This window comes from Streptomyces sp. NPDC101191 (assembly GCF_044767915.1).
Lineage (GTDB): Bacteria > Actinomycetota > Actinomycetes > Streptomycetales > Streptomycetaceae > Streptomyces.
The window spans coordinates 388,970-482,620 of the sequence record NZ_JBIWOU010000004.1 but is presented as its reverse complement, the minus strand read 5'-3'; the positions used below and the strand labels follow the sequence as shown (position 1 = coordinate 482,620).

75 protein-coding genes, 1 tRNA gene and 1 pseudogene are annotated in these 93,651 nt (G+C 71.5%); 46 read left to right on the top strand and 31 right to left on the bottom strand.

Annotated features, from left to right (window positions below; translation table 11 throughout):
• Positions 1-131: 131 nt before the first annotated feature.
• The 3 genes from ACIRQF_RS18765 to ACIRQF_RS18755 form a co-directional block, all read right to left on the bottom strand.
• Positions 132-1,283, bottom strand: a complete 1,152-nt coding sequence (locus tag ACIRQF_RS18765) for a glutamate--cysteine ligase (protein WP_376632357.1) — start codon at positions 1,281-1,283, stop codon at positions 132-134.
• Between the two features lie 222 nt (positions 1,284-1,505).
• Positions 1,506-2,384 (bottom strand): lytic polysaccharide monooxygenase, encoded by an 879-nt coding sequence (locus ACIRQF_RS18760; protein WP_404093408.1) that lies wholly within the window; start codon positions 2,382-2,384, stop codon positions 1,506-1,508.
• Between the two features lie 203 nt (positions 2,385-2,587).
• Positions 2,588-3,424 (bottom strand): lysozyme, encoded by an 837-nt coding sequence (locus tag ACIRQF_RS18755; RefSeq protein WP_404093405.1) that lies wholly within the window; start codon positions 3,422-3,424, stop codon positions 2,588-2,590.
• Between the two features lie 225 nt (positions 3,425-3,649).
• Here ACIRQF_RS18755 and ACIRQF_RS18750 point away from each other — a divergent pair, with 225 nt between their 5' ends.
• Positions 3,650-4,135, top strand: coding sequence for a MarR family winged helix-turn-helix transcriptional regulator (locus tag ACIRQF_RS18750; protein WP_376632363.1), 486 nt, complete (start codon positions 3,650-3,652; stop codon positions 4,133-4,135).
• Positions 4,136-4,418: 283 nt separating this feature from the next.
• Here the strand turns inward: ACIRQF_RS18750 and ACIRQF_RS18745 are convergent, their stop codons facing one another.
• Positions 4,419-5,201, bottom strand: coding sequence for a hypothetical protein (locus tag ACIRQF_RS18745; RefSeq protein ID WP_404093402.1), 783 nt, complete (start codon positions 5,199-5,201; stop codon positions 4,419-4,421).
• Between the two features lie 383 nt (positions 5,202-5,584).
• Between ACIRQF_RS18745 and ACIRQF_RS18740 the strand changes: the two genes are divergently transcribed.
• The 5 genes from ACIRQF_RS18740 to ACIRQF_RS18720 all read left to right on the top strand — a co-directional run bounded on the left by ACIRQF_RS18740 (position 5,585) and on the right by ACIRQF_RS18720 (position 11,728).
• The gene (locus tag ACIRQF_RS18740; RefSeq protein WP_404093400.1) at positions 5,585-8,833 is read left to right on the top strand and encodes a nitrate- and nitrite sensing domain-containing protein; all 3,249 of its coding nucleotides are present in this window, start codon (positions 5,585-5,587) and stop codon (positions 8,831-8,833) included.
• The gene (locus ACIRQF_RS18735) at positions 8,830-9,327 is read left to right on the top strand and encodes a roadblock/LC7 domain-containing protein (protein WP_376632368.1); all 498 of its coding nucleotides are present in this window, start codon (positions 8,830-8,832) and stop codon (positions 9,325-9,327) included. The genes ACIRQF_RS18740 and ACIRQF_RS18735 overlap by 4 nt, the downstream gene beginning before the upstream one ends.
• Entirely contained in the window at positions 9,324-9,737 is a 414-nt protein-coding gene (locus ACIRQF_RS18730; protein ID WP_376632370.1) for a DUF742 domain-containing protein, read from the top strand. Before ACIRQF_RS18735 ends, ACIRQF_RS18730 begins: the two co-directional genes overlap by 4 nt.
• Positions 9,718-10,392 carry an ATP/GTP-binding protein gene (locus ACIRQF_RS18725; protein WP_376632372.1) on the top strand — a complete coding sequence of 225 codons (675 nt, stop codon included), beginning with the start codon at positions 9,718-9,720 and terminating at the stop codon, positions 10,390-10,392. The genes ACIRQF_RS18730 and ACIRQF_RS18725 overlap by 20 nt, the downstream gene beginning before the upstream one ends.
• A 100-nt stretch (positions 10,393-10,492) precedes the next feature.
• Positions 10,493-11,728 carry a styrene monooxygenase/indole monooxygenase family protein gene (locus ACIRQF_RS18720; RefSeq protein ID WP_404093396.1) on the top strand — a complete coding sequence of 412 codons (1,236 nt, stop codon included), beginning with the start codon at positions 10,493-10,495 and terminating at the stop codon, positions 11,726-11,728.
• 159 nt (positions 11,729-11,887) lie between these two features.
• Here ACIRQF_RS18720 and ACIRQF_RS18715 read toward each other — a convergent pair whose 3' ends face one another.
• From ACIRQF_RS18715 to ACIRQF_RS18700, 4 genes are all read right to left on the bottom strand, one after another.
• Entirely contained in the window at positions 11,888-13,180 is a 1,293-nt protein-coding gene (locus ACIRQF_RS18715; protein ID WP_404093393.1) for an NlpC/P60 family protein, read from the bottom strand.
• Between the two features lie 74 nt (positions 13,181-13,254).
• Positions 13,255-13,533 (bottom strand): hypothetical protein, encoded by a 279-nt coding sequence (locus ACIRQF_RS18710; protein ID WP_376632378.1) that lies wholly within the window; start codon positions 13,531-13,533, stop codon positions 13,255-13,257.
• 25 nt (positions 13,534-13,558) lie between these two features.
• Complete coding sequence (locus ACIRQF_RS18705) at positions 13,559-14,281, bottom strand: TetR/AcrR family transcriptional regulator (RefSeq protein ID WP_404093391.1); 723 nt, start codon at positions 14,279-14,281, stop codon at positions 13,559-13,561.
• A 30-nt stretch (positions 14,282-14,311) separates the two neighbouring features.
• On the bottom strand, positions 14,312-15,247 hold the full coding sequence (locus tag ACIRQF_RS18700) for a diiron oxygenase (protein WP_376632382.1): 936 nt from the start codon (positions 15,245-15,247) through the stop codon (positions 14,312-14,314).
• A 231-nt stretch (positions 15,248-15,478) separates the two neighbouring features.
• Between ACIRQF_RS18700 and ACIRQF_RS18695 the strand changes: the two genes are divergently transcribed.
• On the top strand, positions 15,479-16,621 hold the full coding sequence (locus ACIRQF_RS18695) for a ferritin-like domain-containing protein (protein ID WP_404093388.1): 1,143 nt from the start codon (positions 15,479-15,481) through the stop codon (positions 16,619-16,621).
• A gap of 160 nt (positions 16,622-16,781) precedes the next feature.
• Here the strand turns inward: ACIRQF_RS18695 and ACIRQF_RS18690 are convergent, their stop codons facing one another.
• Positions 16,782-19,961 (bottom strand): DNRLRE domain-containing protein, encoded by a 3,180-nt coding sequence (locus ACIRQF_RS18690; protein WP_404093386.1) that lies wholly within the window; start codon positions 19,959-19,961, stop codon positions 16,782-16,784.
• A gap of 643 nt (positions 19,962-20,604) precedes the next feature.
• On the opposite strand from ACIRQF_RS18690, the gene ACIRQF_RS18685 reads away from it, so the two are divergent.
• Both ACIRQF_RS18685 and ACIRQF_RS18680 read left to right on the top strand, forming a co-directional pair.
• Positions 20,605-28,578 (top strand): ricin-type beta-trefoil lectin domain protein, encoded by a 7,974-nt coding sequence (locus tag ACIRQF_RS18685; protein WP_404093636.1) that lies wholly within the window; start codon positions 20,605-20,607, stop codon positions 28,576-28,578.
• Between the two features lie 130 nt (positions 28,579-28,708).
• Positions 28,709-29,023 (top strand): hypothetical protein, encoded by a 315-nt coding sequence (locus tag ACIRQF_RS18680; protein WP_404093383.1) that lies wholly within the window; start codon positions 28,709-28,711, stop codon positions 29,021-29,023.
• A gap of 73 nt (positions 29,024-29,096) precedes the next feature.
• Here the strand turns inward: ACIRQF_RS18680 and ACIRQF_RS18675 are convergent, their stop codons facing one another.
• The 7 genes from ACIRQF_RS18675 to ligD all read right to left on the bottom strand — a co-directional run bounded on the left by ACIRQF_RS18675 (position 29,097) and on the right by ligD (position 39,845).
• Positions 29,097-30,587, bottom strand: a complete 1,491-nt coding sequence (locus ACIRQF_RS18675) for a penicillin-binding transpeptidase domain-containing protein (protein WP_404093380.1) — start codon at positions 30,585-30,587, stop codon at positions 29,097-29,099.
• Between the two features lie 22 nt (positions 30,588-30,609).
• The gene (locus tag ACIRQF_RS18670; RefSeq protein WP_404093377.1) at positions 30,610-31,998 is read right to left on the bottom strand and encodes an FtsW/RodA/SpoVE family cell cycle protein; all 1,389 of its coding nucleotides are present in this window, start codon (positions 31,996-31,998) and stop codon (positions 30,610-30,612) included.
• Positions 31,999-32,172: 174 nt separating this feature from the next.
• The gene (locus tag ACIRQF_RS18665) at positions 32,173-33,573 is read right to left on the bottom strand and encodes an ATP-binding protein (RefSeq protein ID WP_404093375.1); all 1,401 of its coding nucleotides are present in this window, start codon (positions 33,571-33,573) and stop codon (positions 32,173-32,175) included.
• Entirely contained in the window at positions 33,570-34,373 is an 804-nt protein-coding gene (locus ACIRQF_RS18660) for a hypothetical protein (RefSeq protein WP_404093372.1), read from the bottom strand. Before ACIRQF_RS18660 ends, ACIRQF_RS18665 begins: the two co-directional genes overlap by 4 nt.
• Before the next feature lie 576 nt (positions 34,374-34,949).
• Positions 34,950-37,043 (bottom strand): PBS lyase, encoded by a 2,094-nt coding sequence (locus ACIRQF_RS18655; protein WP_404093369.1) that lies wholly within the window; start codon positions 37,041-37,043, stop codon positions 34,950-34,952.
• A gap of 679 nt (positions 37,044-37,722) precedes the next feature.
• Positions 37,723-38,862: a DNA ligase gene (locus tag ACIRQF_RS18650; RefSeq protein WP_404093366.1), complete on the bottom strand. Its 1,140-nt coding sequence runs from the start codon at positions 38,860-38,862 to the stop codon at positions 37,723-37,725.
• Positions 38,859-39,845 (bottom strand): non-homologous end-joining DNA ligase, encoded by a 987-nt coding sequence (gene ligD / locus ACIRQF_RS18645; protein WP_404093364.1) that lies wholly within the window; start codon positions 39,843-39,845, stop codon positions 38,859-38,861. Before ligD ends, ACIRQF_RS18650 begins: the two co-directional genes overlap by 4 nt.
• 69 nt (positions 39,846-39,914) lie before the next feature.
• Here ligD and ACIRQF_RS18640 point away from each other — a divergent pair, with 69 nt between their 5' ends.
• From ACIRQF_RS18640 to ACIRQF_RS18620, 5 genes are all read left to right on the top strand, one after another.
• Complete coding sequence (locus ACIRQF_RS18640; protein WP_404093362.1) at positions 39,915-41,072, top strand: Ku protein; 1,158 nt, start codon at positions 39,915-39,917, stop codon at positions 41,070-41,072.
• Between the two features lie 327 nt (positions 41,073-41,399).
• A complete protein-coding gene (locus tag ACIRQF_RS18635; RefSeq protein ID WP_404093359.1) occupies positions 41,400-42,467 on the top strand; it encodes a 4'-phosphopantetheinyl transferase family protein in 1,068 nt (355 codons plus the stop codon).
• A gap of 482 nt (positions 42,468-42,949) precedes the next feature.
• Positions 42,950-44,566, top strand: coding sequence for a M4 family metallopeptidase (locus tag ACIRQF_RS18630; protein ID WP_404093357.1), 1,617 nt, complete (start codon positions 42,950-42,952; stop codon positions 44,564-44,566).
• Positions 44,567-44,901: 335 nt separating this feature from the next.
• A complete protein-coding gene (locus tag ACIRQF_RS18625; protein ID WP_404093354.1) occupies positions 44,902-45,306 on the top strand; it encodes a hypothetical protein in 405 nt (134 codons plus the stop codon).
• A 145-nt stretch (positions 45,307-45,451) separates the two neighbouring features.
• The gene (locus ACIRQF_RS18620) at positions 45,452-45,874 is read left to right on the top strand and encodes a hypothetical protein (RefSeq protein ID WP_404093352.1); all 423 of its coding nucleotides are present in this window, start codon (positions 45,452-45,454) and stop codon (positions 45,872-45,874) included.
• Positions 45,875-46,130: 256 nt separating this feature from the next.
• On the opposite strand, the gene ACIRQF_RS18615 is transcribed toward ACIRQF_RS18620, so the two are convergent.
• Positions 46,131-46,202: transfer RNA gene (locus ACIRQF_RS18615), tRNA-Arg, on the bottom strand.
• Between the two features lie 168 nt (positions 46,203-46,370).
• Here ACIRQF_RS18615 and ACIRQF_RS18610 point away from each other — a divergent pair.
• From ACIRQF_RS18610 to ACIRQF_RS18490, 25 genes are all read left to right on the top strand, one after another.
• On the top strand, positions 46,371-46,904 hold the full coding sequence (locus ACIRQF_RS18610; protein WP_389752687.1) for a response regulator: 534 nt from the start codon (positions 46,371-46,373) through the stop codon (positions 46,902-46,904).
• A gap of 235 nt (positions 46,905-47,139) precedes the next feature.
• Complete coding sequence (gene nrtL, locus ACIRQF_RS18605; protein ID WP_376632420.1) at positions 47,140-48,183, top strand: ArgS-related anticodon-binding protein NrtL; 1,044 nt, start codon at positions 47,140-47,142, stop codon at positions 48,181-48,183.
• Between the two features lie 12 nt (positions 48,184-48,195).
• Complete coding sequence (gene lysA / locus ACIRQF_RS18600) at positions 48,196-49,587, top strand: diaminopimelate decarboxylase (RefSeq protein ID WP_382480429.1); 1,392 nt, start codon at positions 48,196-48,198, stop codon at positions 49,585-49,587.
• 200 nt (positions 49,588-49,787) lie between these two features.
• Positions 49,788-51,080 carry a homoserine dehydrogenase gene (locus tag ACIRQF_RS18595; RefSeq protein ID WP_376632424.1) on the top strand — a complete coding sequence of 431 codons (1,293 nt, stop codon included), beginning with the start codon at positions 49,788-49,790 and terminating at the stop codon, positions 51,078-51,080.
• A gap of 7 nt (positions 51,081-51,087) precedes the next feature.
• Positions 51,088-52,158: a threonine synthase gene (gene thrC, locus ACIRQF_RS18590; protein WP_382480427.1), complete on the top strand. Its 1,071-nt coding sequence runs from the start codon at positions 51,088-51,090 to the stop codon at positions 52,156-52,158.
• 273 nt (positions 52,159-52,431) lie between these two features.
• Positions 52,432-53,349: a homoserine kinase gene (thrB, locus tag ACIRQF_RS18585; protein ID WP_382480425.1), complete on the top strand. Its 918-nt coding sequence runs from the start codon at positions 52,432-52,434 to the stop codon at positions 53,347-53,349.
• A gap of 421 nt (positions 53,350-53,770) precedes the next feature.
• The gene (rho, locus tag ACIRQF_RS18580; RefSeq protein WP_376632430.1) at positions 53,771-55,798 is read left to right on the top strand and encodes a transcription termination factor Rho; all 2,028 of its coding nucleotides are present in this window, start codon (positions 53,771-53,773) and stop codon (positions 55,796-55,798) included.
• Positions 55,799-56,006: 208 nt separating this feature from the next.
• On the top strand, positions 56,007-57,098 hold the full coding sequence (locus ACIRQF_RS18575) for an LCP family protein (RefSeq protein WP_389752577.1): 1,092 nt from the start codon (positions 56,007-56,009) through the stop codon (positions 57,096-57,098).
• Positions 57,099-57,339: 241 nt separating this feature from the next.
• Positions 57,340-57,564 (top strand): 50S ribosomal protein L31, encoded by a 225-nt coding sequence (gene rpmE, locus ACIRQF_RS18570; RefSeq protein ID WP_030761597.1) that lies wholly within the window; start codon positions 57,340-57,342, stop codon positions 57,562-57,564.
• Between the two features lie 97 nt (positions 57,565-57,661).
• Complete coding sequence (gene prfA, locus ACIRQF_RS18565; protein ID WP_376632434.1) at positions 57,662-58,738, top strand: peptide chain release factor 1; 1,077 nt, start codon at positions 57,662-57,664, stop codon at positions 58,736-58,738.
• 39 nt (positions 58,739-58,777) lie between these two features.
• Positions 58,778-59,623, top strand: coding sequence for a peptide chain release factor N(5)-glutamine methyltransferase (gene prmC / locus ACIRQF_RS18560; protein ID WP_376632436.1), 846 nt, complete (start codon positions 58,778-58,780; stop codon positions 59,621-59,623).
• 34 nt (positions 59,624-59,657) lie between these two features.
• Entirely contained in the window at positions 59,658-60,305 is a 648-nt protein-coding gene (locus ACIRQF_RS18555) for an L-threonylcarbamoyladenylate synthase (protein ID WP_376632438.1), read from the top strand.
• Positions 60,302-60,955 (top strand): protein-tyrosine-phosphatase, encoded by a 654-nt coding sequence (locus tag ACIRQF_RS18550; protein ID WP_376632440.1) that lies wholly within the window; start codon positions 60,302-60,304, stop codon positions 60,953-60,955. The genes ACIRQF_RS18555 and ACIRQF_RS18550 overlap by 4 nt, the downstream gene beginning before the upstream one ends.
• Before the next feature lie 272 nt (positions 60,956-61,227).
• Positions 61,228-62,475 (top strand): serine hydroxymethyltransferase, encoded by a 1,248-nt coding sequence (gene glyA, locus ACIRQF_RS18545; RefSeq protein WP_404093344.1) that lies wholly within the window; start codon positions 61,228-61,230, stop codon positions 62,473-62,475.
• 107 nt (positions 62,476-62,582) lie between these two features.
• Positions 62,583-63,881 carry an MraY family glycosyltransferase gene (locus tag ACIRQF_RS18540; RefSeq protein WP_389752573.1) on the top strand — a complete coding sequence of 433 codons (1,299 nt, stop codon included), beginning with the start codon at positions 62,583-62,585 and terminating at the stop codon, positions 63,879-63,881.
• A 262-nt stretch (positions 63,882-64,143) separates the two neighbouring features.
• Positions 64,144-64,557 (top strand): hypothetical protein, encoded by a 414-nt coding sequence (locus tag ACIRQF_RS18535; protein WP_376632446.1) that lies wholly within the window; start codon positions 64,144-64,146, stop codon positions 64,555-64,557.
• A 225-nt stretch (positions 64,558-64,782) separates the two neighbouring features.
• Entirely contained in the window at positions 64,783-65,592 is an 810-nt protein-coding gene (gene atpB / locus ACIRQF_RS18530) for a F0F1 ATP synthase subunit A (protein ID WP_376632448.1), read from the top strand.
• Positions 65,593-65,684: 92 nt separating this feature from the next.
• Positions 65,685-65,918 carry an ATP synthase F0 subunit C gene (atpE, locus tag ACIRQF_RS18525; RefSeq protein WP_010474382.1) on the top strand — a complete coding sequence of 78 codons (234 nt, stop codon included), beginning with the start codon at positions 65,685-65,687 and terminating at the stop codon, positions 65,916-65,918.
• A gap of 41 nt (positions 65,919-65,959) precedes the next feature.
• On the top strand, positions 65,960-66,505 hold the full coding sequence (locus ACIRQF_RS18520) for a F0F1 ATP synthase subunit B (RefSeq protein WP_365338264.1): 546 nt from the start codon (positions 65,960-65,962) through the stop codon (positions 66,503-66,505).
• Positions 66,502-67,317 (top strand): F0F1 ATP synthase subunit delta, encoded by an 816-nt coding sequence (locus tag ACIRQF_RS18515; protein ID WP_382480412.1) that lies wholly within the window; start codon positions 66,502-66,504, stop codon positions 67,315-67,317. Before ACIRQF_RS18520 ends, ACIRQF_RS18515 begins: the two co-directional genes overlap by 4 nt.
• A gap of 131 nt (positions 67,318-67,448) precedes the next feature.
• Complete coding sequence (gene atpA, locus ACIRQF_RS18510; protein WP_376632452.1) at positions 67,449-69,047, top strand: F0F1 ATP synthase subunit alpha; 1,599 nt, start codon at positions 67,449-67,451, stop codon at positions 69,045-69,047.
• Positions 69,048-69,067: 20 nt separating this feature from the next.
• Positions 69,068-69,985, top strand: a complete 918-nt coding sequence (locus ACIRQF_RS18505; protein ID WP_376632454.1) for a F0F1 ATP synthase subunit gamma — start codon at positions 69,068-69,070, stop codon at positions 69,983-69,985.
• Positions 69,985-71,424 carry a F0F1 ATP synthase subunit beta gene (gene atpD / locus ACIRQF_RS18500; RefSeq protein WP_376632456.1) on the top strand — a complete coding sequence of 480 codons (1,440 nt, stop codon included), beginning with the start codon at positions 69,985-69,987 and terminating at the stop codon, positions 71,422-71,424. The genes ACIRQF_RS18505 and atpD overlap by 1 nt, the downstream gene beginning before the upstream one ends.
• 113 nt (positions 71,425-71,537) lie before the next feature.
• Entirely contained in the window at positions 71,538-71,912 is a 375-nt protein-coding gene (locus ACIRQF_RS18495) for a F0F1 ATP synthase subunit epsilon (RefSeq protein ID WP_359523352.1), read from the top strand.
• A 145-nt stretch (positions 71,913-72,057) separates the two neighbouring features.
• Positions 72,058-72,504 carry a DUF2550 domain-containing protein gene (locus tag ACIRQF_RS18490; RefSeq protein WP_376632620.1) on the top strand — a complete coding sequence of 149 codons (447 nt, stop codon included), beginning with the start codon at positions 72,058-72,060 and terminating at the stop codon, positions 72,502-72,504.
• A 141-nt stretch (positions 72,505-72,645) separates the two neighbouring features.
• On the opposite strand, the gene ACIRQF_RS18485 is transcribed toward ACIRQF_RS18490, so the two are convergent.
• The 3 genes from ACIRQF_RS18485 to ACIRQF_RS18475 all read right to left on the bottom strand — a co-directional run bounded on the left by ACIRQF_RS18485 (position 72,646) and on the right by ACIRQF_RS18475 (position 76,451).
• Positions 72,646-74,409 (bottom strand): glycosyl hydrolase family 18 protein, encoded by a 1,764-nt coding sequence (locus tag ACIRQF_RS18485; protein WP_404093632.1) that lies wholly within the window; start codon positions 74,407-74,409, stop codon positions 72,646-72,648.
• Between the two features lie 210 nt (positions 74,410-74,619).
• On the bottom strand, positions 74,620-75,258 hold the full coding sequence (locus ACIRQF_RS18480; RefSeq protein WP_376632460.1) for a response regulator: 639 nt from the start codon (positions 75,256-75,258) through the stop codon (positions 74,620-74,622).
• The gene (locus ACIRQF_RS18475) at positions 75,255-76,451 is read right to left on the bottom strand and encodes a sensor histidine kinase (protein WP_376632461.1); all 1,197 of its coding nucleotides are present in this window, start codon (positions 76,449-76,451) and stop codon (positions 75,255-75,257) included. The genes ACIRQF_RS18480 and ACIRQF_RS18475 overlap by 4 nt, the downstream gene beginning before the upstream one ends.
• A 151-nt stretch (positions 76,452-76,602) precedes the next feature.
• Between ACIRQF_RS18475 and ACIRQF_RS18470 the strand changes: the two genes are divergently transcribed.
• On the top strand, positions 76,603-77,226 hold the full coding sequence (locus ACIRQF_RS18470) for a hypothetical protein (protein WP_404093334.1): 624 nt from the start codon (positions 76,603-76,605) through the stop codon (positions 77,224-77,226).
• Here ACIRQF_RS18470 and ACIRQF_RS18465 read toward each other — a convergent pair.
• The 3 genes from ACIRQF_RS18465 to ACIRQF_RS18455 are packed head-to-tail and all read right to left on the bottom strand — an operon-like array spanning position 77,146 to position 79,266.
• Positions 77,146-77,718, bottom strand: a complete 573-nt coding sequence (locus ACIRQF_RS18465; RefSeq protein ID WP_382480407.1) for a cob(I)yrinic acid a,c-diamide adenosyltransferase — start codon at positions 77,716-77,718, stop codon at positions 77,146-77,148. The genes ACIRQF_RS18470 and ACIRQF_RS18465 overlap by 81 nt on opposite strands.
• 13 nt (positions 77,719-77,731) lie before the next feature.
• A complete protein-coding gene (locus tag ACIRQF_RS18460; protein WP_376632467.1) occupies positions 77,732-78,481 on the bottom strand; it encodes an ABC transporter permease in 750 nt (249 codons plus the stop codon).
• Between the two features lie 11 nt (positions 78,482-78,492).
• Positions 78,493-79,266, bottom strand: coding sequence for an ABC transporter ATP-binding protein (locus ACIRQF_RS18455; protein WP_404093330.1), 774 nt, complete (start codon positions 79,264-79,266; stop codon positions 78,493-78,495).
• A 71-nt stretch (positions 79,267-79,337) separates the two neighbouring features.
• Here ACIRQF_RS18455 and ACIRQF_RS18450 point away from each other — a divergent pair, with 71 nt between their 5' ends.
• The 4 genes from ACIRQF_RS18450 (at position 79,338) to ACIRQF_RS18435 (ending at position 84,335) form a co-directional block, all read left to right on the top strand.
• A complete protein-coding gene (locus tag ACIRQF_RS18450; RefSeq protein WP_404093328.1) occupies positions 79,338-79,976 on the top strand; it encodes a TetR/AcrR family transcriptional regulator in 639 nt (212 codons plus the stop codon).
• A 157-nt stretch (positions 79,977-80,133) separates the two neighbouring features.
• The gene (locus tag ACIRQF_RS18445) at positions 80,134-80,982 is read left to right on the top strand and encodes a 3-hydroxyacyl-CoA dehydrogenase family protein (protein WP_404093326.1); all 849 of its coding nucleotides are present in this window, start codon (positions 80,134-80,136) and stop codon (positions 80,980-80,982) included.
• A gap of 194 nt (positions 80,983-81,176) precedes the next feature.
• Positions 81,177-81,500: an STAS domain-containing protein gene (locus ACIRQF_RS18440; RefSeq protein ID WP_149181181.1), complete on the top strand. Its 324-nt coding sequence runs from the start codon at positions 81,177-81,179 to the stop codon at positions 81,498-81,500.
• Between the two features lie 210 nt (positions 81,501-81,710).
• Complete coding sequence (locus ACIRQF_RS18435; protein ID WP_404093324.1) at positions 81,711-84,335, top strand: ATP-binding protein; 2,625 nt, start codon at positions 81,711-81,713, stop codon at positions 84,333-84,335.
• A 73-nt stretch (positions 84,336-84,408) separates the two neighbouring features.
• On the opposite strand, the gene nucS is transcribed toward ACIRQF_RS18435, so the two are convergent.
• Positions 84,409-85,080, bottom strand: coding sequence for an endonuclease NucS (gene nucS / locus ACIRQF_RS18430; RefSeq protein WP_376632477.1), 672 nt, complete (start codon positions 85,078-85,080; stop codon positions 84,409-84,411).
• 239 nt (positions 85,081-85,319) lie between these two features.
• Here nucS and ACIRQF_RS18425 point away from each other — a divergent pair, with 239 nt between their 5' ends.
• On the top strand, positions 85,320-85,712 hold the full coding sequence (locus tag ACIRQF_RS18425) for an SCO5389 family protein (RefSeq protein ID WP_376632479.1): 393 nt from the start codon (positions 85,320-85,322) through the stop codon (positions 85,710-85,712).
• A gap of 95 nt (positions 85,713-85,807) precedes the next feature.
• Here the strand turns inward: ACIRQF_RS18425 and ACIRQF_RS18420 are convergent, their stop codons facing one another.
• Positions 85,808-86,842 carry an LLM class flavin-dependent oxidoreductase gene (locus ACIRQF_RS18420; protein WP_404093322.1) on the bottom strand — a complete coding sequence of 345 codons (1,035 nt, stop codon included), beginning with the start codon at positions 86,840-86,842 and terminating at the stop codon, positions 85,808-85,810.
• Between the two features lie 221 nt (positions 86,843-87,063).
• On the opposite strand from ACIRQF_RS18420, the gene ACIRQF_RS18415 reads away from it, so the two are divergent.
• The gene (locus ACIRQF_RS18415; protein ID WP_376632483.1) at positions 87,064-87,390 is read left to right on the top strand and encodes an ATP/GTP-binding protein; all 327 of its coding nucleotides are present in this window, start codon (positions 87,064-87,066) and stop codon (positions 87,388-87,390) included.
• A gap of 36 nt (positions 87,391-87,426) precedes the next feature.
• Here ACIRQF_RS18415 and ACIRQF_RS18410 read toward each other — a convergent pair whose 3' ends face one another.
• The 6 genes and pseudogenes from ACIRQF_RS18410 to ACIRQF_RS18385 all read right to left on the bottom strand — a co-directional run.
• On the bottom strand, positions 87,427-88,248 hold the full coding sequence (locus ACIRQF_RS18410; protein ID WP_376632485.1) for an ABC transporter permease subunit: 822 nt from the start codon (positions 88,246-88,248) through the stop codon (positions 87,427-87,429).
• Positions 88,245-89,333: an ABC transporter ATP-binding protein gene (locus ACIRQF_RS18405; RefSeq protein ID WP_382480397.1), complete on the bottom strand. Its 1,089-nt coding sequence runs from the start codon at positions 89,331-89,333 to the stop codon at positions 88,245-88,247. The genes ACIRQF_RS18410 and ACIRQF_RS18405 overlap by 4 nt, the downstream gene beginning before the upstream one ends.
• A gap of 165 nt (positions 89,334-89,498) precedes the next feature.
• A complete protein-coding gene (locus tag ACIRQF_RS18400) occupies positions 89,499-90,278 on the bottom strand; it encodes an ABC transporter permease (RefSeq protein WP_376632489.1) in 780 nt (259 codons plus the stop codon).
• Positions 90,279-90,281: 3 nt separating this feature from the next.
• Positions 90,282-91,250, bottom strand: coding sequence for an ABC transporter ATP-binding protein (locus ACIRQF_RS18395; protein ID WP_404093318.1), 969 nt, complete (start codon positions 91,248-91,250; stop codon positions 90,282-90,284).
• Between the two features lie 74 nt (positions 91,251-91,324).
• Positions 91,325-92,260 carry a cellulose-binding protein gene (locus ACIRQF_RS18390; RefSeq protein ID WP_365338217.1) on the bottom strand — a complete coding sequence of 312 codons (936 nt, stop codon included), beginning with the start codon at positions 92,258-92,260 and terminating at the stop codon, positions 91,325-91,327.
• 114 nt (positions 92,261-92,374) lie between these two features.
• Positions 92,375-93,651: pseudogene (locus ACIRQF_RS18385) on the bottom strand (hypothetical protein); the annotation flags it as partial.

The window sequence follows — 93,651 nt, the reverse complement described above, 5'->3', positions numbered from 1 at the left end:
GGCGGCCGCCGGGGCGGGCCGCTTCGCCCGGGGGGCCCCCCCCGGCGCCCGGCGGGGGGGGGGGCCCCCCCGGGGGGGCCCCCCCCCCCGGGGGGGCCCCCCCCCCGCGGGGGGGCCCCCCCACCGGCGGCTCAGGCGGGCACGGTACGGCGCACGGCGTCGGCCACGACCGGGGCCAGGCTCCCCCCGCCGGCGTGCGCGGCGCGCTGGAGGTCCGCTCCGGTGCCCCGGGCGAGCAGCAGCTCGGTGCCCCGCACCGCCCGGTCGAGGTCGCCCGCCGCCCGCAGCGCCGGGGTGACGTGGTCGATCAGGGCCTCCAGCACGGCGGCGGCCGGGGCCGGGCGCCAGGTCAACGGGTGCAGCAGCTCGCCGCCGAGGCCGAAACGGCTGGCCCGCCAGGCGGCCAGGCGCAGCACGACGGTCGGCACCGGATCGGCCTCCAGCCCGGCCCGCCAGGCCCGGGCCTCCGTCTCCACCAGGGCGCGCACGAGTACGGCGAGGAGCAGGGCGTCCTCGGTGAGCTGGCACACGTCGCCGACCCGCACCTCCACGGTCGGGTAGCTGCGCGACAGCCGGGCGTCGAAGTAGACCATGTGGTCGTCGACGAGCACCTCGCTCGCCAGCATCGCCCGGGTGGTCTCCTCGTGCGCGTCGACGTCGCCGTACAGCTCGGCGGGCCCGCTCATGGGCCAGCGCGACCACAGCTGGTGGCGCCAGCTCGCGTACCCCGTGTCCTGGCCCTGCCAGAACGGCGAGTTGGCGCTGAGCGCGAGGAGCGGCGCGAGCCAGGGCCGGATCCGGTCCAGGACCCCGACGCCCTCCTCCGCCGAGGCGAGATGCACGTGGACGTGGCAGGCGCAGGTCAGCTTGTCGTCGACGAGCCGTGCATAGCGGTCCTCGATGAGCCGGTAGCGGTCGCTGGGGGTGAGGAGCGGGTCGAAGCGCATCGGCGCGGTCGCGAGCGCCGCGACCGCCACCCCCGCCTCCTTGGCCGCGGCCGCGGCGGCGGACCTGGCCTGGCGCAGCTGCTCGGCGAGCTCGTCCGCCGTGGCGCAGGGCCGGGTGCCGATCTCCAGCATCTCGCAGAACAACTCGGGCTTCACCGGCTCGCCCCGGTCGGCCTCCCGCTGCACGTCGGCGTGCCAGGCGGCGATCTCGGTGACGGTGCCGGCGAGCGGTTGGGGAAGCCCGGTCCCGGGGTCGACCAGGAGCAGCTCCTCCTCCACCCCGAACGTGCGTAATCCTTGCCCGCGGTGGTAGACCCACTGCCGCTGATCCCGCATGGAGTGCTCTCCTTCACGGTCGGACGAGGTGCGCTGACGGCCGTTCGAACAGAGCTTTCCCGAAGCTTGTCCACGGAGGCACCGCCTCCCACCCGTCCCGGGACGGATGGCGTGAAATCGACACCGGAGCACCGGAACGGCCCCTGGAAGAGAACGTGGAACGTCCTCTTCCAGGGGCCGGGTCGCTCAGGGCCGCGCCGGCCTACGACTCGCCGCGCCGGCCTACGACTCGCCGCGGCGGCGGACGAGGAGGAGGCTGCCGGCGCCGAAGACGGCGAGGGCGCCGGCGCCCGCGAGGGCGAGGGGGAGCGGGGAGGCGGGGGGCTCGGCGAGGTCGGCGGAGAGGGCCGGGGGCTGCTCGTCGCCGCCGTGGCCGGCGTGGCTGACCGTGGAGAGCGAGGCGCCCGCGGCGAGTTCGGCCTCGGTCGGGGCCTCGGGCGCGGCCGCGGCCTTCGCCGCCGTACCGCCGCCGAAGGTGACGTCCGAGCAGCTGTAGAAGGCCTCGGGGCTGTCGTTGCGCTGCCAGACCATGTAGACGATGTGGCGTCCGGTGCGGTTCGGGAGGGTGCCGTTGAAGGTGTAGTAGCCGTCGGTCGAGGTGCGGGTGGTGGCGTGGACGGCGACGGGGGTGCTGTCGAGGTCGGACCACTTCAGCGGCTGGGTGGGGTCGAAGCCCTGCTTGGTGACGTACATCGTCATGGTGCCCGAGTGGGGGGCCGTGACCCGGATCCTGAAGCCGAAGGTTCCGGCGGCGACCGCCGTGGCCGGCCAGTCGGTGCGGGCCCAGTCGAGGGCGCGGTACTTCTCGCGGTTGGCCGAGCAGAGCTTGCCGTCGGGGATCACGGCCTGGTGCCTGCCGTCGGCGTTGGCGATGTTGACCTCGTTCCAGTCGTAGAGCGGCTGGGTGCCCGAGTCGGCGACGAGGTCCTTGCACACCTGCGAGTCGGGGGACTCCGGCCCCTCCGCGTAACAGGCCGCGATCCGGCTGACCGGGTCGAACACGGCGCCGTGGGCCTGCGCGGCGGTCGGGGTGAGGGCGGTCAGTGCCGCCGCCGCGGAGAGCGCGGCGACGAGGGCGGGGGTGCGGCGGTAAGGCGGCATGCGAGGGCTCTCTCTCGTGCGTGGGGGAGTACGGGTGAGCAACACACTGCGGACGCACGGGAGTTGTCGATGCCGTACGCCGCCCCGAGGGTCGCATTGGTCCATACCAATGGGCAAGAGGTGCGACGAAGAAGGCGGGCCTCCCGGGTGTGCCGCTCACCCGGGAGGCCCGCCGCCCCACGCAGTCGTCGTTCGTGCGCCCGTCAGCCGTTGGCCAGGGCCTGCACCCGTGAGTAGTCCCCGTTGAAGTGGTTGTGGTCGCCGACCGTCGGGCCGGACGAGGTGTACTGCCACATCGTGTAGTAGCCCCAGCCGGCCGGCAGCGTGCCGACCTCGGAGGCGTACCGGGCGATCCACAGCGGGTTGGCGCCGGCGAAGCCGCCGTAGTTGCCCGTGCACTGCGTCCACCAGCTCGTCGCCGTGTAGATCACCGGGTCACGGCCGGTACGGGCCTTGTAGCGGTCCACGAAGTCCCGGATCCAGGCGACCATCCCGGACTGCGTCTTGCCGTAGCAGGTCGCGCCGTACGGGTTCCACTCGATGTCCAGCGCGCCCGGCAGCGTCCTGCCGTCCTTCGACCAGCCGCCGCCGTTGTTCACGAAGTAGTCCGCCTGCGCCGCGCCCGTCGTCGTGTCGGGGGTCGCGAAGTGGTACGTGCCGCGGATCATGCCCACGTTGTACGAGCCGTTGTACTGCTGCGTGAAGTAGGTGTTCTTGTAGTACGTGCCTTCCGTCGCCTTGACGTAGGCCCACTTCACCCCGCTGTTCCACAGCGTCTGCCAGGCCACGTTCCCGTTGTGGCTGGAGACGTCCACGCCCTCGGTCTGGGCGGCCAGCGCGGAGACGCCGCCGGGCTTGGCGCCCTGGCCGTCGTGCGCGATCACGCCCATGCCCATGTAGGCGGAGCCGCGGGCGGGGGTCTGCCGGGCGCCGGGGTCCTGGGCGGCGCTGGCGGTTCCGGAGAGGGACAGCGGGAGGAGGAGGGCCAGGGCCGCGAGGGCGGCGCCGGCGAGGGTCGTTCCGGATCTGTGCACACGCATTGCGTGCCTCCGAAAGGCTCGGTGGGGGGAGCGAGGTCGACATGTCTATGGTGTGGACATGTCAGGCGGGGTCGCCGTGGACGACGCTACGCACGTAGACCTGCCGACGGAAGGGGGCCAGGGGGCTGCCGTTGGTCTACGCCTGCGAAATACTGAAAGAGCTGCGGCGATGGCCCGCGGCGGAAGAAACTTTCAGCGAGCGGAAAGCGTGCGAGGGGTGCTGACGTGCACGTAAGCGGTACGGGGAGCGAATCCGGATCCAACGGCGGGAGTGGTGTGGACCAGGAATTCCTTGCCCTGGAACGCGAACTGGCGGTCTTCCTGCGCCGCGCCCGCTCCCAGTCCGGCGAGATGGCCCGCGAGGTCCACCCCGAACTGGAGCCCGCCGCCTACGGACTCTTCGTGCGCCTCGACGACGCCGGGCCCCAGCGCGCCACCGACCTCGCCGGCTACTTCGGCGTCGGCAAGGCCACCATGAGCCGCCAGCTGCGCGCCCTGGAGGAGCTCGGCCTGGTCGCCCGCGACCCCGACCCCGCCGACGGCCGCGCCTCGCTCGTCCGGCTCACCGAGGAGGGCCAGGGCCGCTTCCGGCACGTACGGGACGCCCGCCGCGAGCGGTACGTGCGCAAGCTCGCCGACTGGGACCGCGCGGAGGTCGCGGAACTGGCCCGGCTGCTGCATCACTTCAACGTGCGGTCGGCGGAGGGCTGACCGGCCGTCGGCCGACGGCGGCGGGCCGGACGGGACGGCCCGAGCGCGGGGAGGGGCGGTCCGCACACGGGCGGGGCGGTCCGTACGCGGGAGGGCCGGTCCGCACACGGGCGTACGCGGGAGGGCCGGTCCGTGCGCGGGCGGCGTGGGCCCGGGCGGCGTGCGCCCCGGGCGGCGTGCGCCCCGGGCGGCGCGCGCGGCGTGGGCCCGGGCTCCGGGGACGACGCGCGGACGCCTGCCCGTCCCGTGCGCGCTGGGGGGTGCCTGATCGGCGAGGCGTCCCCTAGAGCTCCGCGTACACCGCCGTCGCGTCGTCGTGGAGCTTCCAGCGGCGGGTGCCGCCGGCCTCGGCGTCCGCCGTCTCCAGGCCCCGCACCCGCTGGAGCAGGCCGCGCGGGCCCTCCGCGTCGAGGACGTCGAAGAGGTCCCTCCAGTCGCCCCTGCCGAACAGCTCCACCCAGCGCGTCGCCCCGTCGCTGAGCGCGGCGAGGGCCCGGACCCGCGTCCGGGGGCTCGTGCCGGTCACCGCGCGGGCCGCCACGGACGGGTCGGCCGCCGCCGTGAAGAAGCCGCCCTCGCGGTTGCGCAGCCGGTCCGTCGCCTCCCGGGAGCGCAGGATCCCGTCCGGGACGTGATCGAGGCGGTCGTCGAGCACCGCCCGTACCGACCCGTCCGGCGACCCCAGGAGCACCGCCGCGTCCGACAGGACGAGGTGCTCCACCACCACCGCGTCCCAGCGGGCCAGGGCCACGGTCGCCTGTGGAGTGCGGACGTGAGAAAGGTCACAGGTGCCGCGGTGGGCGTCCGCGGTGCGCCGGATTGCCAGCGACAGGATCTCGGGCAGCGTCAGATCGCGTCGCGAAGCGGACAGTTCCGTCAAAGCGCCGCCGAGTCGAGCCGTGAACCAGGGCACCCCGTGCACACAGCCGTCGTCGCCCGCCGGGGGCGTCACCCCGTCGAGGACCACCACCACGCCCCCCGCCCCCGCGGCGGGCAGAGCTGCGGCCGCCCAGTCCTCGTTGGGGCGTTCGGGGCTGCCGGGCAGGGTCGCCGCTTCCGTACGCATGATCCACAGTCTGCCCCGTGTGCGCTCGGTCTGCATCGCTCCTTCACAACCCCTCCAAACGGCCGAATCTGGCCTATACCAAGGCGGCGTGGGGGCGGACGAGCCCGGAACTGCGGGCTCCGGCAAGCTGCGGGCGGGCATCCTGCCAAAGCCCGCGCGGAAGATCCAACCGGGGGTAAGCCCGGCGCCCCGGACGCCCCGGTGAGAAGTTGTTCGCCAACTCATGAGTGTTGTTCACTCGTTCGGGTGGCGGAGCGGCCGTTGCGAGTCCCTCGACCAGAACCGCTGAAATGGTCGGAAGACACACCAGGGGTGGGGGCTCTTACATGTGACCGGTCGTCACCTCTGCTTCATGGGCGGACGAGTCAAGGATGCGAGCACCGGTGCAGAAGAAGCGGCCTCGGAGCAACAACGGCACGCGGAGCCAGACCCCCGGTGACCCGCAGAGCCCCGGCCTGCCCGCGGAGCCCCCGGCCGGCCGCACGAAGCGCGTCCGCAGCCGGCTCGTCGCCGGCGTCGCCCTCGTCGGCGTCACCGTGCTCGCCGCCGGCGCCCCCGCCGTCCTGACCGCGTCCGGCGACCTCGACGACACCGTCAGCCTCGTCGCCCTCGCCGAGCTCGACCGCCAGGCCGTCACCCTCGCCCACTCGCTCTCCGACGAGCGCGACGAGGTCGTCGCCTACATCGCCGCGGGCCGCGACGAGCAGTCCCGGGACGGCGCGGACAAGGGTCCCAAGCGCCAGATCACCGGCGCCAGGTCCGCCCGCGTCGACCGCCAGATCGACGAGATCCACGAGGCCGCCCCCGCCGACCTGCGCCGCGACCTCGCCGCCCTGCCCTCCATCCGCCGCGCCGCCCTCACCGGCAAGGGCGGCCCCCTGGAGGCCCACCGGGCCTACACCGACGTCATCGCCAAGCTGCAGGCCCTCGCCGACCAGCTCGCCGAAGGAACCCCGGCCCGCGCCGCCGAGGCCGTCCGCGCCCCCGCCGCCCTCGGCCGCGCCACCGAACAGGCCTCCGCCGAACGCGGCCTGCTCCTGGCGGCCCTCGCCGTCCCCCGGCCCGAGTCCGGCGGCAGCAGCCACTACGACCCGGCCACCGGCTCCTACGTCACCGACCCGCCCGAGGGCGCCGCCGAGGCCGACCGGACCCGGAACGCCCTCACCGCAGCCGCCCAGCAGGCCCGGGTCCGCGAACTCGCCGCCCTCGCCGACTTCGACCAGGCCGCCCCCACCGCCGCGCGCGACTCCCTCGCCGCCGGCGTCACCGGACCCGACGTCAAGAACGCCGAGCGCTACCTCGCCCGGCTCACCGACCGGCCCGAACTCTCCGAGGCCGAGCTCGGCACCGACCCGGCCCGCCTGGAGGCCGCGCTCTCCGCGCGCATCGAGCAGATGCGCGGCGTCGAGTCCGCGTTCGCCACCCAGCGCGCCGAGCGCTTCGCCCAGCTCCGCGACGACGACGTCACCGCGCTCGAACTGCGCATCGCCTTCCTCGGCGGCTGTCTGCTCGTCGCCGTCGGCATCTCCACGTACGTCGCCCGCAGCCTCACCCGGCCGCTCGCCGTCCTGCGCATCGGCGCGGCGCGGCTCGCCGCGGCCCCCGAGCCGCAGCACGAGCAGCCCCTTTGCTTCACCGGGCGCAACGACGAGTTCGCCCAGGTCGTCCGGTCCCTCAACACCCTCCAGGGCAAGCTCGCCGGCCTTGCCGGCCGGGTCGAACAGCTCGACGGCGAGAGCGCCGACCTGGCCGGCGCCCGCGACACCCTCGCCGCCGAACTCGCCGCCCAGCGGGCCGAGCTCCAGGGCCACACCGCCCTGCTCACCGCCGAGCTGCAACGCCTCCGCGGCACCGTCCAGCACACCTTCGTCAACCTCTCGCTGCGCAGCCTCGGCCTCGTCGAGCGCCAGCTCGGCGTCATCGAGAAGCTGGAGGAGCGCGAGCAGGACCCCGACCGGCTCGCCACGCTCTTCAAGCTCGACCACATGGCGACCGTCATGCGCCGCCACAGCGAGAACCTGCTGGTCCTCGCCGGCCACGAGCACCACCACGGCCACCCCGGCCCGGTCCCGCTCGTCGACGTGCTGCGCGCCGCCGTCAGCGAGATCGAGCGCTACGAGCGGGTCAGCATCCAGTCGCTGCCGCCGCACGCGCAGGTCGCCGGCTTCGCCGCCGACGACCTCAGCCACCTGGTCGCCGAACTGCTGGAGAACGCCACCTCCTTCTCGCCGCCCGACACCCAGGTCCAGCTCTCCGGCTGGCTCCTGGAGTCCGGCGAGGTCATGCTCTCCGTCCAGGACGGTGGCATCGGCGTCGCCGCGTCCCGGCTGGCCGAACTGAACGCGCGGCTGGCCGACCCCGAGATCACCGACACCGACGGCGAGGGCCTCGGGATCCGCGTGGCGGCACTGCTGGCCGCCCGGCACGGCGTGCGGGTCGAGCTGCGCGAGCAGAAGCAGGGCGGCATCGCCGCCATCGTGGTCCTTCCGCTCCCGCTCCTTCCCACGGCCCCGCCGACCGCGGTCCCGCCGACCGTCGCCGTCACCGGCACGGGCCCGGCCGCCGTGGTCAACCTCCCGGGCTCCGTCGCCGAGGCCAACTCCAACACGCTGCCGTCCCGGCACCGCGACCCGCTGGTCGAGGCGGCGGAGCGGGCGATCGCGGCGGCCGAGACGGAGACACGGACCGCGACGGGGCAGCCGCCGACGGACGCCCCTGCGGCGGCCGGGGCCGTGTCGGGGGCCGCGGAGCCCACTGAGCCCCCCGCGGTCGCCGCCGAGCCCCCGTACGGGCCGGAGGGCGGCCTCCCGGCCCGCCCCGAGGACGTGTACGAGCCCGAGGCGGGCCCCGCAGAGCCCGTCGGCGCGTACGAGCCCGGGTCCGCCGGGGCGGAGGCGTACGCGCCCGCGTCCCCGGCCGCCTTCGGCTCGGATCCCGCGTCCCCGGCCGCCTTCGGCTCGGATCCCGCGTCCCCGGCCGGCTCCTGCTCGGATCCCGCGTCCCCGGCCGGCTCCGGCTCGGATCCCGGGTCCCCGGCCGCCGTCGGCTCGGATCCCGAGTCGCCGGCCAGCTCCGGGCCCGAGTCCGACGCCGCCGCGCCCGCGCCCGCGCTCGGCGAGTCCGTCTCCGAGACGACCCTCCAGGTCCGCCTGCCCGACCCGCCCCCCGAGCCGGACGCGCACGAGCGTGCCGCCGAGGAGCCGTCGGCCGAGCACGAGGCGCCGGTCGCGCGTGAGCCCCTGACCCGGCGCCAGCCGCCGGCCGGGGCCACCGTGCCCGACCCGGTGACCGAGCTCGCCCCCGAGCCGGAGCCCGACCCCGAGACCCCCACGGGCGCCCCCGAGCCCGAGGAAGGTGCCGCGGGTCCGCGCCCCGGCCAGTGGGAGCGGGTCACCGACAAAGGGCTGCCCAAGCGCACTCCGCGGATAGTGCGTCAGGCCGGCGCCCCCGCCGCGCCGGCACGCCGCGGTGGCGTGGACGCCGAGGCGCTGCGCCGGCGGCTCGGCGGCTTCCAGCGAGGAGCCGAGGACGGCCGCCGCGACGTGGCGGCCGAGATCCACGGCGCACAGACAGCACGGCCCGATGAGAACACGGAGAAGACGGGGGACACAGTCGAGGAGGCACGCAGTTGACTGCGACCGGAACATTCGGACTGAGCAGCGAGGCCCGCAACCTGCAATGGCTGCTGGGCAACCTCGTCGAGGAGGTGCCGGGCGTCCGCTCCGTCGCGGTCGTCTCCTCCGACGGCCTGCTCCTGCTCTCGTCGGACCCGGAGGCCCAGGCGCAGGCCGCCGCGCCCGACGCTGACCGGCCCGCCGGGCCGCGCGGCTCCAGCGCCGACCTCGCCACCATCGTCTCGGGCATCGGCAGCCTCACCGTGGGCGCCGCCCGGCTGATGGACGGCGGCGGGGTCAAGCAGACGATGGTCGCGATGGAGGACGGCAGCGTCTTCGTCATGTCGATCAGCGACGGCTCGCTGCTCGGCGTGCACGCCACGCCGGACTGCGACATGAGCGTCATCGCGTACCACATGGCGCTCTTCGTCGGCCGGGCCGGACACGTCCTGACGCCCGAACTCCGCAGCGAGCTGGCCAAGTCCGCCCAGGCCGCGGAGAGCGACCGGTGACCGCCGCCGCGCACGCCCACCGGCTGCCGATACGCGGGGAGGGGCGCCGCCCCTCCCGGGTCCGTCCCTACTCGCTCACCGGCGGCCGCACCCGCTTCGGCCACATTCTCCTCGTGGAGACCTTCGTGGCCGCGCTCGAGGCGGCGCCCGAGCGCAAGGTCCTCACCGACGGAGGGCCGGCCGCGCGCGGGCTGATGCCGGAGATGCGGGCCATCGTCGAGGTCTGCCGTCGCATGCGGACGGTCGCGGAGATCTCGGCGCTCCTGAAGATGCCGTTGGGGGTCGTCCGGGTGCTGCTCAGCGACCTGGCCGACCAGGGAAAGATCCGTGTGTACGGGACCGGTCACGGTACCGGCCAGCCCGACCGCGCGCTCCTCGAAAGGGTGCTGAGTGGACTCCGCCGTCTCTGACGCCTCCGTCGTCACCGAACCCCCGGCCCTCGCCGGGATCCCCGCCCAGCCCACCGGCGAGCCCGAACCCGAAGAGGGCGCGCAGGACTGGCAGCTGGACCACACCCGCGCCCCGATAGCGACCAAGGTCGTCGTCGCGGGCGGTTTCGGCGTCGGCAAGACCACCTTCGTCCGCGCGGTCTCGGAGATCACCCCGCTCCAGACCGAGGCGCTGATGACGCAGGCGAGCGAGGAGACCGACGACCTCACCGCCACGCCGGACAAGCTGACCACGACCGTGGCGATGGACTTCGGCCGGATCACGCTCGACGACGACCTGGTGCTGTACGTCTTCGGTACGCCCGGGCAGCAGCGCTTCTGGTTCATGTGGGACGACCTGGTGCGCGGCGCGATCGGCGCGATCGTCCTGGCCGACACGCGCCGGCTCACCGACTGCTTCCCGGCCCTCGACTACTTCGAGAGCTGCGGGCTGCCGTACGTCGTGGCCGTCAACCACTTCGAGGGCACCGAGCGCTTCGAGGTCGAGGACGTCCGCGACGCCCTGACCGTCCCGCCGCACGTCCCGATCACGATCATGGACGCGCGCAAGCGGTACAGCGTGGTCGAGACGCTGCTCGCGATGGTCGAGCACGCCCTGGCCGCCACCCCCGAGTAGACCCCGGGCCCCGCGCACTCCCCCCGCGCGGACGCCCGGTACCCCCACACCCCCCGCGCACCCCCTTCCCCAGCACTCCCCAGCACTCTCAAGGTCGCCCATGCGGAAGATACTCATAGTCGGCGCCGGCCAGTCCGGTCTCCAGCTCGCCCTCGGACTGCAGTCGAAGGGCTACGAAGTCACCCTCATGTCCAACCGGACCGCGGACGAGATCCGCTCCGGGCGGGTCATGTCCACGCAGTGCATGTTCGACACCGCCCTGCAGCACGAGCGCGACCTGGGCATCAACTTCTGGGAGCCCCAGGCCCCGCGGATCGAGGGCCTCGGCGTCTCCGTGGCCGGCCCGGAGTCGCAGAGGGTGATCGACTGGGTCGGCAGGCTGGACGGGTACGCGCAGTCCGTCGACCAGCGGGTGAAGATGGCCGGCTGGATGGAGACCTTCGCCCAGCGCGGTGGTCAGCTCGTCATCCACGGCGCGGCCGTCGGCGACCTGGACTACTTCGCGCGCGGCTACGACCTGGTGCTCGTCGCGGCCGGCAAGGGCGAGCTGGTGTCGATGTTCGGCCGGGACGCCGCCCGCTCCCCGTACAGCGAGCCGCAGCGCGCCCTCGCGGTCGCGTACGTGCACGGGCTCGGCCCGCGGCCCGAGCACCCCGACTTCGACGCGGTGCGCTGCAACCTGGTGCCCGGCGTCGGCGAGCTGTTCGTGATGCCGACGCTCACCACCTCGGGCCGCGCCGACATCCTCTTCTGGGAGGGCGTGCCCGGCGGCCCTCTGGACGCCTTCCAGGGCGTGAAGGACCCGGCGGACCACCTGGCGCTCACGCTGGAGCTGATGGAGAAGTTCACGCCGTGGGAGTACGCGCGTGCCACGAAGGTCGAACTGACCGACGCGGGCGCCACGCTGGCGGGCCGGTACGCCCCGACCGTGCGCAACCCGATCGGCCACCTGCCCGGCGGCGGCCTGGTCCTCGGCGTCGCGGACGTGGTCGTCGCCAACGACCCGATCACCGGCCAGGGCTCCAACTCGGCCGCCAAGTGCGCCGCCGCCTACCTCGCCTCGATCGTCGAGCACGGCGACCGTCCCTTCGACGAGGCCTGGATGCAGTCCACCTTCGACCGCTACTGGCAGACCGCCCAGCACGTCACCAAGTGGACCAACGCGATGCTCGGCGTCCCGCCGGAGCACGTCCTGAACCTGATCGGCGCGGCGGGCACCCTCCAGCCGGTCGCCGACCGTTTCGCGAACGGCTTCGACAACCCGGCGGACTTCGAGAACTTCTTCTTCGAGCCCGAGAAGACCGCCGCGTACCTGGAGTCCGTGGCCGGCGCCTGATCATCCCGGCCCGCGGGGGAGCGTGACCACCCCGGGCCCAGGGATCACCGGGCCCAGGGATCACCGGGCCCAGGGATTACCGGGCCCAGGGTCACCAGGCCCTGGGCCACCGGGCCTTGGGCGATCAGGCCTTGGGGCTCGGGGTTCGCGTTCCCGCCCTCAGCCGCCTTCGGTCCCCGCGCTTCCGCCTTCGGTCCCGGCCCCGCTTCCGCCCTCGTTCCCGCTCTCAGGGGCGGCCCCGCTCCCGGTCCCGGCCGCCCCGACATCCGCCCCGGTCCCTGTCCCGCCCTCCGTCCCGGTCGGTGGCTGGTCGGCGCCCGAGAAGCCCTCGTCCGAGCCGTCCGTCGCGCCCGCCGGCAGTTCGGGCGGGGTGAACGTCTTCAGGGGGAGGGCGTCGGGGTCGGGGCGGACGGCGCCCAGGACGGGGTTCGCGGCGAGGGGGGAGACCTTGACGCGGGCGCCGGGGCGGGGGGCGTGGATGACCAGGCCGTCGCCGAGGTAGACGGCGACGTGGGTGGCGTCGGGGAAGTAGACCACGAGGTCGCCGGGGCGCAGCGCGGTGAGCGGGACGTGGGGGAGGGTCTGCCACTGTTCCTGGCTCGTGCGGGGGAGTTCGCGCCCCGCCGCCGCCCAGGACTGCTGGGTGAGGCCGGAGCAGTCGTACGTGTCGGGGCCCTCGGCGCCCCACTCGTAGGGCTTGCCGATCTGGCGGGCCGCGAAGCGCAGGGCCGTGGCGCCCTCCTCGGAGGGCATGAGCGTGCTGTCGAGGGCGCCGGAGCCGAGGAGCTCGCTCTGGGCGCCGGCGGTCTGCGTGGTCTCCAGGGAGGTCAGGCGGGCGAGCTGGGCGGGGGAGAGGGACGCGAGGAGCTTCTCGACCTCGTCCAGCTTGGTCCGGACCGCCGCCCGCTGCTTCTGCTGGGCGGCGAGGAGACCCTGGCGGCGGGTCAGGGCCGTGCGGGAGGCCGTCGCGAGCGTCGCGGCCTTCTTCTCGGCGGCCTCCAGGCGGGAGATCACGGTGGCGCGTTCGCGGGCCGCCCGGGTCACCAGGTGGTTCTCGTCCAGGGCGTGCCGCGGGTCGGGAGCGAGCAGCAGGCTCAGGTAGGGGGAGAGCTCCGAGCGGCCCTGGTACTGCTGCCGGGCCAGCCGGCCGGCCTCGTCGCGGCCGCGGGTGAGGGCCTGGCGGGCGGCGGCCAGCGCGGTGTCGGTCCGGCGGGTGTCGGCGGTCTGCCTCTTCAGCGCCTCGTCGGCCCTGTTGTAGGCCTCGGTGGCCCGCTCGGTCTCCTGGTAGAGGGTGCGCAGGCGGGTGAGCAGGCCGGCGACCGAGCTCTCGCCCTCGTCGGCCGGCGCCGCCGCGGCCGTCCCGGTCAGGGCCGGTTCCGTCGGGGCCGCCGTGGTCGCCAGCACCCCCGCCAGGGCCCCGGTGCAGATCGTGCGCAGCAGTCGTCCGGGCACGTCACCACCTCCACCGGGATGATGACGCCCGTGATGATGTGATGAGTGGATGAACGGGTCGGTGTTCGGTGGGCTCACTCCTTCGGAGCAGCCGGCTTCTGCCACGGCCACCGGATCGTCCGGCGCTCCCGTCCGTCCGGCGCGTAGACGTACACCCAGCCCCGGTGCAGCCCGAGCCGCTTCGTGTAGCCGATCGGCTCGCGGTGGTACGCGTACACCGTCGCCGGGTGGCCCTCGTGGGCCGGGACGGGGACCTCGTACCACTTCGGCGGATGGCCGGTCGGGCCGAGCAGGATGGGCAGCACCCGGCCGTCGAGGGGGCCGCCGCGGAAGGGGGTGTTCTCGCTCTTCACCCCACCAGTGTCCCCTCCCCACCGCTCAGAGCAGGTGCGCGGCCTCGCTCACCACCGGGATGACGTTCCTGGCCAGCGTGCCCACCGGACCCGTCGACCGCTCCTGGGACAGCAGCCGGGTCACCACCTCGCCGGTCTCCGCGTCGCTCGCCGCGGTCGCCGCGAGCAGCGCCACCAGATGGTCGACCAGCCAGTCGCGGAGGTTCTCGGCATGCGGCCGCTTCCCCTCGTCGACCCAGATCAGCGAGGCCGCCTCCACGGCCGCGATCCAGGTCCTGACCATCATCCCGAGCCGCGGCCCGGGCCGCTCCGCACCCAGGTGGAAGAGGATCTGCTCGGCCGCGGCCCGCCGGACCTCGTCGACGATCGCCGTGGTCCGCGAGGTCTCGGCGACGCTGCCGCCGCGCAGCAGCGCCGCGAACCCGGCGTCGTGCTGGTCGACGAAGGCCAGGTAGCGGTCCAGGACCCTGGTGAGCCGCTCGGTGGGCGGACCCTCGGGCGGTTCGGCGAAGCAGTGCTCCAGGGCGTCCGCCGAGGAGCGCAGCGCCGCCTCGTACAGCTGCTGCTTCCCGCCCGGGAAGTAGCGGTAGACGAGCGGGCGCGAGACCCCCGCGGCCTCGGCGACGTCGTCGAGCGAGACGTCCTCCGGCGGCCGGTGCGCGAACAGCGTCTGGGCCGCGTCGAGCAGCTGGATCCGCCGCTCCTCGACGCTGAGCCGGCGGTACGCGGGCGAGGCGGCACTGGTCATGCTCCGCAGCGTATCCCCGCGGCCGGTCCCTCAGGCCAGCAATCCGGACGACTTCCAGAGCCGGCGACCGGCGCCGCGCAGCACGCCGATGTCGTCCAGGAAGTCGGTCAGCCGCTTCGCCCCGGACTGCATCACCTCGCGCCGGTGGCCGCTCGCCCTGACCTGGGCGACGGCCTCGCGGCGGTCCAGGCCGACGTTGTCGTAGACGGCCGGGTTGACGAAGCAGGTCGAGAAGACCCGGGCCGCCTCGCCGCAGCTGAGCCGGGTGAACTCCTGCTCCCAGCGGGGCGCGGTGATCATCTGGCGACGCAGCTCCTCGCGTGCGTAGCGCACATGCCGGGCCTCCTCGACCACGTGGATCCGGGTGACGCCGCGGACCAGCGGCTGGACGCGCTCGTCCGGGAAGGTCAGCCGCTGCATCCAGTCGAGGATCTCCTCGCCGAGCAGGGTCGCGGCGAAGGAACCCGGGGTGGTGGAGACGGTCTTCAGGACGCGGCCGAGGTTGTGGTAGATCCGCGGCACCGGGTACTCCGGCGCGCCGCCGCGCTTGATCAGCCTGGCGAACATCATCGAGTGCCGGCACTCGTCGGCGATCTCGGTGAGGGCGTAGCGCACGTGGTCGCTGGTCAGCGCCTTGTCGTAGATGTGCCGGACGAGCAGCTGCATGAGGATGATCTCGAACCAGATGCCGAGCGAGGCGAGCGAGGCGGCCTCGTGGCGGGAGAGGTCGATGCGCTGCTCCTCGGACATCCGCCGCCACAGCGGGGTGTCGTAGAGCGAGACCAGCTCCGGCGGCCAGAACCACTTGCCTTCCTCGAAGGGGGCGTCCCAGTCGAGCTCGGTCTCGGGGTCGAAGGAGTGCTTGAGGGAGGACTCCAGGAGGCGCCGGGCGACCTGCTCGCGGTCGCGCAGCGGGCCGAGGGCGTCCTTGAGGAGGGCGAAGTCGGGCTCGGTGAGACTGGCCATGGCGGGAGGCACCTCGCGCTGGGTCGTCGGCGGTTCGAGGGAAAGGGTGGCGGCCGTACGGCGGCCGCGGGAGGTCAACCTCGGCTCACCGGAGCCAAGTTGGCGGCACGTCGACTCTCCCGACTTTATGAGACTCCCCGTCAGTAACGCCGTCAATCCCTCCCGCACGACTTGTTGACCCTGCGTCTACCAACGTGTGAGCCTGCTGGGAACCGTAGGAAGGAGCCGTCAGTGTCGACGCACGACCTCTACGCCCAGGCCCCGTCGGAGTCCCTCTGGCAGGTGCCGTCGAGCGGCGCTGCCCGCTTCACCTGGGAATACGACGTGAACGCCACCGGACGTGACCGCCTCCTCGCCCTCTACCAGAAGGGCAAGGACAAGCAGTGGGACGGCGCCACCCGGATCGACTGGGATCTGGAGGTGGACCCGTACGACCCCCTCGGCACCCCCGACGACGCCCTGGCGCTCTACGGCACCCGCCACTGGGCCAAGCTCACCGACAAGGACAAGGGCGAGCTGCGCCGGCAGTACACCTCCTGGCAGTTCAGCCAGTTCCTGCACGGTGAGCAGGGCGCGATGGTCTGCGCCGCCCGGATCGTCGAGTCCGTGCCGGACCTGGACGCCAAGTTCTACTCCGCCACGCAGACCATGGACGAGGCCCGGCACGCCGAGATCTACGGCCGCTTCCTGCACGAGAAGATCGGGCTGCTCTACCCGATCAACGACAACCTCCAGAGCCTGCTCGGCGACACCCTGCGCGACTCCCGCTGGGACATGCCCTACCTCGGCATGCAGGTCCTCATCGAGGGCCTCGCGCTCGCCGCCTTCGGCATGATCCGCGACACCACCGACAAGCCGCTGCCCAAGCAGATCCTGGCGTACGTGATGCAGGACGAGGCCCGCCACGTGGCCTTCGGGCGGATGGCGCTGCGCGACTACTACAAGCAGCTCACCGACGCCGAACTGCGCGAACGCGAGGAGTTCGTCATCGAGGGCTGCTACCTCATGCGCGACCGGCTGCGCGGGGTCGAGGTCCTGGAGAACTTCGGCATCCCGAAGAAGGAGGCGGAGGAGCTCAGCGAGCAGAGCGAGTTCCTGCACCTGTTCCGCAAGCTGCTCTTCAGCCGGATCGTGCCCTGCGTCAAGGACATCGGCCTGTGGGGCGAACGCCTCCAGAAGGCCTACCTCGACATGGGCGTCTTCGACCTCGGTGACTCCAACCTCGATCTCCTCATGACCCAGGACGAGGAGATCGCCGAGGCCCTGGACCGCGAACGCTTCGCGGCCGAGGAGGCGGCACGGGTGGCGGAGGTGGCGGCGGCGATCGCGGAGGGGGAGGCGGGGGCGTACGCGGAGGGGGAAGCGGGGGCGTAGCCCCGGGACGGACACGGGGCGAGGGCCGGGAAGGGGTGAGCCCCCGGCGCCGTGGCGGCGCCGGGGGCTCACTCGTTCGACCGGAGTGGTCAGCTCCTGCGGAGGTCCCTCCGAAGGCGTGTCCGAAGACTCCTCACTCCTCCGGGGGCTCTCCGGAGGCTCATCCGAAGGACAGCTTGTCGCCCCAGCCCGACCCGATGACGGTCTTCACCGGGGCGTTGGTGTTGGTGGTCGACGGGTGGTAGATGGCCATGTGCCCGTCGGACTTGAAGCGGGCCCAGATGTCCGGGATCCCGTCGTTGTTGATGTCCGGGATGCCGATCGCCGCGTCGACGTTGGCCTCGGTCCAGCTGGTGCCGAAGGCCTCGTCACCGGCGACGGCGTTGGCCGCCAGCATCAGCGAGTTGAGGTCGACGCTGCCCGCCACCGCGCCCGGCTTGCCGCGGCGGAGGTACATGTTGCCGTTGTCCAGGTTCCGCCAGAGCAGGTCGGGCGTGCCGTCCTTGTTCATGTCGGCCAGGTTGACGATGTCACGGCGCGCCCAGGCGTCCGGGTTCATCTGCGTCGCGGTCTGGAAGGCGCCGCCGGTGTAGCCGGAGAGCACCCAGAACCCCGCCGCGTCGCGCAGCACCACGTCCGGCAGCTTGTCGCCCGTGATGTCGCCGAGGACCTTCATCTGGATCCAGGTGGACGGCGCGGGCGCGTTCGCCGGGAGCCGGACCTTCATCCGCTGCCCGACGTCGAAGGAGCCGTAGCCGTCACCGGGGTAGAGCCAGAAGCCGCCGTCCGGCGTGCGGGCGAACAGGTCCGTCGTGCCGTCGCCGGGGTAGACGTCCTGGTAGTGCCCGATCAGCGCGGCCTTGTTGCCGAGCGTCGACGCGGCGTCGTACCAGTGGCCGGGCGGGTTCAGGGTCGTCGTGCCGTCCTTGTTCTTGAGGTACGAGGACGTCAGCTGGCCGTACAGCTCGCCGCCGGGCTGGTCCGTGCCGCCGGCCGGCTGGCCGGGGTACGTCCGCAGGACACCGGTGGCGTCGATGACCATCAGGTCGGGGGTGCCGTCGCCGCCCACGTCGCCGGGCCCGTCGGCGGTGTCCTTCGGCGGGACGTAGGTGGTGTAGTCGGTCCGCGCGCTCGGGTTGCCGAGGTTGTCGTAGGCGTACACCTGGAGGGTGTTGGGGCCCGCGTTCACCGGCTTGAGGGCGGGGACGGTGGCGAGGCCGTTGGCGTCGGCGTTCACCGTGACCGGGGCGACGCCGCCCCACGCGTACGTGAACTTCACGGCGCCCGGCGACTCGAAGGTGATCGGACCGGTCTGGCCGAACTTCACCGTGGCCCAGGTGGCGCCGTCCGACGTGGTGCGCAGCCACACGTCACTGGTGACGACCGGCTGCGAGGGTCCGCTCGGGTCGACCGTGATGCGGCAGGGCTCGGTGCCCGGCGGGTAGTTGGTGGACGTCGCGCCCGCCAGGTCCTCGCCCATGGCATCCCACGAGAAGGTGGTGTTGGCGGTGATGTCCTTCAACAGCGGGTCGGTGACCGGGATGGTCAGCGAGGCGGTGCCGCCGGTCTGGCCGATCGTGTAGTAGGTGCCGGTCGGGACCGTGCCGCCCGTCTTCCAGAACCGGAAGCGGACCCGCTTCATGTTGTTGTCGGGGTCCTTGGCGGTGACCTTCAGGGTGATGTTGGTCTTGCCGACCGTCACGCCCGCGCCGGGGCCCGGGGTGCAGGGACCGCCGGGGGTCGAGGTGCCGGCGGTGGGCTCGGACGGGTTGCGGTTGTAGACGGCCTCGATCGTCGCCGAGGTCGCCCTGAACTTGCGCCAGGTCTGGCTGTCCGACTCGCTGGTGGCACGCATGCCCAGGGTGAGCGTGGCGCTGCCCTGGTCGGTGGCGTACTGCGCGGCGGACTTGACGTTGAAGGCCTCGTAGTCGTCCGGGCAGGAGGACGAGGACCAGCCGTGCGCGAAGGACTTGCGCTGGATCTCGGAGGACCAGCTGGGCTGCGCGTTCCAGGTCGTACCGGACGAGATCGGGCCGGTGCGCCACAGCTGGAACTCGCGCGTGGTGCAGGACCAGGAGTGGTTGTTGAGCACCTTGAAGGTCGCGCTGGTGATCTCCGCGCCCTTGATGGTCTTGTCCCAGTCCATCCGCCAGAACGAACGGGCGGTGCCGCCGGTGTCGCTCTCGTGGCCCACGCGGGCGTCGGAGGTGCCGGAGGAGAAGTTGGTGCCGTTGAAGAAGCTGGTGCTCGGGTACGGCTTGTACGCGACCGTCCAGGCGTCCCAGCCCGGGTTCAGCGGCGGGTCGACGTACAGCGGGTACGTGACGTCCTTGCGCGTCGCCAGGCCGGTGGCGCCGAAGCCGAGGCCGAGCCGGGCGGCGTGGGTGTTCTCGCCGTCCAGGGCTATCGGCAGCGGCGCGGACCGCGCGCCGGGCTCGATGCCGGTCAGACCCGACAGCTTCAGCACGTCGGCGGGGGTGGCGACGGACGTACGGTTCGGGGTGCCCTGGGGCAGCTCGGGGTCACGGCCGCTGGAGTCCCACGCGAACGGCGTCGGGATCGAGGCGACCTCCTTGCCGGCCCCGTCCAGGACCTGGACCCGGCTGGCCTTGCGGTCCTGGCGGAAGGTCGCCGTGTCGGAGCGCAGCCCGTAGGTGACGGTCTTCAGGGCGTTCTGGGACGCCGCCTCGGGGGTCTTGACGATCAGGACCTGGGCCAGACCGCCCTCCTCGCGGGCCACGAGCAGCAGGTCGACCCCGGGGAGCACCTCCGAGTACAGGGCGCGGGGACCGTCGAGCACCGGCTCGGGCAGCGTGCCCGGCCAGGTGTAAGCGATGGTGTTCCCGGCGTAGTCCACCTCGGCGAGCACCGTCTCGCCGGGGGCCTCGGTGCGGGCGAAGGAACGGTCCGCACGGGTCTTCCGTGCGTTGCCGCTCGCGAAGCGCACCGGAACGGCGGGGTTCGCGGGTGCGATGCCGAGACCGCGGGGGGCCTTGGCCGAGCGCTTCAGCCGGTTGTCGACGGGGGCCCAGTGGCCCTCGGCGTTCTTCGCCCGGGTGGGCGCGGCCGTGATCCGGGTCTTGAACTGCCCGTCGGGCAGGGCCCAGGTCAGCGCGGTCTGGGTGGTCGCCGTGTCGACGAGCACCTGCTTGCCGGTGCGGACGGCTTCGGCCACGGCGACGGCCTCGTCGCGGGGACCGGTCGAGGCGGGGGTGGCGTCGGTCGTCCCGCCCGCGGTGGTCGGGGAGTCGGCGCTCGGCTGCCACCAGGGCAACAGGGCGGCGGTGAGGGCGGCCAGTACGAGGCCTAGGGTCAGGGACAGCCGCGTGCGCGTGCGCACGAATGGGCTGAGAAATCGGGGCGGCGCGGTCACGGCGGTCTACTCCCGTGGGAACCAAGCGGATTGGGGACAACACGGACAGCCCCGAACGGCAGGCCGCGGGGCAGAAGGCGCGCACACGATCACACATGTGAAGGGCAGCGTCCACGCATGGCGATGTTGTGAATCCGTTACGCAAACGTGGAACCGACGTGAGTGGGCGTCAACTACAGCTGTTTCAGGGCTTTTGCGGTGCCGCATTGACTGCAATCGGGGATTTCTCCCGAACTGCCTGGTGGGTCGTCAGCGGAGTGGTCTGGTCCAGTTACGCCTGTGAGGGGGATCACTTTGACGCGCGTAGCCCTCCAGGACGGATCTTGAATCCGTGCTGGACATGACAGAGAGTGCGCACGCACGCGCCTGAGCCAGGCGTGTGCCGTTTGGTGTTTCCGCACCTCGTCCGTTGTCTGAATTGCCAGGGTGGGAGTCGACGCGTATGCGTGCTTCAGGTCCGCTGTCATGGCTGGGGCGAGGACGCCCAGCCCTGACAGAGTCACAACGAAGGCGCCGGCGGCGAAGCCGCACGGCAGTCGTCCTTCTGCTGTCCTCGACATTGACGGTCACCAGCCTGGGCGGGCAGGCGCTCGCCGTCCCCGGCCCCGGCATGAACCGCGAGAAGGACCTCGCCCAGGTCGACCTCCCGGAGCTGCCGAAGGCCACCGAGGTCGACGGTGACGAGGCCTCGGAGAAGGGCCTGACCCTGGCTCCCGAGGACCCGGCCGACCCCTACAGCCCCAAGGCCGTCGCGCCGTGGACCTCGGGCACCGGCAACGCCCCGATCGCCTCGACCGACACCCCCGGCACCACCGTGCCGGTCACCAACGGATCCACCACTCTGCCGGTCGCCATCGGCGTCCCCGAGGGCGGCGACGCCGCGGCCCTCGCCGGCAACTGGACCGTGGGCGTGGCCCCGCAGACGACCTCGCAGGACGCGGGCGTCTCCGGCATCATCATGAAGCTCACCCCGCCGGCCACGGTCGACCCGGCCGCCGAGGTGGCGGTCAGCATCGACACCACCGGCTTCGCCGACCTCTACGGACCGGAGGCCGCCGACCGCTTCGGTCTGGTGCTGCTGCCCGAGTGCGTCTACTCCTCCCCGACCACCGGCGACTGCGCCGACGGCGGCGGCACGAGCCCGATGTCCCTCTCCGACGGGGACAAGGACGTCAAGAACGGCAAGAAGCACTTCCAGCGGCTGGACAGCACGGTGGAGACCGTGCCGGCCAAGGACGCGCCCACCAGGGCCACCGCGGTCAAGAACTCCCCCACCCGCAAGATCCTGAGCGGCACCGTCCCGGTCTCCAGCCTCGTCGGTGAGGGCTTCGTCCCCGCCAAGGCGACGAAGGCCTCCTACCAGGACGGTGTCCAGCCCGCGGTCGCCGCGAACGGCGGCGCCGCCCTCGGTGGCCTCGACACCGGCGCCTCGGGCTCCGGCGACTTCACGGCCTCGCCGCTGCTGTCGTCCGGCGCCTGGGCGGCCGGATCCTCCTCGGGTGCCTTCACCTACTCCTACGACGTGCAGGTCCCGGAGACCGCCGGCGGCCTGATGCCGAAGGTGTCCCTCGGGTACTCCTCGCAGACCGTCGACGGACGCACCTCGTCGAGCAACAACCAGGCCTCGTGGATCGGTGACGGCTGGGACTACAACGCGGGCTCCATCACCCGCACGTACGCCAACTGCCGCCAGGACTCCAAGAAGGCCGGTGCGAACAACAAGACGCACCGCACCGCGGACCTCTGCTGGGGCTCGAACAACGCCACCCTCTCGCTCGGCGGCATGACCACCGAGCTGGTGTGGGACGAGACCAAGGGCAAGTGGTTCACGGCCAACGGTGACGGCTCGAAGATCGAGCAGGTCAAGGGCCAGGCCACCGGCAACGGCGCCAAGGACGGCGAGTACTGGATCGTCACCACCAAGGACGGCACCAAGTACCACTTCGGCCTGAACAAGCTGCCCGGCTGGTCCGACCACGGCACCGCCGCCGACGACCCGACGACGGACTCCGTCCTGAACGTCCGCGTCTACGGCAACCACCCGGGCGAGGACTGCTACAAGGGCTCCACGACCGACGACTGGAAGAACTCCTACTGCACGCAGGGCTGGCGCTGGGGCCTCGACTACGTCGAGGACGTCCACGGCAACGCCATGTCGCTGTGGTGGAAGAAGGACCAGAACTACTACGCGCCGAACTTCGACTTCTCGCACCCGATCTCGTACGACCGTGACGGCTGGCTCGACCACATCTACTACGGCCAGCGCAGCGACAACATCTTCACCGCGACCGCCCCGGCCCGGGTCGGCTTCACGGTCGACGAGCGCTGCTACACGGTCGACGGCGTCACCTGCACCGAGGCCAACTTCACCTCGAAGGACCCGCGCAACTACCGGCCCTGGTTCGACACCCCCGTCGACCTGCGCTGCGAGTCCGGCAAGAAGTGCTGGAACGCCGGCCCGTCGTTCTGGACGCGCAAGCGCCTCGCCAAGATCACGACCTCGGCCCAGCGGCGCACCGACACCGACGCCCGCCAGGTCGTCGACGAGTACGAGCTGACCCAGAGCTTCGCCGCGAACGGCGACCCGGACCACGCCGACCCGCTGAAGACCGGCCCGAACACCGCCCTGTGGCTGGAGTCCGTCCAGCGCACCGGCTACGCCCGCAAGGGCAGCACCGACGCGAGCGTCAAGCTCAACTCGGTGTACTTCGAGGCCAACGCCGAGGACATGCCGAACCGCGTCAAGGCGGTCCACCCGAACCGGCCCGGCTTCTCCCGGCTGCGCATCGCGCGCGTCATCAACGAGTACGGCGGCGAGACCGTCGTCCGCTACAAGCCGATCGCGGGCGACTGCGCCACCGGTAACCTGCCGCTGCTCGACCAGCAGCCCGGCGAGACCAGGGACGCGGCCATGGCCCGTCTCCAGGCCCAGCTGAAGACGAACGACCGCCTCTGCTACCCGTCGTTCTGGAACCCGGACCCCGAGGTCGAGGACATCGACTGGTTCCACAAGTACGTCGTGGACACCGTCGAGGAACTGCCCAACATCGACGGCAGCTTCAGCACGCGGACGGGCTACCAGTACAAGAACCCGGCGTGGAAGCTCGCCGAGGCCGAGTTCACGAAGAAGTCCCAGCGCACCTACTCGCAGTTCGCGGGCTTCGAGCAGACCACGGTCCTGACGGGCCCGGTCACCGAGGACCCGGACACCCCGGGACAGCGCTCCAAGGCCGTCACCCGCTTCTTCCGGGGCCTCGGCAACAACGTGTCCGTGCAGGACATCACGGGCGCCGAGATCGCCAAGGACGAGGAGCCCTTCGCCGGCCGGATCGCCGAGGAGCTCACGTACACCGACTCCACCAAGGCCGACTCGGACTGGCTCTCGCGCTCCATCACCAAGCCGGAGGCCACCGAGCTCGCCAAGCGCGACCGCGACGACGGCCTGAGCCCGCTGCGCGCCTGGCGGGTCACGGAGCCGGAGGAGACCGCGTACACGAAGTCGTCCGGCACGAACACGGACGACCCGCGCACGGTCCGCTCGGTGAAGACGTCGACGACCTACGAGTCGACGTACGGCCTGCCGACGCTGGTGGAGTCGCTGGGCGACACCGGGAAGACCGGTGACGAGTCCTGCACCAAGCTGGAGTACCTGCACCAGACGACGAAGAACATCATCGGTCTGTCGAAGCAGGTGCTGGTCTCGCCGACGACGTGTGCCGCAGCGAACTTCACGGACCTGGGCTCGCTGAGCAACGGCACCCGCACGGCCTACGACGGCACGGCGTACGGCACGGCGCTCGGAGCCTCGACCCGAGGCCTCGCCACCGAGCAGTGGACGATCAACGGCGCCGGTACGGGCTTCCAGACCACTGGTACGAAGGCGTTCGACGCCGTCGGACGAGTCGTCAAGGAGACCCCTGCGGACCAGCTGGCCCAGCCGAACCCGAAGTCGTCCACGATCGCGTACGACTCCATCGGTCCGGCCACCGGCCAGGTCTTCAAGGTCACCACGACCAACCTGCTCGGCCACAGCCAGATCCAGGAGCTGGAGCCGGGCCGTTCGGTCACCGTCAAGACGACCGACATGAACAACCTCGTCAGCGAGGCCGTGTACGACCCGATGGGCCGCCTCGCCGAGGCCTGGGCTCCGGGCCGAACTCCCGGTTCCGGCGTGCCCGACTTCCGCGCGGTCTACACGATCCCGGCGGAGGAGACCGACCCCACCAACGCGAAGATCAAGATCCGCAAGCCTCCATACGTCACCACCTACGCGCGGGGCTACGAGGACAGGATCGAGACCTCCGTCACCCTCTACGACGGCCTGGGCCGCGAGCGTCAGACGCAGGAGGAGGCGGACAGCGACGCCGGCTGGTTGATCACCGACACGCTCTACAACAACTCCGGTGAGGTCTACCAGACCAACAACGCGTACCTCACGCAGGACGCGAAGCCGGGCGAACTGTTCAGCCCGCTGGCCGACACGGCTGTTCCCAACATCACGCGCTACACCTACGACGGTCTCGGCCGCGTGACGCAGGAGACGCCGTACCTCAAGTGGATCGACCCGGTCACCAAGGAGTCGTTCTCCAAGGCCTACGAGGACCGGGCCGTCCGCTACGAGTACGGCGAGGACTGGTCGAAGGTCGTTCAGCCGCAGGGTGACTCGTCCTACCGCGTCTGGACCGACGCGACCGGCCGCACCGTCCGCACGGACACCTTCAACCCGGACGCCCCCGGCGGATTCACCTCGACGCGCTACCAGTTCGACGGGAACGGCCAGCTCCTGAAGGCGACCGCCTCGGCGGACCCGACCCACCCCTGGTCGTGGACGTACAACCACAACGGTCAGGTCGAGACGGCGACCGACCCCGACGCGGGCATGAGCCGGACGACCTACGACGTCTTCGGCCGGGTCGAGACGACCACGAACGCCCGAGGCGTCAAGGTCTGGAACGGCTACGACGAGCTCTCGCGGCCGAAGGAGGCGCGCGAGAACGACTCGGCCGGAAAGCTGCTGTCCTCGTTCACCTACGACACGGCTCCGGGTGGCAAGGGCATGCCCGCCACCGCCACCCGCTACACCGACGGCGAGGCGTACACCCAGACGGTCAACGGCTACACGAAGGAATACCAGCCGACCGCGACGACGCTGTCCCTGCCGCAGTCCATGGTCGACACCTGGGGCCTGAAGAAGGACTACCGGTACGACTACACGTACAACGACCGCGGCATGCTGGACGAGACCACCCTTCCGGCGGTGGGCAGGTTCGATGCCGAGAAGCTGGTCGTTCGCTACAACAAGGACGGCAAGCCGCTCTCCATATCCGGTAAGGACTGGTACGGCTCCGAGACCACCTACGACCCGTACGGGCAGGTGGTCCGCTCGACGCTCGGCGCCCAGCCGTACCGGGTCTGGACGCAGAACTCGTTCGACGAGTCCAGCGGTGCGCTCACGGAGCAGTCGGTCTACCGCGAGAAGGCGGACGCATCCGCCGACAAGAGCGTCGTCGGCGGAAACCTCGTCTCCAACCGGGCGTACGGCTACGACCCGGCAGGCAACGTCACCTCGATCGAGGAGAAGTCCACCGGGATCGCGGAGCGTCAGTGCTTCGTCTACGACCCGCTGGGGCAGCTGAAGTCGGCCTGGACCTCCAAGGACCGGACGAGCTGCGTGAACCCGAGGAACTCGGACGGCTCGCTCAACAAGAACGCGGACGGCACGCTCCGGGTCGCCGCGGGCACGGACAGCTCCGGCTACTGGCAGGAGTACGAGTACGACCTGCTCGGCAACCGCACCAAGCTGACCGAGAACGACCTCTCCGGCGACACCACCAAGAACGCGGTCACCACGTACGCGTACGGCAAGAACGCCGCCAAGGACCAGCCGCACACGCTGACCAAGGTGTCGAAGACCTACAAGACCCCCGCGGGGGCCCAGATCACGGCCGAGGCCACACGGCTCTACGAGCTGAGCGGCGAGACCAAGACGGTCGCCTCGGTCGAGAACGGAGACAAGCAGGAGCTGACCTGGACCTATGACGGCCAGGTCGAGCGCATCACGGGCGCCGGCACCGGCGGCAAGACCCCCTACGTGGGTCTCGGTCAGAAGTGCCTGGACCTGAAGACGGGCACAGCCGCGGCCGGCCAGCCGATCCAGCTCTACGGCTGCAACGGCTCCGTAGCGCAGAACTACAAGTTCACGCCCACCCCGGGCACAGCGACGGCACCGCAGACGGACCCCAACAAGGGCACGCTCTCGGTGTACGGCACCTGGTGCCTCCAGCCCGCCGCCAGCACGGCCGGTTCGGCGCTCCAGATCCAGAAGTGTGATGGCTCGGCCGCGCAGGAGCTGAAGCGCAACGCCTCCGGTCAGCTGACCCACGTCGCCTCCGGCCTGTGCCTCGCGGTGCAGGGTGCGGCGAACGTGAACGGCACCGCCATCGTGCTCGGCACCTGTGACGCGGCCCAGGCCGCCCAGCAGTGGCTGGCGCAGAACGACACCCGTCACATCTACGGCCCCGACGGCAGTCGCCTGCTCACGATCAAGGGCAAGCAGGCGACGCTTCACCTGGGCGAGGCCGAGGTGACCGTCCAGCAGGGCGGCGTCCTCGTCAACACCCAGCGCACCTACGGAGCTCCGGGCGGCGCGGTCATGCGCTACGCCTACGGCACCGGCGCGGAGACCCTGGTCGCCCAGACCACGGACCACCAGGGCAGTGCGTACGCGGAGGTCGCCCTCTACGGCGGTATGTCGGTGCGCATCCGCAAGCAGGACCCCTTCGGTAACGAGCGCGGCACCGCCGGTGCCAATCTCCAGAGCCACAAGGGATTCCTCGGTAAGACGCGGGACGACTCCTCCGGCTACCAGCCGCTGGGTGCCCGCCTGTACGACCCGGTGGTCGGACGCTTCCTGTCCGTCGACCCGATGCTCGACCTGAACGACCCGCTGCAGGCGAACGGGTACGCGTACGCGCAGAACAACCCGGTCTCGTACTCCGACCCGACCGGTCTGTCGATCGCCCTCACCGCTTCGGAGAGGGCTGCGGCCCTCGCCGGCGCGGGTCTGTCCGCGGCGCAGGTCGCACAGGCGCAGGCGATGCAGGGCAAGTCCCTGACCTCGGTCATCCTGGCTGTTGCCTGGGAGACGTTGAAGGACTTCATCGGCATCAACGACGCCATGGCCTGCTTCGGCGGTGACATGTGGTCCTGCGTCAGCATCGCGGTGGACGCCATTCCGTGGTCCAAGCTCGGAAAGATCCCGGCCGTCATCAAGGCGGTCAACCGCACCATCGAGGCCATCAAGGCGTTCAAGGCGGCCAAGCGAGCCGCCGAGGCCGTACTCAAGGCGGCCAAGGCCGCTGAGGCAGCTGCGCTACGGGCCAAGAAGCTGGCGATCGAGAAGGCCAAGAAGGAGGCCGCGCAGAGAGCCAAGAAGAAGGCAGCCGAAGCAGCCAAGAGAAAGGCTGACGAGGCGGCCGCCGCGAAGCGGAAGACGGGTAACTCCGTCCACAAGCAGGCCCAGGCCAAGGCCGCGCCCAAGTCCTCCTCGCACCCGAGTGCGGGCAAGGGCGGCGGTGGCAAGAGCTCTGGCGGCGGCAAGAGCGGCGGGGGCGGTGGCGGCGGCGGCAAGTCCGGCGGCTCCTCCCGCAGCAACGGCGGCAGCAGCGGCGGCGGCGGCTCCGGCCGGGCCGACGGTGGCGGTGGTGGGGGGTCGTGCCCGGTCAACAGCTTCGTGCCCGGCACGAAGGTTCTGATGGCCGACGGTTCCACCAAGCCGATCGAGAAGGTGAAGGCAGGCGACAAGGTCGTCGCCACCGACCCCGAGTCCGGTGAGAACGTCGTCGAGACGGTCTCCGCCGAGATCAAGGGCCAGGGTCTCAAGCACCTGGTCAAGGTCACGATCGACCTCGACGGCAAGGGCGGCTCGAAGGCGGCTCAGATCACCGCGACCGCGGGCCACCCCTTCTGGGTGCCCGAGCTCGGCGAGTGGATCGACGCCACCGACCTCAAGTCCGGTGAATGGCTCCAGACCAGCGCAGGCACCTACGTCCAGGTCACCGCGATCCAGCGGTGGACCGCCCAGGACGCGACGGTTCACAACCTGACCGTCTCCGACCTGCACACGTACTACGTGCTGGCGGGTGCCACTCCGATCCTGGTCCACAATGCGAACCTTCCGCAGGTCTGTGGTCCGGTCACGGAGAACACGCACTACGCCGACGTGGAGGTCTTCGACGCCGACGGAACCCAGATCGACGCGTATTCGCTTCGAAGCGGTGCCACGACCGCGGAAGAGGCCAGCATCGGTGTGGGACGCGCGCGTCAGGCGGTCCACACGGAGAACCGTGCGGCACGTGCTGCCGGTGGCGCACCCATGATCAAGGACACGGTCATCGCCAACGACCCCTTCTTCATGGCGAGCCCGGTTCCTGAGGGTGGTCTTGTGCGGATCACCGGTACGAAGCCGCCGTGCGGTCCGTGCCAGTCGCAAATGCGGCTTTCCGCCGAGGACACGGCCTCGACATTTGAATACCTGTGGCCGGATGGAAATGGTGGAATGAACCGCTTCAGGACGTCCGGATAGGTCGATCCGGGTTCCGCGGGCGGGTTGCCGCGGATACCCGGACGTGATCCACTGATAAGGCTCCCGCTGGTCAGCCGTCTCATAGGCTGCACCCGCGGGAGCTTTGTCATGTGGCTGTACGATGCCCTCCATGGACACTCCGCGAGAAGACATGCGTTGCGGGATCTGCGGTCAGCCGCTGGACACCCATGACGCTCACCAGCAGCATGACGGCGGGCAGCCCATCCGAAATGGAAGGCGTGTCACATTCGTCGTCGTCGAGTTGCGCGGGGCCCTTGCCCTCTATCAGGCGGTCGATGACCCGTCCGAGACGCTCAAGGTCGTCGCCGCCGGTCTGGCAGAACAATTGGGAATTTCGGTGTCCGAGCTAGCCGGCTGCCGATACTCGTGCTGGGTTGAGCCGACCCCGTACGGTGCCATCGAAAGCGACTTCAAACTCGCCTGACAGCAGGTGCGAAAAGCCCGGCCGAATTTTCGCGGCCGGGCTTTCGGGTGGGGTGCTCGTCGAGGCCTGCGTGTCACTGCCGTGTCAGCCCCGACCGCCCCTCCCTCTCCAACCGCAACCCCTCCTCCATCACCGCCCGCGCGATCGGCGCCGCGTTCCCGCCGCCGCTGATGTCCGTCCGGTTCGCCTCCGCGTCCTCGACGACCACCGCGACCGCGACCGCCGGCTGGGCGGAGTCCGAGGCCTGGGCCCAGGCGATGAACCAGGCGTACGGCGTGCCGGTGTTGCCGAGGCCGTGCTGGGCGGTGCCCGTCTTGCCGCCGACCCGGGCGTCGGGGATCGCGGCGTTCGTGCCGGTGCCGTCCTCGACCGCGCGGATCATCAGGTCCTGGAGGCGGGTCGCCGTCGAGGGGTTCATGGCCTGGCGGTAGCTGCGGCGGCCGCTCGTGTCGACGGTGGTGCCGCCCGAGGTGGTGGTGCGCTCGACCAGGTGGGGCTGGGCGATCTCGCCGTTGTTCGCCACGGCCGCCGCGATCATCGCCATCTGGAGCGGGGTGGCCGCCGTGTCGAACTGGCCGATCGACGACAGCGCGAGCTGGTCGGCGCTCATGTCGGTGTCGAAGTTCGACTTCGCCACCCAGGACGGGATCCGCAGCCCCGTGTCGTTGAAGCCGAACTTCTGCACCGCGTCGACCATGTCGTCCAGGCCCACCTTCACACCGAGCCCGGCCATCACCGTGTTGCACGACCACTGGATCGCGTACGCGAGCGAGGCGTTCGCGCAGCCGGTGGCCTCGTTCGGGAGCACCTGGCGGGTGCCGGGAAGCACGAACGGGTCCGGGATGCCGGTCGGCGCGTCCACGTCCGTCACCACGCCCGCGTCCAGGGCCGCGGCCGCCGTCACGATCTTGAAGGTCGAGCCGGGGGGATACGTCTGCCGGATCGCGCGGGCGAGCATCGGCTGGTTCGGGGAGGTGTTCAGGCGCTTCCACGCCTCGGCCACCGCCGGCCCCGTCCCGGACAGCAGCCCCGGGTCGTACGACGGCGAGGACACCAGCGCGAGGATGCGGCCGCTCGACGGTTCGATCGCCGCGACCGCGCCCCGCCTGCCGTCCAGGCCGCGGAAGGCCGCCTCCTGCATCCGGGCCCGGATCGTCGTCACGACGTCCCCGCCCGGCTGCCGGCCACGGCTCACGCCGTTCCACAGAGGCAGCGGCGCCAGCATCGGGTCGGTGCCCGACAGCAGGTCGTCCTCGGCGTTCTCCAGGAGCGTGGTCCCGTACGTCTGCGAGGCGTAGCCGGTCACCGGCGCGTACAACGGGCCCTGGAGGTACGTGCGTTCCCAGCGCAGTTGCTGGCCGCTGTCGCGGGAGCCGGTCACCGGCTTTCCGTCGACGACGATCTCGCCCCGCGGCTGGCCCCAGCGGGTGATCGCGATCCGGCGGTTGGCCGGGTTGTCGTCGTACGCGTCCGCCTCGAAGACCATCACCCGCGCCGCGTTCACGAGCAGCGCCGCCAGCAGGAGGAGACAGAGCGCGGCGGCCCGCCTGATGTAGCGGATCACATGACCTCCCTCATGGGGTCCCTCATCTCGCGTCCTCCGTGATCGGGGCGATGACGCCCGCGTCCGCCATGTCCGGGCGCGGCGCGCGCGCCGAGTCGGAGACCCGGACGAGCAGCGCCACGATCACCCAGTTCGTGACGACCGAAGAGCCGCCCTGGGCCAGGAACGGCATCGCCATGCCCGTCAGCGGGATCAGGCCCATCACCCCGCCCGCGATGACGAACACCTGGAGCGCGAGGATCGACGCGAGGCCGATGGCCAGCAGCCGGCCGAACGGGTCCCGCAGGGCCAGTCCGGCCCGGTAACCGCGGGCCACGAGCAGGGCGTAGAGCAGGAACAGCGCGCTCAGTCCGACCAGGCCGAGCTCCTCGCCCGCCGTGGCGAGGATGAAGTCCGACTTGGTGGCGAAGCCGATGAGGATCGAGTGCCCGAGGCCGAGCCCGGCGCCGAGCATCCCGCCCGCGGCGAACGCGAACAGGGACTGGGCCAGCTGCCCGGGCCCGTCGCCCGCGCGGATCGAGGCGAAGGGGTCGAGCCAGTCCTGGACCCGGGTGTGCACGTGTGGTTCGAGGCTGCCGACGAGGAACGCGCCCGCCGCCGCGAGCAGCAGGCCGACCGCGATCCAGCCGGTGCGCCCGGTCGCCACGTACAGCATGATCACGAACAGGCCGAAGAAGAGGAGCGACGTACCCAGATCCCGTTCCAGGACCAGGACGCCGACGCTCAGCACCCAGATCGCCAAGATCGGACCGAGCACCCGCCCCGTGGGGAACTGCAGCTTCCAGACCTTGCGGCCCGTGTACGCGAGCGCGTTGCGGTTGGCGGCGAGGTACGCGGCGAAGAAGACGGCCAGCAGGATCTTGGCGAACTCGCCCGGCTGGAAGGACAGTCCGTCGATCCGGATCCAGATCTTGGCGCCGTTCACCGCGGGGAAGAAGATCGGCAGCGTCATCAGCCCGAGCGCCGCCGCCACCGACAGGTACGCGTACCGCTGCAGCACCCGGTGGTCGCGCAGCAGGACCACCACCACGATGAACAGCGTCACGCCGAGCGTCGACCAGACCAACTGGGTGGGCGCCGCCCGGTCGCCCGGCGTCTCCAAGTCCAGCCGGTAGATGAGGACCAGGCCGAGACCGTTGAGCAGGACGGCGATCGGCAGCAGGAGCGGGTCGGCGAACGGGGCGCGCAGCCGCACCGCGAGATGCGCGAGCAGCGCCAGCAGCCCGAGCCCGGCGCCGTAGCGTGCGGCGTCCGGAGGTACGGCGCCGTTACGGGCGAGGCCGACCTCCGCGTAGCCGTACACGCAGATCAGGACCGCCCCGACCAGGAGCGACAGCTCCACACCGCGCCGCTTCGGGACGCGCACCCCGGGCGGGGGTGCGTCCTGGGCGGCGGGGCGCGGTGCGGTCATGGACCGCAACGTAGCAAGCAGTAAGCCTTATGTCCCTTTTGTGTGACGGTGCGCCGTCACGCCCTTCCTCCCGGCTCCTCGGGGGGCGTGGACGTGCTTTCGTGCCCGCAAACTGCGGCGAGCGCGGGTGCGAGCGCGGGTGCGGGAGCGGGCGCGAGCGCGGGTGCGGGGTGCCTAGCCGTCCTTGTCGTGATTCCTGTCCGTGCGCCGCTCCGTGTCCGCGTCCCCCTCCGTGTCCGGGTCGCCCTCCGTGGTCGCGTCGCCCTCCGTGTCCGCGTCGCCCTCCGTGTCGGGGTCGCCCTCGGCCGGCCGTACGTACTCCGGGAGCGTCAGGCGGGCCACCGCGCCGCCGCCCTCCTCCGCGGGCGCGTTGGCGAAGACCAGCTCCGCGCCGATCACCTCCGCCTGGCCCACCGCGATCGTCAGGCCGAGCCCGTGGCCCTTGCCGCCGCTCTCCGTGCGGAAGCGCTGTGGTCCGGACGCCAGCAGATACGCGGGATAGCCCGCGCCGTGGTCCCGTACGGTCACCACCGGCCCGTCCACCGTCAGGACCACCGGCGGGGCACCGTGCTTGTGCGCGTTGGCGACCAGATTGCCGAGCACCCGCTCCAGGCGCCGCTTGTCCGTCTCGACCGCCGCGGCACGCAGCACCCGCGTCTCGGTGCTCGTGCCGGAGGTGGCGGCGGAGGCGCGCACCACGCGCTCGGCGAGCGACACCAGGTCGTGCACATCCAGGTCGACCCTCTCGGTGCCGGCGTCGAGCCGCGAGATCTCCAGGAGGTCCTCGGTGAGCCCGCGCATCGCGCTGACCCGGTCCCGCACGAGCTCCGACGGACGTCCCTCGGGCAGCAGTTCGGCCGCGGCGGACAGGCCGGTCAGCGGGGTGCGCAGCTCGTGCGCCACGTCCGCCGTGAACCGCTGCTCGGTCTGCAGCTTGCGCTGCAGCGAGGAGGCCATGGTGTCGAGCGCGCCCGCGACGACGGCCACCTCGTCCTGCGGCCGCGAAGGGTCCTTCGTCCGCGGATCGTCCACTCGCGCGTCCAGGTCGCCGGCGCTGATCCGCCCGGCCACCTGCGCGGTCGCATGCAGCCGCCGGGTGATCCGCGTGACGGCGAAGGCGCCGACGAGCAGGGTCGCGCCGATGGCCAGGACGGAGGAGCCGAGGATCGAGCGGTCGAGCCTGTCGATCGTGTCGGCGCTCTGCGAGTAGTCGACCTTGACCGCCAGCGCGCGGCCGTCCGCCGGGCCCGCCGCCCACATCGTCGGGCGCCCCTCGTACTCGCTCACCATCGTGCCGCTCTCGCCGCGCAGCGCGAGCGCCCGCAGCGATTCCGGCAGCCCGGGCGGGTCCACGCCCGCGAACCGGGGGAGTGGCTCGCCCGCCTGGTACAGCCGGCCGACCTCGCCGAGCCGCGTCAGCGCCTTGTCGCGCGAGTCCTTCACGGTCTGGCCGGCGACGGAGACGTGTACGAGCACGCCGAGCAGCGCGGCCAGCGCGCAGCACATGACGGCGATGAAGACCGCCGCCTTCCACGTGAGGGTCGCGGTCCACGCCGGGAGGCGCGGCCGCCTCACTGCCCCGCCTCGGGGGCCACGGGCGGCGGGACCGGGATCGGCGCCGTGCTGCCGGAGGGGGCCGGGGTGGGGCTGGGCGTGACGAAGACGGGGGCCGGTACGAGCGTGGCGCCGGTCCCGGGCGGTTTGACCCGGACGATCTCGTCCCGGGCGGGCAGCATCGAGCCCTGCTGCTCGTCCCAGGACCAGGCGGTCCGGTACTCGTAGCCGGGGATCCCGGCCGAGCTGGACCGCGTGATGAGGTCCCGGCCGGCCAGTTCGACGCTGACCACCTGGTCGACGGTCGACATGATCCGGGTCAGCCCCTCGTTCTCGGCGAGGTAGACCCGGACCCCGAGCTGCTGGTCGGGCATCCGGATGCCGACGATCAGCTCGTCGCGCCCGTTGCCGGTGAGGTCGCGGTAGTACGGGGCGAGGATCGGGCAGTGCGCGCGGTCCGTGTCGCAGGCCTCGATGGCCCGTACGGTCTCCGCGTACATCCCGTCCGCCCCGGAGCGCGCGTCGGTGTGCGCGCGGACCTCGGACCGGACCACCTCGACCGGGTCGACGCGGTGCACGTCGTTGTCCGGGACCTCGATGCCGGCGACCCGCTGGGTGTCGGTCTCGCCGTAGTCGATCGGTGGGTTGGTGGCGGGCGGCAGATCGGGCCAGAGCCGGACCGGGCCCACGGCGTCGGGGGTACGGCCCGCGCTCTGCAGACCGCCCTGGCCGCCGCAGCCGGTGAGGACGAGAGCGAGCGCGCAGAGCACCGCGACCGGGACGGTCGCGGTGACGGCGCACTGCACGAGGCGCGCTCCCACGCTTCTCCTTCCTCCTCCGGGGCCCATCGGACCTCGGGGTGCCCCTCGGGGGCCTCCTTGCTCCCTCGGGGCCTCCTTGCTCCCTTGGGTCCTCTCGGCTCCCTCGGGGCCTCTGGGCTCCCTCGGACCGTCGACGACCCACGGGGGCGTTGGCCTGCCTTGCCCGCCGTGGCCCTCGGGACCTCGGGGACTCCGGGACCTTGGGGGCCCAGGGGGCCCAGGGGACCTCTGGGGTGCAGATGCCCCCACAGGCCCTGGCGGTCCAGGGGATCTCCGGGGCTCAGAGGCTTCCACGGGCCTTCGGGGTCCGGGGGTCTCGCGGGCTCAGAGGCTTCCACAGGTCATGAGGCGCAGCTCGGGACGGACGGTTCTCCCGTAGACCTTATTCGTACGGAAGTCCTTTTTGTCTACTCACTCGGTCTCGCGGGCTGCGGACGGAGCCCCCGCGCCGTCCCCGGATTCACCCCGGTCGCGCCTCCGACCTGCGGCTTTGCCGCGTTCCGCAGCCGCCCGGGTGTGGATATACGCGTGTGGGGGGAGGGGCCGCCGCCCCTCCCCCCACACCCACCCGATCCGTCAGAACCCGTGCCGCTCCATCTGGGACAGTGCCGCCCGGCACAGGGTGAGGAGCTTCTCGTCGTCATGGACGTCGTGCGAGCCGGCGCCGTCCTCGCGTGCGTTGTGGCGACGGGAGCGGGCCAGCTCCGCACGGATCGCGGGTTCGGCCGCGGCCGCCGCCGAACCCATCTCCGCGAGGCACTCCGCCACCGCCACCCGGGCGTGCCGGTTCTCCTCCCAGGCCGCCAGCAGCACCGGAAGCACGGGACCGGCGTCCCCGGCGACCCGCCACAGCGCCGCCGCCGAACGCACCCGCACCCACAGGTCCCGGGCGCCCAGGCCCGCCCGCAGGGCCGGGGCCGCCTCCGCCGCCGCCGGCCCGATCGCGCCCAGCGCCTGCGCCGCCGCGCACCACTCCACGCCCGTCGCCCCCGGCCGCAGCCACCGCTCCAGGGCGCCGAGGGCCTCCGTGAGCGAACCGTCCAGCGACCACACGGCCCGCGCCGCCATCGCGGACACCGCCGCCGAGTCCGAGCCGAGCAGCCGCCGCGCCTCCGGCAGCGCCTCCCGGGCCACCGGCCCGAACGCCGCGAGCGTGCGCAGACACGCCTCACGCACCCAGTCCTGCCGGTTCGACGGCGCCCCGCGCAGCACCCGCAGCACCTCCGGCAGCGCCTGGGTGCCCCGGACCGCCGCCAGCGCGAAGAGCAACGGCGCCGCCCGGTCGTACAGCAGGTCGTCGAGCTCCACCTCCGCGAGCCTGCGCCGCAGCAGCGGCGCCAGCGGCAGCGCGGCCGGCCCGAGCGCGTCCACCGCGTACAGCAGCTCCCGCCGTACCTCCCGCTCCTCCTCCAGGGCCCGCGCGAGCAGCGGGACGGCGCGGGCGTCGCCCGAGCGGGCGAGCGCGAGCAGCGCCCCGCCCCGGCCGGCCCGTGCGCCCGGGGCCGGCAGGCCCAGCGGCCCGGCGGGCGACGTGGCCAGCCGTACGGCGAGCGCGTCCGCGGCCGGACCGCCCAGCTCGAACAGACGCTCCAGGAAGGACGTGGCCGCCTCCCGCAGCCGCGGCTCCGGGTCGCTCAGCTGCGCCCCGACGAGCCGCACGACCTCGTCGTAGCGCCCGCGCCAGACCCGTATCAGACCCCCGCACAGCCAGATCGCGTCCGAACGCTGCCCCCAGTCGGGGCTGCGCAGCTGGGCCACGATGAGCGCGATGCGGTCGTCGACCCGGTCGTCGAGGGCGCCGTGCAACGTACGGAGCAGTTCCTCCGTCCAGGGGGTGGGGCGGCCCGCCGAGTGCTCCTCCAGGAGCTCGCGGACCTGTCCGATCAGCGTCGGGGCGGCCGCCCTGGGCGTCTCGACGGGCCGGTCCCGCGGCGTGGTGCGGACCTCGTCGAGCAGGACGGTCACCCGATCCACCACGTCCATCGGGATGGCCGCGGGCGCGCACCGGGCGAGCTGGGCGAGCGCCGCGAGCCGGAGCCCCGGTGCCTGCGCCGCCCGGGACAGCCAGTCCAGCCAGTCGACGATCTGGGCGCGCAGCGACTCGTGGCGCAGGGCGATCCGGCCCACGGCGGCGACGAGCGCGAGCCGCACCTCGGTGTCCCTCTCGACCGTGAGCCGCTCGCGCAGCAGGTCGAGCACCCGCGCCGGTTCGTAGTGCAGCGAGGCCAGCGCGCAGGGCGCCGCGAGCCGCACCTCGGGGTCGGGGTCGTCGACGAGGTCGAAGAAGACGTCGGCGCCGGCCGCGACCGCGGCGGCGGCCATCGCGTAGTTCGCCGCCGGGATGAAATCGGCGTCGTCCGGGTCGAGTTCGTCCAGCTCCTCGTCACCGCACAGGTCGATCCCGCCGATGCTGGTGAGTAACTCGACGATGCCGCCCCGGTCCTGGACCGTGGGGTCGGCGACGAGTTCGAGGAGGAAGGGGATGCAGGCCAGCGTCGAGTCGTACACGTCGCCCTGGTGGTGCACCGCGCCGTACATCCCGTCGAGGGCGTTCTCGCGTTCGGCGGGGTCGTCGGAGGCGAGTCCCTGCAACAGCTCCGGAACGTCGTCCGCGGGGCCGTACGCATGCCCCAACGAGGCCCAGTCGACCTCCTCGATCCCCGTCAGCATGCCCGACCGCCTTCCCCGTGAGCGCTGTACCAGGCAGCAAGTGTGCACCAGCGCAAGGGCAACAAGGCCCTGCCTGCCGGACGCGGTCCCGAAACCCCCGCGCGGCCGCACGCTTTGCGCCACGCGCGGGTACGCCGGGGGCCCCGGCCGGCCCCCGCCCCGCCCTTCCGGGGCCCCCGCGGCGCCCCTGCCAGGGGTCCCCGGCCCGGCGATCGCACGGCGGACATGGGCACTTGCGCGCCGGGGCGCGGGGAGGGGCTCCCGCGGTGGGCACACAGGGAGTTTGTCCTGAACGGAGCGGAGGGGAGGAGGAGTCGAGATCCGGCCGAGGGGCGCGTTCGCATACGAGGAGGGGGCGGGGGCGTGTATGGCGGGGCGCGGAGGAGGGGGTGCGCCGGTCGGGCGGGGCGCGGGGGATGAGGGTGCGCCGGTCGGTCGGGGCGCGGGGGAGGGGGCGCCGGTCGGACGGGGCGGGCGGGTCGGGTTGCGTGGTGTCTGGCGGGTTGTGCGGGTCGGGGTAGCGCGGGGGTGTGGCGGGGCGGGCCGGCCTGGGTTGAGGGGGGGTGTGGCGGGGCGGCCCGGCCTGGGTTGAGGGGGGTGTGGCGGGGCGGGCCGGCCGGGGTTGCGCGCCGTGTGGCGGGCGGGTCCGCCCGTGGGGCGCGACCGTGGGCTGTCGGTGTCAGGCGGCGCCTTCATGGGGGGCGGAGTCGCCGCGGTGGCGTTTGCGGAGGTCGTGGTCGTGGTCGTGGGGGTCGGGGTCGTGGTCGTGGGGATCGGGGTCGCGGTCGTGGGGGTCGGGGTCGTGGGGGTCGGCGGCGCCGGGTTCGGGCTTGGGTTCGGCTTCCGGGCCACCGTCGCTCGGACCGTCGATCTCCTCCGTCTCCGGCGTCTCCTCCCGTACGCGTACGAACCGTGCGACGTCCTGGCGGGTGCGGATCAGCCGGACCTCGACGGGCAGCGGGTCGGTGAGCGGGCGTACGGGTCCGTGCTCGGGGTCGTTCACCGGTTCGGCCGCGAGCCGGTCCGCCGCGAACTCGGCGACCTCGCGGGCCTGCGGTCCGGTCAGCCGCGGGGCGGTCCGCAGGGCGCGCCCGTCCGCCAGCCGTACGAGCACGGCGTGCGGACGGCCGGGCGGCCCGAACACCCCTACCAGCAGGGCGTCTTCGGTGTCCGCGTGGCGGACCTTCCGCCAGGACCAGGTGTGGCCCGGCCGGTACGTCGAGTCCCAGGCCTTGGCCACGACCCCCTCGACCCCTGCGTCCCGCAGCGCGCCGAACCACTCCCGGGCGGTCTGCTCGTCATCGGTGGCGAGCACCCGCTGGAGCGGGGGGCCGGTCCCGTCGAGGGCGGTGCCGAGGAGCGCCCAGCGTTCGCGGAGGGGACGGCCGCGGAGGTCGTGGCCGGGGAGGGCGAGCAGGTCGAAGGCGATGTAGGAGACGGGAACCCCGGCCCGCTCGCGCTCGCGGTGGGAGCGGAGGAGGTCGGTGAAGCTGAGCCGCCCGTCGCGGTAGGCGCAGAGTTCGCCGTCCAGGACGATCCCCGGTGGCAGGGCCTCGCCCAGGTAGGCGGCGATGCCGGGGAACTCGGGGGCCAGGTCGCGCCGGTTCCGGGACTGGAGGAAGACCCGGCCGTCGTCGAGGACGAAGGCGAGCGCGCGGAAGCCGTCGAGCTTGAGGGAGTACTGGAAGCCGCCGCGGGTGCTCCCCTGCCGGGGCATCTCGTCGACGGCCTTCGGCCGCATGACCTCCAGGGGCGGCCGCAGGACGACGGCCGGGTCCGTGCCGGAGCCCGCGTTCCGTCCGCCGGCCGGGGGTGTCACGGCAGGACCCCCGCCGCGTCCGGGTCGAAGAGCGGGGCGAGCAGCTCGCCGTACGTCTCCAGACGTGGCGCGATGTCGTCCATGAGGAACACGAGCGGGTCGGGAGCGCCGCCCCCCGCGGTGGCCCGTGCCGCACCAGCCGAGGCGGCCGCACCCGCGCGCTTGCCGTCGCTCCCTCCGCTCCGGCCCTTCCCTCCGCTGCCCGCCTCCGCGGCCTCCCGGACCTCGTCCCAGGTGACCGGTGCGGAGACGGTCGGCAACCGGCGGGCCCGCAGGGTGTACGGGGTGGCGGTGGTCTTCGCGGCGGCGTTCTGGCTGTGGTCGACGAAGACTTTGCCCGGCCGCAGGGCCTTCGCCATCCGGTGCACGACGAGTCGCGGCAGCGCGGCCTCCGCCTCGACGGCGAGCCGGCGCGCGTAGGCGGAGACCTGGTCGGAGGGGGTCGGTACCAGGGGTACGAGGAGGTGCACACCCTTGGACCCGGAGGTCTTCGCGTAGGCCGTGAGACCGTCGGCGGCGAGGCGTTCCCGCAGGTGGAGGGCGACCCGGCAGCATTCGACGACGGTCGCGGGCGGGCCCGGGTCCAGGTCCAGGACCAGCCGGTCGGCGACGGCGGGGGAGTCCTCGCGCCACTGCGGGGTGTGGAACTCGACGACGAGGTTCGCCGCCCACATCAGGGAGGGCAGGTCCTGGATCACGACCTGCCGGGCGCGGGGGGCGTCGGAGCGGGGCACGGGGGTGGTGTTCACCCAGGTGGGGGTGCCGGGCGGCGGGTTCTTGGTGAAGAAGAGCTGCCCGTCCGGGCCGTCCGGGTAGCGCAGGAAGGACACCGGGCGGTCGCGCAGATGAGGCAGGATCGCGGCCCCGACGGTCGCGTAGTAGTGCAGGAGCTCGCCCTTGGTGGTGCCGGTGGCCGGGTGGAGGACCTTGTCCAGGTTGCTGAGCGCAAGGCGCCGCCCCTCCACCTCTGTGATGGGCGTCATACGATGAGAATCCCATGATTCCCGTACATCTGGCGTGAACCCGGCAAATCCCGTGAAAGGGGATGAATCGTGCGATCCATCTGGAACGGGGCCATATCCTTCGGGCTGGTCAGCATCCCGATCAAGCTGGTCAACGCCACCGAGAGCCACTCGGTCTCGTTCCGGCAGATCCACATCGAGGACGGCGGGCGCATCCGCTACAAGAAGGTGTGCGAGCTGGACGGGGAGGAGGTCACCCAGGCGGAGATCGGCAAGGCGTACGAGGACGCCGACGGGACCATGATTCCGATCACCGACGAGGACCTGGCCGCCCTGCCGCTGCCGACGGCGAAGACGATCGAGATCGTGGCCTTCGTGGGGGCCGGCGAGATCGACCCGCTCCAGATGGACGCCGCCTACTACCTCTCCGCCAACGGGGTGCCCGCCGCCAAGCCGTACACCCTGCTGCGCGAGGCGCTGAAGCGAAGCGACAAGGTGGCCGTGGCGAAGTACGCCCTGCGCGGGCGCGAGCGGCTCGGGATGCTGCGGGTCGTGGACGACGTCATCGCCATGCACGGACTGCTCTGGCCGGACGAGATCCGCGCGCCGGAGGGTGTGGCGCCAGAGACCCAGGTGACCGTGCGCGAGGCCGAACTCGACCTGGCGGACGCCCTGATGGCCACGCTCGGCGAGGTCGACATCGACTCGCTCCACGACGACTACCGCGAGGCCGTGGAGGAGATGATCGCCGCGAAGGCCGAGGGCGGCGCGGGCGTCGCCCCGGCGGAGCCGGAGACGGGCGGCGGAGGACAGGTCATCGACCTGATGGCGGCTCTGGAGAGCAGCGTACGGGCGGCCAAGGAGGCCCGCGGCGAGAAGGCGGGGGCGTCGGAGGCGAGGGAGGCGTCGGAGGCCGAGGTCACCGAGCTGCGACCTCGTAAGAGAACGGCGGCCGCGGTGCCGAAGGAGACGGGCGCGAAGAAGTCCACGGCGCGGACGGCCGCGAAGAAGACGGCGGCGCCGGCCCGGAAGTCGACCGCGAAGACGGCGAAGACGGCGAAGTCGACGACACCGGCGACGACGAAGACGACCGCAACGAAGACGACCGCAACGAAGTCGACGGCGAAGAAGGCGACGGCGAAGAAGACGCCGGAGAAGACGCAGGCGAAGAAGGCCACGACGGCGAAGAAGCAGCCGGCCAAGTCCCAGACGCAGAAGAAGGCGACTCCGCGCAAGCGTTCGGCGTGACGTGGTGACGTGGTGACGTGGTGACGTGGTGGCGTGGTGGCGCGGTCGTGTGGTGATGTCGCTACGCGGCGGTGTGGTGACGTGGTGATGGCGCGATGCGGTGACGTGGCGGGGCGCGACGCGGTGGGGCGGTGACGGTGTGAAGCCGTAACGTCGAGGGAGGCGTCGCCTTTTCCGCCCCCTCGGTTGGGCACACGTGTACGGTCAGGGCTGCCCGCAGGTGCGGACCAGGCCCACGGACCGCCCCCACGGACCGCCGTCATGGATCACCGCCACGGACACGCCGCCGCGACCACCGCCCACGGGACAGCCGGAGGACACCGACCGATGCAGGCCGACGCCTGGCTCCTGGACCTCGATGAGACGCGTGACGCCGCCCTGGTCGCCCGGCTCGACGCCTCCGTCCTCGACGCGCGAGAACGCGAGCGCGCCGCCGCATTCGTCCGTGCCGCCGACCGGGCGCTGTACATCACGGCCCACGTGGTACTGCGCACCGTGCTCGCCGAACTCCACGACGTACGACCCGAGGACCTGGTCTTCACGCGGGAGCCGTGCCCCTGCTGCGGGGCTCCGCACGGCCGCCCGGCACTGGACGCGGCGTCCCTCTCCGTACCGCCGCTGCACTTCTCGCTGTCGCACACCCGGGGCCGGATCCTGATCGCGACCGCGCCTGTCCCGGTCGGCGCGGACGTCGAACTGCGCCCGGAGCCGACGGCGGTAGAGGAGCTGCTGTCCGTACTGCACCCCTTGGAGCGGGCGGAGATCGAGGCGGCGGGGGACGCGGCAGGAGGCCCGGCGGGAGAACCGACCGGGCGGGCCGCCGCGTTCGGCCGCATATGGGCACGCAAGGAGGCGTACCTGAAGGGCCTGGGTACGGGCCTGGGCCGCGCGCCCCACCTCGACTACGTCGGCGGCGGCGCACCGGAGGTGGGCGAAGCCCCGGAGGGACCGCAGGAGCCTGCCGACGCAACGCGGGAGCCGACCCGGGCAATGCTGGAGCCGACCGCGCCCCGCCCCTGGGCCGCGCCTGCGCCCGCGACCGCGCCTCGCCTCCCGACCGTGCCTGCGCCCGCGACCGCGCCTCGCCTCCCGACCGTGCCTGCGCCCGCGCCCGCGACCCGCCTCCCGACCGCGCCCGCGCCCGGGACCACGCCCCGCCCCTGGACCACGCCCGGGGCCGGGGCCGCGCCCGGGGCCGGGACCGGGGCGTGGACCCCGCCCCCGCCCCCGCCCCGCCACCCGGCCGGTTGGACCCTCCACGACCTCCCCTGCGGCCATGCCCACCACGGCGCGGTGGCCCTGAACTCCCCGGGTTCGGAAGCCGAGCCGCCCGCCCTGCACCGCCTCTCCCTCGACGCGCTCGCCGCCTCGGGCGACACGGGCATCGGCACGTAGGACCCAACCGAACGCCGACCCAAGGCCGTTAAGCCGTAAAACGGGATGAACTAATCACGTTCAGGAAGGCGCCACCGCCTCCCCGCAACCCATGCGCCGCCCCTCCGCGCCCGCCCCCGCGGAGGAGGTTCCGACGAGAATGCGGGTCGACCCCGGGGAGATCTCGAGGCGGCTTCGGGGAGACCGCGCGCAGGCTCCGAGAAGGCCCGGCGGAGCCCGCCGGCAGCCTCGCCGATGCCCGCCGACACTCTCCCCGATGCCCGTCGGCACCCTCGCCGACGTCCCTACCCCACCCCTATAGGACCCCTCGACGACCCTCAAGGCGGTCAGCTCGCCGTATAGCGGACGGAGTTGGTCGCCCTTCGGACAACTGTCGGTCAAATCCTTGTTGCATACCTGTCAATCAGGCCTGCTCGCTGGCACGCTCGCTCCCGCACCACCCCCCACACAGATCCCCCACGCGTAACAGCGAAGGAGCCCGCGTGACCCGCCAGCAGTCCTCGCGCCGTACCCCCCGCACCACCGCCCGCGCCGCCGCCCTGATCGCATCGGCCGCCATGGTCGTCGTCGGAGTCCAGACCGGATCCGCCAACGCCGATGCCCAGCGTGAAGCGGGCGCGACCGCGCTCGTGCTCTCCGGCGGCCAGCGCGCCGCCGCCATCCACGAGGCGCAGACCGAAGCGGCCGGCACCGCGAAGGCCATCGGCCTCTCCGGCCAGGAGAAGCTCGTCGCCCGGGATGTCGTCAAGGACGCGGACGGCACCGTCCACACCCGCTACGAGCGCACCTACGAGGGCCTGCCGGTCCTCGGCGGCGACCTCGTCGTGCACGAGAAGAAGAACGGCGCCCGCTCCACCACCAAGGCGACCGAGGCCCGTATAACCGTGGCCAGCACGACCCCGGCCCTCACCGAGTCGGCCGCCGCCAAGACGGCGGTCGCCTCGGCGGACGCGAAGGCGCCCAAGGCCTCCGACGCCCGCAAGGTGATCTGGGCGGCCACCGGCAAGCCGGTCCTCGCCTGGGAGACCGTCGTCACCGGCACGCAGGCCGACGGCACCCCGAGCCGTCGCCACGTCATCACGGACGCCAACAGCGGCAAGGAGCTGTACGCGTACGAGGCCATCGAGACCGGCGTCGGCAACACGATGTACGGCGGCCAGGTGACGCTCGGTACGGCCCCCTCGTACACCCTCACCGACACCGCCCGCGGTGGCCACAAGACGTACGACCTGAACGGCGGCACGTCCGGCACCGGCACGCTCTTCACCAACTCCACCGACACGTGGGGCAACGGCCTGGCATCCAACCGTGCGACGGCGGCCGCGGACGCCCACTACGGCGCGGCCGTGACGTGGGACTTCTACAAGAACGAGCTGGGTCGCAACGGCATCCGCGGTGACGGCGTCGCCGCGTACTCCCGCGTGCACTACGGCAGCGCCTACGTGAACGCGTTCTGGGACGACAGCTGCTTCTGCATGACGTACGGCGACGGCATCGGCAACACCCACCCGCTCACGTCCCTCGACGTGGCCGGCCACGAGATGTCGCACGGCCTGACCTCCTCCACCGCCAACCTCCGCTACAGCGGCGAGTCCGGCGGCCTGAACGAGGCGACGTCCGACATCTTCGGCACCGCGGTGGAGTTCTACGCGAACAACTCCACGGACGTCGGCGACTACCTCATCGGCGAGAAGATCGACATCAACGGCAACGGCACGCCGCTCCGTTACATGGACAAGCCGAGCAAGGACGGCCAGTCCGCCGACTACTGGTCGAAGTCGGTCGGCCGCCTGAACGTGCACTACTCCTCGGGCCCGGCCAACCACTTCTTCTTCCTGCTGTCCGAGGGCAGCGGCACGAAGACGGTCAACGGCGTCACCTACAACTCGCCGACCTACGACGGCTCCACCGTCACGGGCATCGGCCGCCAGAAGGCCTACAAGATCTGGTACAAGGCCCTCTCCACCTACATGACCTCCTCCACCGGCTACTCCGGTGCCCGCACGGCCACCCTCTCGGCGGCCAAGGACCTCTACGGCACGGGCAGCGCCGAGTACAACGCGGTCGCGGCGGCGTGGACGGCGATCAACGTGAAGTAAGGCTCGCGGAAGCGAGACGAGGTCACCCGATCACCGGGTGAGCTCGGGGCCGTGCCCGTCCTGGTCGGACGAGCACGGCCCCTTTCGTCGTCCGGCCCGAGCCAGGGGAGCCGCCCGGCGTGACCCGGCGGCCGCCCAACTCCCGCCAGGGAAACGGCCCGTGCGGGATGTCGGTGACGCGCGGGTCGGCCTGTGCATTGTTAGTCTCTTTGTGGGCGGTGGACCGAAGGTTCATGGGTCGCGGGTCACGGATCACGGGTCACGGATCACGGGTCACGGGTCACGGGTCGCGGATCACGGGTCACGGGTCACGGGTCACGGATCACGGACGAGGGATGCCGGATCGCAGATCTCCATGTCTCCACCGCACACGACGACGGGGGAAGGACGGGGAGAGCAAGTGGCTGGAACCCACCGCACCCGCGACCGACGTCAAGCCCCACGATTTCGCCCACTTCGGCCTCCCGGAACCGGAGACCCTCAAGGACGGCGTCCGCTACGGCTACGTCTGCCCGAGCCCCGCCACGGGCGACGGTGGCCCGGACAAGCCCACCGGATCCCCTTCCCCCACGTCCGAGGACCCGTTCGGCTCGCCCGACGCGTACGACACGTCCGACGGGCGCTGCGTCAGCCTGTACGCCCACGAGTACGCCCCGGACCGCACCCGCGTCTACCTCCGAGCCCGCTACGAACCCGGCATCAGCCCCCTCCCGGTACCCCCGTCGTCCCCCTCGCACTGACCGAAGCGGCCGCAGCCGCCCGGGGCAGCTGGAGCCGAACGCCGTCCGGCTGCCCCGACCGGCTGATCGGGCGAACGGGATGACTGTCAGTGCCGACCCCTACGCTGCGCTTCGACCCGGACGGTTGCAGTGGGGAGAGGCAGAGATGGGCGGCAACGCGTGGATGCAGACGGGCCCGTACCAGCCCGATCTGGCGGCTGCCTTCCGCCAGGCCCAGGAAGAGAGCCTGGCGGCGGACGACCACGGCTTCGAAGGACGCTCCGTCGAGGACCTGTGGCGCGACGAGGACTGGCACGAGTACGTCTTCACCGGCGGCACGGCTTCGGTGCTCGACTTCCCCGCGATGATCGATGCCACGGACGACGACGACGGCCCGTTCATGCGTCCGCTGACGGACGGCGAGATACGCGCCTGGTCCCCGGGCGGCCACCCCACCCAGGAAGAATGGGACAGAGCCCTCGACACAGGCCGCCTGACCTTCCCGAACCGGGCCCAGGGAAACTGCACGGTGCTGTACCGCGACGGCCGCCCCGCCCTGATCGGGTACTGGGGGATGACCGCCGACTGACGACTGGACCGACACGGCTCGAGCCCCTCGCCGGTGGCCCGGCCGGAATACCCAGGCGCGTTCGGAAGAGGGCCTGGCCGCCGACTTCCTGACTACTCGTGGAGGCTGGCTGCCTTGAGGGCCCTGCCCATAGAGGTCCGGTCTCCGACAGGCCCCGACAAACGGCCGCTCATCGCGCCACACGCCCGCACATATAACAAGACCCCGCACTCAGCGTTTCCGCTGATCACGGGGTCTTTAGGCACTTCCTGCGAAGTGCCCCCGGCAGGATTCGAACCTGCGCACACGGCTCCGGAGGCCGTTGCTCTATCCCCTGAGCTACGGGGGCGTCCGCCGCGTTCGGCGGCGACGGGTAGAACCCTACCAGCTCGGTGAGGGTGCCTGTGAACAGGTATTTCCGTGGCGTCACCAAGGGGCCGTTCCCTCGCACGGGTCAGAAGTGGGCAAAAGCCGGACGCGGCCCCTCCCGCCGACCTACTCTCGACGTGTGTCGGGCATGTCCGGGCGGGTGCTGGTTGTCGATGACAACCGGGTGATCCGCCAGCTGATCAGGGTCAATCTCGAACTCGAGGGGTTCGAGGTGGTGACCGCGGCCGATGGTGCCGAGTGTCTGGATGTCGTGCATGACGTCTGTCCTGATGTCGTCACCCTCGATGTCGTCATGCCCCGGCTGGACGGGTTGAGGACCGCCGCACGTCTGCGGTCCGACCCTCGGACCAGCCATCTGCCGGTGGCGATCATCAGCGCCTGCACCGAGTACGAGACGGACGGTGGCGGCGGGGTCTCCGGGGTCGACGCGTTCCTTGCCAAGCCCTTCGAGCCGGCCGAGCTCGTCCGCGTCGTGCGCCAGCTCCTGCACCGCGAACGGCGCGGGCGTCGTGACGGCGCCGCCGGGCAGGACCCCGGCGACGAGCCGCCCGCAGCAGATGACAGACGCGACGGCGGACACGACGGCAGGAGCAACGGCCCCCACGGGGCCGGCGCCGGCAGTACCACCGGGAGTGGGCTTCCGCGTCGCGAGCCCTCCTAGTTGCCGCTCCGTCCTCTAGTCCACGTGCTCTGCCGGGGTAGTAGCTGTGGTGGTAGCCGTCGAGGAGGGGCAATGGCCTCGGCGCGCTCTGTCCCTCTCCCGCTTCCCCTTACGCTCCCTCTGGTTCGTCGGCCTGGGGGCGGGCAGCGGGGCAACCGGCGACAGGGAGGGCCCCAGCGCCCACATGCCGAAACCGGTTCGCGTTCGTACCCCCCTCCTCCCCTAGGCTGGTCCCGTGACCCCCGCGGACCTCTCCCTCACCGTGCTGCACGCCGTGCGCCGTGCGGTTGACGAGGGTGCGCTGCTCGTCGACGTGCCCCCGCGGGTCAAGGTCGAACGGCCCCGGCCGGGTGGTGTCGGCGACTACGCCAGCAATGTCGCGCTCGTGCTCGCCCGGGCCGCCGGCTCGACCCCGCGCCAGGTCGCGGAGGTCCTCGTCGAGCGGCTCCTCCCGCACCCCGGCCTCGACGGGGTCGAGATCACCGGGCCCGGGTTCCTCAACTTCACGCTCCGGCTCGACGCGCAGCAGAGCCTCGTGCGGGCCGTCCTCCGGGACGGTCAGCGGTACGGGCACCTGCCTTCCGGCGGCGAGCCCGTGCAGCCCGTCCATCGCTCCGACGTCCGCGCCGCCGTCACCGCCGACGCCGTGCGCCGGCTCCTCGTCTCCCAGGGGCATCCCGTGCGGGTGGCCTGCGAGGACGCCATCGATCCCGAGTGGGGCCTGCTCCACGCGCGGACCGACGTCGGGTACGCCCGTGGTCGCCTCGCCACCACCATCGCCCCTCTGCCCGTGCCGTACGAAGCCGCCGAGCTGCACCGGCGCTTCGGCGTCGACGCGGCCCGCTGGGGGCTGCTCTCCGTCGCCGCGCACGACCGCGCCGGGCTCACCGGCGAGCTGCTCCACCAGCACGAGCGCAATTCCCTGTTCCGCGTGCGCTACGCACACGCCCGCGCCAGGTGCCTGACGGTGAACGCCGCACAGCTCGGGTTCCGGAGCGAGCCGCTGCAGGCCGTCGACGCGCCGGAGCTCACCGCCCTCCTCGGCGACCACCCCACCGTCCTCGTCACCGCAGCCCGCCTGCGCGCCCCCGACCGGGTCGCCCGGCAGCTGGAGGCCGTCGCCGACGCGCTTCTCGCGTTCCAGCACACCGTTCTGCCCCTCGGCGACGAGAAACCCTCGGCCGCCCACCGTTCCCGGCTCGCGCTCGCCGAAGCCGCCGGGACGGTGCTCGCCGGTGGCCTCTCCCTGCTCGGCATCAGCGCTCCCGACCAGATCTGAAAGACGCAGACCATGAGCCGTTCCGCACACCCCGCCGGGCCCCGTCACGCCGACGTCCTTCCCGAGGGGCACTACTCCGCCCCGCCGGCCGACCTCAACCGTCTCGACCCCAAGGTCTGGGCACGGACCGTGCGGCGCGACCAGGACGGGGTCGTGACCGTCGGCGGGATGCCCGTCACCGCGCTGCGCGAGCAGTTCGGCACGCCCGCCTACTTCCTCGACGAGGACGACTTCCGTGCCCGCTGCCGTGCCTGGGCGGAGGCCTTCGGCCAGGACGCCGACGTGTTCTACGCGGGGAAGGCGTTCCTCTCGCGGGCCGTCGTCCGGTGGCTCGAGGAGGAGGGGCTGAACCTCGACGTCTGTTCGGGTGGCGAGCTCTCCACGGCGCTGTCCGCCGGCATGCCGGCCGAGCGCATCGCCTTCCACGGGAACAACAAGTCCGCGGACGAGATCCGGCGGGCCGTCGAGGCCGGTGTCGGGCGGATCGTGCTCGACTCCTTCCAGGAGATCGTCCGGGTCGCGCACATCGCCCAGTCGCTCGGGAAGCGGCAGCGGGTGCAGATCCGGGTGACCGTCGGCGTCGAGGCGCACACGCACGAGTTCATCGCCACCGCCCACGAGGACCAGAAGTTCGGTATCGCCCTCGCCGGCGGGCAGGCCGCCGAGGCGGTGCGGCGGGCGCTGTCCCTGGACGGGCTGGAGCTCATCGGCATCCACTCCCACATCGGTTCGCAGATCTTCGACATGGCCGGCTTCGAGGTGTCCGCCCGGCGCGTCGTGCAGCTGCTCGCCGAGGTGCGGGACGAGCACGGGGTCGAGCTGCCCGAGATCGACCTGGGCGGCGGGCTCGGGATCGCGTACACGAGCGAGGACGACCCCCGCGAGCCGCACCACATCGCCAAGGCGCTGACCGAGATCGTGACGCGGGAGTGCGAGGCCGCCGGGCTGCGCACGCCGCGGATCTCCGTCGAGCCCGGGCGTGCCATCGTCGGGCCCACCGCCTTCACGCTGTACGAGGTGGGGACGATCAAGCCGCTGGAGGGGCTGCGCACGTACGTCTCCGTCGACGGCGGCATGTCGGACAACATCCGCACCGCTCTCTACGACGCCGAGTACAGCGTCGCCCTGGTCTCCCGCACGAGTGACGCGGAGCCCATGCTGTCCCGTGTCGTCGGCAAGCACTGCGAGAGCGGCGACATCATCGTGCGAGACGCGTTCCTGCCCGCCGACGTGGCGCCCGGCGACCTCATCGCCGTGCCGGCCACCGGCGCGTACTGCCGCTCCATGGCGAGCAACTACAACCACGCGCTGCGTCCGCCCGTGGTGGCCGTACGGGACGGCGAGGCGCGGGTCATCGTGCGGCGTGAGACGGAGGAAGATCTCCTGCGTCTCGACGTCGGGTGACGAAATAGTCGAGTGATGCAATAGTCGAGTGATGGAATTCATGTCTCACGATCCGGACTCAAGGCGGAATCGGACGTCCGGTGAGTGAGACTGGTTCCCATCGTGGGGAAAGCGGAGGTGCTCCGCCCCCGGGGACCGTGGAAAAGCGACCGTAGAGCCACGTGGTCTACGAGGTCGAGTCGTGCGAGAGACGAGGTCGGATGATGCGTACGCGTCCGCTGAAGGTGGCGCTGCTGGGCTGTGGAGTGGTCGGCTCAGAGGTGGCGCGCATCATGACGACGCACGCCGACGACCTCGCCGCGCGCATCGGCGCCCCGGTCGAGCTCGCCGGCGTCGCGGTCCGCCGCCCCGACAGGGCCCGCGGGGGAGTCCCGGCCGAGCTGATCACCACCGACGCGACCGCCCTCGTCAAACGCGGGGACATCGACGTCGTCGTCGAGGTCATCGGCGGCATCGAGCCGGCCCGCGGCCTCATCACCACCGCCTTCGAGCACGGCGCCTCCGTCGTCTCCGCGAACAAGGCGCTGCTCGCCCAGGACGGCGCGAGCCTGTACGCCGCGGCCCAGGAGCACGGGCAGGACCTGTACTACGAGGCCGCGGTCGCCGGGGCCATCCCGCTCATCCGGCCGCTGCGCGAGTCGCTCGCCGGCGACAAGATCAACCGCGTGATGGGCATCGTCAACGGCACGACGAACTTCATCCTCGACAAGATGGACTCCACCGGCGCCGGCTACCAGGAGGCCCTGGACGAGGCCACCGCACTCGGCTACGCCGAGGCCGACCCGACCGCCGACGTCGAGGGCTTCGACGCCGCCGCCAAGGCCGCCATCCTCGCCGGGATCGCCTTCCACACGCGCGTGCGCCTCGACGACGTGTACCGCGAAGGCATGACCGAGGTCACCGCCGCCGACTTCGCCTCCGCCAAGCAGATGGGCTGCACCATCAAGCTGCTCGCCATCTGCGAGCGGGCCGCGGACGGCGGCTCCGTCACCGCGCGCGTGCACCCGGCGATGATCCCGCTCAGCCACCCGCTCGCCTCCGTCCGCGAGGCCTACAACGCGGTCTTCGTCGAGGCGGAGGCCGCCGGGCGGCTCATGTTCTACGGCCCCGGGGCCGGCGGCGCGCCGACCGCCTCGGCCGTCCTCGGCGACCTGGTCGCCGTGTGCCGCAACAAGCTCAACGAGGCCAACGGCCCCGGCGAGTCCGCGTACACCCAGCTGCCCGTGAGCCCCATGGGCGACGTGGTGACGCGGTACCACATCAGCCTCGACGTGGCCGACAAGCCGGGCGTGCTCGCCCAGGTCGCGACGGTCTTCGCCGAGCACGGCGTATCCATCGATACGGTGCGCCAGCAGGGCAAGGACGGCGAGGCCTCCCTCGTCGTCGTCACCCACCGCGCGCCCGACGCCGCCCTCTCCGGGACCGTCGAGGCGCTGCGCAAGCTCGACACCGTGCGCGGTGTCGCCAGCATCATGCGTGTTGAAGGGGAGTAAAGGACCCATGACCAGCAAGGGCACCCACCAGTGGCGCGGCATCATCGAGGAGTACCGGGACCGGCTTCCGGTCACGGACACGACGCCGGTCGTCACGCTCCGTGAGGGCGGCACGCCGCTCGTCCCCGCTCAGGTCCTGTCCGAGCGCACGGGCTGCGAGGTGCACCTCAAGGTCGAGGGCGCCAACCCCACCGGCTCCTTCAAGGACCGGGGCATGACCATGGCCATCTCCAAGGCCAAGGAGGAGGGCGCGCAGGCCGTCATCTGCGCCTCCACCGGCAACACCTCGGCGTCCGCCGCCGCCTACGCGGTGCGTGCCGGGATGGTCTCCGCCGTCCTCGTGCCCCGGGGCAAGATCGCGCTCGGCAAGATGGGCCAGGCCCTCGTGCACGGCGCGAAGATCCTCCAGGTCGACGGCAACTTCGACGACTGCCTGACGCTGGCCCGCGGGCTCTCCGAGAACTACCCGGTGGCGCTGGTCAATTCGGTGAACCCGGTCCGTATCGAGGGTCAGAAGACCGCCGCCTTCGAGATCGTGGACATGCTGGGCGACGCCCCCGACATCCACGTCCTCCCGGTCGGCAACGCCGGCAACATCACGGCCTACTGGAAGGGCTACACGGAGTACGCCGCCGACGGCGTCGCCTCCCGTACCCCGCGCATGTGGGGCTTCCAGGCCTCCGGCTCCGCGCCGCTCGTGCGCGGCGAGGTCGTGAAGGACCCGTCGACGATCGCCACCGCGATCCGGATCGGCAACCCGGCCTCCTGGGACTACGCCATCGCCGCGCGCGACGAGTCCGGCGGCTTCATCGACGAGGTGACGGACCGTGAGATCCTGCAGGCCTACCGCCTGTTGGCCGCGCAGGAGGGCGTCTTCGTCGAGCCGGCCTCGGCCGCCTCGGTCGCCGGTCTGCTGAAGGCCGCCGCGCAGGGCAAGGTCGACCCGGGTCAGACCATCGTCTGCACGGTCACCGGCAACGGCCTCAAGGACCCCGACTGGGCCGTCGCGGGCGCCCCGCAGCCCGTCACCGTCCCGGTCGACGCCGCGGCCGCTGCCGAGCGGCTCGGCCTGGCCTGAAATCAGCGCCCGGGTTCCTGATCGGGTGCCGAACCCGATCAGGAACCCACATAGGCGCACAGGTTGGCGCGCGACACGCATCGTGCGCCTCCCGTGCGCCCTATGTCGCCACAGAACCTTCCTTCGATAGGCTGTACCGAACCCGCCCCGCCGCATATGCGCGGTGTCGTTGCCGTCGTCGCCTGTGAGGCGCGAACGGCCCCCGGGTTCCCCGTACTTCCCTAGTCACTCCCCCCGAACGAATCCCCGCAAGTCAAGGAGAGTCATCGAGCGATGGCCGGTCCCGCCTTCCGCGCCGCCGCCGTACGGGTGCGCGTTCCCGCCACCAGCGCCAACCTCGGCCCGGGCTTCGACGCCTTCGGCCTGTCGCTGGGGCTCTACGACGACGTCGTCGTCCGGGTCGCCGACTCCGGGCTGAACATCGACATCGCCGGGGAGGGCGCCGACAACCTCCCGCGCGACGAGAGCCACCTGCTCGTCCGCTCGATGCGCACGGCCTTCGACCTGCTCGGCGGGCAGCCGCGCGGCCTCGAGGTCGTCTGTGCCAACCGCATCCCGCACGGCCGCGGCCTCGGCTCCTCCTCCGCCGCCATCTGCGCCGGCATCGTCGCCGCGCGCGCCGTGACCATAGGCGGGGACGCCCGGCTCGACGAGACGGCCCTGCTGGAACTCGCCACCGAGATCGAGGGTCACCCCGACAACGTCGCCGCCTGTCTGCTCGGCGGCTTCACCCTCGCCTGGACCGAGGCCGGTGCCGCGCGGGCGATCCGGATGGATCCCTCCGATTCCATCGTTCCGGTGGTTTTCGTGCCCGGGAAGCCCGTGCTGACCGAGACCGCCCGCGGCCTGCTCCCGCGCACCGTCCCGCACGTGGACGCCGCGGCCAACGCCGGCCGCGCCGCCCTCCTCGTCGAGGCCCTGACCCGCCGCCCCGAACTGCTGCTGGCGGCCACCGAGGACCGGCTGCACCAGGAGTACCGGGCGCCCGCGATGCCGGAGAGCATCGCCCTGGTGAACCGGCTGCGGTCGGACGGCGTGCCCGCGGTCATCTCCGGAGCGGGCCCCACGGTGCTCGCGCTCGCGGAGCCGGGGCAGGCCGACAAGGTCGCCCTCCTCGCGGGCGAGGGCTGGGCCGCGAACCGGCTCGACCTCGACGTGTCGGGTGCGAGCGTCCTGCCGCTCGCACCCTGACGGGCCTCCCGCACGGTCCCTCCGAGCCGGGGATCGTGCGGACACGAGATTGCCGGTGACGGAGAGGGGGAATGTTTGTTGGAGCCGGTAGTGTTAACCTCAAGTCTGCACCCGACGCCTTTCGGCGCGGTGCTGAGTGTCCCCTTCCGGGACCACCATTTCTTCCGGGAGCCTCCTCCACTGCCTGAGCAGCCTGCCTGAGCAGTTTCGAGCACGCTCCGGAACCGGCACGACACCCCTCGCTCTTCTTCTTGGTGAGGGCCGAGCAGGGGGCGCTCGGGCCGGACCCACAGCATTTCTCTCTCCGCCGTACCCGGCGGGACCACCGCCCCGACACGGTCCACCAAGCAGGGCCGCTGCCGGACAGCACAACCGGTCGCCGAGCCAGATGGCCGACGTCCGCTCCAGGGAAGGACCCTTCGTGAGCGACACCACCGATCTGATGGGCGTGACTGCCGACAACAGTGTCGACAACGCCGCGCCCGCCGAAGGTGCTGCCACTGGCACCACCGCACGGCGCCGCCGCTCCGGCACCGGCCTCGAGGGCATGGTCCTGGCCGAGCTGCAGCAGGTCGCGTCCGGCCTCGGCATCAGGGGCACCGCGCGGATGCGCAAGAGCCAGCTGATCGAGGTCATCAAGGAGGCGCAGGCCGGCGGAGGCTCCGCCGCGCCCGCCGCCAAGTCCGGCGACGCCGCCGAGACCAAGCCGAAGCGCCGCGCCACGTCGAAGGCGCGTACGGCCGAGACCGCCGAGGCCGCGCCGAAGGCCGAGAAGGCCGAGCCGGTCGCCCAGCAGCAGATCGAGATCCCCGGTCAGCCGGCCTCCGACGACGCCCCCGCGGGCGAGCGCCGCCGTCGGCGTGCCACCGCCCCCGCCGGTTCGCCGGAGGGTGCCGAGCCCAAGGCCGAGGCCGCGCAGGCCGTCAAGACCGAGGCCCGTACCGAGGTCAAGACCGACACGCAGGCCGACGCCAAGGCCGAGGGCGCCGTCGACACCGCCGAGGGTCGCGGTCGCCGTGACCGCGGCGAGCGGGGCGAGCGCGGTGACCGCCGCGACCGCCGTGACCGTCAGCGCGACCGCGGCAAGGGCGACGAGCAGCAGGGCGGTGGCCAGGGCGGCCAGCGCAAGGAGCGTCAGGGTCAGGGTCAGGGCCAGGGTGCCCAGGGCCAGCAGGGCGGCCCGCAGGCCGGCCCGCAGGACGACGACGACTTCGAGGGCGGCCGTCGCGGCCGCCGGGGGCGCTACCGCGACCGTCGCGGCCGTCGTGGCCGTGACGACTTCGCGGCCGGCGAGCCGCAGGTCTCCGACGACGACGTGCTGATCCCCGTCGCGGGCATCCTCGACATCCTCGACAACTACGCGTTCATCCGGACCTCCGGCTACCTGCCCGGCCCGAACGACGTCTACGTCTCGCTCGCCCAGGTCCGCAAGAGCGGTCTGCGCAAGGGTGACCACGTCACCGGTGCCGTGCGCCAGCCGAAGGAGGGCGAGCGCCGCGAGAAGTTCAACGCGCTGGTGCGCCTCGACTCGGTCAACGGCATGGCGCCGGAGTCCGGCCGCGGCCGCCCCGAGTTCAACAAGCTCACCCCGCTGTACCCGCAGGACCGCCTCCGTCTGGAGACCGACCCGGGCGTGCTGACCACGCGGATCATCGACCTCGTGTCGCCGATCGGCAAGGGCCAGCGCGGTCTGATCGTGGCCCCGCCGAAGACCGGCAAGACCATGATCATGCAGGCGATCGCCAACGCGATCACCCACAACAACCCCGAGTGCCACCTGATGGTCGTCCTGGTCGACGAGCGTCCGGAAGAGGTCACCGACATGCAGCGGTCGGTCAAGGGCGAGGTCATCTCCTCGACCTTCGACCGCCCGGCCGAGGACCACACCACGGTCGCCGAGCTCGCCATCGAGCGCGCCAAGCGTCTCGTGGAGCTGGGTCACGACGTCGTCGTCCTGCTCGACTCGATCACCCGCCTGGGCCGCGCGTACAACCTCGCGGCGCCCGCCTCCGGCCGCATCCTGTCCGGTGGTGTCGACTCGACCGCGCTGTACCCGCCGAAGCGCTTCTTCGGTGCCGCGCGGAACATCGAGGACGGCGGCTCGCTGACCATCCTGGCCACCGCGCTGGTCGACACCGGCTCGCGCATGGACGAGGTGATCTTCGAGGAGTTCAAGGGCACCGGCAACATGGAGCTCAAGCTCGACCGGAAGCTCGCCGACAAGCGCATCTTCCCGGCCGTCGACGTCGACGCCTCGGGTACGCGCAAGGAGGAGATCCTGCTCGGCAGCGACGAGCTCTCCATCACCTGGAAGCTGCGCCGGGTGCTGCACGCGCTCGACCAGCAGCAGGCGATCGAGCTGCTGCTCGACAAGCTCAAGCAGACGAAGTCGAACGCCGAGTTCCTGCTGCAGATCCAGAAGACGACGCCCGGCGGCAACAACGACTGACGCCGAGACGTCCGTCACAGCGCGAGAGACCGATTGCTGATCGTGTGACCTCGCCGTGACCTGCGCAAACGACTGCGCCCACCGTGCCCGGCACGGTGGGCGCAGTCGCGTTTCGGGCCGTCGCTCATCGAAACCTCACAGGCGCCCATGCAACCCTTTCGGGTGCTTTGCCGTCACACAAGGTGAACCATAGGGCTGAGGGAAGACGATGAGCGAGCAGAACAAGAGCGGCCGAATACGGGCCACCGGCCGCCGCCGCAAGCCGGCCGCCAAGGGCCGCCGCGCAGCGACCGTCGCCGCGTGGGGTGCCGCGGCGCTCGTCCTCGTCGGCGGTTCCGGGCTCGGTTACGTGTACGTCAAGCTCAACGGCAACCTCCAGGGCGTCGACATCAACGGGCAGCTCGGCAAGGACCGCCCCGAGAACGTCGACAACGGCTCGATGGACATCCTCGTCCTCGGTTCCGACTCCCGCTCCGGCGCCAACGGCGCGTACGGCAGGGACGAGGGCGCCGCCCGCTCCGACACCGCGATGGTCGTCCACGTCTACGAGGGCCACAAGAAGGCCTCCGTGGTCTCCGTCCCGCGCGACACCCTGATCGACCGCCCGGCCTGCACCGACGGCAAGGGCGGCACCGTCGCCGCCGAGCACCGGGCGATGTTCAACACGGCGTACGAGGTCGGCGGGCCCGCCTGCGCGGTCAAGACGGTCGAGGCGATGTCCGGCATCCGCATGGACCACTACATCGAGGTCGACTTCACCGGCTTCACGAAGCTCATCGACCGGCTCGGCGGCGTCGAGATCACCACGACCAGGCCCATCAAGGACTCCAAGAGCCACCTCGACCTCGAACCGGGCACGCACACCCTCGACGGCGAGCAGTCCCTCGGCCTGGTCCGCACCCGCAAGAGCGTCGGCGACGGCAGCGACCTCGGACGCATCCAGCTCCAGCAGGCCTTCATGAAGGCCTTCATCGAGCAGGTGAAGAGCGTCGGCGTCCTCTCCAGCCCCAAGAAGCTGCTGGACCTCGCGGACACCGCCACCAAGGCCATCACCCCCGACTCCGAACTCGACTCCGTCAACGAGCTGATGGGCTTCGCCAAGGGGCTCTCCGGCATCGGAGCCAAGGACGTCCACATGGTCACCCTGCCCGTCGAGTACGACCCGCGGGACCCCAACCGCGTCGTGCCCCTGGAGGCCCAGGCCAGGCAGGTCTGGGCGGCCCTGAAGGCGGACCGGGCGATCCCCGCCGCGGCGACGCGGAACGCGGCCACCGGACAGGCCCAGGGCCTCGTGAAGTAGCCCCCGAGCGCTCCCTGCGCTCCCGCCCGCGCTCCCGCAGCGATCCGGATGTGATCCGGAAGTGATCCGAAAGCAGCCCCGAGGCCGCCCGGACGCTGCCCGGAATCGGTCAGGAATAGTTCCGGCCCGACCCCGGTTTTGGGAGATGCGGCCGGTCCTGGCAGACTGGTACGTCGGCCCCGGTTCACGCATGTGCATCCCGCACGGGCGACCCGGAGCCCTCCCGAAACTAGGAGACACCTTGAAGCGCGAGATCCACCCCGAGTACGTCGAGACCCAGGTCAGCTGCACCTGTGGCGCGTCGTTCACCACCCGTAGCACCCTGACCGAGGGCACCATCCGTGCCGAGGTCTGCTCCGAGTGCCACCCGTTCTACACGGGCAAGCAGAAGATCCTCGACACCGGCGGCCGCGTTGCCCGCTTCGAGGCCCGCTTCGGCAAGGCTGCCGGCTCCGCCAAGAAGTAGCGAGCCACTGCGCCGGTCGTCGGCTGCCCCTGCGCGGGGCGGCCGGGACCGGCGCTTTGCCGTCCCGTAGCAACTTACGAAAACCCAGGAGCCCCCGATGTTCGAGGCGGTCGAGGAACTGGTCGGCGAGCACGCCGGCCTCGAGAAGAAGCTCGCCGACCCTTCGGTTCACGCCGACCAGGCCAACGCGCGCAAGCTGAACAAGCGGTACGCGGAGCTGACCCCGATCGTCGCCACCTTCCGCTCCTGGAAGCAGACCGGTGACGACATCGAGACGGCGCGCGAGCTGATGCACGAAGACCCCGACTTCGCCGCCGAGGTCAAGGAGCTGGAGAAGCAGCGCGAGGAGCTGACCGAGAAGCTGCGGCTGCTGCTCGTCCCGCGCGACCCCAGCGACGACAAGGACGTCATCCTGGAGATCAAGGCCGGCGCCGGCGGCGACGAGTCCGCCCTGTTCGCCGGTGACCTGCTCCGCATGTACCTGCGGTACGCCGAGCGGGTCGGCTGGAAGACCGAGATCATCGACTCCACCGAGTCCGAGCTCGGCGGCTACAAGGACGTCCAGGTCGCCGTGAAGACCAAGGGCGGCAACGGCGCCACCGAGCCCGGCCAGGGCGTCTGGGCGCGACTCAAGTACGAGGGCGGGGTGCACCGCGTGCAGCGCGTGCCCGCCACCGAGTCGCAGGGCCGCATCCACACCTCCGCGGCCGGCGTGCTCGTCACGCCGGAGGCCGAGGAGGTCGAGGTCGAGATCCACGCCAACGACCTGCGCATCGACGTCTACCGCTCGTCCGGCCCCGGTGGCCAGTCCGTCAACACGACCGACTCCGCCGTCCGCATCACGCACCTGCCGACCGGCATCGTCGCCTCCTGCCAGAACGAGAAGAGCCAGCTCCAGAACAAGGAGCAGGCCATGCGCATCCTCCGCTCCCGGCTGCTCGCCGCCGCGCAGGAGAAGGCCGAGGCCGAGGCCGCCGACGCCCGGCGCAGCCAGGTCCGCACCGTCGACCGCTCCGAGAAGATCCGTACGTACAACTTCCCGGAGAACCGCATCTCGGACCACCGCGTCGGCTTCAAGGCGTACAACTTGGACCAGGTGCTCGACGGCGAGCTCGACGCGGTCATCCAGGCCTGCGTGGACGCCGACTCCGCGGCCAAGCTCGCCGCGGCGTAACACCCCGTACAGCCCCCACCCGCACCACGGAGGACCAGCGTGAACCTGCTGCTTGCCGAGGTGGCCCAGGCCACCCAGCGGCTGGCCGACGCCGGCGTTCCCTCACCGCGTTTCGACGCCGAGGAGCTCGCCGCGTTCGTGCACGGCGTCAAGCGGGGGGAGCTGCACAACGTCAAGGACGCGGACTTCGACGCCCGCTACTGGGAGGCCATCGCGCGCCGCGAGGCGCGCGAGCCCCTCCAGCACATCACCGGCCGGGCCTTCTTCCGCTATCTGGAGCTGCAGGTCGGCCCCGGCGTCTTCGTGCCGCGCCCCGAGACCGAGTCGGTCGTCGGCTGGGCCATAGACGCCGTACGGGCGATGGACGTCGTCGAGCCGCTCATCGTCGACCTGTGCACCGGCTCCGGCGCCATCGCGCTCGCCATGGCCCAGGAGGTGCCGCGCTCGCGCGTGCACGCGGTGGAGCTCTCCGACGACGCGCTGGTGTGGACCCGGAAGAACGCCGAGGACTCGCGCGTCACCGTCCACCAGGGCGACGCGCTGACCGCGCTGCCGGAGCTCGACGGCCAGGTCGACCTGGTGATCTCCAACCCGCCCTACATCCCGCTCACCGAGTGGGAGTACGTCGCTCCCGAGGCCCGCGACCACGACCCGGAGATGGCCCTCTTCTCCGGCGAGGACGGCCTCGACACGATCCGGGGCATCGAACGCACCGCGCACCGGCTGCTGCGGCCCGGCGGGCTCGTCGTCATCGAGCACGCGGACACGCAGGGCGGCCAGGTGCCGTGGATCTTCAACGAGGAGGCCGGCTGGACCGACGCCGCCGACCACCCCGACCTGAACAACCGGCCGCGCTTCGCGACCGCCCGCAAGGCCACACCATGACCAGGCACGACGTGTACGAGGAGGACCGGGACTGATGGCTCGGCGATACGACTGCAACGAGGCGACGGACCGGGCGACGGGTCTGCGTGAGGCCGCGTCCGCCGTACGCCGCGGCGAGCTGGTCGTGCTCCCCACCGACACGGTGTACGGGATCGGGGCGGACGCCTTCAGCTCGGAGGCCGTCGCGGACCTCCTCGCCGCCAAGGGGCGGGGCCGCAACATGCCCACGCCCGTCCTCATCGGCTCCCCGAACACCCTCCACGGCCTGGTCACGGACTTCTCCGAGATGGCGTGGGAGCTCGTCGACGCGTTCTGGCCGGGTGCGCTGACGCTGGTGGCCAAGCACCAGCCGTCGCTGCAGTGGGACCTGGGTGACACCCGCGGCACCGTCGCGATCCGGATGCCGCTGCACCCGGTCGCGATCGAGCTGCTCACCGAGGTCGGCCCGATGGCCGTCTCCTCGGCGAACCTCACCGGGCACCCGTCTCCGGAGGACTGCGACGCGGCGCAGGGCATGCTCGGCGACTCCGTCTCCGTGTACCTCGACGGCGGGCCCACGCCCGGCATCGTCCCCTCGTCCATCGTCGACGTGACGGGCAAGGTCCCGGTGCTGCTGCGCGAGGGCGCGCTGTCCGCGGAGGAGCTCCGGAAGGTGGTACCCGACCTCGAGGTGGCGAATTGACCGCCCCTGAGGGGCGTGGCATAGCGGGGCACGAGCACGACGGCAGTACCTTCCGCATCCTCCACGTCAGCACCGGCAACGTCTGCCGCTCGCCGATCACCGAGCGGCTGACCCGCCATGCCCTGATCGACCGCCTCGGGGACCCCCTGGGCGGCGGCCTGGTCGTGGAGAGCGCGGGCACCTGGGGCCACGAGGGCGCCCCGATGGAGACCAACGCGGAGCTGGTGCTCGCGGACTTCGGCGCGGACTCCAGCGGCTTCATGGGCCGTGAGCTGCTCGACGAGCACGTCATCCGTGCCGACCTGGTGCTCACCGCGACCCGCGACCACCGTGCGCAGGTCATCTCGATGGGCCACTCGGCGGGTCTGCGGACCTTCACCCTGAAGGAGTTCACCCGCCTCGTCCGGGCCATAGATCCCGCCACGCTTCCCGACCCGAAGGGCGCCCACGGCACCGTCGACCGCGCCCGCGCCCTGGTGCGCGCCGCCGCCGCTCTACGCGGGTGGCTCCTGGCCCCGTCGGCGGAGGCGGACGAGGTGAACGATCCGTACGGGGCCCCGATCACGTTCTTCCGCTCTATCGGCGACGAGATCCAGCAGGCGCTGGACCCCGTGGTGACGGCACTGACGGGGGTCCCGGCGCGGCGCTGACCGGCGTCCCGTCTGCGGGGCGCCGATCCGGGCCCGCCCCGCCGAGGCGCTGGCCTCCCTCACACCGCGGCGCTGATCCGGCGCGTCCCCGTCACGCGGGGACCCCGCGTCCCCGCGTCCCCGTCGCGCCCGGGGACGCCCCTGCGGCCGTCCCCGGGCCGCGTCGGCGGCCTTCCCCGGGGTGGGTGGTCCGGGTGGGTCACTGGGGGAGCGGGGGCGGTTCTGCGTGCCTACAGTGGGTTTCTGGTCATACTCACCGCTCGGAGTGCCCCATGCCCGTGACCGCGCCTCCCGAAGACGAGCTCGACGTCCTGCGCCGGCAGGACCCCCAGGTCGCCGACGTGCTGCTCGGGGAGGCGCGGCGACAGGCGGACAGTCTGCAGCTGATCGCCGCCGAGAACTTCACCTCGCCGGCCGTGCTCGCCGTGCTCGGGTCGCAGCTCGCCAACAAGTACGCCGAGGGGTACCCGGGAGCGCGCTACCACGGTGGCTGCGAGTACGTCGACGCCGTCGAGCGGATCGCCGTCGAGCGGGCGACCTCACTGTTCGGGGCCGAGCACGCGAACGTGCAACCGCATTCCGGGTCCTCCGCCGTGCTCGCCGCCTACGCCGCGCTGCTGCGTCCCGGGGACACCGTGCTGGCCATGGGGCTCGCGTACGGCGGGCACCTCACGCACGGGTCGCCGGCCAACTTCTCCGGGCGCTGGTTCGACTTCGTGCCGTACGGCGTCGACGCCGAGACGGGGCTCGTCGACTACGAGCAGGTCGCCGCGCTCGCCCGGCACCACCGGCCGAAGGCGATCGTCTGCGGGTCCATCTCGTATCCGCGGCACCTGGACTACGGGATCTTCCGCGACATCGCCGACGAGGTCGGTGCCTATCTCATCGCCGACGCCGCCCACCCCCTCGGGCTCATCGCCGGCGGGGCCGCTCCCAGCCCCGTGCCGTACGCGGACGTCGTGTGCGGCACCACCCACAAGGTGCTGCGCGGTCCCCGCGGCGGACTGATCCTGTGCGGGGCCGAGCTCGCCGAGCGGGTGGACCGGGCGGTGTTCCCGTTCACGCAGGGCGGCGCGCAGATGCACACCATCGCCGCCAAGGCGGTCGCCTTCGGGGAGGCGTCCACCCCCGCCTTCACGGCCTACGCCCATCAGGTGGTGGAGAACGCCCGTGTCCTCGCCGCCGCGCTCGCCGCCGAGGGCTTCGCGCTGACCACCGGCGGGACGGACACGCATCTCATCACCGCCGATCCGGCTCCGCTCGGTGTCGACGGGCGGTCCGCCCGCACCCGGCTCGCCGCCGCCGGCATCGTGCTCGACACCTGCGCGCTGCCGTACGGGGACGGGCGGGGCGTCCGGCTCGGGACGGCGGCCGTCACGACGCAGGGCATGGGGGCGCCGGAGCTCGCGCGGATCGCCGCGTTGTTCACCTCCGCGCTGCGTGACGACGCGGAGGAGACGGCCCGGGTACGTGCGGAAGTACGCGAGCTTGCCGGGCGATTTCCCCCGTATGGCCGGTAATGACGCCCCCTCCGGAACCGTTCGGGTCACCCGTGTGTCCTCAACCAGGGGGACGGCCCGGCTAGGGTGTGGGGCTGAGATGGCCAGCGATTCCTGTGGGGCAGCCCGTGCGTGATTACCTGCTGACGCTCTGTGTCACGGCCGCGGTGACCTATCTGCTGACCGGTCCGGTGCGGAAGTTCGCCATTGCGACCGGGGCGATGCCGGAGATCCGTGCCCGCGACGTACACCGAGAACCGACTCCGCGGCTCGGTGGCATCGCCATGTTCTTCGGCCTCTGCGCGGGACTGCTCGTCGCCGACCACCTGCAGAACCTCAACAGCGTCTTCGAGCTGTCCAACGAGCCCCGGGCGCTGCTCTCCGGCGCGGCCCTGATCTGGCTGATCGGCGTCCTCGACGACAAGTTCGAGCTGGACGCGCTGATCAAGCTCGGCGCACAGATGATCTCCGCCGGCGTGATGGTCATGCAGGGCCTGACGATCCTGTGGCTGCCGATCCCCGGTGTCGGCACGGTCGCCCTCACGCAGTGGCAGGGCACCCTGCTCACCGTCGCCCTGGTCGTGCTCACCATCAACGCCGTGAACTTCGTCGACGGCCTCGACGGCCTCGCCGCCGGCATGGTCTGCATCGCCGCCGCCGCCTTCTTCCTCTACGCGTACCGGATCTGGTTCGGCTACACGATCGAGGCGGCCGCCCCCGCGACCCTGTTCGCCGCGATCCTCATGGGCATGTGCCTGGGCTTCCTGCCGCACAACATGCACCCGGCGCGGATCTTCATGGGCGACTCCGGCTCGATGCTGATCGGTCTGATCCTGGCCGCCTCGGCCATCTCGATCACGGGACAGGTCGACCCGGACGCGCTGAAGATCTTCGAGGGTTCGACGAAGGCGGCCACGCACGCGGCCCTGCCGGTCTTCATCCCGCTGGTGCTGCCGCTGACCATCATCGCGATCCCGATGGCCGACCTGGTGCTGGCGATCGTGCGCCGTACGTGGAAGGGCCAGTCGCCGTTCGCCGCGGACCGCGGCCACCTGCACCACCGGCTCCTGGAGATCGGGCACTCGCACAGCCGTGCCGTGCTGATCATGTACTTCTGGTCGGCGCTCATCGCCTTCGGCACACTGGCCTACTCGGTGCACTCGACGTCGATGTGGATCGTGCTGGCCGTGGTCTTCCTGAGCGCGGTCGGTCTGGTGCTGCTCCTGCTGCCGCGGTTCACGCCGCGTGCCCCGCGCTGGGCGGAGGGGGTCGTCCCGCCGCGCTACCGGCGCCGCAAGCCGGCTCCCGAACCGGAGCCGGCCGTCGAGGAGGAGAAGGTGCCCGTCCCCGCCGGGGTCAACGGGGCGACCGCCATCGGTCACCGTTCGCGCTTCACCGACCGGAGTAAGGCCGGGGCGCGCGGTTGACGAAAGCCGCATCCGGGGCCAATACCAGACAAGCCGACTCGCCGTCGTGCACACACGCGCGGAGTAACTCTCACGTGTGACAGTTGGCACACCCCCTGAGTAAAGACCTATTCAAATAGTTTGTGATACGGTTCACGAGACCCGGCGACAGTGCCGAAGGACCGTAGTGCGACGGTCCGTTGGCCCCGAGACCCACCTCGGACCGGGCTTACGCTCGTCCATGACGACACCATCGCCCCCTCCAGCAAGCGGAGACACCGCCATGCCGTCCAACGACGCCCGCACCCTGCTGCTCACCGCAGTCCCCACCGCCGCCGTAGGCGCAGTCGCCACGGTCGTCAGCGGTGTGGTCGCCGGTGGCAAGGGCGCGCTCGGCGCCGTCGTCGGCACCGCGGTGGTACTCCTCTTCATGGGCATCGGGCTGGTGGTTCTGCAGCGGACGGCGAAGAAGCTCCCGCAGTTGTTCCAGGCCATGGGGCTCATGCTCTACACGGCCCAGCTGCTGGTGCTCTTCATCTTCCTGGCCTTGCTGAAGGACACCTCGGCGTTCGACTTCAAGGCCTTCGCCTTCACGCTGCTCGCCACGACCATCGTGTGGGTCGCCGCCCAGGCCCGGGCCTACATGAAGGCCAAGATCATGTATGTCGACCCCGAGAACACGGGGTCGAAGTCGTGAAGGGTAGGGCCGGGATAAAGGCGCGTTCGGCTTCCTGCTATCGTCCGGTGCCAACTGCGGCACTGCGGGCGCGGGCATCCGAAGCGGCGCCTGTCCCAGCGCGAGGCTCGATGCCGAACCGCCGCCCCCTTATCCGTAAGACCAGTCCAGTGCCGACCCGCGGCTGCGTGCCGCGCCGACACAACGAGGTTGCCGTACCTATGCGCCACGCTGAAGGAGCCCGCGGTGAGTGCTGACCAGACGCTTGCCTTCGACCCGGATTGCCACATCTTCACCGGATGTGGCTTCCCGGCGCCGGGGCTGCACACGTTCATGTACGAGCCCATCTTCACCGTGGGCAGCTTCGACTTCACCAAGCCGATGCTGCTCGCCATCCTGGGCTCGATCGTGGTCGTCGGCTTCTTCTGGGCCGCGTTCAACAAGCCGAAGCTGATCCCCGGCAAGATGCAGATGGTCGGCGAGGCCGGCTACGACTTCGTCCGCCGCGGCATCGTCTACGAGATCATCGGCAAGAGGGACGGCGAGAAGTACGTCCCCTTCATGGTCTCGATGTTCTTCTTCGTCTGGATCATGAACCTGTGGTCGATCGTCCCGGTCGCCCAGTTCCCGGTCACCTCGCTGATCGCCTTCCCGGCGGCCCTCGCGCTGATCGTCTACGTGCTCTGGATCTCGCTGACCTTCAAGAAGCACGGCTTCGTGGGCGGCTGGAAGAACATCGTCGGCTACGACAAGTCGCTCGGCCCGATCCTCCCCCTGGTCGTGGTGCTCGAGTTCTTCTCGAACCTGCTCATCCGGCCCTTCACGCACGCGGTCCGACTGTTCGCGAACATGTTCGCCGGTCACCTGCTGATCGTGATGTTCTCGCTGGCCACCTGGTACCTCATGAACGGGATCGGCTTCGTCTACGCCGGCGCCTCGTTCGTGATGGTCATCGTGATGACCGCCTTCGAGCTCTTCATCCAGGCCGTCCAGGCGTACGTCTTCGTCCTCCTGGCCTGCAGCTACGTCCAGGGCGCGCTCTCCGAGCACCACTGAGCCGGCCCGGCAGCAGCACCACTCACCCCTTTACCCACAGTCGTCCGGTGGCCAACCCCCACCGGGTCCTTGAAAGAGAAGGAAGAACCGGCATGTCCGCTCTCGAGACTCTCGCCGCCGTCAACGGAAACGTCGCCTCGATCGGCTACGGCCTCGCGGCCATCGGCCCCGGCGTCGGCGTCGGCATCATCTTCGGTAACGGCACCCAGGCCCTCGCCCGTCAGCCCGAGGCGGCCGGCCTGATCCGTACCAACCAGATCATGGGTTTCGCCTTCTGTGAGGCGCTCGCCCTCATCGGCATCGTCATGGGCTTCGTCTACAAGTAAGCCGGACCGACAGCCCGACCCTTTTTACGGAAGGCACTGATGTGAACGCTCTGCTTCTTGCGGAAGCGGCGGAGGAGCAGCCTCCGCTCATCCCGCATCTCGACGAGCTCGTCATCGGCCTGATCGCCTTCGTCATCGTCTTCGGCTTCCTCGCCAAGAAGCTCCTCCCGAACATCAACAAGGTTCTGGACGAGCGTCGTGAGGCCATCGAGGGTGGCATCGAGAAGGCCGAGTCGGCCCAGATCGAGGCTCAGAGTGTGCTGGAGCAGTACAAGGCTCAGCTCGCCGAGGCCCGCCACGAAGCCGCGCGTCTCCGCCAGGAGGCGACGGAGCAGGGCACCGCGATCATCCAGGAGATGAAGGCGGAAGGCCAGCGCCAGCGCGAGGAGATCGTCGCCGCCGGTCACGCCCAGATCGAGGCCGACCGGAAGGCCGCGTCCGCCGCGCTGCGTCAGGACGTCGGCAAGCTCGCCACGGACCTGGCCGCGAAGCTGGTCGGTGAGTCCCTCGAGGACCACGCCCGCCAGAGCCGCACCATCGACCGCTTCCTCGACGAGCTCGAGGAGAAGGCCGAGGCCGTCCGATGAACGGAGCGAGCCGCGAGGCACTGGGTGCCGCACGCGAAGCCCTCGACGCGCTGACCGACAACACGTCGGTCGACGCGGCGAAGCTCGCCGGTGAGCTGGCCGCGGTCACCGCGCTGCTCCACCGCGAGGTGTCGCTGCGCCGGGTCCTGACCGACCCCGCGCAGTCGGGTGAGGCCAAGGCCGCGCTCGCGCAGCGACTCCTCTCGGGTCAGGTGGGCGGCGAGGCCGTCGACGTGGTCTCCGGGATGGTCCGCTCGCGCTGGTCGCAGTCGCGTGATCTGGTGGACGGCATCGAGGAGCTGGCGAACATCGCCGACCTCACCGCCGCCCAGAAGGCGGGCGTTCTCGACGACGTCGAGGACGAGCTGTTCCGCTTCGGCCGGATCGTCTCCTCCAGCCCCGAGCTCCGCTCGGCGCTGACGGACAAGACCGCGAAGGCCTCCGCCAAGGGCGAGCTGCTGAGCAGCCTGCTGGGTGGCAAGGCGAACCCCGTCACCGAGCGCCTGGTCGTCCGTCTGGTGACCCAGCCGCGTGGACGTAGCCTGGAAGCGGGACTCGAGTCCCTGTCCAAGCTCGCTGCGGCGCGCCGGGACCGGATGGTCGCCGTCGTCACCTCGGCGGTGCCGCTGAGCGACGCACAGAAGCAGCGCCTCGGCGCCGTGCTGGCCAAGCTGTACGGCCGCCAGATGCACCTGAACCTGGACGTGGACCCCACGGTCCTCGGCGGGATCACGGTGCGTGTGGGCGACGAGGTCATCGACGGCACCATCGCCGAGCGCCTCGACGAGGCGACCCGGCGACTGGCCGGCTGACCTCGGCCACAAGTCAAAAAGCATCACCAGCGGCCCGGTTGGGCCGTGCAGAGATTGCAGAAGATTCCTGGGGGTCGGCCCCCAGACCCCTTAAGAAACTTCGGGCCCAACAAGGAGAGCAGGGAACCCAGATGGCGGAGCTCACGATCCGGCCGGAGGAGATCCGGGACGCGCTGGAGAACTTCGTCCAGTCGTACCAGCCGGACGCGGCCTCGCGCGAGGAGGTCGGCACGGTCAGCCTGGCCGGCGACGGTATCGCGAAGGTCGAGGGTCTTCCCTCGGCCATGGCGAACGAGCTGCTGAAGTTCGAGGACGGCACCCTCGGTCTCGCCCTCAACCTCGAGGAGCGCGAGATCGGTGCCATCGTCCTCGGCGAGTTCAGCGGCATCGAGGAGGGTCAGTCGGTGCAGCGCACCGGCGAGGTCCTCTCCGTAGGTGTCGGTGAGGGCTACCTGGGTCGCGTCGTCGACCCGCTCGGTAACCCGATCGACGGTCTCGGCGAGATCGCGACCGAGGGCCGCCGCGCCCTCGAGCTGCAGGCCCCCGGCGTCATGCAGCGCAAGTCGGTCCACGAGCCGATGGAGACCGGCTACAAGGCCGTCGACGCCATGACCCCGGTCGGCCGTGGTCAGCGTCAGCTGGTCATCGGTGACCGTCAGACCGGCAAGACCGCGCTGTGCATCGACACGATCATCAACCAGCGTGATAACTGGCGCTCGGGCGACGTGAACAAGCAGGTTCGCTGCATCTACGTCGCCGTCGGCCAGAAGGGCTCCACCATCGCCGCGGTCCGCGGTGCCCTGGAGGAGGCCGGCGCCCTCGAGTACACGACCATCGTCGCCGCCCCGGCGTCCGACCCGGCCGGCTTCAAGTACCTGGCGCCGTACACCGGTTCGGCCATCGGTCAGCACTGGATGTACCAGGGCAAGCACGTCCTGATCGTCTTCGACGACCTGTCGAAGCAGGCCGACGCCTACCGCGCCGTGTCGCTGCTGCTGCGCCGCCCGCCGGGCCGTGAGGCCTACCCGGGTGACGTCTTCTACCTGCACTCCCGCCTGCTCGAGCGCTGCGCCAAGCTCTCGGACGAGCTGGGTGCCGGTTCGATGACCGGTCTGCCGATCGTCGAGACGAAGGCCAACGACGTCTCGGCGTTCATCCCGACCAACGTCATCTCCATCACCGACGGCCAGTGCTTCCTGGAGTCCGACCTGTTCAACGCCGGCCAGCGTCCGGCCCTGAACGTCGGTATCTCGGTCTCGCGTGTCGGTGGCTCCGCCCAGCACAAGGCGATGAAGCAGATCTCCGGCCGCCTCCGCGTGGACCTCGCCCAGTTCCGTGAGCTCGAGGCGTTCGCCGCCTTCGGTTCCGACCTGGACGCCGCGTCGAAGTCGCAGCTGGAGCGTGGTCAGCGCATGGTCGAGCTGCTCAAGCAGGCTCAGTACCAGCCGATGCCCACGGAGAACCAGGTCGTCTCCATCTGGGCCGGTACCACCGGCAAGATGGACGACGTCCCGGTGGCCGACATCCGCCGCTTCGAGGCCGAGCTGCTGGCGTACCTGCGCCAGAACCACTCGGGCCTCATGACCTCCATCCGTGAGGGCGGCAAGATGTCGGACGACACGCTGCAGTCCGTCGCCGACGCGATCGCGGAGTTCAAGAAGCAGTTCGAGACCTCTGACGGCAAGCTGCTCGGCGAGGACGCTCCCGCCGCCGTCAACGTCTCGAAGTGACGACGGAAGGGACCTGACTCATGGGAGCGCAGCTCCGGGTCTACAAGCGTCGCATCAAATCCGTCACCGCGACGAAGAAGATCACCAAGGCGATGGAGATGATCGCCGCCTCGCGCGTCGTCAAGGCGCAGCGCAAGGTGCAGGCGTCGACTCCGTACGCGACCGAGCTCACCCGCGCGGTGACCGCGGTGGCCACGGGGGCGAGCGACAAGCACGCGCTGACCACCGAGGCGGAGAACCCGACCCGCGCCGCGGTCCTGCTCCTCACGAGCGACCGCGGCCTGGCCGGCGCCTTCAACTCCAACGCCATCAAGGCGGCGGAGCAGCTCATCCGGAAGCTGGAGGGCGAGGGCAAGGCGGTCGACATCTACGTCGTCGGTCGCCGTGGCGTCGCGCACTTCAACTTCCGTGAGCGCAAGCTGGCCGACACGTGGACGGGCTTCACGGACGAGCCGACGTACGCGGACGCCAAGAAGATCGGCGAGCCGCTGATCGAGGCGATCGAGAAGGACACGGCCGAGGGTGGTGTGGACGAGCTCCACATCGTCTACACCGAGTTCATCTCGATGATGACGCAGACGGCGGTAGAGGCCCGGCTGCTGCCCCTCAGCCTCGACGAGGTCGCGAAGGAGGCCGGCGAGTCGGACACGCTCCGCCCGCTGTACGACTTCGAGCCGTCGGCGGAGGACGTCCTCGACGCCCTTCTGCCGCGCTACGTCGAGAGCCGGATCTACAACGCGCTGCTTCAGTCCTCGGCCTCGAAGCACGCCGCCACGCGGCGTGCGATGAAGTCGGCGACCGACAACGCGGGTGAGCTGATCACGAACCTCACCCGACTTGCCAACGCGGCCCGCCAGGCCGACATCACCCAGGAAATCAGCGAGATCGTCGGTGGCACTGCTGCCCTGGCCGACGCGACCGCGGGGAGTGACAAGTAATGACGACCACTGTTGAGACGGCCGCCGCCACGGGCCGCGTCGCCCGGGTCATCGGCCCGGTCGTCGACGTGGAGTTCCCCGTCGACGCGATGCCGGAGATCTACAACGCGCTGAACGTCGAGGTGCCGGACCCGTCCGGTGACGGCACCAAGACGCTGACCCTCGAGGTCGCGCAGCACCTCGGTGACGGCATGGTCCGCACCATCTCGATGCAGCCCACCGACGGTCTGGTCCGCCAGGCCCCGGTGACCGACACGGGCTCGGCCATCACGGTCCCCGTCGGTGACGTCACCAAGGGCAAGGTGTTCAACACCCTGGGCGAGGTCCTCAACGAGGACCCCTCCACGGTCGCCTCCGCCGACCGCTGGGCGATCCACCGCAAGGCCCCGGCCTTCGACCAGCTCGAGTCCAAGACCGAGATGTTCGAGACCGGCCTGAAGGTCGTCGACCTTCTCACCCCGTACGTCAAGGGTGGAAAGATCGGTCTGTTCGGTGGTGCCGGTGTCGGCAAGACCGTTCTGATCCAGGAAATGATCATGCGTGTGGCGAAGCTGCACGAGGGTGTGTCGGTCTTCGCGGGCGTCGGCGAGCGCACCCGTGAGGGCAACGACCTCATGGTCGAGATGGAGGAGGCCGGCGTTCTCGACAAGACCGCGCTGGTCTTCGGCCAGATGGACGAGCCCCCGGGCACCCGTCTGCGCGTGGCCCTCGCCGGTCTGACCATGGCGGAGTACTTCCGCGATGTGCAGAAGCAGGACGTGCTGTTCTTCATCGACAACATCTTCCGCTTCACCCAGGCCGGTTCCGAGGTGTCGACCCTGCTCGGCCGTATGCCCTCCGCGGTGGGCTACCAGCCGAACCTGGCCGACGAGATGGGTCTCCTCCAGGAGCGCATCACCTCGACCCGTGGTCACTCGATCACCTCGATGCAGGCGATCTACGTCCCCGCCGACGACCTCACCGACCCGGCGCCGGCGACCACCTTCGCCCACCTCGACGCGACGACGGTTCTCTCCCGTCCGATCTCCGAGAAGGGCATCTACCCGGCCGTGGACCCGCTGGACTCCACGTCCCGGATCCTGGACCCGCGCTACATCGCGCAGGACCACTACGACGCCGCCATGCGCGTCAAGGGCATCCTGCAGAAGTACAAGGACCTCCAGGACATCATCGCGATCCTCGGTATCGACGAGCTGAGCGAGGAGGACAAGCTCGTTGTCCACCGCGCCCGCCGTGTCGAGCGCTTCCTGTCCCAGAACACCCACGCGGCGAAGCAGTTCACCGGCGTGGACGGTTCGGACGTTCCGCTCGAGGAGTCGATCGCCGCGTTCAACGCGATCTGCGACGGCGAGTTCGACCACTTCCCGGAGCAGGCCTTCTTCATGTGTGGTGGTCTCGAGGACCTCAAGAAGAACGCCAAGGAGCTCGGCGTCTCCTGAGCCCCGTGCTCGCCTTGAGGGGGGCGGGATCGGTCCCGCCCCCCTCGTCACGCCCCTTAGAATTGATCCCAACACCCGGCAGCACCGCCGGGTGGTGACCCGAGGAGCCAACCTTGGCTGCTGAGCTGCACGTCGAGCTGGTCGCTGCGGACCGGAGTGTCTGGTCCGGCGAGGCCACCCTGGTCATCGCGCGTACCACCTCCGGCGACATCGGCGTCATGCCCGGTCACCAGCCGCTGCTGGGTGTGCTGGAGTCGGGCCCGGTGACCATCCGTACGAGCGAGGGCGGCACTGTCGTGGCCGCCGTGCACGGCGGATTCATCTCCTTCGCCGATGACAAGCTGTCTCTGCTCGCGGAGATCGCCGAGCTGGCGGACGAGATCGACGCCCAGCGCGCCGAGCGCGCGCTGGAGCGGGCGAAGTCGGACGAGGACGCCGCCGCCGAGCGGCGTGCCGAGGTCCGGCTGCGCGCGGTAGCGGTCCGCTAGCGGACCGCGCCCGAGAGTTGTGCCCTCAGCCGCGGCACGGCTGGAATTTTCCAGACCGTGCCGCGGCTGAGGCGATGCATATGCACGTTGTATTCGGTCTGGCCGGGTCCACCGGTTACGGGAAGCGGCGAGGAGGTCGGTGAAGATGTTCCTCGCGCTGCTGCTGTGCGGGCTGGTCGTCGCACTGGTGGTGATCGGGCTTTTCGTCTTCGGATTGCGCCGCAGACTGATCCAGCGGGCCGGCGGCACCTTCGACTGTTCCCTGCGCTGGAACGTGCCGGAGACCCCGGACCCCAGCGGCAAGGGCTGGGTGTACGGGGTCGCGCGGTACAGCGGCGACGAGATCGCCTGGTTCCGTGTCTTCTCGTACGCGCCTCGTCCCAAGCGGGTCCTGGAGCGCTCGGCCATCGAGGTCCTGGAGCGCCGGATGCCGGAGGGCGAGGAGGAGCTCGCGCTGCTGTCGGACTCCGTGATCCAGGGCTGTCGGGTGCGCGGTACCCGGCTGGAGCTGGCGATGAGCGAGGACGCCCTCACCGGCTTCCTGGCCTGGCTGGAAGCGGCACCACCCGGCCAGCGAGTGAATGTGGCCTGATCGGCCCTCGCTGGATGGGGGTCCCCCCGGACGAAGTCTGGGGGAGGGTGAATGTGGCCTGATCGGCGCCCACTGCATACCTGTGAAGAGACGTGAGAAGCGGGGACGGCGTGCTGCGCCGTCCCCGCTTCCTTGTGCGGGCTAGTTCAGCCCGCTGTTGATGGCGCCGACGAGCTCGCCGTTGCTGCTGTCGCCGCTGAACTCCCAGAAGAAGGCGCCGCCCAGGCCCTGGTTCTTGGCCCAGCCCATCTTCGAGGTGACGGTGGCGGGGGTGTCGTAGCTCCACCAGTTGGTGCCGCAGTGGGCGTAGGCCGTGCCGGCGACGGTGCCGTTGGCCGGGCAGGAGCTCTTGAGGACCTTGTAGTCCTCGATGCCCTGCTCGTAGGTGCCCTGCGCCGGTCCGGTGGCCGTGCCGCCGGGGGCGGACTGGGTGACGCCGGTCCAGCCACGGCCGTAGAAGCCGATGCCGAGCAGCAGCTTGTTGGCCGGGACGCCCTTGGCCTTGAACTTGGCGATGGCCTCGGCGGAGTTGAAGCCCTGCTGCGGGATGCCGGCGTACGAGGTCAGCGGGGAGTGCGGGGCCGTCGGGCCCTTGGCGTCCCAGGCGCCGAAGAAGTCGTACGTCATCACGTTGAACCAGTTCATGTACTGCGCGGCGCCCGCGTAGTCGGTGGCGTCGATCTTGCCGCCGGACGAGGCGTCGGCCGTGACGGCCGCGGTGACGATGCCGTTGGCGCCGAACTTGGCGCGCATGGCCTGCATCATGTTCTTGAAGGCGTTCGGGCCGCTGGTGTCACAGGACAGACCGCAGGCGTTCGGGTATTCCCAGTCGAGGTCGATGCCGTCGAAGACGTCGGCCCAGCGCGGGTCCTCCACGAGGTCGTAGCAGGACTGGGCGAAGGCGGTCGGGTTCTGGACAGCCTGGCCGAAGCCGCCGGACCAGGTCCAGCCGCCGAAGGACCAGATGACCTTGATGTTCGGGTAGGCCTTCTTCAGCTTGCGCAGCTGGTTGAAGTTGCCGCGCAGGGGCTGGTCCCAGGTGTCGGCGACGCCGTCGACGGACTGGTCGGCGGTGTAGGCCTTGTCGTAGTCGGCGTAGGCGTCACCGATGGTGCACTTGCCGCCGGTGACGTTGCCGAAGGCGTAGTTGATGTGCGTGATCTTGGCCGCGGAGCCGGAGGTCACGATGTTCTTGACGTGGTAATTGCGCCCGTAGACGCCCCAGTTGGTGAAGTAGCCCATCTTCACCGTGTTGCCGGGCTGCGGGTTGCCCCCGCCGCCGCCGGTGGTGCGGACGCCGACCGAGCCGCTGGCCGGGCCGGTCTGGTCGGCGGTGTCGCGGGCGACGACGGTGTACGTGTAGTCGGTGCCGGCGGTCAGGCCGGCGTCGGTGTACGTCAGGCCGGTGACCGTGGCGACCGTGTTGCCGTCCCGCTTGACGTCGTAGTTCTTGACGCCCTTGTCGTCGGTGGCGGCGGTCCAGGTCAGTTTCGCCGAGGTGTCGGTGACGTTCGAGGCGACCGGCGTGCCGGGGGCGGACGGGGCGTTGTCGCCGGGCTGGGTGGAGCCGTCGCAGGAGCCGCCGTTCACCTTGCAGCCGGACGGGGAGCCGGAGCCCGTGCCGTTGAAGCCGAAGGAGATGGTGGCGCCGGGGGCGAGGGTGCCGTTCCAGCCCACGTTCTTGGCGGTCCAGTGGGTGCCGGCGCTGGTGACGGTGGCGTCCCAGGCGGAGGTGACCGCGGTGCCGGAGGGGAAGTCCCACTCGACGGTCCAGGAGGAGAGGCTCGTGGTGCCGGTGTTCTTCACCGTCCACTTGCCCTCGAAGCCGGAGCCCCAGTCCTGGGTCTTGGTGTACGTGGCGGTCGCGGAGGTGGCGGCCTCCGCCGGGGCCGCGAGGCCGATCATGGCGGCCAGGGGCAGCACGAGGGCGGTGAGGCCGGCGGCGGCCCGGCGTCTCAACCCTGCTGTGCGCGTCGGTGCTTGAGTGCTCAACGGTGCTCCTCAAGTTGCGGACGGTCTCGGTGGGGGTGGTCCGTGAAGGTGCGCGCGCCCCGCGAGCGTAGGAAGGTCTGGACCAATCGTCAAGAGGTCCAGACCTTCGTCGCCGCTCTTCCTTCAGATCCCCAACTCTCGTGCCAGTACCGCCGCTTGGACCCGGGACCGCAGTTCCAGCTTGCCCAGCACCTTCGACACGTGGGTCTTCACGGTCGCCTCCGCCATCTCCAGACGCACCGCGATCTCCGCGTTCGACAGCCCCGAGCCGAGCGCCGAGAGCACCTCGCGCTCCCGGGGCGTCAGGGCGTCGAGCACCCCCGACGGCGGGGCCGGCCGGCTCGGCGCGGCGAACTCGGCGATCAGCCGCCGGGTCACCGCAGGGGCGATCAGCCCCTCGCCGCGGGCCACCGTCCGCACCGCCTCCACCAGGTCCTTCGCTTCCGTGTTCTTCAGCAGGAAGCCCGCCGCGCCCGCGCGCAGCGCCCCGAACACGTACGCGTCGAGGTCGAAGGTGGTCAGCACCAGCACGTCCGCGAGCCGCTCCGCCACCACCTGCCGGGTCGCCGACACCCCGTCCAGTTTCGGCATCTGCACATCCATCAGGACCAGGTCCGGGCGCAGTTCGCGGGCCAGCTCCACCGCGTGCTCCCCGTCGGCGGCCTCGCCCACCACCTCGATGTCGGGCGCGCTGCCCAGGATCAGCACGAGTCCGGCGCGTACCGCGCTCTGGTCCTCGGCGACCACGATCCGGATCGTCATGCCTCCGGCGTCCTCTCCTCGGCGGGCAGCACGGCCCGCACCTGCCAGGTCTTCCTGCCGTCCCCGTCCGGGGCCGGTCCCGCGTCGAACTCCCCGCCGAGCAGCTGCACGCGCTCCCGCATGCCCACGAGTCCGGACCCTGAGCCCGGGGCGCGCGGCCCCGGGCGGTCTCCGAAGGGGCTGGTCACCCGCACGGTGAGGGCCCGTGCGTCGCGGGCCAGGAACACCGTGACCGTACCGGCCGGGGCGTGCTTGAGGGCGTTCGTCAGCGACTCCTGCACGATCCGGTACGCGGCGAGTTCGACCGGCGCGGGCAGCTGCTCGGCGGTCTCCGTGCGGGTGTCGTCGAGAGCGAACCTCAGGCCGCTCGACGCCCCGTTGGTGCGGGCCTGCGCGATCAGCGCCTCCAGGCCCGAGAGCCGGGGCACGGCCGCCGGCTCGGCGTCACCGCCGCTGTCCCGGAGCAGTCCGATCAGCCGCCGCATCTCGGCGAGGCCCGCCACGCTGTTCTCCCGGATCACGGTCAGCGCCTGCCGGGTGGTGGCCTCCTCGTCGATCGACAGCGCGGCGGTCGAGTGGATGGCGATGGCGGAGAGGTGGTTGGCGACCATGTCGTGCAGCTCTCGGGCCATCCGGGCGCGCTCGGCGAGCACCGCCTGCGCCCGGTCCATCTCGGCCAGCAGCGCCGTCTGCTCGGCCCGCAGCCTCGCGCCCTCGGCGGCCTCGCGGTGATTGCGCACGATCGCGCCGGTGAGGGCCGGCAGGAAGGAGAGCATGCCCGAGAGCACGCCCACCAGCAGGGCGAGCGCGTTCTGCCACCAGATCAGCAGTACCACCGTGATCGCGACGGTGACGAGACCGGTGGTGTACGGGATGCGCCGGGCGGAGGCCGGCGTCCCGTACACCACGGCGGCGTAGACCACGTCCGTGAACATGAGGACGGTGGCCAGGTTGCCGTGGGTGAACTGGTCGGCGGCGATGGCCAGGGTGCCCACGAACAGCGCGGTGCGGGGCGCGGTGCGGCGTAGTGCCTCCATCGCCGCCATGACCACCAGCGGGATCAGCGTGGCCCAGCGCTCGCCGAAGACCCGGTCGCCGGTCACGTAGAGGCCGAAGGACCACATGACCAGGCCGCCGGCCAGGCCGATGAAGGCGATCAGCAGATCGTCGCGGTGGGGTCGGGGGAGGCGCACGTCCCCATCCAACACGCTGTGACCGGGCCGGACGTCCTCGCCGGGGCCGAGCCGTCCCTCCGCCGAAGGATGTAGTCGCGGTTCCTCACCGGCGACGACGAAAGCCGCCGGGACGGACGGGACGCTGGTGGAGCAACGAAAGGGGACTGCTGTGATCGTCACGCTGATCGTGATCTGCGAGGTCGGCTTCTGGGTGCTGCTCGCCGCCGGCCTCGCCGTCCGCTATCTGCTGAGGATGCCGCGCACCGGGCTTGCCCTGCTGCTGTGCGAGCCGCTGCTGGAGGTCGTACTGCTGGTGGTCACCGCGATCGACCTGAAGAACGGCGCGGATCCGAGCTGGAAGCACGGCCTCGCCGCCCTGTACATCGGTTACACCGTCGGCCACGGCCACCGCACCGTGAAGTGGCTCGACGGCCATGCCGCCCACCGCCTCGCCGGTGGTCCGCCGCCCGTGAGGCCCCCGCGCTACGGCATGGCCCGGGCCCGGCACGAGGGTGCGGTGTGGCTGGGCTCGGTGGTGGCCGCGGCCGTCGCGTCGGGCCTGCTGCTACTGGCCCTGTGGTACGTCGGCCCGGACGGGGAGACGGAGTCGCTGCGGGGCTGGATCACCGTCGCCTGGCGGGCGACGGGCATCCACGGCCTGATCGCGCTGTCGTACGCGATCTGGCCGCCGAAGGACCCGGCCGCGAAGGGGTCAGCGGTCCCCGCCCGGGACCCAGAGGACGTCGCCGACCTCCCGGTTGGCGGTCCGCGCAAGGATGAAGAGCAGGTCTGACAGACGGTTGAGGTAGGTGGCGGTCAGGGGGTTCATCGTGTCGCCGTGGACCTCCATCGCCGCCCAGGTGGAACGCTCGGCCCGGCGGACCACCGTGCACGCCTGGTGCAGGAGGGCCGCGCCGGGCGTGCCGCCGGGGAGGATGAAGGAGCGGAGCTTGTCGAGCTGCTCCAGGAAGTGGTCGCAGTCCGCCTCCAGCTTGTCGACGTAGGACTGCTCGACCCGCAGCGGCGGGTACTGGGGGTCCTCCACGACCGGGGTGGAGAGGTCCGCGCCCACGTCGAAAAGGTCGTTCTGGACGCGGACGAGGACCTTCACGACCTCCTCGTCGAGTGCCCCGAGTGCGATGGCCGTGCCGATGACGGCGTTGGCCTCGTTGGCGTCGGCGTAGGCCGAGATCCGCAGATCGGTCTTGGCGGTCCGGCTCATGTCGCCGAGGGCGGTGGTGCCCTGGTCGCCGGTGCGGGTGTAGATGCGCGTCAGATTGACCATGTGTCCAGCCTAGTTACGCGTCGGCCCTTCGGAACGTCCGTGTGCCGACCGTCACGGCGAGCACCGTGAGTCCGGCCGCGGCGAGGACGCCGTACAGCATCGTGGCGGTCGCGTAGTGCCCGACGTACGCGTCCCGTACGGCGTCCACCAGGTAGCGGAACGGCATGAAGTGGGACAGGACGTCGAGCCAGCCCGGCGCGAGGGCCATCGGGAGCATCAGGCCCGACAGCAGCATCGAGGGCATCGCCAGGGTGTTGATCGCCGGGCCGAACTCCTGCGGGCTGGGCAGCCGCAGCGCGAGCACGTACGACAGCGAGGCGAGCGAGAAGGTGAGCAGGGCGACGAAGCCGAAGCCGACGAGGATGCCGGCGAGCGGCGCCCGCAGGCCCATGACCAGCGCCGCGAGGACCAGCAGCACGGCCTGGAAGAGGAAGAGGGCGGTGTCCCGCAGCGTCCGGCCGAGGAGGAGCGCGAGGCGGCTGACCGGCGTGACCCGCATGCGTTCGAGGACGCCCCAGTTCTTCTCCATGATGACGGCGAAGCCCGCGAACGAGGCTCCGAAGAGGCCGAGCTGGAGCAGCAGGCCCGGCACGAGGACCTGCCAGGAGTCGCCCGCACGGCCGAGCGGCAGCCCTGTCAGCAGCGGGCCGAAGAAGAACAGGTAGAGCAGCGGCATCAGCGCGCCGAAGAAGATCTGGAACGGCGAGCGCAGGGTCTGCCGGGCGTAGCGGCCGAAGAGGACGGCGGTGTCGTGGAGAAGCATCGCGGGGGCTCCTAGACGGCGACGGGCGTGGTGTCGACGGGCGCGGGGCCGCGTCCGGTGATGGCGAGGAAGGCGTCCTGGAGGGTGTCCGCGCCGTGCTCGGCACGGAGTGCGGCGGGGGAGCCCTCGGCGGCGACGACTCCTCCGTCGATGATCACCAGCCGGCCGGCGAGGGCGTCCGCCTCGTCGAGGTAGTGGGTGGTGAGGACGACGGTGGTGCCGTACTCGTCGCGCAGCCGCCGGACGAGCGCCCACAGGGCGGCCCGGCTGCCCGGGTCCAGTCCGGTGGTCGGCTCGTCGAGGAAGAGCAGCTCGGGCCGGTGGGTCAGGCCGAGCGCGAGGTCGAGCCGGCGCCGCTGGCCGCCGGAGAGGGCCGCGGTGCTCCGGTCGAGGAGCCCGGTGAGGTCGAGGTCGCGGGCGAGTTCGCCGGCGCGGGCGGCGGCTTCGACGCGCGAGAGCCCGTAGAGCCTTCCCTGCATGACGAGTTCGGAGCGGACGGTCTCCTGCGGGTCGAGGCCGCCGGTCTGGGCGACGTAGCCGATCTTCCGGCGGACGCCGGCGGGGTCGCGCAGCAGGTCGTGGCCGGCGACGGTGGCGACCCCGCCGGTGGGCGGGAGCAGGGTGCTGAGCATCCGCAGGGTCGTGGACTTGCCGGCGCCGTTGGGGCCGAGGAAGCCGAGGATCTCGCCCGCGCGCACCGTGAGGTCGACCCCGCGGACGGCGTGCACCTCGCCCCGTTTGGTCAGGAAGGTCCGGGACAGCCCGGACGTGCTGATGATTGCCATGGCGACCACAAAAACAGAGTCTCTGAAATTTTGCAACGTCTCCAAAATTTCAGGCGGTCTAGGATGGGCGCATGGCTGAAGGGCTGAGGGAGCGCAAGAAGCGCCAGACGAAGCAGCGGATCTCGGACATCGCCACCGGGCTCTTCCTGGAGCGCGGCTTCCAGGCCGTGACGGTGGCGGAGATCGCGGAGGCCGCCGACGTCTCCGTCAACACCGTCTACAACTACTTCCCGGCGAAGGAGGACCTCTTCCTCGACCGGATGGAGGGCGTCACCCACCGCCTCGCCCGGATGATCCGCGGCCGCGACGCGGGGGAGTCCGCCGCCCGGGCCGTCCTCCGCGAGATCCGCGGCCACGTCAACGCCGTCTCGCCCGCTTACGGCCTGATGGACGGCTACGCCGACTTCATGCGCGTGATCGACGACGCCCCCACCCTCCAGGCCCGGCTCATGGCCCTCCAGCAGGAGGTCCGCCGGACCACCGTCGCCGCCCTGCGCGAGGACGTCGGCGCCGGGCCCGACGACCCGATGCCGCTGCTCGTCGGCGGCCAGATCGCCTGGATCCAGGGCGCCGTCGTCGAGTTCATCAGCGGCGAGATGACCGCCGGACGCAAGGCGACCGAGGTCTCCCGCGAAGCGCTCGACCTCCTCGACGACATCGAGGACGTGCTCGGCGAGAAGGTCCTCGAGTACGCCGTGCGCGTCGGCTGAGCCCTTCGCCGGTGCCCGTCCGCCCTGTCGCGAGTGTGACGTCCGTCAAACAGGACGTGACGCGCCTTACTTCTCGGTCACAACGCCCCCCGCGCCCGCTAATCTCCGCCGAAGAGCCAGAAGTGAACACGCGTTAAGGCATTGAGGGGTGGAAGACGTGGCCAGGAAGCTCGCCGTCATCGGTGCCGGACTCATGGGGTCCGGCATCGCGCAGGTCTCGGCCCAGGCAGGCTGGGACGTCGTCCTGCGTGACGTCACCGACGCCGCGCTGACCCGGGGCACCGACGCCATCAAGACCTCGTACGAGCGCTTCGTCGCCAAGGGCCGGATGGACGCCGCCGACGCCGAGGCCGCGCTCGGCCGGATCACCGCGACCACCGAGCTCGACGCGGTCGCCGACGCCGACATCGTCGTCGAGGCCGTCTTCGAGAAGCTCGAGGTCAAGCACGAGATCTTCCGCTCCCTCGACAAGGTCGCCAAGGACGGCGCGGTCCTCGCCTCCAACACCTCCGCCATCCCGATCACCAAGATCGCCGCGGTGACGGAGCGCCCGGAGGCCGTCGTCGGCGTCCACTTCTTCTCGCCGGTCCCGATGATGCAGCTCGTCGAGCTCGTCCGCGGCTACAAGACCAGCGACGAAAGCCTCGCCACCGCGCGGGAGTTCGCCGAGTCGGTCGGCAAGACCTGCATCGTGGTCAACCGCGACGTGGCCGGCTTCGTCACCACCCGCCTCATCTCGGCGCTCGTGGTCGAGGCCGCCAAGCTCTACGAGTCGGGCGTGGCCACCGCCGAGGACATCGACATCGCCTGCAAGCTCGGCTTCGGTCACGCGATGGGCCCGCTCGCCACCGCCGACCTGACCGGCGTCGACATCCTCGTCAACGCCACGAGCAACATCTACACCGAGTCCCAGGACGAGAAGTTCGCGCCGCCGGAGCTGATGCGCCGGATGGTGGACGCGGGTGACATCGGCCGCAAGAGCGGGCAGGGCTTCTACACGTACTGATGCGCACCGCGGTCGCGTACGCGTCTCGACCAGAGCCGCGTACGCACCCGCACAGGGGTCCGACCGCCCCAGCGCCATCGCCCTCAGGGGTGAATTTCGATATCGGTTCGCTTACAAGGCGCAACGCTTCTGCCGATGCGGCAGTCAAGCGTTGCGAAGACGGGCACCAGACGGAGCACTCTCGGGGAGCGCATATGCATATCAGGGGCGACCACACCGAGCTGGTCGTCGGGGGCCGCCTCGACGTCCGCAGCGCGGCGGACGCCCGAACGGTCCTGCACTCGGCCGTCGACGACGGAGCCGGAGACCTCGTGCTCGACCTGACCGGACTCGACTCCTGGGACGCCACCGGCCTCGGGGTCATCATGGGCGCCCACCGCCGGGCCGGCCGCTGCGGCCGCCGCCTGGTGCTGCGCGGAGTACCACCCCAGATGCAGCGCCTCCTCGTCGCCACCCGACTGCACCGCATCCTCGCCATCGAGGGCGGCCTCGCCGCGGAGTCGCTGCCCCGCGTCTGAGTGGACCGGGGCGGAACGGACATCTGAAAGAACGTCACGTCACGGCCGCGACACGTGACTGTGAAGCCACTGTGAGAAACAGGCGTCACACCCAATCCTCACAAGACCGTGACGTCTTGGTCTCCGCCCCACCCCGACTGTTCCCGGAACCCGCACAACCGCATAGGGTCGGCTCGCCTGCACATCGCCCGTCGCTTGGGAGCTTGGACCATGGACCCGATCAACCGGGGACCGGAGGACTACGGTCACGACGCCGAGCCCGAGGACGCCCGCCCCGGACTCGCCGCACCCGCCCCCGCGTCCACCGCTCCCTCCCGGGTTCGCACCGCCCGCCTGGTCTCCGGCGGCCTCCTGCTCACCGTCAACCCGCTCGACGGCAGCGAGATCGAGGTGTGCCCGCCGAGCGAGCAGCCCCCGGCCCCGCGCCGACGCGACGCCCGCGAGCGCGCCGAGGCGGCGCGCGCCGCCGCACCGCCCGTACCGCCCGGGCCCGCGGCCCCCGCCCTCCCGCTGCTCGAACGGCAGGAACAGCGCGAGCAGCTCGTCCAGCACCTCACCCGCGGCCGCTCCGCCCGGCTCACGGGCCCCTCCGGCTCCGGCCGCACCACCCTCCTCGACGCCGTCGCCGCCGACTGCGCCGAGGTCGCCCCCGACGGCGTCGTCCGGCTCTCCGGCCACCACCGCACCCCCACCGACCTGCTGTACGAGCTCTTCCAGACGGTCCAGTACGCCCCCGGCTTCCGGCCCGACCGCGAGGAACTCCTCCTGGAGGTCCGCCGCATCGGCGCCATCGTCGTCGTCGACGACCTGGAGTTCGGCGGCGCCGCCCTCGACGAGCTGCTCGCCGCCACCCCCGACTGCGCCTTCCTCTTCGCCGTCACCCCCGACACCCCGGCCGCCTCGCCCGAGGCCGCCCTGGAAGAGCTCGCCCTCGCCGGCCTCGGGCGCGCCGCCGCGGTCGAGCTCCTGGAGAGCGCCGTCGGCCGGGCCCTCACCGAGGACGAGGCCAACTGGGCGGGCGACCTGTGGTTCGAGTCCGAGGGACTCCCGCTCCGCTTCGTCCAGGCCGGCGCCCTGCTGCGGCAGCGCGACCGGCTCCGCGTCGGCCCCGCCGAGTTCGACGCCTTCGGCGCCCTGGAGGAGGCCTTCGGCCCCTCCGGCCTGCCCGCGCCCCCCGCCGACGACTCCGACGTCGAGGTACGCGAGATACCCCTGCCCAGCCTCGGCGAGGGCGCCGCCCCCGCCGTCCTGCTCGCCTCCCGGCTCAGCCGCGCCGCCCAGGACGCCCTGCGGTTCGCCGTCGCCCTCGGCGGCGAGGTGCCGCACCAGGCGCACCTGCCCGCCCTCGTCGGCGACACCCACGCCGACGCCGCCGTCGGCGAGCTGCTGTCCTGCGGACTGCTCTCCCCGGTCGGCACCCGCTACCGCCTCGCGGCCGGCGTCCTCACCCAGCTGCTCGCCCAGAACTACGAGCCCGACCCCGCCGGCCGTGCCCACACCGTCGCCCAGCACTACGCCTGGTGGGCCGGACACCCGTCCGTCACCCCCGAGCGGGCCACCGCCGAGGCCGACTCCCTGCTCGCCGCCCTCGCCGTGCTCCTGCCCGGCACCGCCGCCGAACACCCCGCCACCGCCGTCCTGCTCGCCCGGGCCGCCGCGCCCGCCTTCGCCGCAGGGCTGCACTGGAGCGCCTGGGAGCGGGCCCTGCGCGGCGGCCAGGAGGCCGCCCGCCTGGCCGGCGAGGTCGCCGAAGAGGCCTGGTTCCACCACGAGTTGGGCGTCCTCGCGCTCTGCCGGGGCAGCCTGCAGCGGGCCCGCGCCGAGCTGGAGGCCTCCGTCGGCATGCGCGGCGCCCTCGCCGACAAGCGCGGTACCGTCGCCGGCCGCCGTGCCCTCGCGCTCGTCGCCGACCTCACCGGAACGAGCACCCCGGTGGAACCCGCGCCCGCCGCGGCGCCCGCCGCCGCCGCGTCCCCCGCGGCCGGCACTCCGACCGTGCCGGTCGCCAAGGCCCCCCGGACCACCGCGCTCCCGCGCCGGGAAGGCCCCGCCTCGCCGCCCCGCGGCATCCCGGTGGCTCCCGCGCTCCCGGCGAAGTCCGCCTTCCCCGAGCTCGCGCCGCCCACCCCGGCCAGGCCGATGCCCCCGGTGGCCTCCAAGGCCTCCCTCGACGCCTTCGCCGCCTTCGCGGACGAGCCCACGACCGTCGCCGGGCCGCGCGTGGACCTCTCCCGCGGCCAGGACGACGCCGACCGCCGGCGCGGCGGCCTGCGCGCGGGCATCCTCACCGGGGCCCGCCGCAACCTGGCCGCCGTCGGTGCGGGCGCCCTGCTCGTCGCCGTCCTCGGCACCGTCGTCACCCTCGGCGCCACCTCCGGCAACGGCGACGACCCCGGAAGCGACCGGGTGACCTCCGACAGCACCGCGAGCCAGGACGACACGCTGGACGGCGCCGGGGACGAGACCGAGCCCACCGAGGACGCCACGGGCGGCCCCTCCGACCCGGCGGCTCCGAACCCGACCGGCACGCCCTCTCCGGGCGCGACCGGCACGGCGGGTACCCCCGCGACCCCCTCGGGCTCGCCGTCCGCGACCGACAGCACGAAGCCGACCGCCCCGTCGACGACGAAGCCGCCGAAGCCGACGCTCTCGCCGACGCGGACGCCGCCGCCCACCAAGCCGCCGACGACCCCGCCGACCACGCCGCCGACCACACCGCCCACCACCCCGCCGACGACGGACCCGACCGGCGACCCCACGGGAAACCCCACCGGCTCCGCCTCGGCCTCCCGCTCCGAGTCCGCCCCCGTGGCCACGGACGGCACCCCGGCCTGAGCCGGTACGCCGAAGGGCCCGGGCGCGCTTCCTCGCACCCGGGCCCTTCGGCGTACGGCCGTACCGGCGGCCGTCAGAACAGCCGCAGCTTGTCGTCCTCGATCCCGCGCAGCGCGTCGTAGTCGAGGACCACGCAGTCGATCCCGCGGTCGTTCGCGAGCACCCGGGCCTGCGGCTTGATCTCCTGGGCCGCGAAGATGCCCTTCACCGGAGCCAGGTGCGGATCGCGGTTGAGCAGCTCCAGGTAGCGGGTCAGCTGCTCGACGCCGTCGATCTCGCCGCGCCGCTTGATCTCGACCGCGACGGTCGCCCCGTCGGAGTTCCGGCACAGGATGTCGACCGGGCCGATGGCCGTCGGGTACTCGCGGCGGATCAGGGTCCAGCCCTCGCCCAGGGTCTCGATGCGGTCCGCGAGCAGCTCCTGGAGGTGCGCCTCGACACCGTCCTTGATGAGGCCCGGGTCGACACCCAGCTCGTGCGACGAGTCGTGGAGGATTTCCTCCATCGTGATGATCAGTTTCTCGCCCGCTTTGTTGACCACGGTCCAGACGCCTTCCGCGGCGTCGGCCCCCTCCTTCAGCGTGCACGGCGGGGACATCCAGTTGAGCGGTTTGTACGCCCTGTCGTCCGCGTGGATGGAGACGCTGCCGTCTGCCTTGACCAGGATCAGACGGGGAGCGGAGGGCAGGTGGGCCGTGAGCCGACCGGCGTAGTCCACGGAGCAACGGGCGATGACGAGACGCATGGTCCGCAACGCTACAAGACGGACGCTCCTCTTCGCGATTCGGGCCGTATCGCCCGCCGGGCGTACGCCCAACACCCGGCACTTATTGGCCGGTTGTGTGCCCAATCTCCTGGTGCGGGCCGGACCCGGCGCTTAACGTGGAGGACAGGAGGTCGTCGCCCGTGCACGCTGCGTGCGCGTCGGCCGGCCCCTGTCCCTGCCCGCAAGACCCCGTCCGCGGGGTCGCGAGAGGAGAACCCATGTCGCTCGACGTCTCACCGGCGCTGTTGGAACAGGCCGAGCGAGGCGAGGTCGACGAAGCCGCCTTCGTCGACTGCGTCCGGACCTCCCTGCCCTTCGCATGGGAGATGATCAGTTCTCTGGTGGCACAGCTGAAGGTCGACGGCGGCGACTTCGCCGACAACCAGACGCCGCCGCCGAGTGAGCAGGCACGTGGTGAGCTGTTGCGTGCACTCGCGAGCGATGCCATCCGCGGTGCGCTGCAGCGGCACTTCGGGGTGCGACTCGCCTTCCAGAACTGCCACCGGGTGGCGGTCTTCCCGCTGGACCCGTCGGTGGACGAGCGGCTCGCCCGCTTCACCTCCGTGCGGGCGCAGCTCCTCAACCAGTCGCCGGAACTGCGCGACTGCTGACAGGCCTGGTGCCGCCGCCCCACGTCGCGGGAGAAGGAACTGACGCCGGGCGGCGGTACGGTCCGCACCACCTACGGATCATGGATCAGCACGCATCAGACGAGCAGCGGGAGCACCTCGGCGCCCAGGCGCCGCACGTTCTCCTCGGTGTCGGCGAGATCGCCGGAGCCCTCGGCGAGCAGCGCGAAACGGGTGATGCCCGTCCGCTCCGCGGTCGCCGCGAGCCGGTCCGCCGCGAGCCGGGGCGTGCCCACCGGGTGCAGCCCGCACAGCAGCTCCGTGTACGCCACCGGGTCGCGCATCGCGCGGTGCCGGTCGTCCACCGTCACATGGGCGTCCAGGCCCTGCTTCAGCCAGCCCGGCATCGCCTTCACCAGCGCCTCCGCCGCGTCCGCCCCGCGGTCCGCGAGCTGGACCACCCCGGCCGAGACATGGCCGGCGCCGATCCGCGCGATCTCGTCCGGCCCGTGCCCGGCCTCCCGGGCGAAGCGCCGCCAGCAGGCCACCATCTCGGCCTTGTCCTCGTCCCCGCAGTGCATGCCGAGGAGCATCGGCAGACCCCGCTCGGCGGCGAGTCGCACGCCCTTCTGCGAGGTGCAGGCGACCACCACCTCCGGGGCGGCGGGTCCGCCGATCAGCTCGCCGGGGGCCGGCACGACCGCCACCTCGCGGAAAGCGAATCGTTCCCCCTCGGCACCGACCCGCGGTTCGCGGAGCCAGCGCAGGAGCAGGTCCAGCGACTCGGGGAAGCCCCTTTCGTACGCCGGGAGCCCGGTGCCGAACACCTCCAGGTCCACCCATGGCCCGCCGCGGCCCACCCCGAGGGTGAACCGCCCTCCGGAGGCCACGTGCAGCAGCGCCGCCTGTTCGCCCACGGCGACCGGATGCTGGTTCGACAGGACGCTGACCGCCGTGCCCACCCGGATCCGGCGGGTCCGGCCCAGCAGCAGCCCCGCCAGGGTCGTGGCCGACGGGCAGACCCCGTACGGGACGAAGTGGTGCTCGGCGAGCCAGACCGAGTCCAGCCCCGCCTCCTCGGCGACCTCCGCGGTCCGCACCGCCCGGTGCAGGGCCTCTTCCTGGCCTTGACCCGGGAACTGGGCGGCCAGTACGAACGTACCCACGCGCATCGCTTCTGCCTCCTTGCGGCCGGCGCGTTTCCCCTCGTGACAACTTCCCCGAGGTCCCCCTCGTACTGGCAACAACGTCTGACACGTGCCAAAGGCAACGGCCCATCATGAAGTTCTTGCGATTTTCCGCTGATCCGTCCCGGGCGGGGACGGAGCCACCCCGTCGCGGCCCGTACGCTGGAACGAACCGTCCGTGTCCCCCGACCTCGTGAGGTGTCGAAGTGTCCCCGCGCCACAACCGCCCCCGTGGCGGCGCGAATCCCGCACAGCAGGGCGACCCGGGCGACCGGTACGGCGGTGTGCAGCGCACCGAGACCTGGCAGGGCGAGGAGTGGTACGTCCGGCTCGTCGCCGGGGCGAGTTCCCCGGGCAAGCGCTACCGCTGCCCCGGCTGCGACCAGGAGATCCCCTCCGGCGCCCCGCACGTGGTGGCCTGGCCCGAGTACGGCGGCGTCGACGACCGCCGGCACTGGCACAAGGCCTGCTGGAGCGCGAAGGACCGCCGCACCTCGCGGGTGCAGCGGTCCCGTAACGCGCCTCGCTACTGAGCGGGCGCGGGCTTCCGTCGCCGGGCGGCCCTGTACTCAGACGTCCCTGTTGTTGAGCAGCGCGAACGCGCCGCCGAGCACCGCCGCGGTGATCCCGGCGATGATCAGCACGGGCTGCCAGCCGGAAGGACCCTGGTCGCTGAACGGCGCCGTCTCGCTGTAGAGCGCGATCATCTGCGAGGGGATCGCGTACATGAACAGCGCCTCCTGCACGGAGCGCAGCGCCTGCGAGAACATGAACAGCGCCGCCACCAGCGGCAGCAGCAGCACGCCGATCATCACCGTGATCGCGCCCGCCGAGTGCCGCACGATCGCGCCGATGCCCATCGACAGCAGGCCGAGCAGCGCCAGGAAGAGACCCACGCCGACGGTGGCCCGCAGCCACTCGCCGGTGGTCGGCTCGGCCGCGTCGACCATGGCCACCTGGGCCGCGCCGACCACGCCGGCCATCACCGTGACGAGGGAGAAGACGAGCGCGAAGAAGACGATCGCCTTCGCCGTCAGCACCCGCGAGCGGCTCGGGCAGGCGGTCAGCGTCGTACGGATCATGCCCGTGCCGTACTCGGAGCTGATGCTGAGCACGCCCAGGGTGATCACGCAGATCGAGGCCGGCAGCATGCCGAAGAAGCCGAGGCCGAGCGCGGACTGCTCCGAGGTCTCGGGACCCGCGGAAGCCGCGACCGCGCCGACCGAGAGCCCGAGGCCGAGCAGGAGCAGCACCATGATCCCGAGCGTCCACATCGTGGAGCGCAGCGAACGGATCTTCGTCCACTCCGAGGCGAGCGCGTCGCCGAGGTGCGCCTTGCGGACGGGGATGGGGGAGACGTACGCGTACGGGGCAGGCGGCGGGGTGGTCATCGGGCGTCCTCGGGGTTCTGGCTCTGAGGCGGGTTCTGCGCGTACGGGTTCTGTCCGGGCGGCGGCGGGGCGTACCAGCCCTGCTGCGGTACCTCCGGGATCACGTACCCCTGGTCCTGCGGCTGCTGGTGCGGCGGCAGCGGCGGCTGGAGGTGGGCGAGCCGGTCGTCGGTGGAGCGGTAGTCCACGGCGCCCTGCGTCATGCGCATGTACGCCTCCTCCAGCGAGGCCTGGTGCGGGGAGAGCTCCCACAGGCGCACGTCCGCCCCGTGCGCCAGGTCGCTGATCCGCGGCAGCGCGAGCCCGGTCACCCGCAGCGCGCCGTCCGGCTCGGACAGCACGCTGCCGCCGGCCTCGGCCAGCACCGCCGTCAGCTTCTCGCGCTGCTGGGGCTCGGTCTGCGGGGTGCGCACCCGGGCGAAGTCCGCGGAGTTCGCCGAGATGAAGTCCTTCACGCTCATGTCCGCGAGCAGCTGCCCGCGGCCGATCACGATCAGGTGGTCCGCGGTCAGCGCCATCTCGCTCATGAGGTGGCTGGAGACGAACACGGTCCGGCCCTCGGCGGCCAGCTTCTTCATCAGGTTGCGGACCCAGAGGATGCCCTCGGGGTCGAGACCGTTGACCGGCTCGTCGAAGAGCAGCACCTGCGGGTCGCCGAGCAGCGCCGCCGCGATGCCGAGGCGCTGGCCCATGCCGAGCGAGAAGCCCTTGGAGCGCCGCTTGGCCACGTCCTGCAGGCCGACGACCCCCAGCACCTCGTCGACCCGCTGGGCCGGGATGCCGGCCAGCTGGGCGAGCGAGAGCAGATGGGCCCGGGCGCTGCGGCCGCCGTGCACGGCCTTCGCGTCGAGCAGCGCGCCGACCTGCCGGGGGGCGTTCGGCAGCTGCCGGAAGGGGTGACCGCCGATCGTGACGTGCCCCGCGGTCGGCCGGTCGAGGCCGAGGATCATGCGCATGGTCGTCGACTTGCCCGACCCGTTGGGGCCCAGGAAGCCCGTGACATGGCCGGGCCTCACCTGGAAGGAAAGGTTGTACACGGCCGTCTTGGCGCCGTAGCGCTTCGTCAGGCCGACTGCCTCGATCATTCTCCAGCCCCATCGACAGGTCAGGTCGTCGTCGGGGCGTGGTGGCCGGTGGCCGGAGCCCCCCGTATGAGCTAGGAGCTTATCCAGCCCTTGACGGTTCCGGCGAAGTCCGGATCGTGATCGGGGGAGGGATCAGGGAAAGACCAGGGTCGGGTCGGGGTCCGCTCAGGCGTCCCGCTGCTTCAGCACCAGATAGCCGCCGATCAGCGCGGCCGCCACCCAGATCACCATGATGCCGAGACCGCCCCACGGCCCGTACGGCGCCTTCTCCGAGCCCATCGCCTCCGGCACCACCTGCATGATCTTGGAGCCGGCCTGGTCGGGGAAGTAGCGCGCGACCTCCTTGGCCTTCGGCACCGCCGACAGAATCTGCGAGATCAGGAAGAAGAACGGCACCAGGATGCCGAGCGACAGCATCGAGGAGCGCAGCATCGTCGCCACACCCATCGAGAACACCGCGATCAGGGCCATGTAGAGGCCGGCGCCGACCACCGCCCGCAGCACGTTGTCCGCGCCGAGCGTGGTCCGGTGCTCACCGAGCAGGGCCTGTCCGAGGAAGAAGGACAGGAAGCTGGTCGCGAGCCCCACGACCAGGGCCAGCCCGCCCGCCACGGCGATCTTGGAGAAGATGAAGCTCGCCCGCTGCGGGACGGCGGCCAGCGAGGTGCGGATCATGCCCGAGGAGTACTCGGTGCCGACCACGAGCACACCGAAGACGACCATCGCCAGCTGACCGAGCACCATCCCGGAGAAGCTGAGGAAGGTCGGGTCGAAGGTGGCCCGCTCGACGTCGGAGAGGTTGTCGAACTCCGACTTCATGAGCGCGCACAGGGCTGCGCTCATCGCCACCGTGACGAGCAGGGCGCTCGCCAGCGTCCACACGGTCGACGAGACCGTCCGGATCTTGGTCCACTCGGACTGCAGGACCGCGGTTGCCGCTGCCATCGATCAGGCTCCCTCGAAGCTCTCGCCCCAGCGGGGCCCGGCCGGCTGCCCGCCGCCGTGTACGTCCGTCCCGTGCGCGTGGTACTCCACCGCGCCCGCCGTCATCTGCATGAACGCCTCTTCGAGCGAGGCCCGCTGGGAGCTCAGCTCGTGCAGCACGATCTGGCCGGCCGCCGCCAGCTCGCCCAGCTTCTCGGTCGTCGTCCCGTCCACCTCGAGGGTGCCGCCGCCCGCCTCGACCGCGACGAAACCGTTGGTGTGCAGCACGTCGCGGAGGCGTTCGTACTGCGGCGAGCGCAGTCGTACGTAACTCCGGGAATTCTGCTGGATGAAATCCGCCATCGACGTGTCGGCCAGCAGCTTTCCCTGCCCGATGACGATGAGATGATCGGCCGTCAGCGCCATTTCACTCATCAGATGGCTGGAAACGAAGATCGTCCGGCCCTCGGCGGCCAGTGCCTTCATCAGATTGCGGATCCAGTGAATTCCCTCGGGGTCCAGACCATTGACGGGTTCGTCGAACATCAGGATCTCGGGATCCCCCAGCAGCGCGGACGCGATTCCCAGCCGCTGCCCCATGCCGAGGGAGAAGCCCTTCGACTTCTTCTTCGCCACCGCCGTCAGACCGACCAGATCGAGCACCTCGCCGACCCGGCGCTCCGGAATGCGGTTCGACTGGGCCAGGCACAGCAGGTTGTTGTACGCCGAGCGGCCGCCGTGCATCGCCTTGGCGTCGAGCAGCGCCCCGATGTACTTCAGCGGCTCCTGCAGCTCGCGGTAGTGCCTGCCGTCGATCCGGACCGTCCCGCTCGTCGGGTTGTCCAGGTCCAGCATCATCCGCATCGTCGTCGACTTGCCCGCCCCGTTCGGCCCCAGGAAGCCGGTGACCACTCCCGGCCGCACGGTGAAGCTGAGATGGTCGACCGCCGTCTTCTGTCCGTAGCGCTTGGTGAGGCCCTCAAGCTCGATCATGCGTCCCAACCTACGGGCACGCAAAACCCTCCGCCACCGGAATGACGGAGGGTCTTTTTACGCCAGGATGCGGGTCAGCGCGACTGCTGCGCCGGGACGCCGGCGGTGCGCTCCTCGTCCAGCGGGGAGCCGGCCGCGGCCACCGCGGCACCGGTCAGCGTGGCCAGCATCTCGCGGACGTTGGTCAGCTGGGCGTTGATGGAGTCGCGGCGGTTCGTCAGGGCCGCCAGCTCGCGCTCCGATTCGCTGCGGATGCGGTCGGCCTTGGCGTTCGCGTCGGCCACGATGTCCTCGGCCTGGCGCTGAGCGGTCTCGACCGTCTGACGGGCCCGGCGCTCCGCGTCCGTGCGCAGCTTCTCGGCCTCCAGGCGGAGCTGCTCGGCGCGGTGCTCGATCTCGGCGAGGCGCTTCTCCGCCTTGGCCTGGCGGGAGGCGAGGTCGCGCTCGGACTGCTCGCGGCGCTTGGCCAGGTTGGTCTCGAAGTCCGCGGCGGCCTGGGCGGCCTTCGCGCGGGTCTCCTCGAAGAGGGCGTCCGCCTCCTCGCGCTTCGACTGCGCGTCCTTCTGGGCCTCGGCGCGCAGCGAGTTGGCCTCGCCCTGCGCCTTCTCGACGATCCGGACGCCCTCGTCCTCGGCCTTGGACTTGCGCTCGGCCGCGAACGCCTCGGCGTCGTTGCGGACCTGCTGGGCGGCCGACTCGGCGAGCTCGCGGTGCTGCTCGGCGGCGCGACGGGCCTCCTCACGCAGGTCCTTCGCCTCCTCCTCGGCGAGCCGGAGGATCTTCTCGACACGGGCGCCCAGACCGGCGTACGACGGCTCGGCGTCGGTGACCTGCGCCTGGGCGTTCTGGGTCTCGAGGTGGAGTTCCTCGATGCGCTTTTCCAGAGAGGTGATTCGGGCCAGAGCACTGTCACGGTCGGCGACGAGCTTGGTAATGCGGTCGTCCACCTGACCGCGGTCGTAACCACGCCGCACGAGCTCGAAGCCGAAGGGGGAGGAAGTGTCGCTCATGGGGTTCCTGTCGAATGAGACCGGTGAGGTGTTAGAGGGAATCCTAGGGGTCGAAGCGGCGTGTCATCGAGCGTATGCCCGTTTGATCTGGAGAATGTCCAGCCTTTTGAGTGGCTAGCTCTCGGGGGACTTGCCACCCGAACGAGTGGCCCCCACTGACACGCCGGCCTTGGCGCCTTCCCGTGCGCTGGGCTTCCCCCCGTCGGACTTCCCCCCGCCCGACGGTGTCTCGAAAGACTCCAACGCTTCCAGGACGTCCTGGACACGGGAGATCTCGGCATTGATGTCCTCGCGCCTGCGGACGAGCACGTCCAGTTCCCGCTTTCCCTCGGTCACCGTCTGCTCGGCCTCGCGCTCGGCCTCCGCCCTGATCTTCTCCGCCTCCGCGACGAGCGACGCCTTCTTCTGCTCGGCCTCCTTGAGGAGGGCCTCGGCCTTCTTCACGGCCGCGATCCGGACCTTACTGGCCTCGGAACTCGCCTCCGAGATCATCTCCTTGGCCTTCTCCTCGGCCTCGGCACGCTGCTCCTCGGCGGCCTTCACCAGCTTGTCCACGCGCTCGCCGGCCGTCTTCATCTGCTCGGCCGTCTCGCGCCGCGCACGCTCGTGCAGCTCCTCGATCTCGCCCTCGACCCGGGACCGCAGCTCCTCCGCCCGGTCCCTTATGGCGGTCGCGTCGCTGCGCGCCCCGACCAGGAGTTCGTCCGCGTCCGTGCGCGCCTTCTCCACCAGCGAGTTGCCCTCGATGGTCGCCTCGGCCACGATCCGCTCGGCCTCCTTGCGGGCCGCGCCGACCATGGTGTCCGCCTGCGTCTCCGCCTCGGTGGTGGCGCGCAGCGCCTCCTCCTGAGCCTTGGCCATGAGCTGGTCGGCCTGCTCGGCCGCGTCCGCGCGCTTCTTCGCCCCGGCCTCGCGGGCCTCGTCGAGCGTACGGTCCGCCTCGGCACGCGCCTCGGAGCGCATCTCCTCGGCCGCCGCCTCGGCGTCGGCCCGCACCCGGTCCGCCTCCACGGCGATCCGCTCGGCCTCGGCGACGGCCTCGGCGACGAGGGTGTCCGCCTGCTCGGCCGCGTCGGCCCGCCGCTTGTCGGCGGCCTGCCGGGCCTCGTCCAGGACCTGCTCCGCCTCGACGCCGATCCGCTCGGCCTCCGTACGGGCTTCGCCGATGAGGGTGTCCGCCTGCTCCGCGGCGTCCGTGCGGCGCTTGTCGGCGGCCTTGCGCGCCTCGTCGAGGATCCGGTCGGCGTCCGCGAGCGCGGCGCTGCGCAGCGCCTGGGCGTGCGCCTCGCCGTCCACCTTGACCTGCTCGGCCTCGGTGCGCAGGCGCTGGGCGTCCTGCTCGGTGGAGGTGAGGAGTTCGGCGGCCTCGTTGGTGAGGCGTTCGGCCTCGG

Bases quoted from the DNA above. Each gene is read 5' to 3' on its own strand.
- glyA (WP_404093344.1), top strand. From the start codon at position 61,228: ATGCCCGTGACCGCGCCTCCCGAAGACGAGCTCGACGTCCTGCGCCGG.
- ACIRQF_RS18720 (WP_404093396.1), top strand. From the start codon at position 10,493: ATGCGGAAGATACTCATAGTCGGCGCCGGCCAGTCCGGTCTCCAGCTC.
- ACIRQF_RS18440 (WP_149181181.1), top strand. From the start codon at position 81,177: ATGCATATCAGGGGCGACCACACCGAGCTGGTCGTCGGGGGCCGCCTC.
- ACIRQF_RS18465 (WP_382480407.1), bottom strand. From the start codon at position 77,718: ATGGTCAATCTGACGCGCATCTACACCCGCACCGGCGACCAGGGCACC.
- ligD (WP_404093364.1), bottom strand. From the start codon at position 39,845: ATGACGCCCATCACAGAGGTGGAGGGGCGGCGCCTTGCGCTCAGCAAC.
- ACIRQF_RS18460 (WP_376632467.1), bottom strand. From the start codon at position 78,481: ATGCTTCTCCACGACACCGCCGTCCTCTTCGGCCGCTACGCCCGGCAG.
- ACIRQF_RS18480 (WP_376632460.1), bottom strand. From the start codon at position 75,258: ATGACGATCCGGATCGTGGTCGCCGAGGACCAGAGCGCGGTACGCGCC.
- ACIRQF_RS18515 (WP_382480412.1), top strand. From the start codon at position 66,502: ATGAACGGAGCGAGCCGCGAGGCACTGGGTGCCGCACGCGAAGCCCTC.
- ACIRQF_RS18755 (WP_404093405.1), bottom strand. From the start codon at position 3,424: ATGCGTGTGCACAGATCCGGAACGACCCTCGCCGGCGCCGCCCTCGCG.
- ACIRQF_RS18435 (WP_404093324.1), top strand. From the start codon at position 81,711: ATGGACCCGATCAACCGGGGACCGGAGGACTACGGTCACGACGCCGAG.
- ACIRQF_RS18635 (WP_404093359.1), top strand. From the start codon at position 41,400: ATGCAGGCCGACGCCTGGCTCCTGGACCTCGATGAGACGCGTGACGCC.
- atpE (WP_010474382.1), top strand. From the start codon at position 65,685: ATGTCCGCTCTCGAGACTCTCGCCGCCGTCAACGGAAACGTCGCCTCG.
- ACIRQF_RS18485 (WP_404093632.1), bottom strand. From the start codon at position 74,409: ATGATCGGCCTCGCGGCCCCGGCGGAGGCCGCCACCTCCGCGACCGCC.
- atpA (WP_376632452.1), top strand. From the start codon at position 67,449: ATGGCGGAGCTCACGATCCGGCCGGAGGAGATCCGGGACGCGCTGGAG.
- ACIRQF_RS18670 (WP_404093377.1), bottom strand. From the start codon at position 31,998: ATGACCGCACCGCGCCCCGCCGCCCAGGACGCACCCCCGCCCGGGGTG.
- ACIRQF_RS18760 (WP_404093408.1), bottom strand. From the start codon at position 2,384: ATGCCGCCTTACCGCCGCACCCCCGCCCTCGTCGCCGCGCTCTCCGCG.
- atpD (WP_376632456.1), top strand. From the start codon at position 69,985: ATGACGACCACTGTTGAGACGGCCGCCGCCACGGGCCGCGTCGCCCGG.
- ACIRQF_RS18405 (WP_382480397.1), bottom strand. From the start codon at position 89,333: ATGATCGAGGCAGTCGGCCTGACGAAGCGCTACGGCGCCAAGACGGCC.
- ACIRQF_RS18655 (WP_404093369.1), bottom strand. From the start codon at position 37,043: ATGCTGACGGGGATCGAGGAGGTCGACTGGGCCTCGTTGGGGCATGCG.
- ACIRQF_RS18425 (WP_376632479.1), top strand. From the start codon at position 85,320: ATGTCGCTCGACGTCTCACCGGCGCTGTTGGAACAGGCCGAGCGAGGC.
- ACIRQF_RS18595 (WP_376632424.1), top strand. From the start codon at position 49,788: ATGATGCGTACGCGTCCGCTGAAGGTGGCGCTGCTGGGCTGTGGAGTG.
- thrB (WP_382480425.1), top strand. From the start codon at position 52,432: ATGGCCGGTCCCGCCTTCCGCGCCGCCGCCGTACGGGTGCGCGTTCCC.
- ACIRQF_RS18400 (WP_376632489.1), bottom strand. From the start codon at position 90,278: ATGGCAGCGGCAACCGCGGTCCTGCAGTCCGAGTGGACCAAGATCCGG.
- ACIRQF_RS18390 (WP_365338217.1), bottom strand. From the start codon at position 92,260: ATGAGCGACACTTCCTCCCCCTTCGGCTTCGAGCTCGTGCGGCGTGGT.
- ACIRQF_RS18705 (WP_404093391.1), bottom strand. From the start codon at position 14,281: ATGACCAGTGCCGCCTCGCCCGCGTACCGCCGGCTCAGCGTCGAGGAG.
- lysA (WP_382480429.1), top strand. From the start codon at position 48,196: ATGAGCCGTTCCGCACACCCCGCCGGGCCCCGTCACGCCGACGTCCTT.
- ACIRQF_RS18745 (WP_404093402.1), bottom strand. From the start codon at position 5,201: ATGCGTACGGAAGCGGCGACCCTGCCCGGCAGCCCCGAACGCCCCAAC.
- ACIRQF_RS18455 (WP_404093330.1), bottom strand. From the start codon at position 79,266: ATGGCAATCATCAGCACGTCCGGGCTGTCCCGGACCTTCCTGACCAAA.
- ACIRQF_RS18700 (WP_376632382.1), bottom strand. From the start codon at position 15,247: ATGGCCAGTCTCACCGAGCCCGACTTCGCCCTCCTCAAGGACGCCCTC.
- ACIRQF_RS18505 (WP_376632454.1), top strand. From the start codon at position 69,068: ATGGGAGCGCAGCTCCGGGTCTACAAGCGTCGCATCAAATCCGTCACC.
- ACIRQF_RS18490 (WP_376632620.1), top strand. From the start codon at position 72,058: ATGTTCCTCGCGCTGCTGCTGTGCGGGCTGGTCGTCGCACTGGTGGTG.
- ACIRQF_RS18765 (WP_376632357.1), bottom strand. From the start codon at position 1,283: ATGCGGGATCAGCGGCAGTGGGTCTACCACCGCGGGCAAGGATTACGC.
- ACIRQF_RS18450 (WP_404093328.1), top strand. From the start codon at position 79,338: ATGGCTGAAGGGCTGAGGGAGCGCAAGAAGCGCCAGACGAAGCAGCGG.
- nucS (WP_376632477.1), bottom strand. From the start codon at position 85,080: ATGCGTCTCGTCATCGCCCGTTGCTCCGTGGACTACGCCGGTCGGCTC.
- ACIRQF_RS18620 (WP_404093352.1), top strand. From the start codon at position 45,452: ATGGGCGGCAACGCGTGGATGCAGACGGGCCCGTACCAGCCCGATCTG.
- ACIRQF_RS18610 (WP_389752687.1), top strand. From the start codon at position 46,371: ATGTCCGGGCGGGTGCTGGTTGTCGATGACAACCGGGTGATCCGCCAG.
- ACIRQF_RS18625 (WP_404093354.1), top strand. From the start codon at position 44,902: ATGCCGGATCGCAGATCTCCATGTCTCCACCGCACACGACGACGGGGG.
- ACIRQF_RS18680 (WP_404093383.1), top strand. From the start codon at position 28,709: ATGGACACTCCGCGAGAAGACATGCGTTGCGGGATCTGCGGTCAGCCG.
- ACIRQF_RS18535 (WP_376632446.1), top strand. From the start codon at position 64,144: ATGCCGTCCAACGACGCCCGCACCCTGCTGCTCACCGCAGTCCCCACC.
- ACIRQF_RS18575 (WP_389752577.1), top strand. From the start codon at position 56,007: ATGAGCGAGCAGAACAAGAGCGGCCGAATACGGGCCACCGGCCGCCGC.
- ACIRQF_RS18555 (WP_376632438.1), top strand. From the start codon at position 59,658: ATGGCTCGGCGATACGACTGCAACGAGGCGACGGACCGGGCGACGGGT.
- ACIRQF_RS18395 (WP_404093318.1), bottom strand. From the start codon at position 91,250: ATGATCGAGCTTGAGGGCCTCACCAAGCGCTACGGACAGAAGACGGCG.
- thrC (WP_382480427.1), top strand. From the start codon at position 51,088: ATGACCAGCAAGGGCACCCACCAGTGGCGCGGCATCATCGAGGAGTAC.
- prfA (WP_376632434.1), top strand. From the start codon at position 57,662: ATGTTCGAGGCGGTCGAGGAACTGGTCGGCGAGCACGCCGGCCTCGAG.
- ACIRQF_RS18420 (WP_404093322.1), bottom strand. From the start codon at position 86,842: ATGCGCGTGGGTACGTTCGTACTGGCCGCCCAGTTCCCGGGTCAAGGC.
- ACIRQF_RS18410 (WP_376632485.1), bottom strand. From the start codon at position 88,248: ATGACCACCCCGCCGCCTGCCCCGTACGCGTACGTCTCCCCCATCCCC.
- ACIRQF_RS18685 (WP_404093636.1), top strand. From the start codon at position 20,605: ATGAACCGCGAGAAGGACCTCGCCCAGGTCGACCTCCCGGAGCTGCCG.